102 protein-coding genes and 2 pseudogenes (1 of these 104 only partly in view) are annotated in these 115,343 nt (G+C 53.3%); 54 read left to right on the top strand and 50 right to left on the bottom strand.

What is annotated here, in order from left to right; translation table 11 throughout:
* Positions 1 to 340, bottom strand: partial view of a winged helix-turn-helix transcriptional regulator gene (locus AC3ZPD_RS07385; RefSeq protein WP_490983634.1) — the 5' portion only. It extends 44 nt beyond the left edge of the window; 340 of the gene's 384 nt are visible here — the first part of the coding sequence; the start codon lies at positions 338 to 340; the stop codon falls past the left edge of the window.
* 181 nt (positions 341 to 521) lie between these two features.
* Between AC3ZPD_RS07385 and AC3ZPD_RS07380 the strand changes: the two genes are divergently transcribed.
* The 6 genes from AC3ZPD_RS07380 (at position 522) to AC3ZPD_RS07355 (ending at position 6,435) form a co-directional block, all read left to right on the top strand.
* Entirely contained in the window at positions 522 to 1,751 is a 1,230-nt protein-coding gene (locus AC3ZPD_RS07380) for an MFS transporter (RefSeq protein WP_490983633.1), read from the top strand.
* Between the two features lie 83 nt (positions 1,752 to 1,834).
* Positions 1,835 to 2,677, top strand: coding sequence for an aldo/keto reductase (locus AC3ZPD_RS07375; RefSeq protein WP_490983632.1), 843 nt, complete (start codon positions 1,835 to 1,837; stop codon positions 2,675 to 2,677).
* Positions 2,678 to 2,945: 268 nt separating this feature from the next.
* A complete protein-coding gene (locus tag AC3ZPD_RS07370; protein ID WP_490983631.1) occupies positions 2,946 to 3,911 on the top strand; it encodes an ABC transporter ATP-binding protein in 966 nt (321 codons plus the stop codon).
* Positions 3,901 to 4,647 carry an ABC transporter permease gene (locus tag AC3ZPD_RS07365; RefSeq protein WP_490983630.1) on the top strand — a complete coding sequence of 249 codons (747 nt, stop codon included), beginning with the start codon at positions 3,901 to 3,903 and terminating at the stop codon, positions 4,645 to 4,647. The genes AC3ZPD_RS07370 and AC3ZPD_RS07365 overlap by 11 nt, the downstream gene beginning before the upstream one ends.
* Before the next feature lies 1 nt (position 4,648).
* Complete coding sequence (locus AC3ZPD_RS07360) at positions 4,649 to 5,836, top strand: sensor histidine kinase (protein WP_490983629.1); 1,188 nt, start codon at positions 4,649 to 4,651, stop codon at positions 5,834 to 5,836.
* Entirely contained in the window at positions 5,833 to 6,435 is a 603-nt protein-coding gene (locus AC3ZPD_RS07355; RefSeq protein ID WP_490983628.1) for a response regulator transcription factor, read from the top strand. The genes AC3ZPD_RS07360 and AC3ZPD_RS07355 overlap by 4 nt, the downstream gene beginning before the upstream one ends.
* A gap of 123 nt (positions 6,436 to 6,558) precedes the next feature.
* Here the strand turns inward: AC3ZPD_RS07355 and AC3ZPD_RS07350 are convergent, their stop codons facing one another.
* The 3 genes from AC3ZPD_RS07350 to AC3ZPD_RS07340 all read right to left on the bottom strand — a co-directional run bounded on the left by AC3ZPD_RS07350 (position 6,559) and on the right by AC3ZPD_RS07340 (position 12,078).
* Positions 6,559 to 8,343: a methyl-accepting chemotaxis protein gene (locus AC3ZPD_RS07350; protein ID WP_490983627.1), complete on the bottom strand. Its 1,785-nt coding sequence runs from the start codon at positions 8,341 to 8,343 to the stop codon at positions 6,559 to 6,561.
* 193 nt (positions 8,344 to 8,536) lie between these two features.
* Positions 8,537 to 10,156, bottom strand: coding sequence for a response regulator transcription factor (locus AC3ZPD_RS07345; protein WP_490983626.1), 1,620 nt, complete (start codon positions 10,154 to 10,156; stop codon positions 8,537 to 8,539).
* Positions 10,153 to 12,078, bottom strand: a complete 1,926-nt coding sequence (locus AC3ZPD_RS07340; protein ID WP_490983625.1) for a cache domain-containing sensor histidine kinase — start codon at positions 12,076 to 12,078, stop codon at positions 10,153 to 10,155. Before AC3ZPD_RS07340 ends, AC3ZPD_RS07345 begins: the two co-directional genes overlap by 4 nt.
* 172 nt (positions 12,079 to 12,250) lie before the next feature.
* Between AC3ZPD_RS07340 and AC3ZPD_RS07335 the strand changes: the two genes are divergently transcribed.
* The 4 genes and pseudogenes from AC3ZPD_RS07335 to AC3ZPD_RS07320 form a co-directional block, all read left to right on the top strand.
* Positions 12,251 to 13,135, top strand: coding sequence for a carbohydrate ABC transporter permease (locus AC3ZPD_RS07335; protein ID WP_490983624.1), 885 nt, complete (start codon positions 12,251 to 12,253; stop codon positions 13,133 to 13,135).
* Positions 13,135 to 13,974, top strand: a complete 840-nt coding sequence (locus AC3ZPD_RS07330) for a carbohydrate ABC transporter permease (protein ID WP_490983623.1) — start codon at positions 13,135 to 13,137, stop codon at positions 13,972 to 13,974. The genes AC3ZPD_RS07335 and AC3ZPD_RS07330 overlap by 1 nt, the downstream gene beginning before the upstream one ends.
* 124 nt (positions 13,975 to 14,098) lie before the next feature.
* Positions 14,099 to 15,406 carry an ABC transporter substrate-binding protein gene (locus tag AC3ZPD_RS07325; protein WP_490983622.1) on the top strand — a complete coding sequence of 436 codons (1,308 nt, stop codon included), beginning with the start codon at positions 14,099 to 14,101 and terminating at the stop codon, positions 15,404 to 15,406.
* Positions 15,407 to 15,619: 213 nt separating this feature from the next.
* Positions 15,620 to 17,161 (top strand): annotated as a pseudogene (locus tag AC3ZPD_RS07320) (catalase); the annotation flags it as partial.
* Positions 17,162 to 17,281: 120 nt separating this feature from the next.
* Here AC3ZPD_RS07320 and AC3ZPD_RS07315 read toward each other — a convergent pair.
* Positions 17,282 to 18,010 (bottom strand): response regulator transcription factor, encoded by a 729-nt coding sequence (locus AC3ZPD_RS07315; protein WP_490983621.1) that lies wholly within the window; start codon positions 18,008 to 18,010, stop codon positions 17,282 to 17,284.
* Between the two features lie 84 nt (positions 18,011 to 18,094).
* Entirely contained in the window at positions 18,095 to 19,276 is a 1,182-nt protein-coding gene (locus AC3ZPD_RS07310) for a sensor histidine kinase (RefSeq protein WP_490983620.1), read from the bottom strand.
* 221 nt (positions 19,277 to 19,497) lie between these two features.
* Here AC3ZPD_RS07310 and AC3ZPD_RS07305 point away from each other — a divergent pair, with 221 nt between their 5' ends.
* Positions 19,498 to 19,992 (top strand): hypothetical protein, encoded by a 495-nt coding sequence (locus AC3ZPD_RS07305; RefSeq protein ID WP_490983619.1) that lies wholly within the window; start codon positions 19,498 to 19,500, stop codon positions 19,990 to 19,992.
* Positions 19,993 to 20,130: 138 nt separating this feature from the next.
* Here AC3ZPD_RS07305 and AC3ZPD_RS07300 read toward each other — a convergent pair whose 3' ends face one another.
* Both AC3ZPD_RS07300 and AC3ZPD_RS07295 read right to left on the bottom strand, forming a co-directional pair.
* Positions 20,131 to 21,165, bottom strand: coding sequence for a CgeB family protein (locus AC3ZPD_RS07300; protein ID WP_490983618.1), 1,035 nt, complete (start codon positions 21,163 to 21,165; stop codon positions 20,131 to 20,133).
* Positions 21,162 to 22,412: a polysaccharide pyruvyl transferase family protein gene (locus AC3ZPD_RS07295; RefSeq protein WP_490983617.1), complete on the bottom strand. Its 1,251-nt coding sequence runs from the start codon at positions 22,410 to 22,412 to the stop codon at positions 21,162 to 21,164. The genes AC3ZPD_RS07300 and AC3ZPD_RS07295 overlap by 4 nt, the downstream gene beginning before the upstream one ends.
* Before the next feature lie 310 nt (positions 22,413 to 22,722).
* Between AC3ZPD_RS07295 and AC3ZPD_RS07290 the strand changes: the two genes are divergently transcribed.
* Positions 22,723 to 23,115, top strand: a complete 393-nt coding sequence (locus tag AC3ZPD_RS07290; RefSeq protein ID WP_490983616.1) for a hypothetical protein — start codon at positions 22,723 to 22,725, stop codon at positions 23,113 to 23,115.
* 27 nt (positions 23,116 to 23,142) lie between these two features.
* On the top strand, positions 23,143 to 23,346 hold the full coding sequence (locus AC3ZPD_RS07285; protein WP_490983615.1) for a hypothetical protein: 204 nt from the start codon (positions 23,143 to 23,145) through the stop codon (positions 23,344 to 23,346).
* A gap of 44 nt (positions 23,347 to 23,390) precedes the next feature.
* Here AC3ZPD_RS07285 and AC3ZPD_RS07280 read toward each other — a convergent pair whose 3' ends face one another.
* A complete protein-coding gene (locus AC3ZPD_RS07280) occupies positions 23,391 to 24,683 on the bottom strand; it encodes a glycosyltransferase family 2 protein (RefSeq protein WP_490983614.1) in 1,293 nt (430 codons plus the stop codon).
* Between the two features lie 219 nt (positions 24,684 to 24,902).
* Here AC3ZPD_RS07280 and AC3ZPD_RS07275 point away from each other — a divergent pair, with 219 nt between their 5' ends.
* Positions 24,903 to 26,138, top strand: a complete 1,236-nt coding sequence (locus AC3ZPD_RS07275; RefSeq protein WP_490983613.1) for a glycosyltransferase — start codon at positions 24,903 to 24,905, stop codon at positions 26,136 to 26,138.
* A gap of 197 nt (positions 26,139 to 26,335) precedes the next feature.
* Here the strand turns inward: AC3ZPD_RS07275 and AC3ZPD_RS07270 are convergent, their stop codons facing one another.
* From AC3ZPD_RS07270 to AC3ZPD_RS07250, 5 genes are all read right to left on the bottom strand, one after another.
* Positions 26,336 to 26,827 carry a hypothetical protein gene (locus AC3ZPD_RS07270; RefSeq protein WP_490983612.1) on the bottom strand — a complete coding sequence of 164 codons (492 nt, stop codon included), beginning with the start codon at positions 26,825 to 26,827 and terminating at the stop codon, positions 26,336 to 26,338.
* Positions 26,828 to 26,938: 111 nt separating this feature from the next.
* Positions 26,939 to 28,597, bottom strand: a complete 1,659-nt coding sequence (locus AC3ZPD_RS07265; protein WP_490983611.1) for a class I adenylate-forming enzyme family protein — start codon at positions 28,595 to 28,597, stop codon at positions 26,939 to 26,941.
* A gap of 61 nt (positions 28,598 to 28,658) precedes the next feature.
* Positions 28,659 to 29,903 carry a beta-ketoacyl-ACP synthase II gene (gene fabF / locus AC3ZPD_RS07260; RefSeq protein ID WP_490983610.1) on the bottom strand — a complete coding sequence of 415 codons (1,245 nt, stop codon included), beginning with the start codon at positions 29,901 to 29,903 and terminating at the stop codon, positions 28,659 to 28,661.
* A 24-nt stretch (positions 29,904 to 29,927) separates the two neighbouring features.
* The gene (locus AC3ZPD_RS07255; RefSeq protein ID WP_490983609.1) at positions 29,928 to 30,386 is read right to left on the bottom strand and encodes an acyl-CoA thioesterase; all 459 of its coding nucleotides are present in this window, start codon (positions 30,384 to 30,386) and stop codon (positions 29,928 to 29,930) included.
* Positions 30,387 to 30,679: 293 nt separating this feature from the next.
* Entirely contained in the window at positions 30,680 to 31,072 is a 393-nt protein-coding gene (locus tag AC3ZPD_RS07250) for a winged helix-turn-helix transcriptional regulator (RefSeq protein ID WP_490983608.1), read from the bottom strand.
* Positions 31,073 to 31,203: 131 nt separating this feature from the next.
* On the opposite strand from AC3ZPD_RS07250, the gene AC3ZPD_RS07245 reads away from it, so the two are divergent.
* Positions 31,204 to 32,238 (top strand): zinc-binding alcohol dehydrogenase family protein, encoded by a 1,035-nt coding sequence (locus tag AC3ZPD_RS07245; protein ID WP_490983607.1) that lies wholly within the window; start codon positions 31,204 to 31,206, stop codon positions 32,236 to 32,238.
* A 188-nt stretch (positions 32,239 to 32,426) separates the two neighbouring features.
* On the opposite strand, the gene AC3ZPD_RS07240 is transcribed toward AC3ZPD_RS07245, so the two are convergent.
* The 6 genes from AC3ZPD_RS07240 to AC3ZPD_RS07215 all read right to left on the bottom strand — a co-directional run bounded on the left by AC3ZPD_RS07240 (position 32,427) and on the right by AC3ZPD_RS07215 (position 36,086).
* Positions 32,427 to 33,485: an LLM class flavin-dependent oxidoreductase gene (locus AC3ZPD_RS07240; RefSeq protein WP_490983606.1), complete on the bottom strand. Its 1,059-nt coding sequence runs from the start codon at positions 33,483 to 33,485 to the stop codon at positions 32,427 to 32,429.
* Positions 33,486 to 33,680: 195 nt separating this feature from the next.
* Positions 33,681 to 33,866 (bottom strand): stalk domain-containing protein, encoded by a 186-nt coding sequence (locus tag AC3ZPD_RS07235; RefSeq protein WP_490983605.1) that lies wholly within the window; start codon positions 33,864 to 33,866, stop codon positions 33,681 to 33,683.
* A gap of 38 nt (positions 33,867 to 33,904) precedes the next feature.
* Positions 33,905 to 34,159 carry a stalk domain-containing protein gene (locus tag AC3ZPD_RS07230; protein ID WP_490983604.1) on the bottom strand — a complete coding sequence of 85 codons (255 nt, stop codon included), beginning with the start codon at positions 34,157 to 34,159 and terminating at the stop codon, positions 33,905 to 33,907.
* A gap of 159 nt (positions 34,160 to 34,318) precedes the next feature.
* Positions 34,319 to 34,513 carry a hypothetical protein gene (locus AC3ZPD_RS07225; protein ID WP_490983603.1) on the bottom strand — a complete coding sequence of 65 codons (195 nt, stop codon included), beginning with the start codon at positions 34,511 to 34,513 and terminating at the stop codon, positions 34,319 to 34,321.
* Positions 34,501 to 34,692: a MobA/MobL family protein gene (locus AC3ZPD_RS07220; RefSeq protein ID WP_490983602.1), complete on the bottom strand. Its 192-nt coding sequence runs from the start codon at positions 34,690 to 34,692 to the stop codon at positions 34,501 to 34,503. The genes AC3ZPD_RS07225 and AC3ZPD_RS07220 overlap by 13 nt, the downstream gene beginning before the upstream one ends.
* A 530-nt stretch (positions 34,693 to 35,222) precedes the next feature.
* A complete protein-coding gene (locus AC3ZPD_RS07215; protein WP_490983601.1) occupies positions 35,223 to 36,086 on the bottom strand; it encodes a hypothetical protein in 864 nt (287 codons plus the stop codon).
* A 103-nt stretch (positions 36,087 to 36,189) separates the two neighbouring features.
* On the opposite strand from AC3ZPD_RS07215, the gene AC3ZPD_RS07210 reads away from it, so the two are divergent.
* The 5 genes from AC3ZPD_RS07210 (at position 36,190) to AC3ZPD_RS07190 (ending at position 39,624) form a co-directional block, all read left to right on the top strand.
* Positions 36,190 to 36,498 (top strand): hypothetical protein, encoded by a 309-nt coding sequence (locus AC3ZPD_RS07210; protein WP_490983600.1) that lies wholly within the window; start codon positions 36,190 to 36,192, stop codon positions 36,496 to 36,498.
* Between the two features lie 220 nt (positions 36,499 to 36,718).
* Positions 36,719 to 37,441, top strand: a complete 723-nt coding sequence (locus tag AC3ZPD_RS07205; RefSeq protein WP_490983599.1) for an S-layer homology domain-containing protein — start codon at positions 36,719 to 36,721, stop codon at positions 37,439 to 37,441.
* Positions 37,442 to 37,547: 106 nt separating this feature from the next.
* A complete protein-coding gene (locus tag AC3ZPD_RS07200; protein ID WP_490983598.1) occupies positions 37,548 to 38,003 on the top strand; it encodes a carboxymuconolactone decarboxylase family protein in 456 nt (151 codons plus the stop codon).
* 14 nt (positions 38,004 to 38,017) lie between these two features.
* Entirely contained in the window at positions 38,018 to 39,076 is a 1,059-nt protein-coding gene (locus AC3ZPD_RS07195) for a sigma-70 family RNA polymerase sigma factor (protein WP_490983597.1), read from the top strand.
* 131 nt (positions 39,077 to 39,207) lie between these two features.
* Positions 39,208 to 39,624: a hypothetical protein gene (locus AC3ZPD_RS07190; protein WP_490983596.1), complete on the top strand. Its 417-nt coding sequence runs from the start codon at positions 39,208 to 39,210 to the stop codon at positions 39,622 to 39,624.
* A 96-nt stretch (positions 39,625 to 39,720) separates the two neighbouring features.
* Here the strand turns inward: AC3ZPD_RS07190 and AC3ZPD_RS07185 are convergent, their stop codons facing one another.
* Complete coding sequence (locus AC3ZPD_RS07185) at positions 39,721 to 40,014, bottom strand: hypothetical protein (protein ID WP_490983595.1); 294 nt, start codon at positions 40,012 to 40,014, stop codon at positions 39,721 to 39,723.
* 197 nt (positions 40,015 to 40,211) lie between these two features.
* Here AC3ZPD_RS07185 and AC3ZPD_RS07180 point away from each other — a divergent pair, with 197 nt between their 5' ends.
* A complete protein-coding gene (locus AC3ZPD_RS07180) occupies positions 40,212 to 40,955 on the top strand; it encodes an MBL fold metallo-hydrolase (RefSeq protein ID WP_490983594.1) in 744 nt (247 codons plus the stop codon).
* A 134-nt stretch (positions 40,956 to 41,089) separates the two neighbouring features.
* On the opposite strand, the gene AC3ZPD_RS07175 is transcribed toward AC3ZPD_RS07180, so the two are convergent.
* The 6 genes from AC3ZPD_RS07175 to AC3ZPD_RS07150 are packed head-to-tail and all read right to left on the bottom strand — an operon-like array spanning position 41,090 to position 45,554.
* The gene (locus AC3ZPD_RS07175; protein WP_490983593.1) at positions 41,090 to 42,106 is read right to left on the bottom strand and encodes a potassium channel family protein; all 1,017 of its coding nucleotides are present in this window, start codon (positions 42,104 to 42,106) and stop codon (positions 41,090 to 41,092) included.
* A gap of 55 nt (positions 42,107 to 42,161) precedes the next feature.
* A complete protein-coding gene (locus tag AC3ZPD_RS07170) occupies positions 42,162 to 42,554 on the bottom strand; it encodes a DUF350 domain-containing protein (RefSeq protein WP_490983592.1) in 393 nt (130 codons plus the stop codon).
* Entirely contained in the window at positions 42,551 to 43,285 is a 735-nt protein-coding gene (locus tag AC3ZPD_RS07165; RefSeq protein ID WP_490983882.1) for a signal peptide protein, read from the bottom strand. Before AC3ZPD_RS07165 ends, AC3ZPD_RS07170 begins: the two co-directional genes overlap by 4 nt.
* Before the next feature lie 6 nt (positions 43,286 to 43,291).
* Positions 43,292 to 44,485 carry a glutathionylspermidine synthase family protein gene (locus AC3ZPD_RS07160; RefSeq protein ID WP_490983591.1) on the bottom strand — a complete coding sequence of 398 codons (1,194 nt, stop codon included), beginning with the start codon at positions 44,483 to 44,485 and terminating at the stop codon, positions 43,292 to 43,294.
* Positions 44,482 to 45,324: a hypothetical protein gene (locus tag AC3ZPD_RS07155; RefSeq protein ID WP_490983590.1), complete on the bottom strand. Its 843-nt coding sequence runs from the start codon at positions 45,322 to 45,324 to the stop codon at positions 44,482 to 44,484. The genes AC3ZPD_RS07160 and AC3ZPD_RS07155 overlap by 4 nt, the downstream gene beginning before the upstream one ends.
* Positions 45,325 to 45,350: 26 nt before the next feature.
* Positions 45,351 to 45,554, bottom strand: a complete 204-nt coding sequence (locus tag AC3ZPD_RS07150; protein ID WP_490983881.1) for a hypothetical protein — start codon at positions 45,552 to 45,554, stop codon at positions 45,351 to 45,353.
* Positions 45,555 to 45,839: 285 nt separating this feature from the next.
* Between AC3ZPD_RS07150 and AC3ZPD_RS07145 the strand changes: the two genes are divergently transcribed.
* The 7 genes from AC3ZPD_RS07145 (at position 45,840) to AC3ZPD_RS07115 (ending at position 54,211) form a co-directional block, all read left to right on the top strand.
* On the top strand, positions 45,840 to 47,864 hold the full coding sequence (locus AC3ZPD_RS07145; RefSeq protein ID WP_490983589.1) for a methyl-accepting chemotaxis protein: 2,025 nt from the start codon (positions 45,840 to 45,842) through the stop codon (positions 47,862 to 47,864).
* A 214-nt stretch (positions 47,865 to 48,078) separates the two neighbouring features.
* Positions 48,079 to 49,008, top strand: coding sequence for a LysR family transcriptional regulator (locus tag AC3ZPD_RS07140; RefSeq protein WP_490983588.1), 930 nt, complete (start codon positions 48,079 to 48,081; stop codon positions 49,006 to 49,008).
* A gap of 119 nt (positions 49,009 to 49,127) precedes the next feature.
* Positions 49,128 to 49,937, top strand: coding sequence for an ABC transporter ATP-binding protein (locus AC3ZPD_RS07135; RefSeq protein WP_490983587.1), 810 nt, complete (start codon positions 49,128 to 49,130; stop codon positions 49,935 to 49,937).
* 25 nt (positions 49,938 to 49,962) lie between these two features.
* A complete protein-coding gene (locus tag AC3ZPD_RS07130; RefSeq protein ID WP_490983586.1) occupies positions 49,963 to 50,838 on the top strand; it encodes an ABC transporter permease in 876 nt (291 codons plus the stop codon).
* A gap of 37 nt (positions 50,839 to 50,875) precedes the next feature.
* Complete coding sequence (locus tag AC3ZPD_RS07125) at positions 50,876 to 51,916, top strand: ABC transporter substrate-binding protein (protein WP_490983585.1); 1,041 nt, start codon at positions 50,876 to 50,878, stop codon at positions 51,914 to 51,916.
* A gap of 28 nt (positions 51,917 to 51,944) precedes the next feature.
* On the top strand, positions 51,945 to 52,700 hold the full coding sequence (locus AC3ZPD_RS07120) for an isochorismatase family protein (protein WP_490983584.1): 756 nt from the start codon (positions 51,945 to 51,947) through the stop codon (positions 52,698 to 52,700).
* A gap of 125 nt (positions 52,701 to 52,825) precedes the next feature.
* On the top strand, positions 52,826 to 54,211 hold the full coding sequence (locus AC3ZPD_RS07115) for an MFS transporter (RefSeq protein WP_490983583.1): 1,386 nt from the start codon (positions 52,826 to 52,828) through the stop codon (positions 54,209 to 54,211).
* Positions 54,212 to 54,331: 120 nt separating this feature from the next.
* Here the strand turns inward: AC3ZPD_RS07115 and AC3ZPD_RS07110 are convergent, their stop codons facing one another.
* Both AC3ZPD_RS07110 and AC3ZPD_RS07105 read right to left on the bottom strand, forming a co-directional pair.
* The gene (locus tag AC3ZPD_RS07110) at positions 54,332 to 55,447 is read right to left on the bottom strand and encodes an ATP-binding protein (protein WP_490983582.1); all 1,116 of its coding nucleotides are present in this window, start codon (positions 55,445 to 55,447) and stop codon (positions 54,332 to 54,334) included.
* Between the two features lie 361 nt (positions 55,448 to 55,808).
* On the bottom strand, positions 55,809 to 56,855 hold the full coding sequence (locus AC3ZPD_RS07105; RefSeq protein ID WP_490983581.1) for a threonine aldolase family protein: 1,047 nt from the start codon (positions 56,853 to 56,855) through the stop codon (positions 55,809 to 55,811).
* 208 nt (positions 56,856 to 57,063) lie between these two features.
* On the opposite strand from AC3ZPD_RS07105, the gene AC3ZPD_RS07100 reads away from it, so the two are divergent.
* From AC3ZPD_RS07100 to AC3ZPD_RS07085, 4 genes are all read left to right on the top strand, one after another.
* On the top strand, positions 57,064 to 60,465 hold the full coding sequence (locus AC3ZPD_RS07100) for a DEAD/DEAH box helicase (protein ID WP_490983580.1): 3,402 nt from the start codon (positions 57,064 to 57,066) through the stop codon (positions 60,463 to 60,465).
* 58 nt (positions 60,466 to 60,523) lie between these two features.
* Entirely contained in the window at positions 60,524 to 61,177 is a 654-nt protein-coding gene (locus AC3ZPD_RS07095) for a TetR/AcrR family transcriptional regulator (RefSeq protein ID WP_490983579.1), read from the top strand.
* Positions 61,178 to 61,426: 249 nt separating this feature from the next.
* Positions 61,427 to 62,071, top strand: a complete 645-nt coding sequence (locus tag AC3ZPD_RS07090) for a peroxiredoxin-like family protein (RefSeq protein ID WP_490983578.1) — start codon at positions 61,427 to 61,429, stop codon at positions 62,069 to 62,071.
* A 208-nt stretch (positions 62,072 to 62,279) separates the two neighbouring features.
* Positions 62,280 to 63,125, top strand: a complete 846-nt coding sequence (locus AC3ZPD_RS07085; protein WP_490983577.1) for a hypothetical protein — start codon at positions 62,280 to 62,282, stop codon at positions 63,123 to 63,125.
* On the opposite strand, the gene AC3ZPD_RS07080 is transcribed toward AC3ZPD_RS07085, so the two are convergent.
* Positions 63,122 to 63,298 (bottom strand): hypothetical protein, encoded by a 177-nt coding sequence (locus tag AC3ZPD_RS07080; protein ID WP_490983576.1) that lies wholly within the window; start codon positions 63,296 to 63,298, stop codon positions 63,122 to 63,124. The two genes, AC3ZPD_RS07085 and AC3ZPD_RS07080, sit on opposite strands and share 4 nt — an antisense overlap.
* Positions 63,295 to 63,480: a GNAT family N-acetyltransferase gene (locus AC3ZPD_RS07075; RefSeq protein ID WP_490983880.1), complete on the bottom strand. Its 186-nt coding sequence runs from the start codon at positions 63,478 to 63,480 to the stop codon at positions 63,295 to 63,297. Before AC3ZPD_RS07075 ends, AC3ZPD_RS07080 begins: the two co-directional genes overlap by 4 nt.
* Positions 63,481 to 64,032: 552 nt before the next feature.
* Here AC3ZPD_RS07075 and AC3ZPD_RS07070 point away from each other — a divergent pair.
* Positions 64,033 to 65,286 (top strand): saccharopine dehydrogenase family protein, encoded by a 1,254-nt coding sequence (locus AC3ZPD_RS07070; RefSeq protein WP_490983575.1) that lies wholly within the window; start codon positions 64,033 to 64,035, stop codon positions 65,284 to 65,286.
* A gap of 1 nt (position 65,287) precedes the next feature.
* Positions 65,288 to 66,415, top strand: a complete 1,128-nt coding sequence (nspC, locus tag AC3ZPD_RS07065) for a carboxynorspermidine decarboxylase (protein ID WP_490983574.1) — start codon at positions 65,288 to 65,290, stop codon at positions 66,413 to 66,415.
* A gap of 191 nt (positions 66,416 to 66,606) precedes the next feature.
* Here nspC and AC3ZPD_RS07060 read toward each other — a convergent pair whose 3' ends face one another.
* Both AC3ZPD_RS07060 and AC3ZPD_RS07055 read right to left on the bottom strand, forming a co-directional pair.
* Positions 66,607 to 67,632 carry an SMI1/KNR4 family protein gene (locus tag AC3ZPD_RS07060; RefSeq protein WP_490983573.1) on the bottom strand — a complete coding sequence of 342 codons (1,026 nt, stop codon included), beginning with the start codon at positions 67,630 to 67,632 and terminating at the stop codon, positions 66,607 to 66,609.
* 204 nt (positions 67,633 to 67,836) lie between these two features.
* Entirely contained in the window at positions 67,837 to 70,773 is a 2,937-nt protein-coding gene (locus tag AC3ZPD_RS07055) for a glycoside hydrolase family 3 C-terminal domain-containing protein (RefSeq protein ID WP_490983572.1), read from the bottom strand.
* Positions 70,774 to 70,987: 214 nt separating this feature from the next.
* Between AC3ZPD_RS07055 and AC3ZPD_RS07050 the strand changes: the two are divergent.
* Positions 70,988 to 71,320, top strand: a pseudogene (locus AC3ZPD_RS07050) (L-dopachrome tautomerase-related protein); the annotation flags it as partial.
* 94 nt (positions 71,321 to 71,414) lie between these two features.
* Here the strand turns inward: AC3ZPD_RS07050 and AC3ZPD_RS07045 are convergent.
* Entirely contained in the window at positions 71,415 to 72,905 is a 1,491-nt protein-coding gene (locus tag AC3ZPD_RS07045) for a malate:quinone oxidoreductase (RefSeq protein ID WP_490983879.1), read from the bottom strand.
* Positions 72,906 to 73,164: 259 nt separating this feature from the next.
* Here AC3ZPD_RS07045 and AC3ZPD_RS07040 point away from each other — a divergent pair, with 259 nt between their 5' ends.
* The 7 genes from AC3ZPD_RS07040 to AC3ZPD_RS07010 all read left to right on the top strand — a co-directional run bounded on the left by AC3ZPD_RS07040 (position 73,165) and on the right by AC3ZPD_RS07010 (position 81,252).
* Positions 73,165 to 73,971, top strand: coding sequence for a helix-turn-helix domain-containing protein (locus AC3ZPD_RS07040; protein ID WP_490983571.1), 807 nt, complete (start codon positions 73,165 to 73,167; stop codon positions 73,969 to 73,971).
* A gap of 102 nt (positions 73,972 to 74,073) precedes the next feature.
* Positions 74,074 to 75,087: an ABC transporter substrate-binding protein gene (locus tag AC3ZPD_RS07035; RefSeq protein ID WP_490983570.1), complete on the top strand. Its 1,014-nt coding sequence runs from the start codon at positions 74,074 to 74,076 to the stop codon at positions 75,085 to 75,087.
* A gap of 20 nt (positions 75,088 to 75,107) precedes the next feature.
* Positions 75,108 to 76,121 carry a FecCD family ABC transporter permease gene (locus AC3ZPD_RS07030; RefSeq protein ID WP_490983569.1) on the top strand — a complete coding sequence of 338 codons (1,014 nt, stop codon included), beginning with the start codon at positions 75,108 to 75,110 and terminating at the stop codon, positions 76,119 to 76,121.
* Positions 76,118 to 77,107 (top strand): FecCD family ABC transporter permease, encoded by a 990-nt coding sequence (locus AC3ZPD_RS07025; RefSeq protein ID WP_490983568.1) that lies wholly within the window; start codon positions 76,118 to 76,120, stop codon positions 77,105 to 77,107. The genes AC3ZPD_RS07030 and AC3ZPD_RS07025 overlap by 4 nt, the downstream gene beginning before the upstream one ends.
* A 187-nt stretch (positions 77,108 to 77,294) precedes the next feature.
* On the top strand, positions 77,295 to 78,938 hold the full coding sequence (locus AC3ZPD_RS07020) for a spore germination protein (RefSeq protein ID WP_490983567.1): 1,644 nt from the start codon (positions 77,295 to 77,297) through the stop codon (positions 78,936 to 78,938).
* A 24-nt stretch (positions 78,939 to 78,962) separates the two neighbouring features.
* On the top strand, positions 78,963 to 80,066 hold the full coding sequence (locus AC3ZPD_RS07015; protein ID WP_490983566.1) for a GerAB/ArcD/ProY family transporter: 1,104 nt from the start codon (positions 78,963 to 78,965) through the stop codon (positions 80,064 to 80,066).
* Positions 80,059 to 81,252, top strand: coding sequence for a Ger(x)C family spore germination protein (locus AC3ZPD_RS07010; protein WP_490983565.1), 1,194 nt, complete (start codon positions 80,059 to 80,061; stop codon positions 81,250 to 81,252). The genes AC3ZPD_RS07015 and AC3ZPD_RS07010 overlap by 8 nt, the downstream gene beginning before the upstream one ends.
* Positions 81,253 to 81,347: 95 nt before the next feature.
* On the opposite strand, the gene AC3ZPD_RS07005 is transcribed toward AC3ZPD_RS07010, so the two are convergent.
* The 4 genes from AC3ZPD_RS07005 to AC3ZPD_RS06990 all read right to left on the bottom strand — a co-directional run bounded on the left by AC3ZPD_RS07005 (position 81,348) and on the right by AC3ZPD_RS06990 (position 85,828).
* On the bottom strand, positions 81,348 to 81,848 hold the full coding sequence (locus AC3ZPD_RS07005) for a DinB family protein (RefSeq protein WP_490983564.1): 501 nt from the start codon (positions 81,846 to 81,848) through the stop codon (positions 81,348 to 81,350).
* A 174-nt stretch (positions 81,849 to 82,022) separates the two neighbouring features.
* On the bottom strand, positions 82,023 to 83,456 hold the full coding sequence (gene araA, locus AC3ZPD_RS07000; RefSeq protein ID WP_490983563.1) for an L-arabinose isomerase: 1,434 nt from the start codon (positions 83,454 to 83,456) through the stop codon (positions 82,023 to 82,025).
* Positions 83,457 to 83,505: 49 nt separating this feature from the next.
* Entirely contained in the window at positions 83,506 to 84,204 is a 699-nt protein-coding gene (locus tag AC3ZPD_RS06995) for an L-ribulose-5-phosphate 4-epimerase (RefSeq protein ID WP_490983562.1), read from the bottom strand.
* Between the two features lies 1 nt (position 84,205).
* Positions 84,206 to 85,828 carry a xylulokinase gene (locus tag AC3ZPD_RS06990; protein WP_490983561.1) on the bottom strand — a complete coding sequence of 541 codons (1,623 nt, stop codon included), beginning with the start codon at positions 85,826 to 85,828 and terminating at the stop codon, positions 84,206 to 84,208.
* 298 nt (positions 85,829 to 86,126) lie between these two features.
* Here AC3ZPD_RS06990 and AC3ZPD_RS06985 point away from each other — a divergent pair, with 298 nt between their 5' ends.
* Positions 86,127 to 87,209, top strand: a complete 1,083-nt coding sequence (locus AC3ZPD_RS06985) for a GntR family transcriptional regulator (RefSeq protein ID WP_490983560.1) — start codon at positions 86,127 to 86,129, stop codon at positions 87,207 to 87,209.
* 89 nt (positions 87,210 to 87,298) lie between these two features.
* Here AC3ZPD_RS06985 and AC3ZPD_RS06980 read toward each other — a convergent pair whose 3' ends face one another.
* Positions 87,299 to 87,763, bottom strand: coding sequence for a hypothetical protein (locus AC3ZPD_RS06980; RefSeq protein WP_490983559.1), 465 nt, complete (start codon positions 87,761 to 87,763; stop codon positions 87,299 to 87,301).
* A 247-nt stretch (positions 87,764 to 88,010) separates the two neighbouring features.
* On the opposite strand from AC3ZPD_RS06980, the gene AC3ZPD_RS06975 reads away from it, so the two are divergent.
* Positions 88,011 to 88,829, top strand: a complete 819-nt coding sequence (locus AC3ZPD_RS06975) for an SDR family oxidoreductase (RefSeq protein ID WP_490983558.1) — start codon at positions 88,011 to 88,013, stop codon at positions 88,827 to 88,829.
* 94 nt (positions 88,830 to 88,923) lie between these two features.
* Here the strand turns inward: AC3ZPD_RS06975 and AC3ZPD_RS06970 are convergent, their stop codons facing one another.
* The 3 genes from AC3ZPD_RS06970 to AC3ZPD_RS06960 form a co-directional block, all read right to left on the bottom strand.
* Positions 88,924 to 90,612 (bottom strand): histidine kinase N-terminal 7TM domain-containing diguanylate cyclase, encoded by a 1,689-nt coding sequence (locus AC3ZPD_RS06970; protein ID WP_490983557.1) that lies wholly within the window; start codon positions 90,610 to 90,612, stop codon positions 88,924 to 88,926.
* Between the two features lie 164 nt (positions 90,613 to 90,776).
* Positions 90,777 to 92,180, bottom strand: coding sequence for a polysaccharide deacetylase family protein (locus AC3ZPD_RS06965; RefSeq protein ID WP_490983556.1), 1,404 nt, complete (start codon positions 92,178 to 92,180; stop codon positions 90,777 to 90,779).
* A 38-nt stretch (positions 92,181 to 92,218) separates the two neighbouring features.
* Positions 92,219 to 92,887: a hypothetical protein gene (locus AC3ZPD_RS06960; RefSeq protein ID WP_490983555.1), complete on the bottom strand. Its 669-nt coding sequence runs from the start codon at positions 92,885 to 92,887 to the stop codon at positions 92,219 to 92,221.
* Between the two features lie 470 nt (positions 92,888 to 93,357).
* Between AC3ZPD_RS06960 and AC3ZPD_RS06955 the strand changes: the two genes are divergently transcribed.
* On the top strand, positions 93,358 to 94,386 hold the full coding sequence (locus AC3ZPD_RS06955; protein ID WP_490983554.1) for a DUF3231 family protein: 1,029 nt from the start codon (positions 93,358 to 93,360) through the stop codon (positions 94,384 to 94,386).
* A 91-nt stretch (positions 94,387 to 94,477) separates the two neighbouring features.
* On the opposite strand, the gene AC3ZPD_RS06950 is transcribed toward AC3ZPD_RS06955, so the two are convergent.
* The gene (locus tag AC3ZPD_RS06950) at positions 94,478 to 96,541 is read right to left on the bottom strand and encodes an amidase family protein (RefSeq protein ID WP_490983553.1); all 2,064 of its coding nucleotides are present in this window, start codon (positions 96,539 to 96,541) and stop codon (positions 94,478 to 94,480) included.
* Between the two features lie 250 nt (positions 96,542 to 96,791).
* Entirely contained in the window at positions 96,792 to 97,733 is a 942-nt protein-coding gene (locus tag AC3ZPD_RS06945; RefSeq protein WP_490983552.1) for a GNAT family N-acetyltransferase, read from the bottom strand.
* A gap of 373 nt (positions 97,734 to 98,106) precedes the next feature.
* Here AC3ZPD_RS06945 and AC3ZPD_RS06940 point away from each other — a divergent pair, with 373 nt between their 5' ends.
* Complete coding sequence (locus AC3ZPD_RS06940) at positions 98,107 to 99,066, top strand: transglycosylase SLT domain-containing protein (protein ID WP_490983551.1); 960 nt, start codon at positions 98,107 to 98,109, stop codon at positions 99,064 to 99,066.
* A 270-nt stretch (positions 99,067 to 99,336) separates the two neighbouring features.
* Positions 99,337 to 100,056 carry a DUF421 domain-containing protein gene (locus AC3ZPD_RS06935; protein WP_490983550.1) on the top strand — a complete coding sequence of 240 codons (720 nt, stop codon included), beginning with the start codon at positions 99,337 to 99,339 and terminating at the stop codon, positions 100,054 to 100,056.
* On the opposite strand, the gene helD is transcribed toward AC3ZPD_RS06935, so the two are convergent.
* The 3 genes from helD to AC3ZPD_RS06920 form a co-directional block, all read right to left on the bottom strand.
* Positions 100,043 to 102,466 (bottom strand): RNA polymerase recycling motor HelD, encoded by a 2,424-nt coding sequence (gene helD, locus AC3ZPD_RS06930; RefSeq protein ID WP_490983549.1) that lies wholly within the window; start codon positions 102,464 to 102,466, stop codon positions 100,043 to 100,045. The genes AC3ZPD_RS06935 and helD overlap by 14 nt on opposite strands.
* A gap of 215 nt (positions 102,467 to 102,681) precedes the next feature.
* On the bottom strand, positions 102,682 to 103,146 hold the full coding sequence (locus tag AC3ZPD_RS06925; protein ID WP_490983548.1) for a DUF8821 family protein: 465 nt from the start codon (positions 103,144 to 103,146) through the stop codon (positions 102,682 to 102,684).
* A 23-nt stretch (positions 103,147 to 103,169) separates the two neighbouring features.
* Entirely contained in the window at positions 103,170 to 103,661 is a 492-nt protein-coding gene (locus AC3ZPD_RS06920) for a GyrI-like domain-containing protein (RefSeq protein WP_490983547.1), read from the bottom strand.
* A gap of 117 nt (positions 103,662 to 103,778) precedes the next feature.
* Here AC3ZPD_RS06920 and AC3ZPD_RS06915 point away from each other — a divergent pair, with 117 nt between their 5' ends.
* Positions 103,779 to 104,756: a helix-turn-helix transcriptional regulator gene (locus tag AC3ZPD_RS06915; RefSeq protein WP_490983546.1), complete on the top strand. Its 978-nt coding sequence runs from the start codon at positions 103,779 to 103,781 to the stop codon at positions 104,754 to 104,756.
* Positions 104,757 to 104,922: 166 nt separating this feature from the next.
* Here the strand turns inward: AC3ZPD_RS06915 and AC3ZPD_RS06910 are convergent, their stop codons facing one another.
* On the bottom strand, positions 104,923 to 106,314 hold the full coding sequence (locus AC3ZPD_RS06910; protein ID WP_490983545.1) for an MATE family efflux transporter: 1,392 nt from the start codon (positions 106,312 to 106,314) through the stop codon (positions 104,923 to 104,925).
* A gap of 183 nt (positions 106,315 to 106,497) precedes the next feature.
* On the opposite strand from AC3ZPD_RS06910, the gene AC3ZPD_RS06905 reads away from it, so the two are divergent.
* Together AC3ZPD_RS06905 and AC3ZPD_RS06900 are read left to right on the top strand one after the other, a co-directional pair.
* Entirely contained in the window at positions 106,498 to 107,151 is a 654-nt protein-coding gene (locus AC3ZPD_RS06905) for a YczE/YyaS/YitT family protein (protein ID WP_490983544.1), read from the top strand.
* A 45-nt stretch (positions 107,152 to 107,196) separates the two neighbouring features.
* Positions 107,197 to 107,778: a TetR/AcrR family transcriptional regulator gene (locus tag AC3ZPD_RS06900; RefSeq protein WP_490983543.1), complete on the top strand. Its 582-nt coding sequence runs from the start codon at positions 107,197 to 107,199 to the stop codon at positions 107,776 to 107,778.
* A 64-nt stretch (positions 107,779 to 107,842) separates the two neighbouring features.
* On the opposite strand, the gene AC3ZPD_RS06895 is transcribed toward AC3ZPD_RS06900, so the two are convergent.
* Positions 107,843 to 109,282 (bottom strand): MDR family MFS transporter, encoded by a 1,440-nt coding sequence (locus tag AC3ZPD_RS06895; protein WP_490983542.1) that lies wholly within the window; start codon positions 109,280 to 109,282, stop codon positions 107,843 to 107,845.
* Positions 109,283 to 109,429: 147 nt separating this feature from the next.
* Between AC3ZPD_RS06895 and AC3ZPD_RS06890 the strand changes: the two genes are divergently transcribed.
* On the top strand, positions 109,430 to 110,110 hold the full coding sequence (locus AC3ZPD_RS06890; protein WP_490983541.1) for a TetR/AcrR family transcriptional regulator: 681 nt from the start codon (positions 109,430 to 109,432) through the stop codon (positions 110,108 to 110,110).
* A 93-nt stretch (positions 110,111 to 110,203) separates the two neighbouring features.
* Here AC3ZPD_RS06890 and AC3ZPD_RS06885 read toward each other — a convergent pair whose 3' ends face one another.
* On the bottom strand, positions 110,204 to 111,016 hold the full coding sequence (locus AC3ZPD_RS06885) for a nitroreductase family protein (RefSeq protein WP_490983540.1): 813 nt from the start codon (positions 111,014 to 111,016) through the stop codon (positions 110,204 to 110,206).
* A 213-nt stretch (positions 111,017 to 111,229) separates the two neighbouring features.
* Here AC3ZPD_RS06885 and AC3ZPD_RS06880 point away from each other — a divergent pair, with 213 nt between their 5' ends.
* The 3 genes from AC3ZPD_RS06880 to AC3ZPD_RS06870 all read left to right on the top strand — a co-directional run bounded on the left by AC3ZPD_RS06880 (position 111,230) and on the right by AC3ZPD_RS06870 (position 115,247).
* On the top strand, positions 111,230 to 111,880 hold the full coding sequence (locus tag AC3ZPD_RS06880) for a TetR/AcrR family transcriptional regulator (RefSeq protein WP_490983539.1): 651 nt from the start codon (positions 111,230 to 111,232) through the stop codon (positions 111,878 to 111,880).
* Positions 111,873 to 114,449 carry a PEP/pyruvate-binding domain-containing protein gene (locus tag AC3ZPD_RS06875; RefSeq protein WP_490983538.1) on the top strand — a complete coding sequence of 859 codons (2,577 nt, stop codon included), beginning with the start codon at positions 111,873 to 111,875 and terminating at the stop codon, positions 114,447 to 114,449. Before AC3ZPD_RS06880 ends, AC3ZPD_RS06875 begins: the two co-directional genes overlap by 8 nt.
* A 96-nt stretch (positions 114,450 to 114,545) precedes the next feature.
* Positions 114,546 to 115,247, top strand: a complete 702-nt coding sequence (locus AC3ZPD_RS06870; protein ID WP_490983537.1) for a glycosyltransferase family 2 protein — start codon at positions 114,546 to 114,548, stop codon at positions 115,245 to 115,247.
* Positions 115,248 to 115,343 lie beyond the last annotated feature (96 nt).

Here is a 115,343-nt window from a genome sequence, read left to right as displayed (position 1 = left end):
CATACTCCCGGATGATATGCTGCTCGCCCCAATTGCAGAGCGAATCCAGAATCGGCTTAAGGCCCCAGCCATATTCGCTGAGCTCGTATTCGACTCTAGGCGGGACTTCGTTGTAGCTAATCCGGTTAATAATACCGTCTTCCTCCAGCTCACGCAGTTGCTGGGTCAGCATTTTCTGAGCGATGGCCGGCATCAGGCGCTTCAATTCGCTTGTGCGCTTGCGGCCGTGCGTCAAATGACAGAGGATGACGCATTTCCATTTACCTCCGATCACCTCAAGCGTAGCTTCAACGGAAATGTTGTATTTCTTGGTTCTTGGCGCTTTCTGAACTTCTGGCATAACGATTCCTCCTGTTGCGGGCCTCAAGGACTCCGCTATATTAATATATAAATATTTGTATAGATAACTTTTAAGTGCCTATAGCACAAATAAGTACGTACTATTCAAAGTAATCCTGTTCATCCATAATAGCATTACCGGCCGGTGATTTCTACAAGGTAGGAGTGACAAAGAGAATAAAATGGAGCTCAATAAACGAAAAAGCACCTTTGCGCTGCTCGCCTTGGCGATAAGCGCCTTCGCAATCGGAACGACGGAGTTTATCAGCGTAGGGCTGCTTCCGCTGATTGCTGATGATTTGAACATTTCCGTAACCTTTGCCGGGCTTACGGTTACTTTATACGCCCTTGGGGTCACCTTCGGCGCCCCGATCCTGACTGCGTTAACGGCGAGCGTGCCGCGCAAAACGCTGCTGATGGCTATTATGATCGTTTTTATTGCCGGGAATGGCTTGGCTGCATTCTCGCAGGGCATAGCCCTGCTGCTTGTCGCCCGCGTTCTTTCGGCTTTCTCGCACGGGGTGTTCATGTCGATCGGCTCGACGATTGCTGCAGACCTCGTGTCTGAAGACCGCCGGGCCAGCGCGATTTCCATGATGTTCTCCGGCTTGACGGTTGCCACTGTCACCGGTGTGCCGATCGGCACCTTCATTGGCCAGCAGTTCGGCTGGAGAGTCGCTTTCTTCGCCATTGCCGCTATCGGCATCCTTGCTTTTATCGGAAACCTGATTCTGGTACCTTCCGGACTGCGGAAAGGGACCAAAACGCCGATGGGCGAGCAGGTTAAGCTGTTTAAGAGCGGCAGGATGGTCCTTGCCCTTGCGATTACGGCGCTTGGTTATGGCGGAACCTTTGTAGTATTCACCTATTTATCTCCGCTTCTTCATGAAGTGACGGGTTTTGCGGAAAAAACGGTCGCCCTTTTGCTTCTTCTGTACGGAATCGCCATTGCCGTCGGCAACATCATTGGGGGCAAAGCCGCTAACCGCAAGCCGCTCAAGGCTTTGCTCGGCATGTTCATTATCCAGGCCGTCATTTTGCTTGTGCTGACTTTTACGGCTCCCTACCAGGTTGCCGGATTAATTACGATCTTCTTCATGGGCCTGCTGGCCTTCATGAACGTGCCCGGGCTGCAGCTGTATGTGGTTATCCTTGCGGAAAAAGTAGCCCCCAAAGCGGTTGACGTCGCATCGGCGCTCAATATCGCCGCCTTTAACGCCGGCATTGCGCTGGGGGCCTATATCGGCGGCATCGTAACCGATTCGCTTGGACTCGTGCATACCGCCTGGGTAGGCGCTTTAATGGTGGCCGCTGCGGTCATTCTTACGGCTGTCAGCCTCGTCCTTGACAAGAAAAGCAAATCTAAAGAAGATGCCCAAACTTCGGGCGGATGGGTAAAAGCTATGGAGTGAACAAAACCATGACCGCTACCCCAGAGGAGCGGCATGCGTCGGTTCATTTTATATAAACATTAAATTTCAGGAGGAATTCAATCATGAGTTTGAATCTGCAAAGCAGAGTGAAATTAAATAACGGCGTAGAAATGCCTTGGTTTGGCCTCGGCGTATTCCAGGTGGAAGAAGGAGCCGAGCTGGAGGCGGCTGTTGCCGCAGCCATTAAAAACGGCTACCGCAGCATCGATACCGCAGCGATCTACGGCAACGAGCAAGGCGTAGGCAACGGCATTCGCCAAGGCCTGGAAGCAACCGGCCTGAAAAGGGAAGACCTTTTCGTGACCTCCAAAGTATGGACTGCCGATCTCGGTTATGAAGAAACGCTGGCTGCTTATGAAGTGAGCTTGAACAAGCTGGGTCTGGATTATCTCGACCTGTTCCTGATCCACTGGCCGAAAGAGGGCAAATACAAAGCCGCATGGAAAGCCTTGGAAACCTTGTACAAGCAGGGCAAAATCAAAGCGATCGGCGTCAGCAACTTCCAGGTTCATCATCTTGAGGATCTGCTCGCCGATGCCGAGATCAAACCGGCTGTCAATCAGATCGAACTCCACCCTCGTCTGACCCAGAAAGAACTGCGCGCCTACGGCAAGGAAAAAGGCATCCAGATCGAGGCCTGGTCCCCGCTGATGCAAGGACAACTGCTGGACAACGAGGAACTGAAAGCGATCGGCGCCAAATACGGCAAATCGGTTACCCAGGTGATCCTGCGCTGGGATATTCAAAACGGAATTGTTACGATCCCTAAATCGACCAAAGAACACCGGATCGTAGAAAACGCTTCGATCTTCGACTTCGAGCTCAGCGCCGAAGATATGGCGACGATCGAGGCCATGAACCAAAATCACCGTACCGGCCCGGATCCGGACAACTTCGATTTCTAAGAACAGCCGCCTCTGGAAAGACGGTTTCGCCTCTTTGATTTTCACATAAAAAAAAAGCCGCCGACCGGCGCCCGAATAAGCTCGGGTGCCGGTCGGCGGCTTTTTTTCTGCCTTCAGGCGCCAGGCGCGAACGCTGCCTGTTTCTTTTTCCACCTTACGGACGCAGGATGACAAATGTCATCCCTCTTTCCTGACAAATCGGTCTGTTTCCCTTTCGATTGTTGCGATAACCTTAAGACATCCAATAAACGACGGGGTGAAAAAACAAATGAATGCAAAACCGGCAATTGTTCTGAAAGCATTGACTAAACAATATAAAAACGGCAAATGCGCCGTTGACCACCTCTCCTTCACCATTGAGGCCGGCAGCATCGTGGCTTTGCTCGGCCCTAACGGGGCAGGGAAATCCACCACCATTTCGATGATGCTGGGCCTTCAAAGGCCTACCGGAGGAGAGGTTAAGCTGCTCGGCGGAAATCCCCGGGACGAAGCGGTGCGAAGCAGGGTCGGCGCCATGCTGCAGGATTCGGAAACCGTCACCGGACTGAAGGTCCGGGAAGCGGTTGACCTGTTCCGCCATTATTACAGCAAACCTTTGCCGCTGAAGCGGCTGCTCCGGATGGCCGGACTCGAGGAAGTCCAAGACAGGATGGCCAGCGCCCTATCCGGCGGACAGAAACGCCGGATGTCTTTTGCGCTTGCGCTGGCCGGCGATCCCGAGGTGCTGTTCCTCGACGAGCCGACGGCCGGCATGGATGTGATGTCCAGGCAGCTCTTCTGGGAAAATATCCGGGCCATTGCGGGACAAGGCAAAACGATCGTGCTCACCACCCACTATCTGGAGGAAGCGGATCAGCTGGCCGACCGCATTCTGGTCATCAATAACGGACGACTGGCCGCCGACGGTTCGCCGCTCGAAATGAAGAAAAAGGCTGGCCGGAAATCCATCCTTTTCACGGCAGGACCGGAGCTGGATTCCCGGCAGCTGGAGCAGCTTCCCGGGATGCAGGAAGCCGTCTGGAACGGCCGGCAGGTCACGCTGACCAGTCCGGATACCGACCGGCTTATTTTTGCCATCGCCCGCCTGGAGCTCGACGTCCGGGACATTGAGATCCGTTCCGGCGGCCTGGAAGAAGCCTTCCGGAATCTGGTGGACGGGACGGGGACAAGCGAAGCGGACGGAACGAATAAAAGCGTGGGACCGAAGGGAAAGGAGAATCGCCATGTTGTCTAAAGCCCTGCTTGCCCAATGCCGGGCCGAAATGCTGCGGACGCTGCGGAACAGAAGATTTATGATTTTTGCCCTGCTGATGCCGGCCCTTTTCTATTTCATCTTCACAAGCGTAGTTGGAGACGCCATGCAGGTCGGCGGAATCGAATGGAGAGCTTATTACTTGATGTCCATGACCGTATACGGGGTGCTTGGCTCCAGCATCACCAGCCTAAGCAGCCGGCTTGCGGCGGAAAGGGCGTCCGGATATAACCGGCTGCTGCGCGTTACGCCCCTCCCTTCATCCGTTTACGTGGCGTCGAAGATCGTTTCTACCTCGCTCGTAAACGCCGGGATCATCCTCTTTATGTTTCTGCTGGGCGGCCTGGTGAAAGGCGTTACCCTGAGCGGGGAACAATGGCTGCTCTGCGGCTTGTGGATTTGGGCCGGAGCGCTCCCTTTTATGGCCTTGGGCACGCTGCTCGGACAGCTGAAGAACACGGACGCGGTTCAGGTCGTATCCCAGCTGGTCTACATGGGCATTTCGATCCTGGGCGGGTTATGGTTCCCCAAACAGGCGTTGTCTCCCGCTCTTCAGCGGGTGATGGAGTTTATGCCCTCTTACCGTTTTGGCAGCGGAGCCTGGAGCCTGGCCGCCGGCCATGCGGTTTCAGCCCCCAGCCTGCTGACATTAGCCGCCTACGCCGCGCTGTTTGTGGTATTATCTTCCTATCTGAACCGAAGACAGGATGCGATTTAGCGTGGCTTTTTTCTCGAAAAATGGAAAATTTCTTTTCCCGTTGGTATGGCTGGTCTACCTGGCATTTCCTTTAGCCGATATTTTAAGCCGCCGCTCCGCGGAAAGAATCCTTGGCCTGCTTGTATTGGCAGTGTTCGTTGCCGCTTATCTGCTGAGCTGGTGGGATTCCAAAAGATTGCTTTATTATGTGGGCGCCGAGCTGGGCATCGCCGCGTATTTCACCCTGCTGTGGGAATCGTCTTACCTGTACCTGGTCTTTTTCATCACGCCTGCTGTCGCGTTCCTTCCTAATCCGAAAATATTCCGGGCTTTCACGGCATTTCTGGTTCTGCTGCTGGGCGGGTTTTTCGCTTATGCTTCCTCCTTCCTTACGGAAAGCGAACTGCTGAACCTCGTCCCCGCCATGATCGTGGCCGTTATTGTCCCGATGGGGGTCCGCGGAGGCTTAAGATCCCGCGAGTTAAAAGGACAGCTGAATCTGGCCCAAGAGGAGATTGCCCGGCTCAGCAAACAGGAGGAACGGCAGCGGATATCGCGCAATCTCCATGATACGCTGGGCCATACGTTGTCTTTGATCGCCTTGAAGAGCGAGCTGACGGAAAAACTGATCCCCAAGCAGCCCGAGAAAGCTGTGCAGGAAGCAAAGGATATCCACCGGGCTGCCCGGGCTGCTCTAAAGCAGGTCAGGGAGCTTGTTGCCGACATGTCCTCGGTTACTCTGGACGGTGAAATAGGCCATGCCAGGCAGATTCTTGCTGCGGCCGGGATGAGCTTGAAAGTAAACGGCTGCGGCGGAGATGCAGGCAGCAGAACTATCGGGGATGACGGGGGGACCGGAAAGGATCGGGACAGCGATGGGCCGGATATCGAGCCTTTTACCCAAAACGTGCTGGGCATGTGCCTTCGCGAGGCCGTGACCAACGTCGTCAAACACAGCCGGGCTACCCTGTGCGAGATCGAGCTGGTGCATGAGCCCCATTCCTGTACCCTGACCATTTCCGATAATGGCATGGGGATGGGACAAGAAGGGCTTTGGACGCGCGGCACCGGGCTGAACGGCATGAAGGAGCGCCTTGCCCTGATTAACGGAAATCTGGACTTCACGACGTCCCCCGGCAAAGGCGCCAGTGTAAGGCTGACGGTTCCTAAAATCGCCCGGACTTTAAGCACAGGAGGAACGGCACCATGAAAGTGTTGATTGCCGAGGATCAAGGCATGCTGCGCGGCGCTTTGAAGCTGCTGCTGGATATGGAGGAAGATATCGAGGTGATCGAGCAGGCCGAAAACGGCGAAGAGGCGCTGAGGCTGGTCCGGGAACGGAAACCCGATCTTTGCCTGCTGGACATTGAAATGCCCAAGCTGACCGGACTTGAGGTTGCGGAACGGCTGAAAGAAGAAGGCCATCCCTGCAGGGTGGTCATCCTGACCACTTTTTCCCGGACTGGGTATTTTCAAAGGGCCATGAAAGCCGGCGTCAAAGGATACCTGCTGAAGGATTCGCCCGTCGACGAACTGAGCGCCGCCCTGCGAAAAATCCATCAAGGCGGGCGGGTGGTCAGCGCAGAGCTTTCGCTCAGCCTTTGGGAAGCCGAAAATCCGTTGACCGAACGCGAGCAGGCGGTCCTGAGGCTAGTGGCCGAAGGCCTGCCGGTCCATGATATTGCCAAACGGCTGTTTCTGTCCCGGGGCACCGTGCGCAATTACGTTTCGGAAATCATCCGGAAGCTGGGGGCCAAAAACCGGATCGAAGCGATCAATATCGCGGAAAGCAACGGTTGGCTGACCTGATTGGAAACGCCGTAAGCGGACTAATCCCGCACAGCACACACGCCAAAAAAGAAGCGATCCCTCCGGTCAAGACAGACCTGTCGGGATCGCTTCTCGCTGTTTCTTTGTTATGCCCTGTTTCGCCTATACCTTGACTTTGCCCAAGCTGGATTTCAGTTCCTCCGCCATGGCCGTCAATTCCTCGGAAGCGGAAGCCAGATGCTCGATCTCTTCGGCCATGATTTGCGCACTCGCCACGACCGTCTCCGAGTGATCCAGTGTGCTCTTCATCACATCCATAACGGTTCCGTTCAGCAGGATCATGCTGTCCGCCCCGGCTACTTCCTCGTTCGTCATCTGCATAATGCGTTCCATCTTATCCGCCGTTCCAGTCGCGGCAAGCCAGATGTCCTGCAGCGCTTCGCCCGCTTCGCGTGCGGCCAGCGCGCCGCGGCCAATTTCCTCCCGGCTGTGCTCCGTCGAAGACACCGCCTCTTCAATGTCGGCGGTGATCGCCTGGATCAGACCGGCCACTTCGGCAGCCTCCCTGTCGGATTGTTCGGCCAGCTTGCGGACCTCCGCGGCCACCACGGCAAACCCGCGCCCCGATTCTCCGGCACGCGCCGCTTCGATCGAGGCGTTCAAAGCCAGCAAATTCGTGGATGCCGCGATCTCCGAAATCGTACTCGTAATTTCGGAAATTTTCCGGGAATGCTCCTGAAGCCGTCCGATCTGCCCGCCCGTTTCTACGGAGCGGCCCTGGATCGATTCCATCAGAGACAAGGTCTGGAGCACGGTCTCCCGGCCTTTTTGAGCCATTTCCTTCGTCCGGACAGAGTCGCTCTGGGCTTCCTCAGCCTGTTCATTGGCGTGTTTGATCAACGCGGACAGTTCACCGAGCACCTGCGCGGAAATTTGCACGTTTTCATGCCCCGTAGCCGCCTCTTTCCTCATTTGCTTGTTATTGTCGGCAACGGTCTGATGCGACTGGGTTAATTCCTCCAGCGCCCGGGCCATGCTGTCCGAAGCTTTTGCCACCTGATCGGCCGAAGCGTAAATATTTTCGTTCAGCTCGGTCATCGTATTTTTCAAGCTGCTGACCATGCCCGAAATCGCCGAGGTCAGCCGGCCGATCTCATCTCTGGAACGGTATTCCTTGATCTGTACGCGAAGATTGCCTGCGGCCACCTCTTCCGAAGCCTTCACCAGGGAAACCAGCGGTCTGAGGCTCTGCACGATCAACAGCCAAATGAGAAGAGCTGCCAGCACGAGTTCGGCAATGCCGAACAGCAGCACCCGGCTCTCCAAATGGCTGATCGCGTCTTTATATGGCTTGGCCGGAACGCCGACATACCAGATGCCGACCACCTTGCCGGAGGCATCCTTAATCGGTTCATAAGCGGCCTGGTTGACCTGCCCGACGACGACGGCTTCGCCTATGAAAACTTGTCCTTTTTGCAGCGTTGCCTCAGCCACCTGGTCCGAGACCTTCGTCCCGACCGCTTTGGTCCCGTCTTCTTTCACAACGTTGGTGGCCACGCGGGTATCTCCCAGAAAAAGAGTCGCCGTGTCTCCAGTCTCCTGTCCGAATTCATCCAGCAGCGTCAAATTTTCATCGATGGCCTGTTCTCCTTTATAAAGCTTGCCGTTTTGTACGGACCAATCGCCCGGATACAGCCGGTCAATCAGCATCATTCCCGCATTCAAATCAGCTTGCAGCTTTTCATGGGCGGTCGAAAGAATATCCTTTTGCGCGGTGGATACGGCATAATAACCAATAAATCCCGTACCTAAAATCACTACCGCAACCATAAACGACACCAGTTTCAACCGAATCCCCATTTTTCCTTTCATACCTGACAACCCCGCTCCCGCCACATAATAATAATAGAATTTGACCTTGTAAAAAGACTGGCATAACTTGGACATACGCCCAGCTTTTATATCTGAATTTTAAAGACTATGTCGAACCTTGTCTATACAAAACAGAGCATAAAACCCAGAAAATTTTCATTTATTTTCATTTTGCCTTGTAAATCCCCCCGAAGGCCGAACCCCGCCAATAAAATAAACCCGGTGCCTAAGCCGTACATGGCTTGGCTCCGGGTTCAGCAAGTCCGAATTAGCTCTGATTCTTCCGATATTCGTTGGGGGTTTGGCCGGTATGCTTCTTGAACACCTTGCTGAAGTATTTTTCATCCGGGTAGCCGACCCTGTCCGCGATTTGCATGATTTTCAAATTCGGGTTGCCCAGCAGCTTCTTGGCGTGTTCCATCCGGATCCGGCCGATGTAGTCGGACAGATTTTCCCCGAGCTCCTGCTTGAATTTGCGGGAAATGTACTCCCGGCTCAGAAAAAATTGATTCGCGATATCCTGGAGGGAAATTTCCTCCCGGTAGCGATCCTCCACGTATTTGCGGATCTGATGAATCACGCTGCCGCTCTGCTGCTTCAGGGCATGCAGCGTTTTCGCGAATTCGGCAAGCTCCCCCGACAGCCGCTCCTCCCAGCTTCCCAGCGAAAATAGGCCGTCCGGCTCCACCTTCACCTCAAAAGCATCGCCGGGCCGCTGCAGTTCAGCCGAAAGCTCTTCTTCGCCCAGCCAATCCTTGGCCCATTGCAGACGCAGCACCGCATATTCGCTTCCCCAGATTTGCAGCTGCTGCGGCGTAATCCGCCCCGCTCCTGCGGCGGCCGTTACCCAGCCGTGCACGGAGCGCCGGATTTCGGCCGGCTGTCCGCTGAAGACCGCCAGGCGAAGCCCGCTTTCATAATCGGACAAATGCGGTCCGCTTTTGGGGACAACGTCTCCCACCCGGCCGTCCTCCGCCCCATGAACCCACGAACCGTTCTCCAGCAGGTTCCGCTGCTGCAGAATCCCCTTCGATTCGGCGTAGGCCTGCCGCAGCCCGTCCGGGAAAACGTGTACTTCTCCAAGGGCGATATGGAAAGAAGTCCGCAGCGTGCGCAGGCAGCATTCCTGCACATGGCGCATCACTTCATGGGCCTGCGCAAGGCGGCTCCACAGCACCATGACGACCTCCCGCCGGCGGTTCCAGTAGGAAAAGGCGTACCCGATCTTCTCCTTCCCGAGAATCTCGTTGCAAATATTCAGCACCGCAAAATAAAACAGATCCTCATTGGCGGAAAAAGAACGCAGATTGGCCGGGTGAAGGCCTTCCAGCGACAGCAGGGCCAGCCTGACCGGCGGATTGCCCGGAGGAAGGCCCGTTTCGCCCTCCAGGTCGGCCGCGGCCCGGTGAAGTCCCGTTCCTTCGATCAGCTGGGAGAACACCTTGTCCAAATAGACCGGCTTAAGCCGGTTCAGCTCCATGCCCCGCTTCACGGCGGCCCGCCGTCCTTCCTCCTCGCGCCGCCACTGGGCAACCGCCGAATCGACCGCGCGGATCAGCTGCTCCGGTTCGATGGGCTTCAGGATATAATCCAGCCCGCCGTAACGAATCGTGCTTCTCGCCAGCTCAAAGTCGTCATAACCGCTGATGACGATCGTCTTCCCCGTCACGTTGTTGTCATGCATCCAGCGGAGCAGGTCCACTCCGTTCCTGACCGGCATCATCATGTCGGTAAAGATCAGCTCGGGGTGCTCCTTCTCGATCAGCTCGATCGCCATTTGGCCGTCCGTCGCCTCCAGTAGGGTGCCGATGTTCCAGTTCTGCCAGGGCACTAGCATTCTGATAGCCTCGCGCACATGTTTCTCATCATCTACGATCAATGCTTTCATCCCAAGACCTCCTTCTCTCCAAGCAGCGGAATCACCATCCGTATGGACAGCCCGGAGCCAGGGCGGTTTTCCAGCCGGATTGCCACGCCGCTTCCGTACTGCAGCCTGAGCCGGGAGACTACATTCAGCCATCCAATGCCGCCTTCGCCGCTGCCCCTGCTTTCGCCGCCCCCCGAAAGCAGCTCCAGTTCGCCGCGGGCCTTCTCTTCCGTTTGACGCTCTTGCTCTTGCACCGGCGTTCCCTGATCCATGGATTCGATCCTTTGAACCAGCCGCTCCAGAGCCTCCGGCTCCATGCCGGTTCCGTTATCGTCGATCTGCAGGACAAGCTTCTTCCCTTCGTCCTCCACATAACCCTTCAGCGAGATATCGCCTTTGCCGAGCCGGCCGTCGTAACCATGTTTGAAGTAGTTCTCCACCAGCGGCTGGAGCAGCATCTTCGGCACGGTAATCCGCAGCGCGGCTTCCTCAAAGTCGAGGCTGTATTCCAGCGCATCCTCAAAACGTTCCCGCTGCAGCTCCAAATAAGCCTTCACATGCTCGACTTCGCGGCGCAGCGGAACCTCCGTTTCTTCGTTGTTCATGCTGTAGCGCATCATTTTGGCCAGGTTGCCGACGAGCCGGTACGTGTTGGTCGAACCGGAATGCAGCGCCTGCGTGCCGATCAGCTGCATCGCATTGTAGAGAAAATGCGGGTTGATCTGAGCCTGGAGCGCTTTAAGCTGGTTGGTTTTATTCGCCAGCTCGAGTTTGTATTCTCGCAGAATCAGCTCGTCGATCGTCTCCATCATCGTTTCCATTCTCCGGGCCAGGAGACCGATCTCATCGCTGCTGGTCACGTTCATCGGCACGCGCAGATTGCCTTTCTGTACTTTCTTGACGTAAAGAAGCAGCTGTTTAAGCGGGCGGGTAATCTGCAGCGAAATCAGCACCGTGCCGATCATCGCCACAATGAGCGAAGCTGCGGCAATGCCGGAATTGATGCCCGTCAGCTCGTTGGCGCTATGGTAGAGATCGGTAAACGGAATCTTTTTCACCACGACGGTGTTCATGTAGCCCGTATCAAGATGGTCGTAGAAAATAATCCCTGAAAAGCGGCTGTCCCTCCACTCGAAATGCCCGCTTCCCTCCGTGGCCTTCAGCTTCTTCTCCCAGCCCTCCTGCATCACCGTGCCGTAGTCCTCCGCCTGTGAAGAATAGAGGAACCTCGCGTCCTGATCCAGCAAATACAGCTGTTCATGGCGATCCGGGCTATATAGCTTATCGAAGATTTGGTTTAGGCCGTCCAGCCTTACGTCGATCGAAAGATACCCGAGCACGGCGACCGTCGGAGCCTGATACAGCGGCCTGTTCAGCGTAAAAACCGGGACTTCGGCGATTTTGGAAGGCGGCAGGGCATCCTTAAGCCCGTATTGGTTGTTGATATGCGCCGGCTGGATAAAAGCTTTATATTCGCCGTCCTGATTTTTCGGCATCCGGTATCCGGGGTTATATTCGCGGCGGAAATAGCCGCTCACCCACAAATTCGACTGGCTGCCGTTTGCGATATAAAAATGCATCTGATAAATATCTTTATCCGTCTGGTAAAGGTTGAACAAGTGCAGATAAACCGGGTCGTAGCTGGTCGCCACCGCTTCCGAGGTGCTCACCGGGTTTTTGCGCGTATTCTCCAGATAGGTATACAGCGAGTCGGCCACGTTGATGCCGCTGTAGATGGACACCGAAAGCTGGTTCAGCGTATTAAAATAATTCAGCGCGTTCAGCTTCCCGAGCTCGATCCGGCTGGAGTTTTGCTCGATGGCGGTTTCCGTCACGGAATGCCGCGTGTAGTAGTAAGAAATCACGATGGATGAACAGATGGGAATCATGGTGGCGGCAAGCAGTAAAATAAGCAGCTTTTTGCGGATGCTGTTGCGGATCATCGGTCCCTGTCCTCCATTTTCAAAACGTGCTTAAAACGCTTTCAATAACGATTTTATTGTATAAGCCATTATAAACGCCATGTCAATATAATCCACCCACTGCGTCATCATAGTCGGTGTTCGTTCTCCAGCTTCAGCAAGTATACTCACAATACGAAAGGGGCGAAGGTTTATGACACGCAAACAACGCAGCGAATGGATGCAGCAGCTGGTTTTTGTAGGGCCGGGCGTTTTGTTTTTCCTGGCCATCGTTTTTATTCCGTTTCTGCTCGGCTTCTATTACTCCTTTACAGACTGGGACGGTCTGGATCTCGATAAAGCCAAATGGACGGGCATGCACAATTTGACTAGGATTTTTACGGATGATCCGAACTTCTGGCATTCCTTCGGATTTACGCTACGTTTCACGCTGGCCACGGTCATCGGCGCAAATGTGCTGGCCTTCCTGCTGGCGCTGCTGCTGACCAAACCGCTTAAGGCGAAAAACGCCCTGCGGACGGTCTTTTTCCTGCCGAACGTCATCGGCGGCATCCTGCTCGGCTTCATCTGGCAGTTTATCTTCACCAAAGGGTTCGGCGCGATCGGCGACCTGACGCATATTCCGCTGTTTAACCAGCCTTGGCTCGGCACACCGACAACGGCGTTCTGGGGGATCTGCATCGTCTTTATCTGGCAGACGGCCGGTTATATGATGGTTATCTACATTGCGGCTTTGGCCGGCATGCCAAAGGATCTGCTCGAGGCGGCCCGCATCGACGGCGCCAGCTACGGGCAGCTGCTCCGCAAAATCATTTTGCCGCTGATCATGCCGGCGATTACGATCTGCCTGTTCCTGACAACCTCCAACGCGTTCAAAATGTTCGACCTCAACCTGTCGCTTACGAAAGGCGGGCCGGGTACCTCCACCCAGTCGCTGGCTTTCAACGTTTACGCGGAAGCGCTGAACAATAACCGCTATGGGCTGGGCACGGCCAAAGCGATGATCTTTTTCTTCGCGGTGTCCATCATTACGGTTGTTCAGGTCTGGATTACGAAAAGCAAGGAGGTCGAAGCCTGATGGACACCCGCGGACGCTACAAAGTTTCGACCCTGATCCTGGAAATTGCGGCGATCCTGCTGGCCCTGCTGTTTCTTTCGCCGTTTTATTTTGTGCTTGTGAATTCGTTCAAGAACCTGGGCGAAATTCTGATCGACGCGGCCTCCTGGCCGAAGCAGTTCCTCTGGGACAATTACTCGAAGGTATGGGAAGCCATCAACTTCCCGCTGGTGTTCCGGAACTCGTTTATAATTACGATCTGCAGCGTGATCGGCATCGTGATCATCAGCTCCATGACGGCTTACCGCCTTGTGCGGCGGCCTACCGTTTTTAACAAAGTGTTGTTCACCGTGCTGGTTTCTTCCATGATCATTCCGTTTCAGTCGGTTATGCTCCAATTGGTGCGGATTACGTCTCTGCTGGAGATTCGCGGACACCTGTACGGCATTATCATCTGTTATCTCGGCTTCGGTCTGGCGCTTTCAATGTTCCTGTTCCACGGCTTCATCAAAACGGTGCCTTTAGAGATTGAAGAGGCGGCGGTGGTTGACGGCTGCTCGCCTTACGGGGTATTCTGGAAAATCGTGTTCCCGCTGCTGACGCCGATCATCGTGACCAACATTATTTTGAACACGCTTTGGATCTGGAACGACTATTTGCTTCCGGTCCTGCTGATCGGCGGCGACAACGACCTGACGACGATCCCGATCGGGATCACGAAGTTTTTTGGGCAATATACGAAGCAGTGGAACCTGGCTCTTCCGGGTCTGGCCATCGGCATTGCGCCGGTCATCGTCTTTTTCCTGTTCCTGCAAAAATATATCGTCGAAGGCATCACCGCCGGTTCCGTTAAAGGATAAATCAAAATCAATATGTTCCCCCTTTTTGTTCAATGCAGGAAGTCGAAGAAAATGCAGTCCGTTTCTATACTTGAATTAGAAGTAAACGTTTTCAAAATAAAGATTTGGAAGGGGATTTCCAAACATGAAAAAGGTTTTAATGGTAGGGGTCACTACTTTGCTGGCCATGGTTATGGCTACAGGCTGCGGTTCCAACAATAACAACAGCGGCAGCTCGGCCTCCGGCAATAGCGGAAGCAGCACGAACAGCGGTACGGCCTCCAGCAGCGCTCCTGCTAAAGACGTTTCGATCAAAGTGTTCCAGTTTAAAGTGGAAATTGCCGACCAGCTCAATCAGCTGGCGAAAGAATACGAGAAGGAAACCGGCGTTCATGTCGACGTGGAAACGCACGGCGGCGGCGAAGATTACGGCGCGCTGCTGAAAGCGGCCATCGCATCCGGCACGGAGCCTGAAATCTACAACAACGGCGGCTACGCCGCGCTGGAGCCTTACATGGACCGGGCAACCGATCTGTCCGACCAGGCCTGGGTGCCAAACCTGCTGGAAGCGACTAAAGCGCCTACCACCGTGGACGGCAAGCTGTACGGCATGCCGATGAATACGGAAGGCTACGGCATTATTTACAACAAAGATCTGTTTGCCAAAGCGGGCATTACAACTGAACCCAAGACGCTGCCCGAGCTGACCGATGCGGTCAAGAAACTCAAAGACGCCGGCATCACGCCTTTTGAAGCTACAAATGAATGGTGGTCTCTCGGTATTCACATGGTGAACGTCGCGATCGCCAACCAGCCGGACCCTGCCAAGTTCGTGGAGGACTGGAAGGCCGGCAAAACGACGGCCGCAGGCAACGAAGTATTTAAACAGTGGCTCGACTACGTGGATCTCGTGTTCCAGAACGCGCAGAAGGACATGCTGACCACCGACTATGCGACTCAGGTGGCCACCTTCGCAGCCGGTCAGGCGGCTATGCTGCCGCAAGGGAACTGGGTACAAGGCGACATCGACAAAGTTAATCCGGACCTAAACCTCGGCGTGCTGCCAATCCCCATTAACGACCAGGCCGGGCATGTGCTGATCGGCGTGCCGAACAACTGGATCGTCAACAGCAAATCCGCTCATCCGGACGAAGCGAAGAAATTCCTGGACTGGATGGTGACTTCCGATACCGGCAAAAAATATTTGACGCAGGAGTTCCATTTCATGCCTGCCGAAACGAACATCGACGCTACGAAAGAAGATATCGGCGCCATCGCCGACGGCGTCAAAGCTCTGAACTCTACGGCGCTCGGCTGGTTCTGGGATCGCTTCCCGGACGGCACGACCCAAGGCTTCGGCGCGGCGATGCAGGAATATCAAGGCGGCCGCATCAGCAAAGACGAGCTGCTGGCCAAATTCGATAAAACCGTTGCCGATATGATGAAGAAATAAGACGGCAGCCGAAATTCAAATTTAATCCGTTTTTCGCGACACAGATTAAAGGACTCCGCTCTCCGGTTAAAAGAGAGTGGAGTCTTTTTGTCTTCAAGCTGAAAAATGAAAAATCCATTATTTCCGCATAATTCCAATTCACTTGGCAAAAAGTACATCCATACCCTGGAAAAAAGGATGTGTAAGCTGACAATGGATCAAAAAGACAACAACATGACGCTGACAAACCGTCAAGGCCACCCGATCACCAATAACCAGAACATCAGAACGGTCGGCGACCGTGGGCCCTCGACCCTTGAGAACTATCACTATCTCGAAAAAATGTCCCACTTTGACCGCGAACGTATTCCTCAGCGCGTCGTCCATGCCCGCGGGGCCGGCGCACACGGCTACTTTGAAGCCTACGGCAAGGTCGGCAACGAGCCGGTGTCCAAATACACGCGCGCCAAGCTGTTTCAGGAGGCGGGCAAGCAGACGCCCGTGTTTGTGCGTTTTTCCACGGTGATCCATGGCGGCCATTCCCCGGAAACGTTCCGCGATCCGCGCGGGTTCGCCACTAAATTCTATACCGAAGACGGCAACTGGGATTTGGTCGGCAACAACCTGAAAATTTTCTTCATCCGCGACCCGCTTAAGTTCCCGGACATGGTCCACTCGTTCCGTCCCGATCCGGTCAACAACCTGGCCAATCCGGAAGGCATGTTCGATTTTGTAGCCAACAGCCCTGAAGCGATTCATATGATTACGTTCGTCTTCTCTCCTTGGGGGATTCCGGCCAATTACCGCCAGATGCAGGGCTCCGGCGTCAACACCTACAAATGGGTGAACAAGGACGGCGAAGCGGTGCTCGTCAAATACCACTGGGAGCCTAAACAAGGCATTAAAAACCTGACGCAGAAGGAAGCAGACGCCATTCAGGCCAAGAATACCAGCCACGCGACCCAGGACCTGTACGAAGCGATCGAACGCGGCGACTATCCGGAATGGGAGCTGTGCGTGCAGATCATGAGCGACGACGAGCATGCGGAGCTGGATTTCGACCCGCTGGACGATACCAAGCTGTGGGACCAGGAGAAATGGCCTTTCCTGCCAGTCGGGAAAATGGTGCTGAACAAAAATCCGGAAAACTATTTTGCGGAAGTAGAGCAGGCGGCCTTCGGGACGGGCGTGTTAGTGGACGGTTTGGACTTCTCCGACGATAAAATGCTGCAGGGCCGCACCTTTGCTTATTCCGATACCCAGCGCTACCGGGTAGGCTCCAACTATTTGCAGCTGCCGATCAACGCGCCAAAGACGCACGTCGCTACCAACCAGCGGGATGGCCAAATGGCCTACCATGTCGACAAGGCACCAGACCAAAATCCGCATGTCGATTACGAGCCGTCCTCCCTCGGCGGATTGAAGGAGGCCCAGCCTGCGGGCAAAGATCATCAGCCTTCCTACAATGCCAAGCTGGTGCGCCAATCTATCGAGCGGACCAACGACTACAAGCAGGCCGGCGAAACGTACCGCAAATTCGAAGACTGGGAACGCGACGAGCTGATCAGCAACCTGGTGGATGCGCTCAAAGTATGCCAGCCGGTGATCCAGGAGAAAATGATCGAGCATTTCACTCAAGCCGACGCGGATTACGGGCAAAGAGTCAAGGACGGCCTGGAAAAAGCCAAAGCCGACATGAGCCATACCGGCTCCGCCGCCTTCCGCGAAGGTGCGGAAATCGCAGAGAAATCCGGGCATAAGACGGATGGGTATTAAGTTTAAGTAAAGCAAGTTAAGCCGCAAGGCTCTTAACGCCAGTCAGAAGCCTTGCGGGGCTGATGGGTTGCAAATGGAACACCCGATCCGCGGGATTTCGGATCGGGTGTTTTTTCGCGCTTAATCGATCAAACCGCTTCGGATGGCCAGTACCACCGCCTGGGTCCGGTCGCGGGCGCCAAGCTTCTGGATGATGTTGTGGACATGCGTTTTTACGGTTCCTTCGGAAACGTACAGCGTTGCGGCGATTTCCGCATTTTTCTTTCCGTAGCCCATCTGCTGCAGCACTTCCTTTTCCCGTTCGGTCAGCGGATCCAGCAGGAGGGCCGGAGGAGCCTCTTCCCCCTCCTTGTCTGACCCCGCTTCCGAACGGTTCAGGGCAATGACCTGCGACATAACGGAACCCGCCTGCTTGCTGTTGAATAAAGCGGCTCCGGATGAGATGGCCCGGATGCTCGATAACAGCTCTTTTGTAGGCGTGTCTTTGAGCAGATATCCGCAGGCTCCGGCCCGAATCCCGTCAAACACGTAGTCCTGGATATCAAAGGTCGTCAGGAGCACTATTTTGACGCCGGGCAGCTGCTTTACGATCTGCGCGGTAGCCTCAAGCCCTGACGCTTTAGGCATTTGCACATCCATCAGCATCAGGTCAGGAAGGGTCTTCTGCGCTACCGCGGCGGCCTCTTCCCCGTCCCCCGCTTCGCCGACCACCTCCATGTCCTCCTGATGGTTCAGAATAAAACGCAGGCCCTCGCGGATCAAAACCTGATCCTCCGCCAGCACGATTCGAATGGGTTTTAAAGTATCCAAAATATCTTCCTCCCGCATGAAGCGGCTGGACTTTTTCATAAGCGCCGCTTCTTCCTCATTTCAAAAGCTGCTGTTCATAGCGGCTGACATCCGGCTGAAAAGGACGCCTGCTCCGGCCTTGTCCTACATCGAAAAATTAGGGGGACAAAGGGGAAGTTCAATCGTCAAGGTCATCCCGCTGGGCTCATTTTGACCGAACCGGCAGGTGCCGCCAACCGAGCGGCAGCGTTCCTGAATGCCCTGCTGGCCAAAGCCGAGCGGCTGGCCGGGTTCATGCCGGTAGCTCCCGTTATCCTGCAGGGTTACTTTTAATAAATCGTCTTCTTCTAGGAGACGGATCTTCACCTCGTCCGCTTGCGCATGGCGCAGGACGTTGGTCAGCGCCTCCTGCAGAATCCGGTAAAGCTCAATGGACATGGCCGGGTCCCAATCGGATAACTCCTGATTTTCTTCCCAATGAATATGGAGATTTGTATTTGCAGCGGTTTGCGAAATGAGTCCCCGAAGGGCGGCCAGACCCAAACCGCTTTCATCTTCCTTCCATTCATGCACGGCAAGCCTGACCTCCTGCATCCCCGCGCGGGCCGTTCGTATCAACCCTTCCACCGCTTCAGGCGCAGCCTCGGGTTCGCTTTCCAGCATCATCTCAAGGGCTTGCAGCTGCACAATCATGGAGGTCAAATGATGGCCCAAACCATCATGAATATCCCTGGCTATCCTGGTGCGCTCCGAAAGTGCGGCATACCGCATCGAGTTTACGGTCGCTTCCTGCAGCTGCTTATGGGCCTCCTGAAGCTCTTCGTGCGTTTGGTTCAATTCTTTGAGCTGCTGCTGGATGACGCCGTAAGCACTCCTTAACCGGGTTCTGCCCTGAATCGCCAGATAGATGCCAAAAACGGCAAAGATCGCTTCATAGGGAATGCCGCCGCTGAACGTAAAAATCACAATCTCGATGCCCGTGCAGACCGCCAGCGCTCTTGCCGCCCATTCGAATTTCTTTGGGGGGACAGCCAGGAAAAAAATCAGGGGCCAAAGCAGATTCGGTCCCGGATATTCTCCGCCGGCCAAATACCCCGCGGCCACACCTGCCATGAGCAGCAGAGGCAGGCCGATGATCTCCAGCCCGTTCCATCCCCTGCGCCGGCTGGTGAACAGCCAAAAATAGCCGGCCCCGTACAGGACTAAAATAAAGGCCCCTGCCCCGCTTTCGGGCCGGTATTCCGACAAAAGAAAAAAGACCATCACGATCGTCAGCAGCGTATAACGTCTGAACAATCTTAGTAGGTTTCTGTTACCAGCGGACAACTTGCGCTCCTTCTTTCCTCTTTGACTTCTGTATATCCGATAAGTTTATGGCCATTGTATCATAACCTCCTCCAATCTCTCTCTATCTCCGGATAGAGGAAGAAGCTTAAGGAAATCAACTGCCGGCAGAGGCGCTAAGGGCAGGATGCCTGATAAGCTGTATACATCTTCACCGGCGCAAGACGAAAATACAATCCAAAACCATTCAGGAGGAAGATCCATTGAACGAGTATATGGTTCCGCTTCTAATCGCGGCCGTTGTTATTGTGGTTATTTTCAGACAATTTAAAGCAAGAAAAGTACGGCGCCTGCAGTTTTTCCTGCTGCCGGTCATCGCCTTCTACGAAGCGCTGCAATCGATACCGCACCCGCTTCCGGGCAAAAGCGCGGCCGAACTTTTAGTCACCGTGCTGCTGGCCGCCGTGGTCGGCATCGGTCAGGCTTACACCACCCGGCTGGAGTATCGGGGCGGAGTACTGTACACCAAAGGCGGCGTCGGCTATTTTCTGTGCTGGATCGTTTTGCTCGCCTGCCGGCTGCTGGTCCGCTGGGTGTTTGAAGGAGCCTATGGCTTCACTCATTTCTCGGAAGGCAACTGGCTGATCTTCGCCGGCATCGGCATCGCCTGGGCCGTCCGCGGCCTCCTGCTGTACCGGCTTCATCCGGAAATCCGCTCCGCGCTGATCCAAGGCCGGGAACAAGCGGGGAGAGGCTGATTCCTGCTAGCCGGATTTTCAAATTGAATTTGTGGGCTGACAATTCAGATTTTGTTCACCAATGGGCCATACCAAAAAAGCTGTCGGCGGACCAGGCGTCCGGGACAGCTTTTTTTCTTATGATTTCATTAAGCCCCTCTACCAGCTTCTCTCCCGCCGGCAGCTTTCCCAATCGATATGCGCAAACAGCCCCGCCAGCCTCCGGTCCCATGTATGCTCACGCAGACAACGTTCCCGGCCGGCCATGGCGATTTTCTCCGCTTCCTCCGGATGACCCAAGTAATAGTTGAGCTTCTCTACCAGATCGCCCGCATCCCGGTAGCCGATGATTTCACGCCCGTATTCGAAATAAGCCTCCAGCTCCGGAAAATAACCGGTAAACAGCAGGCGGCCCGTAGCCGCTGCTTCAAATACGCCTACCTTGATATTGGTATGCCCGGCACCGGTTCGGGGGAAATTGACCAGGCAGCGGGTGGAGTAAGCCGCCTTGAACCATTTTTCGCCGCGTACGACGCCTTTAGTGTGGGAAGACCAGCCTGTGCCGTACAGGATCGTGCTGAAGTTCTCCGTAAGCCTTTGGGTTAGGGCATAGCGGTCAGGACGGGCATGGCCGATCACCGCCACGTCGCAGACATATTCGGGATCCGGCTCACGGGGAACGAAATAGCGGGAATCGACCGCAAAAGGCATATGAATTGTCCGGCGGTGCCCCAGCTCTTCGTATTGACGGAGAGCCTTTAGCGCGTTCGTAGTATGCCAGTCGTAATCATCGGCGTAACGCGAAACCGTTGGAAAAACGTCCGGATCACTCAGCGTAACGCCGACGACTACGCAGTGCCGCTTTAACTGCTCCATCTGCATTTTGGTGAAGGTCAACCCTCCGCCGCACAAGATAACCACATCCGGTTTAAACGACCGGAGGCGGTCCATGATTTTGTCCAGCCGCACGAACACCGGACCGTTGCCGCCCTGGTGCCGCTGCGGATTGTGCAGAAGCTGGATCTGCCCGGTGAGGTTCAACTCCTGCACCTGGCAGCCCAGCTCCTGGAGGCCGTTGCCTATGCTTCTTAAGATTTCATTAACGCCGGGCACGTACCGGCAGATGTAAGTCACTTTTAGCGATGCACCGGCACTTTTGCCCGTAACAACGTTCCGATCCGTATTTTCCGTCATGGTCGCACTCCCCCTAGGCCCGCTTGTTGGATCAGCTCGAACAGCAGCTCCCCGTTCCGCTTCTCCCGCTTCCTCAGCGGCACCATGAGGTTGGCTGTCCGTTCGCGCCACAGCGCGGCATCGGCAAGCAGCAGGCCCGCTTTTTCAAGCAGCAGCTGACCGTCCGATCTATGGATCTCCAGGCAAAGCTCGGGCAGACCAAGCTCCTCGTAAAACTGCTTAACCTTCGGGTCATAAGACAGCCCGACCGCCGGGGTGCCGGCGGATAAGGACAGGATGCAGGCATGGAGACGCATGGCAAGCATCAGATCCAGCTCTCCCAGCCTGCGCTTGAGCTCCAGAGGGGTATCGCCATCATAACCGACGACTTCCGCCGAGCCCGCCGGGAGACGGGCCGCAAAATCCTCGGCCAGCTTCACTTCCCTTTTACTCCGGTTAAGCGTAAAAATATGCAGCCTGGCCCCCCATTCCCGCGCCAGCTCTCCTGCTGCGGTCAGCAGCGCCTCACGGGCTTTCCTGCCGTCTTCCGCCGCATAATTCCACTCCCGCAGATTCAGCCCGACCTGCGGAACGGCACCCGGCTCGCCGGCGGCAAAAGGCGTTAATCCGGCGAGCCGGACACCGCCGGGCTCTTCTGACCCAGGTAGTTCCGTCCGGGAGTCTTCTGCACAGCCGCCCCCGTCAAAGGCCGCTTCCCCCAGCCGCACGGCCGGATCCGCCGTTAAATGCACCCGCCTGGCGCCATACTGCTTAAGCAGGTTATACGAACCCCGGTCACGGACGGTGAGCACGTCCGCAAGCCCGCAGATCCAGGCCGTCGCCCGCCCGGCCTCCCGGGTACGGAAGGGTCCAATCCCAAGGGCATACAAATAAATCGGCTTCCCCAAGGTTTTAGCCAGAAAAATCGGCGTGCTGTAATAATTAAGCGCTCCTAAACGGCTCAGGTCGGAAGGGCTCCCCTGAAACAAATGAAGCGCGGAAAAACCGGAGTAGTCCTGAAACAGCCCCCCGCCCCCGACAATAACCATATCGCTTCGCAGAACCTCATCGTAAATCGCTTTTAAATTAAAACCGTCAACGGTTCCGATCGGGTGGGGGCCAAAATAAGGCTGCAGCGTTTTGCTCCTGACAATGACCGTAATTTCCGCATCCGGGCTGCACACGTGAATCTGATCGATGATAGCATGCAAAATGGCATCGTCTCCGGCGTTGGCTGCCCCGTAGAAACCGTGTATTAAGAAACGCAATGAACCTTCCCCCTTCCAAGCGTACTGGGCCCTTCCCAAATCGAAGGCCCCGGCAAACCCCATGCTTTTAAGCCGCTGCTCCGCAGCCTGCCCTAGACGGACTGGAAAAAGTCCTCCAAGCACAAAAATTCACCCGATGAAAGTATATGATTTTTTTGAGGGAGACAATTGTGTGTCTGAATCAATTCGGCCGTTTTTAGATGGTTGTACCTCACTTGGGGCGACCTGGAATCGTAGACTGCATAGAAGCGTTCAAGTTGGCCGAAAGGCCCCGGAACGCTGGGAAAACAGCCTGACAGGAGGTCATCATATGCCGGACATCGTAGTGCTCCGCTCCAGAAATCATTGCCTGAGAGGAGATTCAACCGTATCCGTCATCAGCAAAGCCGGAAGGGTGCCGGCGCTGAGAGCCGGTACTTCTCTTGCGGCAGCGCTGAGAAAGCTGCTGAAGGACGGCTTCGACATTTCTTTCGCCAGCGGGGATGCCAGAGGCTTCAGCTATACGCTGGTCCGGGGTGAAACGCCGGTTCCGGGAATTTCCCGGTATTTCATGGAGCGGCTCGGCCAAGCCGTAACCGTGGAAACTTCCGCAGGGACGGTGGCAGGGACACTTGTTATTCTGGGCTCCAACTTCATTAAACTTCAGGAACCGACCGGTGAGTTCGTACTGATTCCGTTCGAAAGCATTGCTGCCGTTTTCTGAACCGGAAAAAATAGGGGGGGAACATCCATGACGTTTGAAGAGCTTTTGAATCTCTACACCGGCAGAACCGTAGAGGTCTTCCTGGAAAACAGCCTTTACACCGGCGAGCTGATCGCCGCCGGGCGCGGCCTGTTTACGGTTAGAGTGTCCGACTCCACCTATCAGCAGCCGGATGCCGACGTGACGTTCCTGGCTTCGAAGGTCGGTTTCGTCCGGGTACTGGCAAGCTGAGCGGCCGATCGACAGAAAGGGAGCCGATTAGGCGGGTTCTCCGGCTATGGGGAAGACGGCTCCGGCCCATATTCCTCGGCAGCCCAGGCCTTCCACTTCCTGTACTCCGACGAATGACGCCGGGTGATGCTGCCGCTTCGAAGCCGCCTGTGGTAAAGAAGACGGGGGACATGCCCAAACCTTCCTTCAGCGGACAGGCGAAGAAGCTGGTGCATATCCTCGTATAAACGGCCGCCGTAAGGGCCGCTCTGCGGCCAGCCGCCAAGCCGCCGCAAAACGTCGGTGCGGTAACAGCGCGGAGCCACCGGATAACCGCCGGAGGCGATCTGCCAGGCGGTTTGCGGCCGGTCAAACCGGCGTTCGCCGCTGTAAACCAGCCGTCCGTCCGACAGCTCGCGCCATTCCACGTAATCGCCGTACCAAAGCACCTCTCCGCCTTCGGGATCCGAAACGGTACGGGCCAGCTGCTCCAGCGAATCCGGGGCAAGCCAGTCATCGCCGTCCAGCTCGATCGACCAAGTCCCGCGGGCCAGCTGGAGCGCCTGGTTCAGACCCGCGCTTTTTCCGCTGTTTGCTGCGCTCGGGATAATCCGGATCCGGCCGGAACCCCCGTCCGGGGGCACACCCAGCCCGGCCAGACAATCGTTAACTGCCGCAAGCGTTTCATCCTCGGAACCGTCGTCCACAATCAGCAGCTCCCAATCTGCCAAAGACTGGTTGACGACGCTCCGGATCGCCCAAGGAATATATGGGGCTTCGTTATATACGGCCATAAGAATGGAAAAATGCGGCCGCTTTTGCAGCGGCTCAGCGGCTTTAAACTGCAGCATAGGCTCAATATGCCGCCGCTCCTCTCTGCTGTTTTGCCATTTCGGAGTCCGGGGACTATGGTCCAGCCAACCCCCGGGCTCCGGTATTTTCACCTGAAGACCCACGCTTCCTTCCCGCGAAGCAAGCCTGTTCCACAATTCCGTTTCCACATAACGTCCAAAAGGCAGCCTGTCGCTGCCGGCAAAACCGGCGGGCCGGAGCAGAGCGGTTTTCCAGAAATAAGGTCCGCAACCCGACTCTTTTTCCGTACGCAGGAAGTCAAAATCAGCGGCTTCGGACGTTTTTATACCTTTTTCAACATATTCAGGGAAATCGGGCAGCAGCTTGATTCCCGCCTGCAAGGTCATACATAAAGGGTCGGAGCAGTTCCGCAAAAATGCATTCAGTTCGGGCAGCCGCCCCGTTCGCACGGACACAAATCCCGCATCCGGAAAACAAGCTTTGGCCGAATCCAACGTTAGCCGGGCTGCCGCCGTCTGCTCTGCTGACAATACCGCGATGATCATCCGCATTCCCCCTCTCTTCACCCTATGCGGCAAAAAGGAAAGCGATACGCAAACCTCACGCAAACCCCTTCTTATCCCGGTAATCTTCACCGTTTTGAAAACATGCACATTCCAACAGGGGAAGGAATATGCCTTGAAGAAAGGGAATTCGGGAAAAGCGCACCTCGGCAAAAAAAATGCCTGCCCGGTACCCGGCTTAAAATGAAAAGGAGGTCCCCCATGGCTGTCATCATCGTCCCTCCTGCCACCGACTGGACCTGGATGAAACAGCGCACCCAGCAGCTGATGCTCCGGTTTGCGCGGGCCGGGCATACGGTCTATTTCTGCAACCGGACAACAAACGGCGAGCCGGTCCAGCTCATAGAACCTGATTTATTTGTCGTTCACGACCACGAGGCCTGGCTGATGGATCTGAAAAAACAAAAAAAAGGCTCCCCTGCTGAAGCCGGGAGCCAGAAGGGACAAACCTCTCGCCTCATCTGGTGCACTTTGCCCATGCTCTCCGCCGGGCTCCACCGTTATGAAGCGGATGGGATTGTTTATGATTGCGCGGATGAAGTGCCGGAATGGCAGCCGTTCGAAGCCGGCATGATCGCGGTCTGCGACGCGGTCATTTGCTCTTCCGGACGGCTGGCGGAGCGGGTGAGCCGCCAGTATCCCGGCAAACCCGTCAAGCTCGTCCGCAACGGCTATGACCCCGATATGGCGCTGCACGAAACCGGCAGCCCGCTGCCCTGCCCGGACCGGGAGGAAGGAGGGCCGCCGCCGCTTCCGGCGGTCTCACCGGCGAGGTTTCCGGCAGCTGCTCCAATCCCGGGTTCTGGTTCTGGCTCTGGTTCTGGCTCTAGCCCTGACTCCGGCTCCGGCCCCAGCCCCGGCGTGAATTCCTCTGCCTCGCCCGCCTCTGCCTATCCCCTCGGCAGGCCGGCCGATCTGCCCCCCGGTCCCGTTGCCGGTTTTATCGGAGCCTGGGCGCCCTGGATCGACGCGGCGCTGATCCGGCGCGCTGCACATGAGCTGCGGGGCGAAGCCAGCCTGGTGCTGATCGGCCCGGAATTCGGCCGCAGATATCCGAAGTGGTCTGCGGAGGACAATCTGCACGTCCTCGGCCTTAAAAATCATGCGGAGCTGCCCGCCTATCTGCGGCATTTTTCGGCGGGACTGATCCCTTTCCGCCTGACGCCGATCACGCTAGCCGCGAACCCGGTTAAAGCTTACGAATATTTGGCCGCAGGCAAACCGGTCATTTCGAGCGCGCTTCCCGAATGCAAACTGATGCAGCCGCATGTGGATGCCGCCGCTTCGCCCGGCCGGTTCATCGGGCTCCTGCGGCAGCGCCTTTTTGAAAAAGACCCTGCGGCCGCCAGGGCTCGAACCCTGTTCGCCCTGGAGAACACCTGGGAACACCGGTATTTGGAGATAAAGGCGTTTCTTGAAGGATTTTTTCTTCTCTGATCGGGGGAGAAAGTCGACAGGATAAATCCCTGCCGCTCACGAAATCCGCCAGCAGCCGACACTTCCTTCCCGCTCACCCGCTCCTTCGACAGCAAAAAGTTCCACGTGGAAAAATAAAAAGAGTTTCCGGCGAAAAAGGTCGCCTGGAACGAAATGGCCGCCTGGCAGCTCTTTGGGAGCCAAAGGCGGCCAACGTATTACTTCAGCTCCGCAGGCTCGGGAAAGGCCAGCAGCTTGCCCTTGACCTGCACCAGAATCATCCCGTTCTCGCGCAGCGTCGGCCCGTAGTTTCTGCCCGGAACAGCCAGTTGCAGAACAGGCTTGGCTGTCTGCAGATTTACCGCCCGGAACAAACCGTCCGTCTGACCGATGTAAAGCCCGCTGCCAATCAGATCGAACCGGGCAATCGGGTTGCTGACCGCTCCGTCATAGGAGAGGGAGGATCTGTCGGCAAACTTTACGCCGTAAAGGCTCGTATTTTCCGAACCGACAAAAAAGAGCTTTTGGGCGTACGGACCGGCGGCCCAGGCAAAAGTCCCCCGCCCTCCTTGCACGGCATACAAAACCGGCTTGGCCTCGGCAGGATCTTCATTTAAAGGATAAGATACACCGCAAGAGAAACCAGGTAGAGAGTGGCCTTGCGCATGATCTTCATCGTTATCCACCTTTTCCATAAATTTATAATCCATTTACGAATAGACGCCAGGATATGGAAAAAGTTTCAGAAAAAACGGCAAAAGGACCCCCGCTGGTCAGCGGGAGCCCCTTGGGCAGGTCCTATCTAGCTGTTATTCGTACCGTTATCTCTCCAGCAGCCCGTTTTTCTGATCCTCGACCGCCATGCCTTTGACTACGAAATGTTTTTTCTTGCCGGTGGCCGTATAAGGCAGTTCGTCGATAAACCGGTAGAAGCGGGGTTTCTTGTAAGCGGCCAGCATCGGATGGCTGCTGCAGAACTTGTTAAGCTCCTTGGCTGTCAGCTCCGGATCAGCCTTTACGATATAGGCGGTTACGGCTTCGCCGCGCAGTTCGTCGGGAACGCCTACGACTACGGATTCCTTGACGCCCGGATGCTGATTTAGAATTTCTTCGATCTGCACCGGATGGATGTTTTCCCCAGAAGAAACAATCATGTCGTTTTTACGGCCGACGACCGTCACGAACTCGTTTTCATCCCAGGTGCCCATGTCGCCGATGTAAATCCAGCCCTTGTAAAAGACTTTTTCGCTTTCGCCGGGGTTATTGACGTAGGCATAAGTCGTTTTGGCAGGCGCCTTGACGATAATTTCCCCGACCTCGCTTCCATCTTTGGCAACAACGTCGTCCGGCTCGGCTTTGCGGTCCGGATACACCTTAACGACGGCCATGTCGTCGTCGGTGCAGGAACGTCCGGCAGAGCCGGCCATCTCCGGCAGATCGTAAGGACGCAGGAACGTATTCCAGAACGCTTCCGTCGTTCCGTAGCCGTTGAAGATGTTCGGCGTCAGCACCTGCTGGTATTTGATGCAATCCTCGCGCTCCAGCGGCGCGCCCATCGTCACGATGCCCTTCAGCTTGGACAAATCAGACGGCGATTTCAGCTGGCTGTCGTGAAGCATTTTCAGCATGGGCGGCGCGCCGATCAGGAAGGTGATCCCGTATTTTTCCGCAAGCTCCAAAGCCGTTTTCGGATGGAAATAACGTAAAATCACCACTTCCCCGCCTACATACAACGTAGGTGTAGGGCCGCCGGAGTGCAGGCCGCCGCGGTGGAACCACGGGCTCATGTTCATCGTTTTATCAACGGGGCTTAAAGGAAAATGCATGGCTACGTCATGAGCGGAAAGCACGTCGTTAATGTGGTTCAGCGGCACGCCTTTGGGTCTTCCCGTAGTGCCTGAAGTATAGAGGCGGGTATTCTCGTCATAGATGTGGGGACGAACATCGGTTTGCGGCTCCTGATCGGACTGGCCGGCCAGGTAATCGGCAAAGGTGACGTGGCCTTCCGGCGCTTCGTTGCCGTTGCCCGTAATGTCGACCATCACGATCCGGCGGGGTTTGTGGGCGGCCATTTCCAAGGCCTGCAGCGCAATTTCCTTGATTTCGGCGTCATAGAGATAAACGGCGGGTTTGCTGTCATCCAGAATATAAGCGGTCTCTCCGGGCGACAAGCGGAAGTTAATCGGGGAGTTGATCGCCCCTATCTTTTGCGGAGCCAGGTAGCTGAGCACAAATTCCTGCGAGTTCAGAAGCTGGTAGGTGACGACTTCGTTTTTCCCCACTTCATCGGCAAGAAACGCGTTCGCCAGTTTATTGACCTCCCGGTTCAGCTCGCCGTAAGTCCAGGTCTGTTCGCGCTGCGTGCAGGTTACGGCCGGCCGGTTCGCAAACCGGTGCACGTTGCGCATAAATCCTTTGATATAGGTATATTCATGCTCAAAGGTATCTTTGAACATGGTAACGTCATAAGTATATTCCACGGTAAATTCCCCTCCAAGTCCAGTAAATATCGTTCCTAAGCTTTTTAAGCCGAAGCCTGAGTCAAATCTCGAATCTTCCGACAATCAGCGAAGCGTTCTGGCCGCCGAAGCCAAATGAATTGGACATCGCCACCTTCACTTCCCGCCGCTGCGCCGTATTCGGCACGTAATTCAAATCGCATTCCGGATCGGGCGTCTCATAATTGATCGTTGGCGGAACCACGCCTTCGCGTACCGCCTGAATGCAGGCAATCAGCTCCGTAACGCCGCCGGCACCCATCAGATGGCCGGTAGCCCCTTTGGTCGAGCTGACGGCGAGTTCATGTGCCCGTTCGCCGAACACCGCTTTGATCGCTTTCGTTTCGATCTGGTCGCCGAGTTTGGTCGACGTAGCATGCGCATTGATGTAATCCACGGCGGACGCCTCGATCCCCGCCTGCTGGAGCGCATTTTGCATGCACAAAATAGCGCCTCGTCCTTCCGGCTCGGGCGATGTTACGTGGTAGGCATCATTGCTGTTGGCATAGCCGAGCAGCTCGGCCTTAATCTCCGCTCCGCGCCGCAGCGCGGATTCCAGCGTTTCCAGCACCAACGCGCCGCCGCCTTCGCCCATGACAAAACCGTCGCGGTTCAGGTCAAACGGACGGCTGGCTTTTGCAGGCTCATCGTTGCGGATAGACAAAGCGCGGGCGCTGGATAAACCTGCGTCCATCAGCTGGCACAGAATGGACTCGGCGCCTACGGCCAGCACGGCATCGGCTTGTCCGCTGCGCAGCAGCATGGCCGCCATGCCGATCGCGTCCGCTCCGGAGGAACAGGCCGTGCTGAGTGTCAAGCTCGGCCCTTTAAAGCCGTGCGTGATGCCGATATGTCCGGCTGCGATATTGCCGAGCATCTTCGGCACGAGATGCGGGCTGACCCGGAAGCTGCCGCTCCCCGTGATCTGTTCCTGCGCTCCGGTCGTGGTGGAAATGCCGCCGAGGGCGGTCCCGAGCACCACGCCGATCCGTTCCGGCGCGGCATCCGGTTTGCTGTCCTCAAGGGCCTCCTCGGCCGCAACCAGCGCAAACTGCATAAAAATATCCGTCTGACCGGCCAGCTTTTTCGGCAAATAATCGGACGGCTCAAAATTTTTCACTTCCGCGGCGATCTGTGCCGGAAGTCCGCTGGCCTCAAACCGGGTAATTGGGGCTACGCCGGTTTCACCGTTTTTCAAACGGGTCCAATATTCTTCAACGCCAATCCCTAGCGGGGTTACTGCTCCCATACCGGTGATGACGATCCGGTCTTTCGCTTCTTTTCCCATTTGCTGCACCTCATCTAAACCGATTTAGTTATCCGTTTCCGGCTCTTTAAACATCGGCCATTTCTCCAAAAGTTCCTGCCACAGCTCCGGATGGCGCCGTTTCAGGTTAAACGGGTTCCCTTCCGGGTCCACGCAGGCGTGGGAGGTGGTTCCTTCCGCCACCAAATCCCCGTTCTGCTTGTAAATCCGGTATTGATAGGTCATCCGGGTACGGGTGAACGCCGTTAACGAAGTATGTACCGTAATTTCCTCTTCCGGACGTACCATTCGTTTGTACTCGCAGTCTGCCTTCAGACAGACAAGCGCGATGCCGAGGTTATGGAAAGTAGTCATATAAGGAAAACCATAGTCGGCAAGATGCTTCATTCGCGCATTCGTGAACCAGTCGAACGTCCTGGCATAATAAGAAATGCCCGCGGCGTCGCAGTCCCCCCAGCTCACCTTCATTTCCATCACGGAAAGAGGGTAAGAAGAATCAGGCATAAGCGCTCCCTCCCTATAGGTCCATCGTATTATTTAAATATTGCTATATATCCGATTATATATGATTTCAATACTTTGTCTTGCGAAATTTAAAAATTTACCAACAAAAAGTTAGTGGATATCTCTTTTTTCCCTATATATTGGATAACCTAGATAAGAACTGGGCATACCTGTGTGGACTGCTTTTTCCAAAAATAATAAAAAACCCTTACCCTCTCCTGACGGACAGCAAAAGGTTCGGATTTTATTGAAATTCCCTATTCTCTATTTATTGGGTTGCGGTTGCGCTTCGCTTAGGCCTCCACTTCCGATCCGGCTTCCGTCTCGGGGGTCCGGTTGGCCCCGACTTTATCCTTGTAGGTTTCCCCCCAGGACTTCATCGCGGTGATAATCGGCGAAAGCGTCATACCGAATTCGGTTAACAAATATTCCACCTTGGGCGGGACCTGCTGATAAACGATCCGTTCCACGATGCCGTCCCGCTCCAGCTCGCGGAGCTGCAAGGTCAGCATGCGCTGGGTGATCGCCGGGCAGATTCTGCGCAGCTCGTTAAACCGTTTCTTGCCGTCCAGCAGATGGTATAAAATAACGCCTTTCCATTTCCCGCCAATGACGTCAAGCGTATATTCAACCGGGCATCCTTCACCGCTCGGGCAATCCCCGTAGCCGCTTTTTCGGTTTCTCATGCTGATTAACCTCCCGTTTACAGTATACTTTATGTGCCTATACAACATAAATGTGTGTACTTGTTGCCGAGAACTATATCACATATATTGAGGTTACGACAATTCTTAATTCAGGAAAGGTGGAACAGAAAATGACAGAAACCATGAAAGCCGTTGGTTTGTATCGCTATTTACCGGCCGCCGACGAACAAAGCCTGCAGGATTTGCAGGTGGAGAAGCCGGTTCCCGCCGGACGGGACCTGCTCGTACGCGTGAAGGCCATATCCGTGAATCCCGTAGACGTTAAAGTGAGAGCTCCGAAAGCCCGGGTCGAAGATTCACCAAAAATCTTGGGCTGGGACGTTGCCGGGATCGTTGAGCAAACGGGCCCGGACACTACGCTCTTTAAAGCCGGAGACGAGGTTTATTACGCGGGGAGCCTGATCCGCCAGGGCGGAAACAGCGAGTTCCATCTCGTGGACGAACGAATCGTGGGGCGGAAGCCGAAAAATCTCGATTTCGCCTCGGCGGCAGCCCTTCCCTTGACCGCGATCACCGCTTGGGAAGGTTTGTTTGAACGTCTCTCCATTTCCAAAAACAAAGCGGACAACCACGGCAAAAAGCTGCTGATTATCGGGGCAGCGGGAGGTGTTGGGTCGATTGCGCTGCAGTTTGGCCGCGAAGCCGGTCTGACCGTCATTGGGACAGCCTCCCGTCCGGAAACGGAGCAGTGGGTCCGCGGCCATGGAGCCGACATCGTCATCAGCCACTATGAAGATTTCCGCACGCAGCTGGAGAAAGAGGGCATCCACGAAGTCGATTACATCTTCTGTCTGCACAGCACGGATAAACATTGGAAAGCGATGGAGTCCGTCATCAAACCGCTGGGCCGCATCTGCTCCATTGTTGAAACCGCTGAACCGCTCGATCTGACCCTCCTGAAAAATAAAAGCGTAACCTTCGCCTGGGAGTTCATGTTTACGCGTTCCAAATACGAAACGGAAGATATGATCGAACAGCATTTGCTGCTAAGCGAGCTGGCCGATTGGATCGAGCAGGGCCGCATTCAGTCCACGCTTACGGAAAAGATCTCCCCGATCAACGCGGCCAATCTGCGCAAGGCCCATCTCAAAGTCGAGGAAAACCGCATGATCGGCAAGCTGGTGCTGGAGAATTTTGAAGGATAAGCAAGCTCCAAATTCAGGGCTTAAAGCTCTGATAGACGCAAAAAACCATGGTTCCCGCCGAAGGCGGAGGCCATGGTTTTTTTCTTTTTCATAGCGGGCACGTTGCCACATGATCCTGTTTCTTATAACCGAAACGCTAGTCATGCAGACGGCGCGTCATCAGGCTTTCTCAACTACAAACGGCACCCTTATTTCGCTCCGCCTTCGGCTTCCCATTTGGCAATTTCTTCGCGGACACGCGGCGCCACTTCCTTGCCAAGCAGCTCGATCGACCGCATGACGTCGGCGTGAGGCATGGTGCCGACCGGCGTATGCAGCATAAAGCGGGTGATGCCGACGTGTTTGCGCAGATGGATGATCTTGTTCGCTACGGCTTCGGGACCTCCGACATATAAGGCTCCCTGGAAGCTGCGCGCCGCATCGAACGCCGAACGGTCGTAACGTCCCCATCCGCGTTCCCGGCCCAGCTTGGACATGGCCGCCTGCGTCGACGGGAAAAATTTATCCGCCGCAAGCTCCGTCTCTTCCGCTACAAAGCCGTGCGAGTGGGAAGCGACCGGAAGTTTGGATACGTCATGCCCGGCATGTGCCGCCGCCCGTTTATATAGATCCACCAAAGGCGCAAACTGCACCGGGCTGCCGCCGATAATGGCCAGCACTAACGGCAGGCCGAGCAGGCCCGCACGGACGACGGACTCCTGGTTGCCGCCGCTGCCGATCCAAACCGGAAGAGGCTCCTGAACCGGGCGCGGATAGACGCCCAGGTTATTGATGGCGGCACGATGACCGCCTTTCCAGGTGACTTTTTCCGAAGCCCGGATCTTGAGCAGCAGCTCCAGCTTCTCGTCGAACAGTTCGTCGTAATCGTTCAAATCATAACCGAACAGCGGAAAAGATTCGATAAACGAACCCCGGCCCGCCATAATTTCGGCACGTCCGTTCGAAATGCCGTCCAGGGCGGCAAAGTCCTGAAAGACGCGGACAGGATCGGCGGAAGACAAAACCGTAACCGCGCTGGTCAGGCGGATGCGCTTGGTTTGCGGCGCGGCCGCTGCCAGCACGATCGCCGGGTTGGATGCCGCGTAGTCCACGCGATGGTGCTCGCCGACCCCAAAAACGTCCAGGCCGACCTCATCGGCCAAAATGATTTCTTCCACCACTTCGCGCAAACGCTGCGCGTGGCTGATCACCTCGCCCGTCTTCGGGTCCGGCGTTGTTTCTACAAAAGTACTCAGTCCTATTTCCACGGAAAATTCCTCCCCAATCGTTCATAATGGTCTTCCTTCAGGTTTTACCTTCAGGTTACGGCTAGTCTCTCCTTGTTTATAACTAAATATTTGTTAGTAGATTACATATTTACACTACCTCTATTTTGCCTCTTTTTGTCCGATTTTGCAAGCAGCAAAGCAGGGAGTGTTTTTACCGGCAGAGGAATTTCCTGTTTAGACTACACGTCCGGTTTCCTTCAACAGAAGAAAAAGGTTCACTGCACCAAAATTGGGTATATATACTAACCCCCTTAGACCCACGGAATCCCATTCTACCGGCTGCCCCAAATTTTCCGAGATGAACCGCGGCGGCACATAGGTACGGCCGTTTTTTGCCACGGCTGCCGTATCCAGTTGCACGGCTGTCCCGTCTACGGTCGCCGTTTTGCTTCCGAGATTCAGGCCAATTTTTTATTGCCGGTGAACGTCACCTTTTTATTCGCGTAATCTACTTTTGCTTTCAGGGACTCCCCGATGCCCCGGAACGGCACCATCACGCGTCCGTTTGTTTCATAAGCTGCAACTCCGTCGAACTTCACCTGCCGGGCATTGATAAGCACCATTATGTCTGTTGTAGAAGCAACCTTGGCCGGGAGCGCAGCTGCCCCAAACATCAGGGCAGCTGCTGTCATAGATAACAAAACACGTTTCATACAATCACCTTTCAATCGTTAATGGATTTAAATATCGTTTGCTTTCGCCTGATGTTGTTTTAAAATAAGGGTTGGGCGTCCATTTACACATCTGCTTTTTCCTTGCTACGGGTGGGCATTGGGTAAACTGGCACGCCTTTTAATGTGCTTAAATACTCGTCAGTGCAGCTTTGCTCTAGCTCGTTCAAGTTTTTTTGACATGTGGTATTTCAGCATCAGCGGGTACAGTGTAGCTTGCTGAGATTCAAAAAAGGCTTGGGTATACTGTCCAGCATCAAAGGTGTTCATCACTTCTTCGATCTGTGACTCTACCGCGCGGATCTCTTCCTGCATGTTCAAGATCAGAAGACCCAACTCGGCATTCCTTCCGGAGCAAGAATCGCCATTTCCGGCTTGTCCTTGCGCGGATAATACCTGGTTTGGCCAGTTCGCTCATCAAAGAGGCGTTCACCGGAACGGTACGCCGCCATTCCAATAACAGATTTACCAGAGCTACGAGATACGATTTGCATTGCAAAATGGTAGATCGCCATCGAAGCATGACCTCCGTTGAATTACCAAAACGCGAATCGGCAGAATGCCATAATGCGTTTTGTCGCATCGACAGATGCGAAAGAATGCAGAGCGAAGCTTTGCCGCACACATTGCAAAGCAATGTACAAGTGAAGGTAAGTCAGAAGGAACGTAAAGAACGTACACGCCGTCTCATTTAGATCGGCGCGATTACCGAAAAGTATTTTCCCGAGTTCACGGAGATGGAGACGGAAGAGATCAGCGCAGTGTTGGGCGAAATACGGGAAGTATATCAGAATCAAAGGTAGAACAAGCTTGAAGGTTAATCGGGAGGTCTTCAGCGTTTAAGCCTTTTGGCTGCTAGTAAAGCTCACCAAGACGCTTGTAATTCAAACACCTGGTATACGGCCAGAAGGGAAAGATCATCCGAAATTATCCGGAAGATGAGCGGAAGTCATGAAAAGGCGGCCAGGTACGCGAAGAACAGCAAAAAGCTCCCAATTAAGGGAGCTCTTCAATCACAGTCTCATAAAAACTATCAATTTCTTAATTACCAAGTGAAATCCTGATTAGCGATATCTCTGCTACCAGTAGTAGGGGTGAAATTAACTGTAAGAGGACCCCATCCTAGAGAAACTCCAAACCCACCAACTGGGTTTTCTCTTGCTTGCATGTAATTAACGAGAACTCTTCTTTGAGAGGAGGAATTACCTTTCATTGTAAGAAATACTGAGCCTTTATATCTGGAAAGAATGCTGTTTGTGTTGGAGTTCATTCTCCATGCGGCTCCATACATACTATATCCATCAGATGCAGGGTTTCCGAGGTTTTCATAACCGGTAGAGCCCATGGTTGTCCATCCAAGGTAAGTACCAGTGATAGTGTTATATAGGTTGCTATACATTGACCCACCGTATTTACCAGATTCAATAGTCCAACCATCTGGGACGGCAATTGCAAACATATCTTTATTAACTCCTCCGGGGCCAACAGCAGGACCAGCTCCGCTAGTCAGCCATTCATATCCACCGTAAATTTGATATTCATACGCTGTAGATGTAGAGAAGGCAAGAACAGTAAATGTAAGATCGGAACGAGGAATAGCTTGTGTCGTAATAGAGCCTGCAGGAGGAATCTTGGTAAGTTTACCAGTGCTATCGTCGAGGTGGAATGCTGAAGATTCCTCATAAGCAAATTTAAAACCCTCATCAGAATTCTCTACAATGGTACGTTTTAGATCGACGTCAATTAAAGCAACTTTGTCTGCCGGCATTCCATGATCAAGTAGGATCTGGTCTACTTGATCATTTGTATAACTGGGTACGACTTCATCTGCAAAACTAGAAGAAGGTAATACAGCAACTAGTAAAGATAACACCAAACCAAAAATTGCCAACTTAGATTTTTTACTCATTTTAATTCCTCCTTTTTCCATATATATTAAAATTCTACAATAAAAGGAATAACCTTCTTTTTTTGAATAAAATATGGAATAATATTTATTGGAGGGGATTTGTATGATACGAAGAAGCTGGCGTCTTTATTTTCCACTGATTTTGATCTTTATGTTCAGTGCTTGTAGTACTACGCCCAGTATAACAAGCGCAGTCGTTACAGTAGTTGAAAAAAAATCACTGAATCAAAAATTTACGGTAGTAGTAGAGGGTCCTGAGAAAAACAATCAAGAGCCGGTTACTCTGACAGTCGATAATGAAAATACCTGGGAACTTATTGAAACGAACCGATTGTATACCGTAATCTACACATTAAACTCCAAAACGGAAGGAACTCTTAATCAGATAAAACCTGCAAAACCTGCAAGCTGAATAAAACCGAGATGGCCTCTGGATTCATCCGGAAGTCATCTACAGTAAAGACGGCCAGGTGAGCGAGATTGAAGAATGAACAGCAAAAAGAGGCTGTCCCAAAAGGGTGCATTCTGATGAGCCAGTCCCAAAATCGGAACGAAAAAACCTCCAAAACCATGCAAACGGAAACCCGCTCAACTCCGCTTCCTTTAAGGAACCGGTCGAGGTATCCATGCCCTTGGGAACCCTATCCCCAGGCAGTCTGAACGCTGAAACCATTAATCTCTATGAAATTAGGCCGCAGGGCAGCCCCGTCCAGCATATCGGCCGCTTGAAGGACGGAAAAATTACGGCGGAGGTTAACGGACCCGGCCGCTATCTGTTTATGGCTAAAGAGATTGCTTACGCGGATATGAGCGCATCAAATTATCCGTGGGCAAAACAGGCTGTCGAGGTCTTGTCCTCCAAAGATATCGTTACGGGCACGGGCGCAAACCGTTTTGCACCCGCAAAAGAGGTGACGCGGGCCGAATTTGTTGCCTTGCTGCTAAGAACGCTGGGGTTGGCGGAGGAGACAAGCGCCGGACAAACGGCGTTTACCGACGTAAAGGCTGGAAGCTGGTATGAACATGCCGTTCAAACCGCTGTTTCAAAAGGCATTGTCAGCGGGTATGCCGATCATACCTTCGCCCCGAACCGGATCATTACCCGGTCGGAGATGGCCGTTATTTTATCCAGATCCCTGAAATGGCTAGGGAACGCCGGAGCGGCAAACGGACAAGCCGTCCAGTATGCCGATCAAACGGAAATCCAGCCCTGGTCTCGAGAAGCCGTGGAGCAGGTCACCCGGCTCGGCTTGATGCAGGGCAGCAGCAATAACCGCTTTAACGGCGGCCAATCGGCAACAAGGGCGGAAGCCGCCGTCGTCGTATACCGAATGTTCAGGGACTTCGCCTTCTAAGCCCTGGCTAAAAACTTTCGGCCATTCTTGTCACAAATCAACCTGCCCATTTGTCTCCTTAATATAGACCAATTTTATTGGATAACTACTTACGGAGGCGAACAAAATGAGTTTAAGATTTAATCACATGAAAGCTAATGCCGGGGTATATCAAGCGATGGCGGAGCTGGAAAAATTCACTTCAGGCCGTGCGGCAGACAAAGTACTGTACGAGTTGATCAAAATCCGGGTATCTCAAATCAACGGCTGCTCCTTCTGTCTGGATATGCATACTAAAGATTTATTGAAGCTGGGCGATTATCACGATAAAATTTTGCTGATCGCTTTATGGCGCGAAGTGCCGGGATTGTTCAGCGAGAAGGAATGTGCCGTGCTGGAATTGGCCGAAGCCGTGACCTTGATCGCCAAAGACGGCGTACCCGATGAATTGTATGCCCGGGTCAGAGCCCATTTTAGCGAAGAGGAATATATGGATTTGATTATGGCGATGAATACGATAAACAGCTGGAACCGGATTGCGATCTCGACGGGCATGTATCCTGGCTGTTTCCAGACGAACTAAAGGGAGGTCATTTCTTGGCAAGCAAAAATGAGCAAACGTTGTCCGGGGACTTCTTCTTCGATCAAGGAAAGGAAACGAATAAGGCGGCCGGCAGCCTGGAGGAATGGTATCACAGCTACCGCAGGTATGCCTTGTCCATCGCTTACCGCATGCTCGGTTCAATGGCGGACGCCGAAGATGTCGTTCAGGACTGCTTTGTGGAATTGCAGCGGAAGCCGGGGAATGAAGTCCGGAATGCCAAGTCTTATATCGCTAAAATGACCGTAAACCGGTGCCTGAACCTGCTGGGCTCGGCAAGCAGGACACGCGAAACCTATGTAGGGGAATGGTTGCCCGAGCCCGTGCCCGGGCTGGGTCCCGTTCAAGCTGTTCATGGCGGTCCTGCAGGGGTGCTTGCGGCAGACAGGGAGCGTTCCGGGCTTTTCCAGGGAAACGGCCCGGCGGCTCCCGAGGACGCCCTGGAGCGTAAAGACATGATTTCTTACGCTTTTCTGGTGGTGCTGGAACAGCTGAATCCGCTTGAGCGCGCGGTATTTGTCCTGCGTGAGGGATTTGGGTACGACTACAAGGAAATCGCCGGCATGCTGGGCAAAACGGAAAGCAACTGCCGGCAGCTGTACAGCCGGTCCCGCCGCACCTTGGCGGCAGACGGCCCTTATACCGAGGAGAATTACACCCTCCCCGGAGAGGAAAATGCCAGCCGGCGCCAGCTGCTGGAGCGGTTTACGGAGGCTTTTCTCGCGTATGACGCGCAAGCCTTGCTGGAGCTTCTTGCCGAGCAGCCGGAATTCATATCCGACGGCGGCGGTTTCGTGCATACCGTACTTCGCCCGATGAAGGGCCTCAAAGGCGTGCTCGCCATCCTGACGTCTCCGCGCATTTTGACGAGCCTGCGGGAGGCCGAATCCTCCCTCCTGGTCCTGAACGGCGAACTGCAAGTCGTCTTCCGCGACAAGGATACAGGCAAAATCAGCGCGATATTATGCCCCGTACTCGGCAAAGACGGCAAGGTTCAAAACCTGTACTTGATTGTCAATCCGCATAAACTCAAATCGGTCTCCACCTTATTTTGAAGGACGAATTGTTAATTCGGCTTGATATTTCATCGTAATTAAAGAACTTCCGTTTGTCGTCAACGGGAAATGAATAATGGTCCGCCTGCCTACATATCGTGGTAGTAAATTCCAGGAAGGCTGTGATGATCATGAGTTTTCAATTGCCGGGTTACCCGCAGCGGCCGATATACCAGGCAGATGGACCTTTCGTCCAGCAGGTAAGGGGCGTCAGGAATCATCTGCATCATTTATGTAACCAGCACCGGAACCAATGGGTCCGAATCGAAACCCTGGACGGCGAGGTGTATGCCGGAAGGATCGTCGGGTGTGAACGCGGGCTGCTGCAGCTGGCAGTTCGGCAGCAGCCGTACGGTCCGCCGCATCCGGGGGCACCGGGGATCCCCGGAATGCCTGGGGTGCCAGGAATTCCCGGAACCCCGGGAACGCCGGGAATACCAGGAGTACCTGGGATACCGGGTGCGCCGCGCTCTTTTTTCGGCTATAACGATACGATTCTTACCCTTGTGCTTTATGAATTGCTGGTCATCACGCTGTTATCTACGTAAGCGCGCTAAAAACGGGGATATCCCACAAGGTCGGAAAGCGACCTGAGGGACATCCCCGTTTTGATTGGAAGCAGCCGCCGATCCCGCGCCACCCGGCTAAAGGAGTGTAATGCCGCAGACAAGATGCACGACGGCACCGATAGAGGAGCCTATTACCATCCCGCGTTCTCTCTTCCCCACAGCAATGGCGGCATCCATGATTTGAACGAAGGCAGCGGTGAAGAGCACCCAAGCGGCGGCCGGCCCTCCAGGCCAATACGGCAAAATCCCGGCGGCCAGCCCGAACGGAATGGAACGCGCCGCGTACATCCGCATATAAAATAGTTCTCCGCGTTCAATCCCGCCAGGACCCGAACCGGAGAAACCCCCCGGCCGGATCAGGGCTATCACCGCAGCCCCCGCTGACGCAAGGGAGGCCAGGAGATTCAGAAATAAAAGGACAGATTCATAGGCTCAGGACTAACGTCGCGATCAGGAACTGGGAATGGCCGGCCTACAGCGCCCTTGTTCCGCCCTTTGGCGAAACCCGCTTTTATGTTACTATTCGGGATAGGACAGGATTTTACCATTCTAAGGAGGATTTATTCATGGGACTGCAGCTGCAGATGCTGGGGACGGGCAACGCTTTTGCCAAAAAAAATTATAATAATAACGCCCTGCTGCTGGGCGACGATTTTACGCTGATGATTGACTGCGGGATTACCGCACCCGCCTCGCTTTATCAGCTTGGCAAACATTTCGGCGACATCGACGCCTGCCTTATAACCCATATTCATGGCGACCACGTGGGCGGACTTGAGGAATTTGGCTTCCAAAGCAAATTTATTTATCAAAGACGCCCCGTTCTATATATCGCTGAAACGTTGATTCAGCCGCTCTGGGAAAACACGCTGAAAGGCGCCATGGGCGAAGAAGGCGCGGACAGCCTGGAGGCTTTTTTCGACGTCCGCCCTTTGAAGGAAGGACAAACCTACGAGCTGTTTAAAGGCCTCACCGTCGAAATTTTCCGCACGCCGCATATGCCTGGCAAAAACAGCTATTCCCTGCTGCTAAACGGCGATGTCTTTTACAGCGCCGACATGACCTTTCAGCCGGAGCTGGTAAAAAAGCTGGTGAACGAGCGGGGCGTCCGGCGGATCTTCCACGAATGCCAGCTGACCGGCAAAGGCGAGGTCCATACCACGCTGGATGAGCTTAAGTCCCTGCCTGAGCCGATTAAAGCGATGACTTCGTTGATGCATTACGGGGACAATTTCGCGGAGTTCGAAGGCAAGACGGACGGAATGCCCCTTTTAAAGCAGCATGAGATTTATGACCTTTACGAGGACTAGTAAACTAAGTTCTGGTCTCCGTCCTGCTGACGACTCTTTTGTTCGGCTTGGGCCTCGGATACCACTGAACAGACCATTTTACAAAAAAAGGCTGACCCCGGGCATCACACCCGGAGCAGCCTTTTTTCGCACGCCTATTTCCCTGCCAGCCTCCGGAACGTCTCCCCGTCCGAAACGACGTAAAGCTTGGCTTCTACCGGAATCGGTTCTCCCAGCTTGCGGTTGATGCCAAGGTCGTTCCGATCGGCCAGAAGGGTTGCCCCCTGCTGCAGGAGGGCCATAAAGGCGTCGCCGTAGGTTTTCCATCCAGGCTGGACCGGAACCTCATAAATGTCGTCGCCGTAACGCCGGCTGAGCAGCTGCTGGATGATGTCCGAATTGCTTTCCTGCAGCGCGGAGCGAACCGCCAGCCTGGAGATGGCGTCATGGGACAATACAAACTCGTTGACCTGCGCATGCCGGAAATTTTGGATGTTTTTCTCCTGGGTAATTTCCACCGTCGTATGTACATGACTGGCCAAACGTTCGATGCTGGAAACGATGAGCAGTGATTTCCCGTCGATCAGCGAGGTTTCTTCAATCTTGGAATCGGCAAAAACAATAGCCGCGCGGCACTCCCCGATATTCGCCTGCTCCAAAACCTCGTCGGAGGCGGGATCCCCGCTTACAAAGTGGACCTGGTGCAGATGCTCCATCGGATGGCGGTCGGATTCATCGATGATAACGATGCGGGCATCGGGGGAATAAGCCAAAATTTCCTCCACCGCCGCCCGGGCTTTTTTACTCCAATTAATGATGATAATATGGTTGTCTCCGCGGAACGTCAAAGTCCCCGCCCCTCTCTGCCGCTGAAGGCTTGCAATCGAATCGATGACCTTGCCGATGACCAAGCTGAGCAGTCCGATCCCGAACACGTACAGGAAAATCGTGAACACTTTCCCCGCGGGCGTCTTGGCAAAATAATCGCCATACCCGACCGTGGCCATCGTGGTCAATACCCAATAAAGCGCATTAAACCAGTTCCCGAAGGTCGCAGGCTCCAGCGAAAAAGCAATGGTAGCGCTCAGCACAACAAAACCGACTACCACCAGCGCAATAGAAGTTTTGCGGATCTGGCCCATTTTGGTAATGACTTTAAGCAAGAAGAGCAATTGTCAGCACCTTCCCCTTCCTATTAACCTGGGTTTCACTCCTCCCCAAGCTGGCTTAAATAATCAGGCTGCTAACCGCAAAAGCCGTACCGATAAACACCATACACAGCAGCGCTCCTACCGCTATGTTGCCCTGCTTTAAATGATCGCTGATCTTAAAGCCCGGCGTCACCAGTTCAAAGATCCAATAAGAAGCCACCAGACAGACATAACCGACGGCAAACCATAACATCATATGCCAGATGGACGTATTGGTATAAGCCGCAATGCCGAGGATGATCGCCGTGCCCAGAAACTTGCCTCCAAAGGCCAGCGCTACCGCCGTATTGCCTTTTCTCAGCTCCTCCATATCCTTGAAAGGCGTCATCAGGCTGAAAATGAACATGCCCAGCAGCTGCAGAGCAATCATGACAATAACACTCACTATGATATTAACGACAATCGTCAATTGGCCCACCCCCGGAATTTTGCATATGCCAGATCATAATCGGCAAAATCGTGTACTTCCTCCAGCTTGACGGAGACATTTTTCTCCTTCTCCATCTTCTTGTAACGCGCATCGTCGATCGGCTGCTTCACCCGGTTGCCCGAAGGCAGCTCAATAACGGCAAAGTTCCGCGTTTTGCCCTTATAAGAGGTTTTATATACCCCGATCAGCTTGACGTCCGTGGTGACGGACACCTTGAGCTGTTCCAAATCTTTTTTTGCCGAAGCCTCATCTTTATAAGTTTTGAGCGAACTCCAGGTGGACAGACGGATGTCGTTTTTATTGTTTTCGTCGGTCGTCAGCTCGGCGTCCATGAATTGCAGCACCCAAACCTTGTCGCCCGTGGCGTAGTTTTCGTCGTTCGGCAGCAGCTCGTTATCCGGCAAAATCGTCATATCGCTGCCCACCAGGTCCCCGACGGTCGTCTCCTGAACCCGGTAATCCCAAGGGACCCGCGACGTTTCCGAAGTCGTTTCCACTCCGCCCGAACCGGGGCTCGAGCCCGTGTCTGATACCGCTGCATTCGACGTGCCGTTTTGCGTGGAAAACACGCTTTCCGTATCCGAAGAGCAGGCGCTTAAAGCCGCAGCCATAAGTCCGGCGGTCAAAAGCAGGCCGAGTCGCTTCACCACAGACCGTTTGGCAGCGCTTGGCGTTTGCGGGACCTCTTCCTTTGTTTTTGTTTCGGTCATCAACATTTATTTCACTCCCAACGCGATAAAATGACTGGCGTTTCCGGTAATCGGCCCGCCGGCTCTGCCTAATAGACCACATGGCATCCCGTTTATAACAAACATACCGGTCAGCAGATGAAGCTCGCCTTCGGCGGTTTCGATCTTCGCCAGCTCCGCCCTCTTTTGATACACCGTAGGGAACAGCACGCTGCCGTCAAAACCCTCCCGGTCCTCCAGCTCCAGTTGGCCGGCCGAGTCGAACAGGCGCACGGATCCGCCCTCGCGCCCAAACATCGATTTGGATACAAAGCTGCCTGAAAACACCGGTTTATTGTAAGTAGGCAGGACATACTTAGAGATAGTCTCCCGCTCCTCTTCGCCAAACAGCAGGCCCAGCTCGTAAAGCCCCCAAACGACGGCAAGCAGACCTTTGGACTGCAGCAAAATGCTGTGCGGCGGGTTAAAAATAGCCAAACGTTCCGTTTCAATCGCATAAGACAACGCTTCTCCGGCGTCGTCCACCATCATCCATTCCTTCGGATATAAAGCGAACATCCGCTCAATGACGCGGCCGTCTTTGTTTTTCACCAACCCGTTATCGATCCAAAGCTCCAGGCAGTCCTCACAGGCTACATCCAGCCCGCTGTGCCGGACCAGCGCCTCGATCGTCCCCGAGTCCTCCGTATGCCAGCCGTAAGCGACGCAAGCTGCCGTATCCGGGCGTTCGGCCGCCCACGCTTCGGCCACCAGCTCTTTCATCCGGCTGTTCGGCGAAGCCACGCCAGCCTGCCCGGCCATCCACGGCGTGGCAATTGAAGCCTCCACGTACCCCGTCGGCGTGTCCGCATTCAGCTCAAGCAGCTTGATCGTCCCGTCATTCGCCACCGCGAAGTCAAACCGCGCATATCGGCTGATCAGGCCGGGTTCCGCCAGCGGGGCCAGATCAAGCATCTCCCACAAAATCGGCGGAATGCCGATAAGCTCATACAAGTCACGGCGCCGGTAGACATAACGCGCCGCTTTATCGAGAATCATCCAAAGCTTTCCGGAGACGGTCTCCAGTTCCTCGTATAACGAGTGCGGCATCAGTATCATCTGGTCGATCCAATAAGCCTCGTCCTCCAAATCGGCCCATGCGAAGCCAAGCTCTTCCAGCTCCTTAACCCGGCTCCCCCGGTCGGGGTGCGGCGCTCCAACCACTTCGAAAATGCTGCTCATCCGCCAAAAAAACCTCCGCTGGATTTCGTGCTCGATTTGGAACCGGAGCTGAAGATTGAGCTGGATCCGCTCGAGCCGGAGGAGCTTGAGCCTGAACTGGAGCTTGAGCTGCCGGATCTAGTAATTGAGCCCGCGGATGAGCTTTTACCCGTGCTGCTTGAGCCGCTGGAGCTCAGTCCGCTTGATTTACCGCCGATGCCTCCCGGCGACGAAGACGTAGAACGTCTCGTAATAGAACCGGTCGTAGTTGTCGAGGTTTTCGGTTTGACTGCCGAACCTACAGTTGATTTGTTCTGGAACGATCCGCTGGAGTAGCTGCGCGGTTTATATTGCGTGCTTGTGCCGGTGTAATAACCGCGGTGATCGTTGTACCAGCCGCTGGACGAATAACCGGACCCGCTGTTAAAGAGCAGATGGTACAGCAGCAGGTCGTCCCATCCGAAACCGGAGCCCGTACTCCCATAGTTATTCACGATGGTTGTGCCTCCGGTTCCTGCGGCTCCCGGCTCAGGCGAGGCCGATGGCTGCGGCGCGTCCCCGTCTTCCATGGAGGCAGGAAGCGGGATGTTCCAGTCCACATTTTTATCGAAATACTGCTTCACTTCCTCCGTCGACCAGGACACCAGCTTCGGCTCATCCCCGGACGAATCGGTGCTGTCCGCTGAATAAGCCGCGCCCGGAATAAAAATAGCGTTGGCCAGCAGCGCAATCCCAAGCGAAGTCGATAAGACGCGGAGAGGTTTGCCCTCCGGCGCCAGCCTATCTTTCAACCGCTCCCGCAGCTGTTCGTCATTCTGTTCCATAAACGGTTCTTGCTTAGGTTCCTTTTCGTGTGCCAATTCGGATTCCTCCCTGCCGAGCTTCATTATCCGTGACGTACCGGTACAAGCAGCAGCTCCAGTTTGCCCTCATCCACATTTAATCTGCCTTCGACCGTTTCGTACTCGCGGCCGCCGACGATCAAATAATTGACGTGCTCCAGCGCCGCGATCATGTTGGAAGTCCAAACCCGTTCTTCCATTTCCCGGACCTCGCCGTCCGGCAGCTTCTCAAATAAAACTACGCTCATCTGCTGTTCCAAATGCCTTCCCCCTCATATAAACATTATCTAATGATACGCGCCTGAATGCTCCACGTTTCACCTCTTACCCCGATTTGGCGGTAAACTTATATCAGGAATGGGAATAGATCCCATTCTAGCATAGTGACTCTGGAACGGATTGGCAATTAAAAAATCCCGCTGCAAAAAAATCCGCTAACCGGGCATGGAAATACGCGTAATTCTATTATAAACTGGAATAATCTGTGCAAGTTTTCAGCCAGAAACGCAGAAGAGAGAGAGGAAGTTTTAGTCATGAAAGTTTGGTTTAAGCAGTTAAAAAAAGGGGAGCCTTCTTTAAAGTTAAAGCTGATTGCATTTCTCCTGATCCTTACGGTCGTTCCCGTCATAATCGTCGCCTTGATCTCCACCCGTTTGTATTCGGGCATTGTAGCAAAGGAAATCCGGGACCAGCAGTCGATGATCGCCTCGACGAACGCCAGTCACCTTAATGATTTGCTGCAGACGAAGGTCGAAGCGCTCGAAGTGATGGCCAACCAGTACAGGGATGTTTTTCTAAACGGGAATGAAGAGGAGATTGTAGCGAGCCTGAAAATGATGAAGGCTATGAACCCGGACGTCATTTCCTATGCTTTTTCGGACGGGCAGGGCCGCTTGGTCAATGAATCCTCGGAAAAGTTTGATATATCGCAGTACGACAACTTCAAACGCATTCAGAAAGAGAAAACGGTAGGCATTTCCGATATTGCGCAGGATCTGAAAACCCATCAGAACATTATCATCATCGATTTCCCGCTGCTCGGGGATTCCGGCGAGCTGAGCGGGGTGCTTCAGGCCGACGTGAGTCCGGGCGGCATTCTGGAGCAGCTGAATCAAAACAAAATGAGTGAAACCAGCAGCGCATTTCTCCTCTCCAAGACGGGAAACTATCTCGCTTACCCCGAGGAGGCCCGAGTCGGCAAAAATATCAAAGATTTTGAAAGCCCGGCAGCAAGCTCCGTTTACACGGATGAGATTTTGAAGAACCGGCAAGGCACGACTACATATAAGCTAAAAGACGGAACCACCGAAATGGCCTCTTACGATCTGGTCGGGATAACCGGTTGGCGGGTTGTAGCCGCAGGCGAGCAAGGGGATTTGATGAAGGAAGCCCGCCATTCGGAGTTGATCGCTTACGGATTTATCCTCCTCTGCGCGCTGCTGGTCGCGGTATTGGCTTATTTTGCGGCGAGCTACATCCTTCGTCCGATTTATGTACTGATCCGATTGATGAAAAAGGCTGCCTCAGGCGACCTGACGGACCGCCTGCCGGTGAAAGGCCGGGACGAAATGGAGCAGCTTAAGCAGCATACCAACATCATGCTGGACTCCTTTACGCTGACGCTGCGGAAGCTTGAAGAAGCCGTGCAGCATACGGCCGCTTCTTCCCAGCAGCTGACCGCAATTGCGCAAAATTCCGTCAGCGGCTCGGAGCAGACTGCCAAGGCCGTCGCCGAAATGGCGAAAGGGGCCGAGGCGCAGGCCGAAGGCTCCCAGCAATCGGCATCGGCGATGGAGGAAATGTCGATCGGCATCCAGCGGATCGCGGAATCCTCCAGCATCGTGAACGAGAAAACGCTGCACGTGCAGGATCAGATCGCGCAGGGGGATCAGGTGATCCAGGCCGCAGTTGGCCAGATCGACAACGTCAGCCGGGCGGCCGACCGCTCCGCAGACCGGATCCAGCAGCTCGAAGCGCACTCCTCGGAAATCGACCAGATTGTCCGCTATATTTCGGAGATTGCTCAGCAAACCAACCTTCTGTCCCTGAACGCTTCCATTGAAGCGGCCCGGGCCGGCGAGCACGGACGGGGTTTTGCGGTCGTCGCCGAGGAAGTGAAGAAGCTCGCCGAGCAGACGGCCCAGTCCACCGGGACGATTGCCGGCATTATGTCCGAGATTCGCAATGCTGCGGCCCAGACGGCCCGGTCTATCCAGGAGGAACGCGAGGAAGTCTCGAAGAGCGTTCAGCAGATGGAACAGGTCGGCCAGGTTTTTGGCACGATCGTTCAGGCCGCTGCCGAGGTATCCATCCAGATCAACGAGGTATCCGCCGCAACCGAGCAGCTTTCAGCGGGAACCGAACAGGTCTCCGCCTCCATGCAGGAAATGGTGGGCATTTCGCGAGGGTCGCTGCAGGAGCTGAACGGCATCGCGGCCAAAACCGAGGAGCAGCACCGTTCGATGGAGGAAATTTCGGCTTCTTCCGAATCGTTGAGCCAAATGGCGGCAGAGCTGCAGGAGCTGGTGTCCAAGTTTAAGACGGGCAAAGAAGCCTAAGCACCATACCAACGTCCGGATTACGGACAACAAATAAAACCGCCCTTCAAGGCTGAAGCCTTGAAGGGCGGTTTTTCTCTATTTTAGTGAACAACGGTTGAATAATTATTAGTTTCTAATACTTAAATAGTATGTGTCCCGCCTCCGCTTTTCAGGTAAAATGACCTCATAAATCGCACGCAGCCCAGTCGTCGACCAAGAGGAGGAAAGCAAAATGGACATGCTGGATCTCAAAGTTTTTATCGCCGTGGCTGAAAGCAAAAGCATGAGGAAAGCCGCTCCATATGTCGCTTTAACCCAGCCGGCCGTCAGTCTTCGAATCGCCGGTTTGGAGACGGAGCTTGGCGCCCCGCTGTTTAACCGGACCCGCTCGGGCGCGATGCTTACGGAAGCCGGCACGAAGTTTTACTTCTACGCGCAGTATGCGCTTAGCGCGCTTGAAGCCGGCCGGGAGGCGATAGGCAAGCTTTCCGCCGCGCAGGTGCAGGAGGAGGCCAAGCTCAGAATCGGCATCGTCGAATCCTTGACCCATGTCATGCTGCCCGCCATCATCCAGTCCGTGAAGGAACAGGCCCCCGGCCTGCAATGGAAAATCAGCACCGGCCAATCGCTGGATCTCGCTTTGCAGACCGTATCCGGAGAGCTGGACCTCTCTTTCGTCAACCAGGTCTTCGCCCCGCTGCCCCAAATCCGGACCGTAAAGCTGTTCGAGGAACCTCTCGTTTTTATCGGCCCCAAACAAGCCGGTTTCCCCCGTTTCCACAGCCTGTCTACCTACCTGCAGGAGGTTCCCGTCGTTTTGCTCAAACGCCAGATGCCTTTGCGTGAGCTGCTGGAGCAGCAGCTGTTCGCCCCCCGGCGGCTTCAACCCCAAAGATTGATCGAAGTGGATACTTCCCATATGGTCCGGCAAATGGTCGCCCAGGGAAGCGGCTGCTCCTTCCTGCCCTTATCGTCACTTTGGCCTTCCGGCAGCCACTGCGACATCGAAATTATCCCTCTTCCCGAGTTTCATTTGAAACAAAGCTTTTACTGCGCTTATCCACTCTCTCTGTCCGAAAAAATATTAGGCCTGCTCCCCGGCCTGCAGGCCCTGATCCGAAAGCAGGTCGAGGATTACCGAAATGGCAGTCTCTCGGGATAACCACGTCAACCGCCTTATCACAAGTCAACTTAACGTTAAATAATCTGACATAATAATTGCTTATCACCTCCGTTATGTGAGATATATTACTATTTGCTTAACACAAGGAGGTGGATGAGATGGCCCTATATAAGATGGAACTGGAAAATGTCGCAAAAACCTACAAGGCAGCCGACGGAACCTCCGTCAAAGCGCTTGGGCCGGTGGAAATGAAGATTCCCAATCACCGGTTCATCAGCATCGTCGGACCCAGCGGCTGCGGCAAGTCAACGCTGTTCAATATCATTTCCGGTCTGGTGGATACCTCGGAAGGCGCCATCTATGTAAACGGAAACCGCGTGGATGGGCTTACCGGGATCACCGGCTACATGCTGCAGAAGGACCTGCTGCTCCCCTGGCGGACCATTTTGGACAACGTGATCCTCGGGCTGGAAATTCAGCGCATCCCGAGGAAAGAAGCCAAGCGCAAAGCGCTCCCCCTTTTGCACAAATACGGTTTAAAAGGGTTTGAGCATCACTACCCTGCCCAGCTGTCGGGCGGCATGCGCCAGCGGGCGGCTCTCCTTCGGACGATCCTTTACGACCGGGACATCATTTTGCTGGATGAGCCCTTTGGCGCTCTTGATGCCCAGACGCGAGCCATGATGCAGGAGTGGCTGCTGGACCTCTGGGATGATTTCCAGAAGACGATCCTGTTTGTCACGCATGACATGGAAGAAGCCATTTATCTGTCTGACGAGGTCTACATCATGACCTCCAGACCCGGAACCATTAAACGCCACCTGACTATCGACCTGCCCCGGCCAAGGAAACCGCAAATCATCACGTCTTCCCGCTTTATCGAACTTAAGGAAGAAGCGCTCCGGACGCTTTCGGAAGAGACGATGAAGGCTTATCAGCTGGAAACGGCCGCTCAACCGGCCCACTAATCCCATAGAAAAGGAGTGATCAGTCATGCAGAGCGACGGGGAGGCGCTTGAGCTTGAACAAGGCGGGAAGCTGGGACAAATCGGGCATTTGGCGTCCCCTCGCCCCAAATCAAGCGCTTTGAAATACGAAATGACAAATCCTAAGCCCTGGATTGTGAACGCGGGAAGAGCAGCCTTGTTTCTCGTGATTTTATTGCTTTGGGAAGCAGGCGCGAGGCTCGGCGTCATCAATCCTTTCTTCTGGAGCCAGCCGGTCGAAATTGCCCGGACCTGGTGGTCCGGCGTCCAATCCGGAGCCGTCTGGTCCGACACTTTTTACACCTTCCGTTCAACGGTCCTGGGTTTTCTTCTGGGGACGGCAGGGGGCACGCTGCTCGGATTATCCTTCTGGTGGTCCAAATATTACGCCCGGATATTCGAGCCGTTCATTATTATGTTTGAGGCTATGCCCAAGCTGGCGCTTGCTCCGATCATCGTTTTGGTATTCGGTATCGGCATCGGCTCCAAAATCGCCATGGGTTTCGCCATTACCGTCGTCATCACGACCCTCACTACCTACAACGGCGTCCGCAGCGTGGATAAAGACCTGGTTCGGATGGTTTATTCGCTGGGCGCTTCCAGGTTCCAGGTCTTCTCCAAGGTCATCGTTCCCACGGCCATCCCGGCCATGATTTCGGCGCTGCGGATCAATATCGGACTGGCGCTGACCGGTGCGATCGTGGGCGAATATATCGGCTCCGAGCAGGGGCTGGGCCGGATGATTTTTTACGCGGGGCAAACCTATGAAATCAGCCTGATCTGGGCCAACATTTTTAATTTGTCCATTCTTTCCATGCTGCTCTATATCCTTGTCGGAAGATTGGAAGTTTTCTTGTTAAAAGGTTTTACGCATCAAAAATAAAGAGTTTTTACTTGGAGAAGCGGGGGAGGAAGCTGAAATGACCAAAACCAAACCATTGTCCCGACTGGGCATGTTCCTTGCCTTCGCCTTGATGGCCGCTTTGATCGCGGGATGCGGGGCGACGAAATCAAAAGAAACCGTGGCCGAGGCGGCAGGTCCCGGCGGCCAGGCCGGCAGCGGGCAGACCAAGGAAATCACGATCGCCGAACCGGTTCACAGCACGGGGTATCTTCCACTCTATATCGCCATTCACAAGGGATTTTTCGACGGCTTAAACGTTAAGGCCGTTACCCTTGCCGGAGGAAGCGCCCATACCAATGCCGTGCTGACCGACCAGGCCTTCGGCTTTATCGGCGGGCCCGAGCATAATGCCTTTGCCGAGGTCAAAGGCGCCAACCTGCGGGCCATCGTCAATATCGTCAACCGCGGCAACGTCTATCTCGTGGCACGGTCCGATCTTAAACCCGGCGAAGACCTGGCCGCCTTCATGAAAGGTAAAACCGTAGCCGTATCGCAGTACGGAGGTACGCCAAACTCGATTATCCGGTATCTTGCCGTACAATGGGGGCTGGAGCTAGGCAAGGATCTGACTTTAAAAGAAGTGGACAATGGGGCGATTCCCGCGGTCATCCAGCAGAAGCAGGCCGATGTCGCCGTAGTCAGCGAACCGGTTCTGACGCAGGGCATCCAGGAAGGCATTTGGGGCGAGCCGTTCTATAACGTGCCGAAGGAGCTTGGGCCTTACGCTTATTCCACGATCAATATCAAGGAAGCCAATATTACGAATGATCCCGATACCGTGCAGAAATTCGTCGAAGGCATTCAAAAAGGCCTGGCCTTCCTGAGGGACAACAAAGAAGAAAGCATGGAAATTGCCAAAGAAGAGTTTCCCGATATGAAACCCGAGCTGCTGAAAGCCACGATCGACCGCTCCTACGAAGATCAGCTATGGGAGTACACCGGCCAAATTACCGAGGATTCCGTCAAAAATGCTCTGGCCGTCGTTCGGGCCGCCGGCCTTCTGAAAGACAATACGATCGGCTACGACGATATTATCGATACCCGTTTTGTCAAATAAACGACTATTCAATTCCAAGGAGGATGAAATGATGAAAGTATGGGATAAGTTCTTAACAGACCGTGACAAGCTGGTGTTCGGAAGCGCAGGCTACGATGTGAAAGGCGGATTCGGCAGCCGGCCTGCCGTCCTGGTCGTCGATGTGAATTACGCCTTCTGCGGGCATATCAGGGAGCCTATCCTGGACTCCGTGCAGACATGGCGCAACAGCTGCGGCGAGGAGGCCTGGGAAGCCATCCCGTATATTCAAAAGCTGCTGGGAGCCGCCCGGGAACAGCGCATCCCGATTTTCTACTCCACCGGGATCGACCGCCGTCCCGACGGCTTTGATGCGGGAGGCTGGCGCCGCAAAAACAGCCGCTCCGGCGAAAAGAAAGGCATCCCCGGCTTCGGCGGGAACGAGATCGTCCGGGAGATTGCCCCGCAGGACAGCGACATTGTCATCGAAAAACTCAAGCCTTCTCCGTTCCACGGAACACCTTTGATCGGCTTCCTGACAGATCTCGGCATCGATACCCTGCTCATCTGCGGCACGACAACCAGCGGCTGCGTCAGGGCCAGCGTCATCGATGCTTTCTCCTACAACTTTAATGTCGGCATCGTGGAGGAATGCACGTTTGACCGTGGGGAGGCCTCGCACGCGATCAACCTCTTCGATATGAACGCCAAATACGCCGACGTCATCAGCACCGAAGAAGCCGTAGGTTATATGCTGCAAACGGAAAAAGGCCTGCATGACCACAAAATCGCGTTCCCTGCCGACAGCTCGAATGTCACTGCTTAAAGGAGCGCAGCCAAGGAATCGAGCATTAGCGGAGTCCCGGTCCCCTGGGTACTCCGCTTTTCTTTGGCGTTCGTCCGGTTCGCAGGGTTCGCCCCATCCCATTCTCAAGTCAAGGAGGTACGACCATGGCAGCAGCTTCGCCTTCCCTTCCGGCCTCCAGCCGTTATAACCCCGTCTGGATTTCCTTGTCCTGCGGTTTATACTGGTTTGCTTTCTCACTCACCAGACCGATCATCTCCCTTTATGCGGCTTCTCTTGGCATGAAGGGCATCGCCGTCGGTACCGTGCTGGCTATCTATGCCGTGCTGCCTCTTCTGGCGGCCATTCCCGGCGGCTTTATCGCGGACCGGCTGGGCAGAACGCTGGTGCTGAGAACGGGAGCGGTCCTGATGCTGGCCAGCGGCACGCTCTACTGGATCTCCTCCTGGTCTTCTCCTCCGGTGTCCTCCGGGCCCTCCTGGGGACCCTGGGTACTGGCCGCCGCTCAGCTGCTGGCCGGGCTGGGCCAGATGGCCGTTTGGCTGGCCGTCCAGGTGCTGATTACCGAAGGTCCGAAGCAAAACCATGATGGCAGCTTCGCTACCTTCTCTTTATATATGGCGGTCGGGCAAATGATCGCGCCGATCGTCTCCGGATTTTTGTCGGAGCAGTATGGGTATCGCATGGTTTTTGTCGGATATGCGCTGAGCAGCCTGCTGTTGATCTGGACCTCCTGGCAGTGCAGGGAAACGGCGCGCAGCGAGGAGTCCCGGATCGGCGGCCAAACGCACGAACTCGGCAGACCAGCCCCTGACCCCCACGGCACGGTGCAGCCTACCGCCGCTGCGGGAGCTTCAGCTCCCGGTTCTTTCCGGACTCATTCCCCCTTCCCTTTGAAGCGGGTGCTCCGGCAGTGCCTGGAACTGCTGCGGAACCGCAAATTTTCCGTCATTTTGCTTACGACCTTCATTGCGCTGTTTATCGCGGACGTCCGCACGGCTTACCTGCCCGTGCACCTGGAATCACTTGGCATCTCGAATACCAAGGTCGGCCTGATCGTTTCGGTCGGGGCGCTCTCGGCTTTGTTTGTGCGGCCGATCTACCCGCGCCTGGTCAAAAAGCTTTCTTTCCGCTGGCTGCTGATCTCAACCTACGGCATTTCGCTGCTGCTTCTGTTCGGCGTGCCGCTTATCAGCAATTTCTACCTGATGGCCGGACTCGTTTTTCTCACCGGCCTTGCGCTCGGGATCAACCAGCCGATGACGTTATCGATGATCGCCAGCTCCACGGAGTCCGAGGAACGCGGGGTGGGCATCGGCCTCCGGCTGATGTCGAACCGGGCCGCCCAGCTGATGGACCCGCTGCTGTTCGGCATTTTCACCACGTTTGCCAGCCTGCAGACTTCCTTTTGGCTGGTGGGAGCCGTATTGCTCCTTTGCTGCGCCTTTACGGTTCATCTCTACATTTCCGCCGAGAAGGAGCCGCAAACGCGAATCCGGCAAGCTCAGCTGCTGTCGGAGGAGCAGGCCTGACAGGTCCCTTGCAAAGGGCAAGCTGCAAAACCCAAAATGACCTTATTGGCTTTGGCCTTTAGGGTCTTTATTTCTTATCCGGCCCTCACAGCACTTCCTCCAGCCTCTCTCGTTCAACCCTTAAGAAGACAGCGGCTGAGCCGGAATGGTCAGCAGAAAAACCGTGCCCTCGCCTTTTTCGCTCCGGACCTCGATGCTGCCCTTCAGCTTGTTGATGGTGCTGTAAACCATGAGCATGCCGAGCCCTGTTCCTTCTGATTTAGTGGAATAATACGGCTTGCCGAGGCGCGAGATTTCCTCCTTCGTCATGCCGATGCCGTTATCCCGGATGCTGATGATGATATTTTGTTTTTTATCCGAGATCTCGATGCTCAAAACGCCCCCGCCTTTTCCCTTCATGGCCTCAATGCCGTTTTTGTACAGATTGATCAGGCACTGCTGGACCTGGTTGCGGTCATAACTCGTCTTCAGCGAGTTATTGAAATGAAATTCGACCTCCACCTCGTTGATCGAGGCATAAGGCATGATGACGTTTTTGGTGTATTCCAGCTCTTCAAGCATATCCGAATAAACCATGTTGGCCGACTGGGGTTTGGCGAAGGAAAGGAAATCGCTGACGATTTTCTCCGCTCGCTGGAGCTCCTGGAGCGACAGGTGGATAAACTCTTTTTCCCGTTCCGTCAAATTATTGGACTGATTGAGCAGCTGCAGAAACCCGCTCGTCACCGTAAGCGGATTGCGGATCTCGTGCGACACGCTCGCCGCCAGCTCGCTCACTACGTTTAACCGCTCGGTCTGGATCATCCGGTTGCGGTTTCGGATCGTGGCCAGAATGCGTTCTATTAAAATCATGATGATCGCCATCATCACCGTATTGGTCGTCAGCGCATTTAAAGTGAGCAGCCAAAACTGCCTGTCCGCCTGCCCGGTGACGAAAACCAGGCTGACCAAATAGCAGCCCATCGTCAGGAATGAGGCCGCAGAGGCCGCCAGAATACGGCCTTTGGAGGATAACTGAAGGAACTTGATACGGAACATCGGCACCATCAGCAGCACGAAGGTCGAGAAAAGAAAAGAGGGGAGAATGCCCTCTCCACCCACGTACAACCGGGAAAGGTTTAAGATGATGTATAACGGAAGAACATACAGGTAGCCCCCAAACAGAGCCACGATGATAAAAGGAATATATCTCAAATCGAAAGTGAAGCCAGTCTCCAGTTGAATAGGCTTAAGCATGCATAGACTCATGGTCACCGCCGATAGAAGAACAAGAAGTTTCCTGTTATAAGAATGGGGCCGGTTTTCAAAGAAAAGCAGATACACGACCACAGGAACGAGCAGAAACAGGAAATTTAAAAGTAAAGCTTCAAACAAAGGCATCTTCCTTTCAAGCTTTTGTCGTCAAGATGGAGGCTATGTAAGTTTCTGGGCTTTATTATAAAACTTTACGATAATTGATAGGACCCCGTAAAGCTAAACTTAATCGGAGTTTGTCAAGATTGAGCGTGCAAAAAAACAAGCACACGAAGTCAGCTTCGAATGCTTGTTCATTTCACTAATCTGCTATGCTCCGGGTCCCGCTCCCCTCAGCGGCAGTTTACAGTTCCTTATGCAGACGCTTGATGTCGCCGATCAGCGCTTCAACGTTTTCCTTTTTGGTCGCCCAGCTGGTGCAGAAGCGGACAACCGTTTGATCGGCGCCTGCTTTTTCCCAGGTCGAGAAGGAATATTTCGTGTTTAGCCCTTCCAAAAGCCGGTCCGGGAGGATCGGGAACTGCTGGTTGGTTGGCGAGGCATACTTGAAGGAATAACCCAGTTCCGCAATCGCGTGCTGGAGGTTTACTGCCAGCTCAACGGCGTGTTTGGAAATATCAAAATAGAGCCCGTCCTCAAACAAGGTTTCAAACTGGATGCCCAGCATCCGGCCTTTGGCCAGCATGCCGCCTCTTTGCTTGATGTGGTAGCGGAAATCCTTTTTCAAGGCTTCGTTCACGATCACCACCGCTTCGCCCATCATCGCCCCGACCTTGGTTCCCCCAATGTAAAAGACATCGCACAGCTTGGCCAGATCGGCCAGCGTGACGTCGTTGTTCTCCGCGGCCAGCGCGTAGCCGAGCCTCGCCCCATCCACAAACAGCGGAAGTCCGCACTCGCGGCTTACCCGGTAGAGGGCTTCCAGCTCCGCTTTGCTGTAAATCGTTCCATTCTCCGTCGACTGGGAAATGTAAATCATGCCCGGCTGAACGACGTGCTCATGCGCGGGATCGTTCCAGTGGGCGTCGTACACCTCTCTGACCTGCTCCGCCGTGATTTTCCCGTCCCCGCTTGGCACGGTCAGCACCTTGTGCCCCGTCGCCTCGATCGCTCCGGTCTCATGGCCGGCAATATGCCCGGAAACGGCGGCGATCACGCCCTGATACGGACGCAAAACCGAGGCGATCACCGTCGTATTCGTCTGCGTTCCTCCCACCAGAAAATGCACGTCCGCTTCGGGTGCCCCGCAAGCTTTCCGGATATAGTCCCGCGCCCGCGCGCAGTGCTCGTCCGTCCCGTAACCGCTGGTCTGTTCCTCGTTGGTTTCCAGCAGTCTCTTCAAAATGCGCTCATGCGCGCCTTCGGTATAGTCGCTTTCAAATCGGATCATCGTTCGTTGTCCTCCTGGTTCATGTTATTCGAAGTTTGTTCCGTTCCTGCATGCCATAGATTCCTATTCATTATACGCAATCCCCCGGCCTGTAAAAAAGAGATTTCTTGCCCCGCAACCGAAGGCCGAAACTCTCTTTCCCAAACTTCTTATGCTACAATAAATCAAACAAACGTCTGTTCTATAGATTCGGAAAGGTGCCGGTCCAATGAGCGCTTATTTAACCAAAAAATCGATCAAACAATGGTGCGGAGCTTATTCCTATCAAAAAGGGGAACGGCTGAGCCGCGCCCGAAAGGTTCAGTTTACCGAGTTCCACGAAGACACTGGCCGATACAAGGCCGAAGTGAACAGTCAGGGCCTGCACGAGGTCCGGCTGGCCTTTGACCGCGAAGGCCGGCCGCATGCCGAATGCTCCTGCCCTTCCCTGGACTCGTATGACGCCTTTTGCGGGCATATTGCCGCCGTGCTGCTTCGGCTTTACGACCTCCGTCAAACCGAAGGGTGGGAGTTTACGCAGCAGACGAAGAGCGGGCAGCGCGCGACACCTGCCAAGCTCGCAAACGAGGCCGGTACGGCAGGCAGGGACGGTGACCGTAGTGCGGCCGGGGTCCCCCTCCTCGCCGATCGGATTCTCGGATTGTTCGAGGACAAACCCGTCCGTCCGGTTCATAACCGTACGCTGGTCGAAACCCGGACCCTGCTGCAGGTCGAGTTTGTCCTAAAGCTGCTGGAGCTGGGCTCCGGCACCTCCCTGTTCGGCATCGAGCTTAAGGTCGGTCCCAATTCGTTATATATCATCAAAAATATCTCCTCCTTCCTGGATCAGCTGCTCCGTGCGGAAAGCAGCAGCCTTTCGCCGAGGTTCAGCTACGATCCCGAGCTGCACAGCTTTGCCAAAGAGGATGAAGCCGTGCTGCGTACGCTCGGCGAGCTGCTCCAGGACCGGAGCCAATACAGGGAAACGGACCGTCTGGAGGCTATTTTTGCCCCGGGCGCAGGCAATAACCGCATGCTGCTGATTCCCCCGCAGGTATGGACGAAGCTGTTTCCGCTGCTGCTGCAGGCACCCAAAGTGATCATCATGGACGGTGAGGAAAAATTTGAGGGCTTCTCTCTCTCCGAGGGGCCCCTGCCCCTTCGTTTTGAACTGGACAAGGCGGGGAACAGCGGCGGGGACGGCGATGGAGACTTCGTTTTTCGCGTGCATGGACTGGAACGGTTTAAGCTGCTGGAGCCGTATAAGGCAGCGTTCCTGGAGGGCAGGCTGATCCCGCTGCCGGCCAAGGCCTGTAAACAGCTGGCCGAGCTTAAGACGATTCTGGACGAGGCGGAAGCCGGAACAACATCACGAAACGCCGCCAATCCCCTTCCTCCGGGTATCGTTCGGATTCCAGGCAGCCATATCGAAGCTTTCATGAAAAAAGCCGTGCCCGGCTTCAAAAAACTCGGCGGTTTCAGCATGGCGCCGGCTGTCGCCGAACGCGTCGCACAGTTCCCGCTGCAAGCCAAGCTGTATTTGGACCGGGTCCGCGATCGGCTGCTGGCCGCCGTTGAGTTTCAATACGATACGGTGGTGATCAATCCGCTCGAGGAGGAGCGCACCCAGCAGGGCTTCCACCGCATTCTGATCCGGGATGCCGAGAAGGAACGGCAGATTCTCGACCTTCTGGAGCAGCAGCCCTTCACCAAAACGGAAGCCGGTTATTTTATGGACGAAGAGGAATCGGAATTCAACTTCCTTTACACCGTCGTTCCGCAGCTCGAGAAGCTGATGAAGGTATACGCCACTACGGCGGTCAAAATCCGGGTGCACAAGCCGGATGAAGTGCCGAAGGTCAGCCTGCAGGTCGGCGCGAACGAAACGCTGAACTGGCTGGAGTTCCGCCTGAACATGGGCTGGATTCCGGAAACCGAAATTCGCGGCCTGATCCAGTCGTTAGAGGAGAAGCGGAGATATTACCGTTTGCCCTCCGGCTCCCTGCTGCCGCTGGACAGCGCCGAGCTGCAGGAAATGGCCGATTTCCTCAAGGAAACCGGCCTGCTGCGCAGTGAAATCAAAGACGGCAAAATCCGTCTCCCCTTCATTCAGGGCCTTCCGCTAATCGGCCAGATCCCCGATACCGTCAAGCTGGACCGGCCGGTCCGCCAGCTTCTGGAGAACCTGCGAAACCCGGACAATCTCGACTTTCCGGTTCCCGCTTCACTCTCCGGTGTGCTGCGCGATTATCAGAAGCTGGGGTATCAATGGCTGAAGACGCTGGCCCATTACGGGTTTGGCGGCATTCTGGCGGATGACATGGGTCTTGGAAAAACGCTGCAGAGCATCGCTTACATCACCTCCGTTTTGCCCGTGATCCGGGAAAAACAGCTGCCGGTGCTGGTCGTTTCTCCCGGTTCGCTTGTGTACAACTGGCTGGCCGAGCTGCGGAAATTCGCGCCGGAGATCCGCGTGCTGGTCGCCGACGGCAGCCAGTCCGAACGGGCCGCCAAGATGCAGCAGCTGGCGGAAAGCGACGTCGTCCTGACGTCTTATCCGCTTCTGCTGCGGGATAAGAAGGAGTACGGCAAGCGATCTTTCCATACGCTCATCCTGGATGAGGCCCAGGCGTTCAAAAATCCTACGACCCAGACCGCGCAAGCGGTCAAGTCCGTTCAGGCGGACTACCGGTTCGCCTTGACCGGCACGCCGGTCGAGAACCGGCTTGAAGAGCTGTGGTCGATTTTCCACGTCGTGTTCCCGGCTTTGTTCCAGGATCTGAAGGCGTTCGGGAACCTGACGCGCAAAGAGGTATCGAAACGGGCTCAGCCCTTTATGCTCCGCAGATGGAAGCGGGACGTCCTCCAGGATCTGCCTGAAAAAATCGAATCGCTCCAGCCGGCCGAGCTGCTGCCGGAGCAGAAAAAGCTTTACGCCGCCTACCTGGCCAAACTTCAGCAGGATACGCTGAAGCATCTGAGCGTGGACGGCTACCAGAAAAGCCGGATCAAAATCCTGGCCGGCCTGACCCGGCTCCGCCAGATCTGCTGCCACCCCTCCTTGTTTGTGGAGGGATACAAAGGAAGCTCCGCCAAGCTGGAGCAGCTGTTGGAGATTGTGGAGGAGTGCCGGGCGAACCGGAAACGGATGCTGATCTTCTCGCAATTTACGGAAATGCTCGGGCTGATCGGCGGCTCCCTGGACGATCTGGGCGTGCCGTATTTCTACCTGGACGGGTCGACCCCAGCCCGGGAACGCGTAGAGCTCTGCCGCCGGTTTAACGACGGTGAAATGGACGTATTCCTGATCTCCATGAAGGCGGGCGGAACCGGGCTGAACCTGACCGGAGCGGACACCGTCATTCTTTATGATCTATGGTGGAATCCGGCCGTCGAGCAGCAGGCCGCGGACCGCGCTCACCGCATGGGGCAGAAGGAGGTCGTCCAGGTGATCCGCCTGATTGCCAAAGACACCATGGAGGAGAAAATGTACGAGCTCCAGCACAACAAAAAGCAGCTGATCGATGAAGTGATGGGGAACGGTCATCGGCAAGGTCAGGCGGGTGAAGAACAGGATCCCTCATGGACGGGCCTGACCGAACAGGAGCTTCGTGAAATATTGATGCTTTAAGGGTTTGGTATCCCGTATTTTTTTGGATGGATGTCTCCATTTTTGCTATACTGAAGGTATGGAAAATTTAAAACAAAACCCAAACCAAACCGAAAATCAAACCCAAAACCAAACTCCCAAGCTGACCAAAAAAGGCCAGGCCACGCGGGCTCGCATCGTATCCGCCGCCGCCAAGCTGATGTTTGAACGCGGCGTCGCGGGCACAAGCGTGGAAGACGTTCAGCAGGAAGCCGGCGTCAGCTCTTCTCAACTGTATCATTATTTCAAAGAAAAACGGGAGCTGGTGCTCGCCGTCATCCTTTATCAGAACGACCAGGTGCTTGGCTCCCAGGAGCCGCTGCTGAGCCACCTCGACAGCCTGGAAGCTCTCCGTTCCTGGCGGGACGCGCTTGTCCAGCACCAGATTCATCAAGGGTTCCAGGGCGGTTGTCCGATCGGCTCGCTCGGCAGCGAGCTTTCGGACCTGGAGCCTGCTGCAAGGAAAGAGCTGGCCGATGGCTTCATGCAGTGGGAGCTCTCGATCCGCCAAGGGCTTCAAGCCATGTACGACCGCGGCGAAATGCGCCCTGAAGCAAACCCGGAACATTTGGCGCTTGCCCTGCTGGCGGCGCTTCAAGGCGGGCTGCTGCTCGCCAAGGTCCGCAAGGAGGCCGCGCCGCTGGAAGCGAGCATGGACGCCATGCTGGAGCATGTCCGGTCCTTCATGATTTAAGATCCATTCCGTTACAAAAATAAAAAGGAGGTCCGTCCCGGACTGAAACATCCCTAAGGGCAAATGCCAGTGCCTTTAGGGATTTTTTATGCCGCAAACAAAGTTCATTTTTTGGAGTTGACACTCCAAAAAAAATCAGATAATATGAACTCAACAATAAAATGGATTGATCACTCCAAAATTACATACCTTTTTATAACAGGAGGAGAAAACAGGGTTTTCAATTGATCCTATCGAGGAGGACTAAAGATGTCATTAAATCAAAAGTTAGCCGAAGCCAAACAGGAGTTTATCGCCCATACCCCGCTTGAGATCCAGACGGAATTGTTTCGCTCGATCCGTGAGCAGCAGGAATCCGGTATATCCTACGGGCTGCAGGAAGGGCAAAAAGCCAAAGATTTTACATTGAAGAACGCACTCGGAGAAACGGTCAACCTGTATGATGAATTGTCCAAAGGCCCGGTCGTGCTCACCTTTTACCGGGGAGGCTGGTGTCCTTTCTGCAACATGCAGCTCAAAGCCTATCAGAAAGTTCTGCCGGATATTGAGGAGCTAGGCGGCCAGCTGATCGCGGTCAGCCCGCAAAGCCCGGACAATACCTTGTCCCAGCGGGAGAAAGAAGACCTTACTTTCCAGGTGCTCAGCGACAGCAACGGTTTGGTAGCGGCTTTCTACAATATCCTTTATGACGTGCCGGATTATCTTCAAAACGTGATGAAAAATCAGATGAACCTGGATCTCGCCGAATATAACGCGACAAACCGCTGGATTCTGCCGATCCCTTCGACCTTTATGATCGACGAGTCCGGCATCATTCGTTCGGCTTACGTGAATCCGGACTTTATGCAGCGTTTTGATCCGGAGGACATCCTCCGCGAACTGAGAAAACTTTAATAAAACGACTCTGAACCGTTCTCAGGATCAGGATCTTCATATACAAAAATAAACCGGTAGCCCCGGTTTATTTTTTTGTTTTTTTTAGAAAACGAAAATCCTGCTGCCCGAGCATGCTGCCCGGCTATATTCAGCGTGGGACGTTAGTGAGGATGAATAGCCCGGCAGTTTTGGGGAAACTTAGGAAAAAGAAAATGGGGGAGCCTCCATGCCCAATTATGTCCCTTACCTGCTGCTTGCCGCTTTGAGCCTGGCCCTTATTGCATGGATCTTAATCCAAAAAAAACAAGCGGGTTATGCCGCTTTGTTTATGTGTTATTCCGGAATGGTTTATTTTGCGGAGTTTTTTGTTTTAGTTCTTGGGGACAGCTATGCTTATCATCCCGAGGTTCTCCCTCAACCATATTACGACAATATATTGGGCTCTTTTCCTTCGAACTTATTTATCATCCCTTCCTTAGCTCTGCTGTCGGCGGTATTTAAGCTCCGGTTCCGCTGGCTGGCTCTTTTTGCTGCCGCTCTGGTGGGCGTAGAGATTCTGTTCGAAGAAATGGGCATTTATGAACGTTACTGGTGGAGGAGAGAATACACCCTTCTGGTTATGTTACTTTATTTCCCTTTAACCCAGTTCTGGCTGCGCTACCTTCAGGCCGGCCGGGGATGGGCGAGTTTTCTGTCCTTATGGATGGTGGCGTGGAGCAGCGCTGCGACTGTAATGTACGTCATGTCGGTTCTTGGCATACGGCGTTATCACGTAGGTATTTTTGCGGATATCTATAAAGACGATGTTTTTTCCTCTGCCCTATGGGGGTTTGCCAAAGGATTGATCTTTGCCATATTCATCTTCTGCATCAAGAAGCCAGGATGGCAGCTGCTGGCCCCCCTGCTTGTCTTCTGCACCGATCTTCCGCTGTACTTATTAGGCATACTGATTGTAAACATCCCGTTCTGGATTTATATACTGATCTACCTGGTTATCGCTTATGCTCTGCTGCTGTGGCTGCGGTTTGCCTGTTCCTTTTTTACCGGCCTGGGGAGGCTGCGACGAAGCTAGCCCATAAGCTTCTCAAATTCCAATTCGTGTTCAATCGGAATCCCGTCCTGCCCGGTCAGCGGAATTTGCGGCTTCAGCTTTCGCGTATGCTCCAGCGCATGCCGGCCAAAGCCGCACATCGTCATCCCGTTTCTTTGCAAAAAACGGATCGCCCGCGTGTTGTCGTTCGTCACGATGCACCAGATTCTGGGCAGCCCTGCTCAGCAGCCACTCGCTCCAACTCCTTGATGAGGGAAGCGCCTATGCCCTGCCTGCGTACCGTGCTGTTGACGGTCACGATCTCCCAGCCCTCGTCTTCCCTGGCATAGGTAAGCATCCCAGCGATTTCCCATTCTGCAAAGGTCCGGGATGCCACATTAAAGGCACTTGATTTCAAAATTATTTTTAAATTTCCATTGCCGTTTGGGTGATGACCTGTTATGATGGAGTTGTGTGAATTTTGGAAAGCTAATATTCAATATATTATTCAGGTCTTTCCAAGCAGATAATTTTGACCACTTCTCCAAAGAAGTTAAGGCCATACGGACAGCCGGGTCAAATGCCGATTGGCAACTCTTGTTGCCTTATTGATTGAGTTAAAAGCTCAAATTTTATAAGTTGGTTACTTTACAACCAGTGCATCTGCACATCAACTTGTGAAACGGTCAATAAGAGTGGTAAAGGCGAATTATTTGCTAAATAGACTCTGATCCCAACCCGATATATTTGAATATTAAGAGCTTATCCATAACAGGTTTTTTTATGGCTGATGGATGCCGGGCTTGTCCGGTCATTTTTAGGGCTTTCTTAATTTCGAATACTATCGCAAGCAAGTGATGATGCGCAGTTGATGCGTTTTGTTCACTTGCTTTTTTATTTGTTTCGTGACGGTTTTTCACAAAAAAAGATGAAGAGGAGAATGGAGAAAATGGGAAAAGCGCTTATTATCGGAGCGGGCGGAGTTGCTTCCGTTGCCATCCACAAATGTGTTCAAAACAGTGAAGTATTTGAGGAAATCTGCATCGCCAGCCGCACAAAATCCAAATGCGACGAGCTGAAAGCAAAATTGGACGGCGGTAAAACCAAAATTACTACGGCTCAAGTTGACGCCAACAATGTAGATGAATTGATCGCCCTGATCAACGAAGTCAAACCGGACATCGTCATGAACCTGGCTCTGCCTTACCAAGACCTGACCATCATGGACGCCTGCCTGGCAACGAAAACGCACTACATGGATACGGCGAACTACGAACCGGAAGATACTGCGAAATTCGAATACAAATGGCAGTGGGAATACCGCGAGCGTTTCGAGAAAGCCGGCATCACCGCTTTGCTCGGCAGCGGCTTTGACCCGGGCGTGACAGGCGTATTCTCCGCATATGCTCTGAAGCATTATTTTGATGAAATTGAATATATCGATATCCTGGACTGCAACGGCGGCGACCACGGTTATCCTTTCGCCACTAACTTCAACCCTGAAATCAACATCCGCGAGGTTTCTGCGAGCGGGAGATACTGGGAAAACGGCGAATGGATCGAAACCAAACCGATGGAGATCAAACGCGTCTACAACTTTGCCGAAGTCGGCGAAAAAGACATGTACCTGCTTTATCATGAAGAGCTGGAGTCCCTGGCGGCTAACATTCCTGGACTGAAACGCATCCGTTTCTTCATGACCTTCGGACAAAGCTATTTGACGCACCTGAAGGCGCTCGAAAACGTCGGCATGACTTCCATCGAGCCGATCGAATTCGAAGGCAAACAAATCATTCCGCTGCAGTTCCTGAAAGCCGTTCTGCCTGATCCTGCTTCCTTGGGACCACGCACGAAAGGCAAAACGAACATCGGCTGTATTTTTAAAGGCAAAAAAGACGGCAAAGACAAACTTTACTACGTATACAACGTTTGTGACCATGAAGCATGCTACAGAGAAGTGGGCTCCCAGGCTGTTTCTTACACAACAGGCGTCCCTGCCATGATCGGCGCCATGATGATCCTGCAAGGACACTGGAACAAACCGGGCGTTTACAACGTGGAAGAGTTCAATCCGGATCCGTTCATGGAAGCCTTGAACAAATGGGGACTTCCTTGGGTTGAAGATTTCAATCCGGTTATCGTTGACGCTTATCCGGAAGACGAGAAATCCGCCTCCAAGCGGGAAGCAGAGGTCGTTAAGTAAAATGCGCTTTGAAGAACTGCCCACACCATGTTACGTAGTAGATGAACAGCTTCTGGAGAACAACCTGAAAATTCTGGCCGGAGTCATGGAGCGTACGGGTGCCAGCATCATTTTGGCGCAAAAGGCTTTCTCGATGTACACCACGTATCCTCTGATCGGCAAATATTTGAGCGGAACGGCGTCCAGCGGCCTTTATGAAGCGCGCCTCGGACACGATGAAATGGGCAAAGAAAACCATGTCTTTGCCCCCGCTTACCGCGATGACCAAATCGACGAAATTATTTCGATTTGCGACCATATTATTTTTAACTCGTTCTCCCAGGTGGAGAAGTATGGGGCTAAGGTGCTTGCGGCCGGCAAGAAGATCGGTCTGCGCATCAACCCGGAATGCTCCACCCAGGTGGGACACGACATTTACAACCCTTGCGCCGTAGGCTCCAGATTTGGCGTAACGATCGAGAACTTCCGTCCGGACCTGCTGGACGGGATTTCCGGTCTGCATTTTCATACGCTGTGCCAGCAGAACTCGGATGACCTGTCGACCACGCTGGACGCGATCGAAGAGAAATTCGGGCCTTACCTATCCCAGATGGAATGGATTAACTTTGGCGGCGGCCATCATATCACCAGAGAAGACTATGATATTCCGCTCCTGGAGGCCTGCATCAAACGCATGCAAACCAAATACGGTTTGAAAGTTTACCTGGAACCAGGCGAAGCGGTTGCGCTGAACGCCGGTTACCTGGTAACTACGGTGCTGGATACGATGAAAAACGGCATGGATATCGCGATTCTCGATACCTCCGCTTCCTGCCATATGCCTGACGTGCTGGAAATGCCGTACCGTCCGCCGCTTTTGGGTTCCGGTGAACCCGGCGAGAAAGCTTACACTTACCGCCTTGGCGGCCCGACCTGCCTTTCCGGGGATAACATCGGGGATTATTCCTTTGATGAGCCTCTGAAACCCGGCGACCGTCTGGTCTTTGGCGACATGGCCATCTATTCGATGGTGAAGAACACAACGTTTAACGGCATGCCGCTTCCGGCTCTCGTGCTGAAGGAAAAATCCGGGGACTGCAAGGTCCAGCATGAGTTCGGTTACGAAGATTTCAAAATGCGTCTTGCTTAAGCGGTTTGGTTTAGCCGAATAAAACCCTATTCAAGTATTATACTTGTGTCCGCATTTTTTAAGCCCTGAAATTTCGACGAAATTGGCTTACGTCAAAGCTGGCTCCTCAACGGCCCGGCTGCTCATTCGAAAAAGGCTGCTCCCTGGAAAGGGGCAGCCTTTTTTATCTTTTTTATCTTTTATTACACTGCTTATTCGGCCGTATTTCCCGTCTCCCTCACCAATCCCTGGACAAAGGTTTTGAAATCGGGAGCGAGCCTAGTGACCTTGTTCTTGTTCCCCGCATCCACATGCACGACCTCCGGTTCGCCGTCATTGCCGGCTTCCCGGTAATCCAGCATCACCGCTTGATGCTCGTCCGGGCATTCGCCGATCACCACGCCAAATTCGGGATAACCCTCTTTCTCGATCAGGTAGCGGCTGCCGCGTTCTCCGCAAAGCGAATGGCTTTTGTCCCGTCCGATGCCCAGAATGGCTGAAATCGCGACCTGCTCCTCCAGATCTCCCCGTTTAACCGGGAATATCCGCCGGTGCGGCACGCCCCCGTTATGTATTCTCATCATCTCCACATAGGAAGCCGGCAGCTTGAAGACAAGCTCCTCTTCCACGGAAGCGATCAGCTCATCCGAAGGCAGGTCCAGCACATAGGCTTCGGAGGCTTCCGCGCTGTCCTCCCAGAACCCATCCGGGCTTAGCTCTACATGACCACCGCTCGCAGCCGATTCGCTGATTAAACCGCCGGATTCCATGGATACGCCCGAAACGGTGACTTCGGATTGCCTGGAGACTTCGCGCTGCCCCGAGATATCGGGGCTGCCGGTCTCGCTGTCTTCTTGGGGTTCAGCGGCTTCCCCAGCGGAATTTCCGGCCTGTTTATCCGCGATCCAATCCAGAAACTCCAGGGTATCCTCGTCCCCGGGATCCAGTTGGTCCGCAAGCGTAAATTCGCGTTTAGCCTCTTCATACTGTTCCAAATAGTAATAAGCCAGCCCTAAACGGTAATGCCAAAGAGGATCGTCCTGTCCTTCTTCCGCCACTGTCAGAAACTGTTCACCCGCCTCTTCATAACGCTCCAGATTGTTGAGCGCCCGGCCCAAATGGCCGATCATTTCGTAATCTCTTTCCTCTGCCGGTATGCCTTCAATGGTTTCCACAATTTGCTCATATTGATCGGCCTCATGGTACGCTTCCAGCCGTTCCCGAAGATCCTCGTTCATCCCTATGCCCCCCGATACTGAATTCGTTGTAAATTATACCATTTGGGGAGGCCCACACTCCAGTAGGCGGGTCACAGGGTTATTTAGCTTGTTCTTTTCTCCATGTTCGCCCGCAAAAAGACCGGACCCCTTACAGAGGGACCCGGTCTTTCCTTCATGCTTTTCTACGTTTTTTACAGGCTCCCGGACCCCCGGAAAAAGCTCCTAATAAAACTCCAGCGTGCTCAGCGCTGCTTGGCCGGTCAGGACAATATACACGTCCTGACGTCCGCTTACACCGCTAAGCTGAGCGGTGTAGTCGCGCCATTCCTGCGCACCGCCTGCCGCGAACTCCGCCCGGCCCGCCAGCGGCCCGTCCGGGCTCTGCAGCCGGACTTCGGCCCCTCCCGCCGTTTGGCTGGCGGCGCGGAACCTCACCGTGCTTGCCCCATCGCCAAGCTCGGCGTCTTTAAACGCAATCCAGCCGGATTGCGTTTGCACTTCCACGGCGCTGCCTCCTTCGCGGCATTCGCCGATCAAAACGCCTTCGTAGGCGTCATAGTTGACCGCCTTCACAGGCCGCTTCAGGTCGCGCGGCGGAATGACCTCGCCCTGCACCTCAAGCACCGCGCTCACCGGCAGGTCCGCCGAAGAAGGACCGGCCATCAAGGTGTAGGCGCCGGTCTCGATGCAGAAGCGCTCGCGCGTGACGTCCCACATCGCCAGCTCGGACAGCGGCAGCGTGAAGCTCACTTCAACCGTCTCGCCCGGCTGCAGCTGCACCCGGCGGAACGCGTGCAGCTGCTTCAGCGGGCGTTTCACGCGCGATTGCCCGGCGCGCCCGTACAGCTGCACCACTTCTTCGCCCGCACGGTCCGAAAGGTTCGTCACCCGGACCGTGACCTTTACCGCAGGACCGTTCTCTCCGCCCCCGCCATCCTGGTCCGCGGAAACCCGGCTGCGTTCCAGGCTGATCCCGTCATAACGGAATGTGCTGTAGGATAAGCCGTGACCGAACGGATACAGCGGCTCACCTTCGAAATACCGGTAGGTTCTGCCGCCTTTAATGACGTCGTAATCCATAAATTCCGGCAGCTGTCCGACCGATTTGTACCAGGTCATGTTCAGCCGGCCCGCCGGATTCACATCGCCAAACAGCACGTCGGCCACAGCGTGACCGAGCTCCTGACCGGCATGCGAAGTATAGACGATAGCCGGAACATGCTGATCCGCCCAGTTCAGCGCATAAGGATAACCCCCTATCACAACCACGACCGTGTTCGGGTTAACGGACAGAACCTCCTGGATCAACCGCTCTTGGGAGGCCGGAAGCGTAATGTCCGGACGGTCCGCCGTTTCTTTGCCGTTAATCAGCGGATGATTGCCGACGAAGACGACGGCCAGATCGGCATCCCCGGCGGCTTCCCTCGCCGCCTGAAATTTATCCGTCACCGTCTCCACTTCAAAGACTTCTGCGGTAATCCGGTCACCCGCCTCCGTCAGGGAGGCGGCCCCCGCCACGTTAATTTCGTTGGCGGTTTCTTCCGCGCTGCCGCTGCCGACGAGCAGCTCGCCGGTTTCGGTCTGCACCGTGACCGGCATGTCGTTCCAGGCGGAGAGGGTTACGCGACCCGCTCTCTCTTCCGCTTCTATTTCCGCCGGACGGACCAGAAACACCTCCTTCGTAAACCATTCCCAGATCTGGTCCGCCGACGCTTTGACGATCCGGTCATCCGTAGTCAGGTACCGGCCGTTTTGCTCGGCGATGATCGTGTGGCTGCCCCAGCCCCAGTCGGTGACTTCAAAGACGGCGGCTTGCTCCGGCGTTTCGCCTGCTGCCGCAAGCGCGGCCTGCTCCCCGTCCTGCACTTGCACGTAGCGGCCGTTAGACTTCGCCTTCAGCTGGACGCGGTCCGTGCCGCCCGTGAAGGTCGCCTCGCCGCCGAGGCCCTCCAGCTTCTCCCGAATCCCCTGCAGCGGCGTAACCGCATAAGGAAGCGAGCCGCTATACCAGTCGCGGTAAACGGTATCGCCAAGCGGCCCGATCACGGCGATTTTCTTCACCTTATCGGCTTGCAGCGGGAGCATGCCGTTGTCATTTTTGAGCAGCACGACCGCTTTGCCTGCCGCTTCGCGCGCCAGCTTTTGATGCTCCGGATGCAAAATGGCCGACTCGTCGATAGCCGCGTACGGATTGCCTTCCTCCGGATCAAATTCGCCAAGGCGGAAACGTACGCGGAACGTGTTGCGCAGCGCGGCATCCAGGTCGCTTTCCGCAAGCAGCCCATCTTCAAGCGCTTCGCGCAGCGCCTGCTTCATCAGCTCGCCGTCGTCGGTGATGCTGTCGATTCCGCCTTCCCTGACGGAGCGGGCGACCGCCTCCTTGTAGGTTTCCAGATATCCGTGATCGCGTACGGTGCCCGAGACGTCAAAGGCGTCGCTGACCACAAATCCGTCCATGCCCCATTCCTGCTTGACGATCTCTTTCACCTGCGGGCTGAGGTTGGCCGGCACGCCGTTGATGGCATTGTATGCCGTCATCATGGACTGGGCGCCGCCTTCCTTAAACGGAATTTCAAACGCTTTCAAATAATATTCGCGCATATTGCGGGGATCGATGCTGACCGACTTATCGCCCCGGCCCACTTCATTGTTGTTGGCAATGAAGTGCTTCAGCGTGGCAACCGCTTTCAAATAGGCCGGATGGTCGCCCTGAATCCCTTTCACCAAAGCGGCCGTCAGTTTGCCTGTCAGCAGCGGGTCTTCGCCGTAAGCTTCCTCAGTCCGGCCCCAGCGCGGATCGCGCTCCATGTCGACGGTAGGCGCCCATAACGTGAGGCCGTTTTTTTCCGGATCCCGTTTGTAAAAACCTCTGGCCTCATCTCCGATAGCGCTGCCGATTCGCTGCATTAAATCGGTATCCCAGGTGCATCCAAGGCCGATCGGCTGCGGGTAACCCGTGGCTTCGCCGAGCCAGGCCATGCCGTGGGCCGCCTCCGTGCCGTGTTTATACGCTTTTACGCCGAGACGCTCGACGGCCGTTTGATATTGAACCATGAGTCCCACTTTTTCCTCCATCGTGAACCGGGCAACCAGGTCGTTCACCCGTTCCTCAAGCGGAAGGGAAGGGTTCTGAAATGGATAATGGATTGTTGTAGACATATTGAACCTCCTTAGTGTCAGTTCCTCACGCGTCATTCTACCGGGAATTGACCTGGCCTTCTACCCGAAAAATTAGAGGCGTTTTCATAGAATATTAGGGTTTTGAGGAACTGCATCATTTTTCGCAGAAGGCATATATGTGAAGTAGCAAGGGAAATCACTCGGATTCGGAGGTTAAACCATGCCCTACTCAACAAACCGTTATCAGATGATCCGGGCAGTCCGTTCTCCGGGCAGCAAACGTACCGTCACGGACGGGATGCATGCCGATAATCTGGGCAACGTCTACTATACGATGGTGGAAAGGAAAGGCATAGGCATCTATTCGCCGGAAGTCCCCGCTTTCCGGGAATTCGTCTCGGACGACTGGATGCTGTGGGTTGACGGCGTTGCCTTTGATCAGCAGGGCAGCGTCATCTTCAACAGCAACCGGCTCCATGAGATGTTCGGCGGATACGAAATCGATTGGAGCAACCCTTACAACCTGATTATTTGGAAAGCTTTTGTCGGACCCGGCGTCAAATCTTATTTATACGCAGGGAAATAGCCCCCATCCGAACCCCTTGTCCTCGAAAAAAATAAAAAAGAGCAAAACGTAAGTTCTGCTCCTCTTTGCATTGCTCGTAGCCGTTCCCGGCCGTTTAATGAACCCCGTTCTCCAGGCCCAGCGCCTGCGCCGTTGTAACATGAATTTTATGAATAAGTTCAGGATGCTCCGACAGGGACAAGCCGTAGGAAGGGATCATTTCTTTAATTTTCGGTTCCCATTCTTTCAAATGCTGCGGAAAACATCTTCGGATGACTTCCAGCATGACCGAAACAGCCGTGGAGGCTCCCGGCGAGGCGCCAAGCAGGGCCGCAATCGAGCCGTCCGCCGCGCTGATGACCTCCGTCCCGAATTGGAGCGTTCCTTTACCGGCTGTCGTGTCTTTAATAATCTGCACGCGCTGCCCCGCGACTACCAGCTCCCAATCCTCGCCGTTTGCGTCCGGGATAAACTCGCGCAGCGCTTCGATGCGCTGCTCCTTCGACAACATCAGCTGCTGGACCAGGTATTTGGTCAGCTGGAAGTTTTTCACGCCGGCCGCCAGCATCGTGGTCAGGTTATGCAGCTTAACTGAGGTGATCAAATCAAACATCGAACCGAACTTCAGGAATTTCGGCGAGAAGCCTGCAAACGGGCCAAAAAACAGCGACTCCTTCCCGTCGATCACCCGGGTGTCCAGATGCGGCACCGACATCGGCGGCGCGCCTACCGGCGCTTGACCGTATACCTTCGCATGGTGCTGCCGCACAATCTCCGGTTTCTTGCACACCATAAAAAGTCCGCTGACCGGAAACCCGCCGATCCCCTTGCCTTCCGGAATGCCGGATTTCTGCAGCAAATGCAGGCTGCCTCCCCCGCCGCCGATAAAGACGAATTTCGCGGTATGGTGTTCCGTGGCTCCGCTGCCCTCGTTTTTTACTTTAAGCTCCCACAGGCCCCCGGAAGTGCGTTTGATATCTTCAACCTGGTGGTTAAACCGGATATCGACGTTTTGGCTCTTCAATTGATCGAACAACATCCGGGTCAAAGAACCGAAATTGACGTCGGTGCCCGTGTCGATTCTGGTAGCCGCTATAGGCTGATTGACCGTCCTGTCCTTCATCATCAGCGGAATCCATTCCGCCAATTGCTCCGGATTCTCGGAGAATTGCATGCCTTCAAAAAGCGGATTCCTTGAAAGCGCTTCAAATCTTTTTTTCAAAAAAGCGACATCCCGCTCGCCCTGCACAAAACTCATATGCGGCACCGGTACGATAAAGTCACGAGGACGGGGCACTCGGCCGCTTCTAACGAGATGAGCCCAAAATTGTTTGGAGAACTGATACTCTTCGTTTACTTTTATGGCTTTACTAATGTCAATAGATCCATCCGGTTGTTCTACGGTGTAATTCAGTTCACATAAGGAAGAGTGTCCCGTTCCCGCGTTGTTCCATTCATTGGAGCTTTCCTCTCCGGCGCTGGCGCGCCGTTCGAACACGGTGATTTCCCATTCGGGAACCAATTCCTTCAGCAATGACCCTAATGTCGCACTCATGATTCCGGCACCAATTAAAATTACGTCTGTTTGATTTTGTCCGCTGCTCATCATTACCGTCCTTCTACCCTACAATTTGCAGGAAGGATGTCTGCGCTCCTGCTTAGTCGCCAAACAAGCCTGATGCGCGGCCTGGCCGCACACCCTTTTCTGGATCAATCCTGATCTTAGTTTATCATTATTGGTTGGAGATTTTAATCATTTATTGAATTTTTTATTGATACAAAAATCAGATAATTACGGCGGCTGGGAAAAGAATCGTTTATCCTTTAAAATAGGCTATTAAACCGTTAGGAAAGGAGCCGTGTGCATGAGCTTCAGGCAAATGAACGCCGTAATCCCCGTCTTTCATCATATCGAAACGGCCCGCGAAGCCCGCCTGCTTAAGCCCGAGCCCGGCTGTGAGATGCTGCTGGTCGTAAGTCAGGGATATCTGATCGTGATCCCAGAGGATGGAGAAACAAGAACGGTCTCCCACGGCTACGCCTGCAATTCAGCCGCAGGACAAGTTAAAGTCCAGCTTCCGGCTGGAAGGGGAGCCGAATATGCCGTGATCAGGTATGGAATAAAACCGGAAGGCGCCCCTTGGGATTGGAACGGAACGCAGCGATTGTTAAGTGAAATCAAGGTCAAATATATGGTCGACGGGCTTCTTCAAGCGCAGGAAGACATGAAGAGTTTCGGCGAAGAGGAGGCCGAGGCCCAGCAATTCCGCAACCGGATGATGCTTGAGCGGATCCTGAGCTTCTTTATGTATGAAAGCCGGCTTAGCGAAGAGCGCCAGTCGTCCGAGGCTCAAATCGAAAGATCGGTTCATTACTTGGAAGAGCACTATATGCTAAAGCTCACGCTTCCGATGCTTGCCGAAAGAGCGGGATTAAGCAAAGGGCATTACAGCGTTCTGTTCAAGGAACGTACGGGCATGACGTTTGGCCAGTATCTGAAGCGGCTGCGCATCGAGAAAGCCATCCAGCTTTTCGCCCAAGGCGAGAATTCTGCCAAGAAGGCGGCACAAAGCGTAGGTTTCATAGATTATTTCCATTTCAGCCGGACTTTCAAGGAGCTTACGGGAGCGAGCCCCTCCGATTATATGCGGAAGCTTCAGGAAATCGAATAATCAGACATGCCTCATCATGGATCCAGACATGTTTAAAGCGGAATTGAAGTGATAGAATAATTGATAATAATTATCATTATCATTGTTATCAAGGAGGATGTTATGCTTCATCGCGCTAAACACTTTATGGCTTTAAGTCTGGTTTTTATGGTTGTCCTAAGTCTGGCCGCTTGCGGCCAAGCCAAACCGTCCCCTTCTGCCTCCGGGCAGACCGTAAATACGGCCTCAGGTACAGCCGACAACAGTTCCGCCTCTTCTGCGAATGCTTCCGCTGAAACCACGTCCATTACCGTTCAGGACGCCCGCGGCGAACTGAAGCTGGACAAGCTCCCGCAGCGGATCGTCACCATGGACTTCAGCTTCACGGACATGCTGGTATCTCTGGGCGTGCAGCCGATTGGCATTGCCGATGACGGCGACTCTACGTTGTTTATGGATTCCGTTAAGGAGAAATTGGGCTCCTATACATCCGTAGGTTCCCGGTACGAACCCAACATCGAATTGATCAGTTCGCTGCAGCCGGATCTGATCATTGCGGATATCAACAAACACGGGGCTGCCTTGCCCCAATTGGAGCAAATCGCCCCCGTGCTGGTCCTTGACGATTACGAGGCGGACTATGATCAGATGCTGAAAAACTTCGACATCATTGCCAAAGCGGTAGGCAAAGAACAGGAAGCTTCCCAGCGGATGACCGAGCACCAGCAGTTCGTGAAGGAGACGGAGGAAAAGCTGTCCGCCGCCGGTTCCGGTTCCGGCCTTACCATGCTTCCGGCCGTTGTGAATCCTAAAGGATTCTTCGGCCATTCGGATCATTCCTATACCGGGTCCATCATCAAGCTGCTCGGCTTTACGGACCCGCTGCAAAATGACCAGTCCTATCCGGAACTGACTTTGGAGCAGCTCGTCGAATTGAATCCCCAGGTCCTCTTCCTTATGCCGACAGCGGACGTGACCATCGTGAATGAGTGGGAGAAAAATCCGCTGTGGAGCAAAATAGACGCCGTGGCGAACAACCGCGTTTTCACCGTAGAGCGCCGCAACTGGTCACTCTCCCGGGGGCTGCTAGGCTCGGAGCAGATCATGAACGATATTAAGGCGAATCTAGGGAAATAGCCATGAGCAGGTCTTTAAATTTGAACAGTAAGCAGAACCGCGGCGCGGTTCTGCTGCTGCTTTTTTTCGGCTGCGCCGCCCTGCTCGTCCTTTTCTTCCTGCTAAGTCTCAAGACGGGGCCCGCCCCCGTGGGCTGGCATACTCTTGTTCAAGCCGTGTTCAGCGCCGGAACCGACTCCAAAGAAACCTTGTTTATCCGGACGCTCCGATTGCCCCGTGCGATCGTATCCGTTATCGTAGGCGCGCAGCTGGCGCTTTCCGGGCTGCTGACCCAAATCGTGACCAAAAATCCGCTGGCTTCCCCGCACGTGTTCGGCATCAATGCCGGCGCTTCCTTGGCCGTAGTCGCGGGACTGCTTTTTCTCCCCGCTTCCAGCCTGTTCGCCTCGGTTCTATTGGCCTTTGGCGGAGCCGTGTTCGGCGCTTTTATCATCTGGTTTCTTTCCGGCAGCGGGCCCAAATCCTATATCACTTTAGCTTTGGCCGGGATTACGGTTCATTTCCTCTTTGCTTCGCTGACCGAAGGGGCCATGATCCTGAATCAGTATTCAACGGAAAGCATGGTCTCCTGGCTGGTCGGATCGGTGAGTCACGCCGGTTGGCAGGACGTCCGGCTGCTTGCTCCCCTGGCAGGTGCCGGGATGGTGGTCATCTTCCTGCTGCTTCCCTCCCTACGCTTGCTATCTCTGAGCGATGAAGCTGCGGTCGGGCTTGGAAGCCGGTTAAATGCTGTACGCGCGGTCTCCATGCTGCTGGTCGTGCTGTTTGCCGGCTCGGCGGTAGCGGTATGCGGGCCGATCGGCTTCGTCTGCGTCATCGTTCCGCATCTGGCAAGAGCGCTGACAGGCACAACCCGCCTTTATGTGCTTGCCCCGCTTACAGCCTTGCTGGGCGGCATTCTGCTGCTGGCCGCAGACGTATTAAGCCGCTGGATCGCCTTCCCGTTCGAATCCCCGGTCGGTATCGTGACAGCTCTGATTGGAGCCCCGGCCTTCCTTTATCTGGCACGGAGGCAAGGGGGGAAATCCTCATGAGACCAACCAGGAAGCAAGTCTTGATGCTCGTTTTATTGCTGGCCGTGCTGCTCCTGCTTGGCGGATTCTCCGTCTCCCTCGGAGCCGTCTTGATCCCCGCGTCCAACCTGATCGGCGGACTGACGGACCCGCACAGCAAGTCCTATTTCATCGTCCATCAGGTTCGGCTGCCGCGGGTGCTGATCGCCATTTTGGCAGGCTGCGGGCTGGCCCTGGCCGGAGCGATTCTCCAGTCGCTGCTCCGCAACCCCTTATCCAGCCCGGACGTCATCGGCATTACGCAAGGCTCCAGCCTTGCTGCGGTGTCTACTCTGTTTCTTTATCCGGGCGCAAAACCGGGGCTGCTTCCGGCGGCGGCTTTTGCCGGTGCCTTAGGTTCGTTCCTCCTTTTGATCCTGATCAGCCGGAAGCTGTCCCTGAGGCCTGCCCAGCTGGCCTTGTCCGGCGTAGCGCTGGGAGCCGTTTTTCAGGCCGGGGTCCAATATTTCATGATTACTAATCCGACGAACGTCAATATGGCTCTGCTGTGGATGTCGGGAAGCTTGTGGGGACGGGGCTGGAGTGAATTTAAACCGCTTGCCGTGCTGATTCCGGTTTTCGCCATTATCGCGTTATTTAACAGCAGGAAGCTGGACATTCTGCAGATTGGGGATACGATCAGCATCTCCCTCGGTTTGCTGGTCAAGCGAGAGCGCCTTTGGCTGCTTCTCTTGTCGGTAGCCCTCACCGGAGTTTCGGTTTCAGCCGTAGGCGCTATCGGATTCGTGGGCCTGATCGCTCCGCATATGGCCCGGGCGCTGGCCGGGACTCATCATCGATGGCGCCTTCCGTTGGCAGCCCTGATTGGAGCCGACCTGATGCTGCTTGGGGATTTGCTGGGCAGAACGCTGCTCGTCCCGCGGGAAATCCCGGTCGGAATTCTTACGGCCGTTATCGGCGGCCCTTATTTTATCTATCTGCTGCGAAGGGAGCGCAAACTCAAATAAACAGCTCCTCTTCTCGGTCACTCGAAAATATATTACATGCCATATAACGAATATGCCACGGATATGCCCTCGTAATCGGGCCTATCCGTTTTTTCTTGCTTCATTCTTTGAAAATGATGACTAAAAGCAGCAAAACTTTGGAAAACTCCCTATACATTCTTTAATTTCAAGGCAGGGAGAACTACTTATGTCATTCATCATCAGCCATATCCCGAGCTGGGGCGTTTTTATCCAAGCCCTTATAGCGCTGCTGGTGCCCATCTTCGCCAGCAAAATGTACAAGCGGCTCTATTCCTACGTTGATCCTCGTAAAAGTGCCGGTAGATCCGGGAACAAGAATGCGGGGACAACTGCTTCTGGTTCTGCGTCCGCTTCAAGCACGCCATTCAGCGGAGACTACGAGGCCGACGTCGAAACGATTCGCTCCCGCATCGGCGGGAACAATGACCTGATTGCCAGAGAATTTTCCATGACCAAGCTGAATGCGAAGGCCACGCTGTATTACGTTTACGGCATGCAAAATGATGCGCTGCTGAACATGCGCATCATGGAATTTCTGATGTTTGAAGCCACCATGGAAACCTTGTCCGATTCCGGCAAGGCAAACGAACAGCTTCCCTTCACCATTTTGAGCGAATCGCCGGATCTGGACAGCTTTAACCGTTCCGTGCTGTACGGGTACGCCGGCCTGCTGATCGAAGGCCAGCCCCGCGGACTCCTGATCGAACTGCCGAACGGATCCAACCGCTCCATTTCGGAGCCTTTGTCCGAAGCGCTCTTGCGCGGTCCGCGGCTTGGCTTCTCCGAGATACTGAGCGAAAACACATCGATGCTGCGGCGTCAGGGGTACAACGACCAGCTGGAGATGAAAAACTACCGGGTCGGAACAAGCCTGCAGCGGGATCTTGTGGTTGCTTATATGAAAGATATCGTCAACCCCGATCTGCTGCAGGAGGTGAATGCCCGGATTCGGAAAATCGAAGCCGAGTTTCTGGCTGATGCCGGGTATATCGAGCAGCTTATCGAAGACAACTATTTAAGCCCTTTCCAGCAGGTCCAAAACACGGAAAGACCTGACCGTGTCATCAATGCCCTGATGGAAGGGCGCATTGCGATTTTGCTCGACGGGACACCGTTCGCGCTTATTGCGCCGGTCACTTTCAGCATGCTGATTCAATCCCCGGAGGATTATTATGAACGCTGGCTGCCGAGCTCAATGATCCGGCTGCTGCGCTTCATGGCGGCTTTCATGGCCCTTATGGCTCCGGCGCTCTATATTTCGTTTATTGCGTTTCACCCCGGCCTGATCCCGACCGAGCTGGCCTTGTCCATTATCGAAACCCGCCAGGGGGTTCCCTTCCCTCCGTTTATTGAGGTTTTGATCCTGGAGCTCTCCATCGAAATATTGCGAGAGGCCGGAATCCGGCTTCCCAAGCCCATCGGTCCGGCCATGGGCATCGTAGGCGGTCTGATTATCGGAGACGCTGCCGTTCAGGCGGGGATCGTCAGCCCTTTCCTGGTCATCGTTGTTGCCGTAACGGCGATCTCCTCGTTCTCCATTCCGACCTACAGCGCCGGCATCACCCTGCGGCTGCTGCGATTCGTCGGCATGTTGTTTGCGGCGATGCTCGGCATGTTCGGCACGATTTTGTTTTTCCTGCTGCTCTGCAGCCATTTGACCAGACTAAAAAGCTTTGGGGTCCCCTATCTGACCCCGATCTCTCCATTCCGCCTCAGGGACTGGAAGGACCTGTTCTTCCGGGCGCCTCTTTCTCTGATGAGGCAGAGACCGGCCATGTTCAAAACGCAAAAAAGCAAACGGAAAACGTAATTTTATAGGGTAGGAGGAATCCCCTTGTTCATTCGTACCGACGATAAAATCACCGCTTCGCAGGCAGGCGTATTTCTCACGAATACCGTGCTGGGAGCCGGCATCCTGACCATGCCGCGCAGCGTCACCCAGGCCATAAAAACCCCGGATTCCTGGCTTACCATTTTAGTTGGCGGCGTCATCATGGTGTTTGTCATTCTGCTGATGGTCAAACTCTGCCAGCATTTTCCGGGCCAAACGATTTTCCAATATGCGGGGAGAATTGCCGGAAAGTTTATAGGCGGCCTGTTATGCCTGCTGCTGATCCTTTACTTCGTGATTACCGCGGGCTTCGAAATCCGAACGCTCGCCGAGGTGACGCTGTTTTTCCTGCTGGAGCACACCCCGATTTGGGCCGTTATTTTCCCCTTTGTCTGGGCGGGGACCTATCTGGTCTGCGGCGGCATCAACTCGATTGCAAGGGTTTTTCAAATCGTTCTGCCCATTACCCTGTTTGTGCTGCTTGTCTCCTTCGCCGTAAGCTTGCGCTTGTTTGATATCAATAATCTTCGCCCCGTGCTTGGCGACGGCGTTATGCCGGTGCTGCGCGGCCTGAAATCCTCCGTGCTGATCTATACCGGCTGCGAGGTAGTGATGACGCTGGTCGCTTTCATGGAGAACCCCCGGCAAGCTACCAAAGCCATGCTGGCGGGAATCGCCATCCCGTTCTGCCTGTATTTTCTAACGGTGGTCTTCGTTGTCGGCGGCCTTTCGATCGACTCCATCATTACCAGCACCTGGCCGACCATCGATCTGGTCAGAAGCTTCGAGATTACCGGTTTTTTTGTGGAACGGCTGGAATTCCCCTTAATGGTAGTCTGGCTCATGCAGATGTTCTGCAACTTCTGCAGCTTCTTTTTTCAGGCCTCGCTGGGCATTTCCCAGATTTTCAAGCTTTCCTTTCTTCCGGTTGTCCTCGGCATGGTTCCGCTCATTTTCCTTTCGGCCATGTTCCCTAAAAGTGTCCAGGATCTCTTCTCGCTGGGGGACTCTATCGGCATGATGGGCCTTGTACTGTTCCTGCTGCTGCCAGTCCTGCTTACGCTTGTCTGGCTCTTCCGCACGAAAGGACTGAAACAGCATGTATAAAAAAGGTTTGTCCCTCCTCCTTTGCCTGCTGCTCTTCCCCTTGCTGCTGGCAGGCTGCTGGAGCAGCGAGGAGATTGAGGACCTGGCGCTCTATCCAGGAATGGCGCTGGACAAAGGAGAGCCGGCACCCACGGAGAAGGAATTCGAGGCGAAAGGCGCTCATTATGCCAAACGGGATAAAGTTATGGCCACTGTTCAAGTTGTGCCTACAAAATTGATCGGGACGCAAGATAAGGACAAAAGCGGGGGTAAGAACCCATATATTAACATATCAGGAAGCGGCGACTCCGTTCTGGAAATATTCCGCCAGTTCTCCATCCGGCTTGACCGGCCGATCATCGGGCATCACCTGAAGGTTATGGTCATATCCGCCGATCTGCTGAAGGCGCAGACAATCGAGCAGATTACGGATTTTGTTCTGCGCGACAACGACATTCGTCCCAGCACCGCTGTCTATATCACTGAAGGATTGGCCAGAGAAGCCATGGTCACTCAAGAACCTAACGACATTCCTGCGTTTCACATCATAGGGATGCAGCGAAACCTCCAAAGAACAAGCAAAGTGCTGAGTGTCGTTTCCTTATCCAAGCTCGACGCGCTGACCCATGCTCAAAAAAGTTTTGTCCTGCAGAACCTGGTCTCCGGAGGCGGGGAAATCGAATTATCCGGAGCCGGCATCATCAAAGGCTCCTCCGGCCATTGGATCGGAACCCTGAACCAGGAGGATACCGAATGCTTGTCCTGGCTGAGCAACAAAGGACACGCCGGATCCATTAAAGCTTACGACTGGGACAACGAGCCGATTACCTATGAGATTAAATCCATGAAAAGCAAGATCAGGAGCCATGTAGACGGCGATGCCATTTCGTTTAAAGTCTCCATCTCCACCGAAGGCCGCCTCATCGAAACCTGGAACAAAAATAATATTCCCTCTTCCAATGACTTCGCAGAGAAAGCAGGCCAGGTCTTCCATGAGAAACTTGCGAAAATGATGCAAAATTTAATGCGCGATCTGCAGTCCAAATATAAAACGGATGTGGCCGGTTTTGGGGACAGGCTGGCCATTGAGCACCCCAGAGTCTGGAAGAAGGTAAAAGATCATTGGGACGAGACGTTCAGCCAATCCGAGGTTACTTTTTCCTACGATTTGAAAATTACGGACTTTGGTTCCTTTACGGAGAGCTGAAGCCGCACAGGACGCAAAAAGCCGGACGCAAAAGGCAGCCGGCTTCCCTTTTTCAAAATTTCATGTCAGGTTTCAAGCTCCGTCCTGTTGCAAGATCAAAGCGGCGGTTGAGTTACCCCGAGCTGCGCCCAGCCCTCTTTCGAAGGGCCATATACCGCCGGGATTTGCAGCCCCGCCTGGCGCATCAGAACCGTAACCTGTCCCCGATGGTGAATGATGTGTTTAATTAGCCCCATAAAAATTGAAGCGTTCGACTCCATTCTCCCGAAGGCATTTTGAACCTGCTTCAGGCTGTCCTCCGTCCACTGCTCCCGCACGGCATCGGCCGCGCGGCTGCTTACCGCTCTGAACGTGTCCGCGATTTCCTGCGCCGACGGCACCTCACCCTGTTGGGGCACTTTGGCCGTCTCGACACCAAATTTGGATAAGTAGTCCGGAATATTGGAGACAAAATGCCAGGCGATTCTTCCGAGCGTCCGGCCCTCCGGATACACCTGCTGCTGAAGCGATTCGTCCGTTAAAGCATCCAGAACCTTCTGGGTTAATACAGCCTCCTTGTTCCATTCCGCTATAAAGTCTTCAACCGTTAGATACATGTCTTCCTCTCCCATCCTATTCATAAAATAGTTTAGCTTCGCTTTCTAATTCCAGCTTAATCTTTAATAGTGACAAGTATTGTCATGGTTGCATGAAAAAAACCGGAGTATACGCTCCGGCCCCTTTCCCGATACCCTCAGGGCCGCCGTTCGCAGCCTCTGAAGGCAAACTTCTTATTTAATAACCACGTACTCCAAACCTACAAGTTTGGCGTAAGTCTCTATTTGGTCGGTTGTCAGGTTCAAGGAAACTACGGTATGATGACCGCCGCCGTTTTCGATCCAGGCTTTGACTCCCTCCTGGAAGTTCGGCTTGACGTTCCAAAGCACCCGGGCCACAGGAAGCTTCGGAGCCGGAACCGCCGGCTCAAAGGCGGAAACCTCGTTGATCAAAAGCTTGTAATGGGTACCGAAGTCAGCCATGGATACGACCACGCCGTCTCCGGCTTTGCCGTCAAACACCAGGCGCGCCGGATCTTCGCGGCCGCCGATACCGAGCGGGGACACGATGATTTTAGGCCGGCTGCTTGCCAAAGTCGGGTCGACCTCCAGCATATGCGATTGGAGAATCGACTCCTGCCCGGCCGTCAACTCGTAGGTGTAATCCTCCATAAAACCTGTGGACCGGTTATGGCTCATTATCTTCAGCAAACGATCCAGCGCAGCTGTCTTCCAATCCCCTTCGCCCGCAAAGCCGTATCCTTGCGACATCAAACGTTGAACGGCCAGGCCGGGGAGCTGTTTCATGCCGTGCAAATCCTCAAAATTGGTCGTAAAAGCCTTATAACCGCCCTGATCCAGAAAACGTTTAAGGGCGATTTCATAACTCGCCTGTACTTTGACGCTGGCTTCCCAAGCTCCCTTGCTATAGGTTCCGTAATCAAATTCATAAAGCTCGGCATATTCCTGAAACAGCTTTTCGATTTCTTCGTCCGTAACCTCGTTTACATATTGGACCAGATCGCCGATGCCGAAATAATCCACGGTCCACCCGAACTGGATTTGGGCTTCCACCTTATCCCCTTCGGTAACGCCGACGTTTCGCATGTTGTCGCCAAAGCGCGCGACCTTGATGTTGAAGCTTTCGTTATAAGCCGCCGCTACATCCATCCAGTCGGCGATCTGCCGCCGCACTTCCGTACGCTCCCAATACCCTACAACAACTTTGTTCTGCTTCTTGAGCCGGGCGTTGATGAAGCCATACTCACGGTCGCCGTGGGCGGCCTGGTTCAGGTTCATGAAGTCCATATCGATCGTGGACCAAGGAATGCTTTCATTGAATTGAGTCGCCAGGTGAAGCAGAGGTTTCTGCAAAAGCTTGGTTCCGCGAATCCACATTTTTGCCGGTGAAAAGGTATGCATCCAGGTGATCACACCCGCCACTTCATCCCGGTAATTGACCTCTTTCATTAGGTTTGTGATTGTGTCCGCGCTCACGGCTAGCTCCTGCAGGACCAGCGGATAAGGCAGCACGCCGCTTTCATTTAAAGCATCGGTCATGGCCTGCGCATGGGCTTTGACCTCCGAAAGTGCCTCTTCCCCGTAAAGATGCTGCGAACCTACGACAAACCAGAATTCTTTTGCTCCCATGGTTGACACCGCGATCATCCTCTTTTCCCTCGTCTTATTTTCTCTTTAGCTTTTTTCCTTAATCCTTTTAGTCCTTCTGGCCGTAATAGGCGTTTGCCCCATGCTTTCGCAGATAATGTTTATCCAGCACGCGCTGCGGCAGCTCTTCGGCAAAATGATTTAATTCCCTTGCAAACAGGTTCATCTTGCAAACCTCCTCCAGCACGACGCTGTTCATGACGGCAGACTTGGCATTTTTGCCCCAGGTAAAAGGGGCGTGACCATGCAGCAGGACCCCGGGAACCGCCATCACATCCAGACCGCGCTCCTCAAAGGTCTCGATGATGACACGGCCGGTTTCGGCTTCATAACCGCGGTCGATCTCCTCTTGGGTCAGAAAACGGGCACAAGGAATAGAGCCATAAAAAGTGTCCGCATGCGTAGTCCCCATCACCGGTACATCCAGCCCGGCCTGCGCCCAAACGGTCGCCCAGGTGGAATGGGTGTGCACGATCCCGCCGATTTGCGAAAAATGCTTGTAAAGCACGGCGTGGGTTGGCGTATCCGATGAAGGTCTCGCTTCCCCCTCGACGACATGACCGTCCAAATCCACGACCACCATATCTTCAGGTTTCATTTCTTCATAGTCCACGCCGCTGGGTTTAATGACGAACAAGCCGCTCTCCCGGTCTATGGCGCTTACGTTCCCCCACGTATATTTCACGAGCCCCTGTTTGAATAGGTCCAAATTCGCCCGATAAACTTCCTCCTTCAACCGCTCCAGCACGTTAACCCCTCCAGTTCTCCATTAAGTGGTCTACGGCAGCCTGCTCAATCGCAAGTCCCTGCTTGTATCGTTCGATAAACGTTTCAAATCCTTTGACGTCTAATGCGTCCGGATCCATCACCCGGGCCTGAACGCCTTTAAAGACTTTTTGGTCCAGGAAATTCTCCAGGCTTTCCTCCCGTTCTTTGCTGAGCAAGTACGACGCCAAAACCGCCATCCCCCAGGCTCCGCCTTCACCGGCGTTGGCCATGACCGTGACCGGCGTATTCATGGCGGCCGCGACGATTTTTTGCCCAACAACAGGCGTTTTGAATAAGCCGCCATGGGCCAAAATGCTATCGATCGGGACTTGCTCCTGCCGAGTCAAAATGTCCATACCGATTTTCAACGCGCCAAAGGCCGTAAACAGATGAGTCCTCATAAAATTAGCCAGATTAAACCGGCTCTCCGGCGAACGGACGAACAGCGGGCGGCCTTTCTCGAGGCCCGTAATGTTTTCCCCGGAAAAATAGCCGTAGCTCAGCAAACCGCCGCCATCCGGATCGGCCTCCAAAGCTTTGTTCAGCATCACGCTGAATAATTTCTCCGAATCGGCCTCATAGCCCATGGCCTCGAAGAACTCCCGGAACAACCCCAGCCAGGCATTGAGATCGCTGGAGCAGTTGTTGGCATGAACCATACCCACCGGGCTGCCGTTTGGCGTCGTGACCAGATCGATCTCCGGGTAGACCCTGGAAAGCTCCTTCTCCAGAACGATCATGGCAAATACGGAGGTGCCGACAGAGACGTTGCCGGTCCGTTTCCTTACGCTGTTGGTGGCGACCATGCCGGTTCCCGCATCACCTTCCGGAGGGCACAGCGGAATGCCCGGCTGTAAATTTTGCGATTGATCCAGAACGCTGGCTCCCATCGTGCTCAATACGCCAGCCGGCCTTCCGGCCGTATAAACTTTGGGCAAAACGTCCCTTATTCTCCAGGGATAACCCTTAGCCGCAACAAGTTCATCAAACTGCCGAAGCATCGTTTCGTTGTAATCCCGCGTGGCTTCATCAATGGGAAACATGCCCGAGGCATCCCCGATACCCAAAGCTTGCTCCCCTGTCAGCAGCCAGTGAACGAATCCCGCCAAGGTCGTTATGAAATGAATCCGGTGGACATGGCTCTCCCCGTTTAAAATCGCCTGATAAAGGTGGGCAATGCTCCACCGCTCGGGAATATGGAACTGAAACAGTTCCGTCAGCTCTTTGGCCGCGGCTCCGGTGGTGGCATTCCGCCAGGTCCGAAACGGAACGAGCAGTTCCCCCGTGCTGTCGAAGGCCATATAGCCATGCATCATGCCCGAAAATCCGATCGAGCCGATAGTGCGGATCGTGATGCCGTATTTTTGTTCCACTTCCTGCTTCATCCCGCTGTAGGCTTCTTGCAAACCCGTGATGATATCGGCCAATTTGTACGTCCAAATTCCATCTTCCAGGCGGTTTTCCCACTCATGGGTTCCGGACGCAAGGGCTTCAAACCGATGATCGATCAGCACGGCTTTGATTCTCGTAGATCCGAACTCGATACCGAGGGAGGTTTCTCCCTTGGCAATCGCTTGTTTAGCGTGGCTTGCGCTATTCGACATCCCATGTTCCCCCTCTCTGATAACGCTTTAAAAATCCAAAATCAAAAGAAGGCGCTTTCCTTTGTTGGCCTTAGTATAGTTTTTTGTACGTACATTAGTCAATAATTAATATTATTTATACCAACAAATATTAAGAGCGTTTATATAGGGGTTCCTTTTATGATATGTATATAACGACAAGCGTTTAATTATGAAAGCGGAATCTTTCCATTCCTTTAAAAGGGTGATAAAATACGACCATACAAATTTTTGGGATATCCGAGCCCGAATACGAACAACTTTGAAAGAAGAGGATCCAGTGAAACCCAAATATCAAGTCATTATTGAGGATATAAAAAGTCATATTCTTTCGGGCGGGTACAGCCCGGGGGAACAAATTCCGACGGAGGCCGCCCTGCAGGACACATACAAGGTAAGCCGGCAAACGGTCCGGAAGGCGATTTTGGAGCTGTCTAACGAGGGATTTTTAAGAAGCGAAAAGGGATCGGGCACCTATGTAAGCAACCAATACCGCTCCAAGCCGGGCGGAAACGCCAACAACAAAACGATCGGCGTCATCACCACCTACATATCCGATTACATCTTTCCCTCCATCATTCGCGGCATTGAAGGGCGGTTAAACGAGGATAATTATTCGCTGCTCCTGGCCAGCACCAACAATGATGTGGCTCAAGAGAAAAAAGCGCTGGAAATGATGTTGTCTTTTGGTGTGGACGGCCTCATCATCGAACCTACCAAAAGCAATCTGTACAACCCCAATATCGCTTATTACCTGTCGTTCAAGGAGCAGGATGTTCCGTTTATCATGATCAATGCTTATTACGAGGAGTTGGACGTGCCTTTCTTCTGCCTGGATGACGTGCAGTCCAGCTACCTGGCCACCAAAGAGCTGATCGCAAAGGGCCATACCCAAATCGGGATTATCGCCAAAATGGACGACCTGCAGGGGAAATACCGCATGAAGGGGTATATCAAAGCGCTTGGAGAAGCCAAGCTGCGGTTCAGCCCGGAGCAAGTGCTTTCTTTTGATACCGAATCGAAACACAACCTGAATGCCAATCTGAGAAAATTCCTTAGCGACAATAGGGAGGAACTGACGGCCCTGGTTTGTTACAACGACGAAGTAGGACTCGAGGTCGTCCATGTGTGCAGACAGCTTGGCCTCTCAATCCCGGACGAATTGTCTATTATCGGGCAGGATAATTCTTATATCGCCAAAAATGCAAATATTAAGCTGACCACCCTCACCCATCCCCAGGAGCAAATGGGCCGGGATGCCGCGGATTGGGTTATTAAGAAGCTGCAGGGCAAAAAGGATTTACCGAGCAGCACCTATTATCAGCCCGTGCTCATCGAAGGGGAAACGGTAAAACAGAGGTAGCCGCTAAGCTAAGTTGTACGGCCAACTTTGGCTGCCAACCTGAAAGAAGCCATGGGAATCTCCCATGGCTGTCTTTTTAATAAAGGCGGTTAGTGTTCGTAGCTTCTTCTTGGGCCTGATTCCTGCCACATTTGAAACCTGTAGAAGATCAAGGCAATTAAAGTTTCGGCAATAAATACGATTAACCCTTTATCAAAAACCACGATTCCCCTTCTCGAGAACCATGGCAATATAACAAAAGCGAAAACGATATTCGCAACGACTTCCACCCAAAAGAATCGCCAAAACCGCTTATACGTGAACACTAAAAGCCACATCGGCACAACCGGAAATAATCCGTAAACGTACGAAGACATCATACCTAACGGATAGGTTGTCTCCCGGAAGCTCCACCAATTGCATCCTACACCTATTTCGCAAACAATAATACTTAAAAAGGCAGCCAGTAATCCCGCAGGCATATATCGTTTAATGTGTTCTCTCTTCATAAAAATCAAGCTTAACCAAGGGACCCCCAATGTGATCCATAATATGATCTGGTTGCCTACAGTCACGACAATGGCCCTCCTTGAATTCCTTTTGCGGGAATCTTCTGTGCATGTATCTTGTGCAATTAACCCGGGCAATATGCAAAGATCGGCATCTCCTCGACGCGCTCCTTCTTTCATAATTTACTAACGCACTTCCAAAGGTTCTCCCTTTGACAAACCCAAAAGGGTGGATTATGATTAGAACGAACATTCGATCCAATAAACTGCAAATTGTAGAATGAACGTTCAATTTATATTAGGAGGTTTTATAATGCGAAAAACAGTATTCATTACGGGAACCAGCTCCGGGCTGGGCAAACTTACGGCCCTCCGGTTCGCTCAAATGGGCTGGAACGTGGCGGCCACCATGCGCACGCCCGAGAAAGAAACCGAGTTGACCTCATATGAAAACATTAAAATTTTCAAACTCGACGTAACCAAAGTTGATCAGGTCGAAGCGGCCGTAGAGCAAGCCATAGCGGCATTCGGGAAAATCGACGTGGTTATCAATAACGCCGGCATGGGCACCTACGGGCCGCTGGAGCTGGCCAAAGAAGACGCTATTGATTGGCAATTTGCCGTGAATACGCGGGGACCGATCAATGTCATTCGAAAATTTCTGCCCCATTACAGAGCAAACGGCGGGGGGATGTTTATTAATATCAGTTCTTTTATGGGAGTAACGACGGCCGTTCCGCTCGGCTCCCTCTACAACATGTCCAAGTTTGCGCTTGAAGGATTAACGGAAGGGCTATATTACGAACTGCGGCCGTTTAATATTGAGCTTAGACTGATCGAGCAAGGCGGCTCTAAAGGGAACAACTTCAAGGAGGGAATCACCTGGAGCACCGACGAAAACGTAAAAGACTATGACGACATGATCGCCAAGGTAAAAACGATCATGGAATCGAGGGATGACTCCATTTTGGATGACCCTCAAATCATCGTGGATGCCATCGTCGCTCAGGCGACGGGAGAAAGCAAAAAATTCCGCACCATTGTCGGAGAGGCAGGCAACCAATTGGTCGCGCTTAGAAACTCGGTGCCAATTGAACAATATTTGGAGACCGTTTCAAGCAACTTCAAATAATCCTACATTTCCGGTAAAGAAGAAAGGGCTGCTCAGCCCTTTCTTTTCTGTCTTTTGCCGCTCGGATCCGGCTTCTGGCTGTCTGGTTTCTATGTTAAAAAGCATGCTGGAAATCAGCGATTTCAATCCGGTTTCGCCCCCCGTTTTTGGCTTGATAGAGGGCCTTGTCCACCTGCGCGAGGAGTCCGGTTAAATATCCTTCCGCATGCTCCGGTTCATATTGATAGGCAAAATCGTCCAGCGTCAAAACCCCCATGCTGACGGTAACCGAAATGGGCTCCGTGCCGGGTCCCAATGAAATTTCATTGGTTTCTATCACAATCCTTACTTGTTCCGCCAATTCCCGTGCCAAATGCCGGTCCGTGTCCGGAAGATAAATCATAAATTCCTCACCGCCGTATCGGGCTATAATATCCTCCCTGCGGATAGAATGCTTGACGGTTCGAGCCGTATGATAAAGCACCTCATCCCCTGCTACATGTCCATAACGGTCATTGATCGCTTTAAAGAAATCAATATCGAAAAGGATCAGCGAAAACGGAGTCCGGCGCTCTATATGGCCTGCAACCTCATGCGTCAGCTGCTGGGTTAAATAATGACGGTTGAAGCATTCGGTCAGACTGTCCGTAAGCGCCATTTCCTTCAATTTCTGATTGGCCTCGGACAATTCCCTGCGGATGCTGTCCAGCGACTGGTTTTGCCGCTGAAGGACCTCGTTTTGCCGGTTCATCTCCCTCACCAGATAACGTTCATGGGAAACATCCTGAAAGGTGAGAATCCGGCCGATCTGCACCCGGGAAGCATCCACGATCGGAGAGGCCTGTAGAATAAAATGACGAGCGGTGTCCCGTTCGATAATAACTTCGATCTGGGAGAATGCATCATCGTTCCGCCTGTAATGATCCAGAAACTCCTCCCCGTCTCCCTCCACCTGCACAAGCCCGAGGAACCTTTCCATATCAAAATAGTCGCCCAGGCTTAAATCCATGAACAACCGCAGGGCTTTGTTGACCTCAATGATGGATTCATTTTCATCCAATACCAGCATGCCAAATGGAATCGTATTGATGACATCCTCATGAGCGATGGACACCAGATCAAACATGTTGTATCTCTTGATCACGTACACGAAGAAAATAGCGGAGAGAAAAATGCCGACCGAGGTCAATCCCGGAACGATCGGCAGCCATTTTCTCAATGCGACATTCACAACCAGATCGCTGCACGCAAAAGTGGCCAGGACAAAAATCCCCCAAAGGGTGATTTTGACTTGCTTTTTTATCGTCAGTAAGGTCTTGGCAGACCTCAGCGTTCGGAACAAAAAAGCCAAGGAAGCGAAAAAATAGCTTAACAAAACGGCTATCATTACCCAAAACCAGGGGCCATAGGCCCTATGTATGTATCCGCCATCCAGCGGCCTTACAAAAAGATGAAACGGGTTCAAGATCACGCCAACCGATGCAATCACAGCGGGCATGACCCATATGGCCAGCGCTCTATTTCCCAAATTGTCCGAATTGCCGGTTAGAAAAACCGTAAGCAGCAGCCAGCCGCTTCCAAGCATCGAAAGCGCGACAAAAGACAAGGTCACATATAACAGCTGCAGCTTCGGATCCAGCGTAATATCGGTGGCAAATTGACACAGGGGCCACATCATCATAAAGAAATGAAACAGGAAGTACACTTTTCGCAAGTTGGTAATTCTGACGGTAGCAAAGGCATAAACAAATAACACGAACAAGAGGAGGAACAAATAGAGATCATACCAAACTGATAAGCTCACAAATCTTCTCCTTTTTTATTCCGGCAGCTGCGATATCCTAGGGACCCTTTTCGCAACCCAAGTTTTACCAACCTAGTCGGGTTCTTTTATAGTATATGCCTTGATGCCATTCTATGAAAACAAAAAAATAAGACCATGGTCTCATGGTCTTGTAACGAATCTTTTTATTTGAAAATGGCAAACTTCAAGTTTTTCCCCTGCAGGTATTTCAAAATGTCCGGAAGCGCCTCGACCGTGCTCTTGTCTTCATGCAGCACGTAAATGCCGCCGGAAGCCTCCAGCCCTTGGAAATATTTCAGAATATCGCCGGGTTTCTTGTGATTCCAGTCCTCGGGATCCCGGTTCCACATGAGGGTCTTCATATGCTGCTCTTTGACTATGGAAAAAAGCTTGTCATTAATAGCGCCGTATGGAGGGCGGAATAAAGTGATGGGCGTATGCGTCAAAGACTCCAGCAGGCTAACCGTCCTGGACAGGTTTTCAGCCTGCTCCTGGGGAGCAAGCTTCGTAAGCTCCGGATGATCCCAGGAATGATTCCCGATGGACATGCCATGCTCGCTGGCATAGGTGACGGCATCCGGGCGGCGTTTGGCATTTTCGCCGATAAACAGAAAGGTCGCAGCTACTTGGTGTTTCGTCAGCATATCCACGATCTTCTGCGTATACCGCGAGGGCCCGTCATCAAAAGTCAAAGCGACGTAGCCCTCCGGCAGACCGAACATCTTTTTCTCTGCGTCGATGTCGATGACTTCGTAATTCTTCTGCTCGGCCGGAGGCTGAGCTTTAGCGGGTACCGGAGAGGGAAAGTAGCCAGCCAGGCTTCCCAATGCCGGCAGAAGGGAACCGCCGCGTTGATTCGGCAGATTGGGGCCTCTCTGGGACGAGGCGGCTTGAACCCCCGAACCCTCGTTATCCATATTCGGACCTTTAGAGATAACCGTGCCTTGCGCCGGATCAGCCTGCCCGCCAAAAAAAGGCGCGGGATCCGCCTTGCTGTGATAAGGGATAGAAGCCAGAACGATCAGCAAAATAAACCCGACCAAAAGCAGGTTCGCCATCCGGGGTACCCGTGTGTAGACTTGGCGTACGAGGGGGATCCGGTATCTAAGCGGAAGATCTTCGCCCGCTGCTCCTACTCCTGCTGCTACTGATTTAAATGCTGCTGCACTGCTGCTCACGTCTTCTTTTTCGTGCCGCTTCCCGCGTCCACTTTCGGCAGGAAGCGCCTGAGCCGTTAAAAAAGGGGTTTGCCTGATTTGCTTGATCTGTTTTATGTATGCTTCGCTGCATTCGAAATATAACGTTTCCCTCAGGGCACCTGTAGTTCTGATAATGACGCTATAGTATGTATTCCGGAATGGATCCTTTTTGGGATACGGGGAAATGCGGGCCCTGCCCCCATTTAAGGGCTGCAGCGCTTGAATGCCGAGAAACGTATACTCATCAATGTCAATAATACAGGTTTCCTGCCTGTCCTCATGGGTAACGGCGACCTTCATTTGATGCACACCCTCAGAGGTCTTCCCAAGCGACAGCAGTTCTATGACCTGTGTGCTGTATGCCTCCATGCGATCTTCATCCTTCTCTGTCCAAACCCTAGATGAACTTAATCGGTTGAACCTCCATCCAACGTGCCTCCGCTTGAATTAAATGGAGAAGTCATCCGGTTGGTGAAATCATTTACGATATTAAGGAGATGTGTCTTCTCTTGGCGAAGGGCGTCAAATTTCTGTTTCATTTGGGAGAGCTCGACTTCAAGTCGCGAGTTTTTCTCTTCCAGCTCGCCGATTTTTTTGTTCTTGTCCGCGGTCGTTTCATTGTATTTCTGAAGCAAACTTTTATAATTTTGGCGTTCAAATTCAATGACGGATTTAAGTTCATCGATTTCGCCGGACAAAGCGGTCTGAAGCTCTCTGTAATCTTCCATCATCTGGTCAACCTTTAGGTTTTTGTCGCTCAGCCGCTGCTCCAGATCCAGGATGCTTTTCTCGCGCTCCTCGATGACCTTGCCCAGATTCTTAATATCCCTGTTTAATCTATCATTTTGGCCGCTTGCGTGGCTCAGCCGATCCTGAGCGTCATTAAAGCTGACTTCGAGATGCTGCTTGGCTTTGATCATCTGCTCGACGGCAAACACAAGATCAAGCGATCTTTTATCCATATGACCTTTATTGGCCGCAAAAATAGAGCCGGAAGACTCTTCATAGGCTGCGTACTCGGCCGTATTCCCTGACAGCTCATCTTCCTCCTGCAAGGCCTCCAGCTCTGTCCTCATGCCATAATCCTCTTGCGATTGCTGCCCGGGACTGCTCTTCTTCTTTTGGAAAGGAGAAAACATAGACAAACTCACCTTTTCTAGGAAAATGTTGACAAATGTCGAAAATTCTATTTCTTATTATAGTGGAAACCGCCTGCTTTTTGTCGGTTCTAAAGTACCTATTTACATCGTGGTATATAGGCTAAAAGACGCGTTGTTTGCGATCAGGGTAGGAAATTAGGCCAAATCTCCTTTTCTCCGGCGGTAAAGGTCCATGCTTTTATACCCCGCCGAGAGAGACTGAAAAAAGGCAAGCTCCTTCTTTACCTTTTCGGCCAGGCTTTCGAATTCCATCACTCCCTGAGGTTCCATATTCAAAATCCCGTAGCGGCAAATTCCGGATAAGGTGCATATTTGTCTAGGAACTCCCACAAACTACTTTTGTTTGCAGCAGCTAACTTAACTATGTTGGGAGGACTTCACTAATTATGTCCACATCTACACCCTCAAGCAAGGCCGACAATGAAAAAAAACCTTTAACCGCTGCGGAGGTCTCCGCGCTATGGCTTCAGTACCTGGGCGATACGATGTCCCTATGCGTATATAAATATTTCTTAAAAATAAATGAAACCGAGGAAATCAAGCCGATATTGGAGCTGTCAGTTCAATTAGGCGAAAGCCAAGTCAAACAAATTACGAAGCTTTTGAAGAACGAGGCCTTTCACATTCCCGTAGGCTTTAACGAAAGCGACGTGAATTTGGAGGCTCCGCGCCTGTTCTCCGATGCCTTTGTGCTGTTCTATTCTTATATTATGACCATTCATGGGTTAACCGCCTACAGTTTGGCCGTTACGAGCTGCGAGAGGAAGGACGTCCAGGATCATTTTGCCAAGTGCATCACTTCGACCACTCAATTATTTCAAAAAATTTCGGATTTGGCCAAGTCGGAGCCAAGATTTTCCCCCGTCCCCTCCGTCCCTTCCCCTGACAGCGTGGAGCTGGTGCAATCCACCGGGGTCTTTTCCAACCTGATCGGAGATAAAAGGCCAATGAACTCCTCCGAAATCACCAATCTCTTTTTTAATTCCAAGAAAACCGGATTTGTCAGTACGTTAAGCATGGCTTTCAGCCAGGTCTCCGAGCAGGAAGATGTAAAGAAGTTCCTGTTAAAGAACGTCAAACTATCGGGAAAGGACGCTGAAAGTTTTGACGCTTTCTTAAAACGGGAAAACCTCTCCACGCCTCACAAGTGGGAAGATGAGCTTACCGATTCAACGGCAAGCCCGTTTTCGGACAAGCTGATGATGTTCCATGCCGCTTTTCTGGTAAATGCAGCCCTTTCTTATTATGGTGCGGCTATAGGCTCCACGTTGAGGTCCGATATCGTCCTTAACTACAAGCAGGTATTTGACCATGCCATGGAAGCCGGATCAGACTGTTACAGCATTATGGTAAAGCATGGCTGGCTGGAAAAACAACCGGAAGCGATCGACAGGAAGTCGCTGACGCAGGAGTGACTCTCCTTGGGATATCAGTAAAAAAGGCACCCGCAGCGGGTGCCTTTTACTTCTTTGCTACTATAGGCGAATCTTCTAAACTTTTCAGCTTTCATTTCACCGCGAGAGCTGAAAGTTCTTTCCGGAAATCCGGCCACCAGGAGTGATAAAGCTCTACATAGAGGCGGTTTGCCGCGTCGTTCACCTCTTTTGCAGTGGAGAAATTGCTGCTGTAGACGGCAAACGCCTCGTCATAGGCTTCCCCGGTCAGCTCCGCAGACTCCGCATCATCCAGCAGCGCCTTCAAGCGGTCCTTGACGGCCATGCCGGGTGCGACGCGCGCTTGGGTCGCCTGTTCATAGGCATAACCCATTTCGATCAGCTTTTCCTCGGTAAAAGCATCGCCTGTGATCTGCAGGTTGATCGGCTCCCCGTTTCCGCCTTCAGCCGTCCGGTAGCCCGTCGGAACCGTAATGCTCGGATAACCGGCTTTTGCCGCAATGCCGGTCGTTGCACCGTTCAGGCCGATCAAGCCGTCCAGTTTATACTTATCCAGCAAATAATTAATGCCGTTCTTGCGGGAATACGCGACATCGGCGGCCCGCTGCGCGTCTCTGGTTTTGTAATCGGCAGAGCCCGGCGTCATATCGTAAGTAACGGCTTCCTCCAGAATGGTCTGGCCGTACTTCAATACATCGAGATGTTTTTTGTTGTAGTCGATAATATCCTGCAAACTCGTAATGACCGTTTTATTGTCGCTGGCCAAAACAGGGCTCTTCTGGGCTTTCAAATAATTTTCTATATCTTCCTTGAAGTCATAATACAGGACCTTGGAGGCCGGAGCGCTTGGCAGCTCATCCCCCATGTCACCGCCATTCGAGGCATAAACGATCGTTGCGCCTTGATCTTTCAGGACTTGGACCGCTTTCTGGAAGGCTTCATACACATCCGGCTGCGTCTCCTTATTTGGTGTCCGATAGACGCCGAGAACTTTGTCCTTCAGACCGTCTTCCTTCAAGTAATCGATGTAATTTGTTTCGGTATGCGCCTTGAAATAGGCTTCATCCACCTTGATATCATTGTTAACGCCCATGTTCATATGAATGTCATCCGGATCGAAGCCCTGCATCGCGGACAGCAGCGTGGCGACGTCGGATACGTCCCGTCCCATCGGCCCGGCCGTGTCCTGGCTGTGCGACAAAGGAATGATGCCGCTGCGGCTGACAAGCCCCACCGTCGGTTTCAACCCGACAAGCGAGTTTTTCTGCGACGGTGATAAGATGGACCCGGAAGTTTCCGTACCGATTGTAATGGCTGCAAGAGCTGCAGCCCCGCCCGAACCCGAGCCGGAGGACGAACCGGAAACGTCCAGCACATTGGGCAGATAAGGGTTCAGGACCTGGCCTTGCAAGGTCGAATAACCGTTCCGCATCCCGCTGGTAATGAAATTCGCGAATTCGGACAGGTTGGTTTTCCCCAGAATAATCGCCCCGGATTTCTTAAGCTGGCCTGCAAGGAAGGAATCCTGATCAGGAAAGTTGTTGGCCAAAGCGATCGATCCGGCCGTTGTCGGCATGCCGTCAGCCTTCGCCGTCCCTATGTTGTCTTTGATCAGAACGGGAATGCCAAACATGCCCGCCGCCTTGGAGGGATCTGCCTTAACGGCGGCATCGCTCGTTTTCGCTAGTTCTATAGCGTGGGGGTTGAGACTCGCAACCGCGTCTAAGCGAACCGTATAATTATTATAAAGATCAATCCGGGTTAAATACATGTTGACCAGCTGCTCGTAGGTCAGCTTCCCTGCCTTGACCGCCGCCTGCATATCTGCGATAGTAGCCTTTTCCAAGTCGATCGTCAGCGAATCGAGCGCGACCTGCAGCTCGAGTCTGGCTTCGTTAATCTTGTACACAGTGCTGTTCGGCGAAATGTTGCTCACCATGCCAAGCGCATATCTGACCTCATCCGCGTAGGGGGCTGGATAATCCTTCAGGCTGACGCTTTTAGCTTGCTGCACGACAGCGTGCAAATCCTGAAGAGCCTTGGTCGTCGTCGCCGCGTCGACGATCAGGCTGGTGGAATTCATGGCAGAGGCCGGAATGGCACTTCCCAATAACGCCAGACCCAAGATCGGTACCGTCATCATTTTGACCGCCTTTCTCTTCTTTGCATAGTTCATTCTGCAACACCCTCCCTTATGTAAGTATATATTACACAACAGAAGCATACCACATTGTTTACGGAGGTTTCAAAGACTTTTATGTTACATATAGTGACTTAAATCGAGTTTTTCATTGCGCTTTAGTTCTATATACCTAAGATTGGTGTAATATTTAATTACACAAATATCCCTATTGTTAAAACATACTGATTATAAAACAAGGGCGTTCTCTTGCGAGAACCCCCTTGAGATCATTAAAGGCTGTCATTTACGCCTTGCTGCCAAGGCTTTTTTCCAAAATCCATTTCCCCGGCTCCGAAACGTACCCGAGCGCCCGGTTGATCGCCAGCATCGGGGCATTGGTCGAGCGGTTGTTCGTTCTTAGCTTCATGATCCCTTTCTCGTTTGCGTACTGGAAGGAAAGCAGCTTCAGGGCGCGGGCGATGCCTTTTCCCCGATACTCCCTTGCTGTTCCCGTGAAAAAGGTATACATCTCGTCGCCCTGCGGCATCAATACCGTGACTCCCACGATCTCATTGCCTGCCATAGCCAGAAAAGTCGCGTCAGGGATCATTCTTCTCGCGATCCCCGCAAACATTTCATAAGGGATATCCAACGCGCCTTGGGAATCAGGCGTATCCCGGGTCATCCGGTTCAAAACCTCGTAATAATGGGCCATGTTCGGTTCAATCGGAAAATCGACGGCCGTACAAAGCGTAATTCCCCGTTGGCGAACGGCTTCCAGGTCAGCCTCAAAAGTATCCGTCGGAAACGCGCTCAGGTCGAGAACCGATTCGAATTGATGCGCCTTTTCCTGGTAGCCGCGGTTTTTTGCCCACTGAAGGGAAAGCGTATCATTGTCCCGGATCGAAATGAGCAGGCCGTTCCATTTTTCCCCGTCGATTTCTTCATGAAGAGCTTCGCTGAGCTGACGTCCGCAACCTTTGCCGCGTTCGGGCTCGTCCACGACAACACTTACGACCAGAAACCCGTCCGGCGTGTGACCCGTATAATGATAGGCTTCAGCCATTCCAATAATCCGATTGTTCTCATCGATTCCTACAATTCTTTTGAAAAAGGGATAAGACTTCGAGCGATCCTCCTGCAATTCAAACATTTCTTCCCCGAGCGGAGAATTGTAGGTCTGATTTTGCAGACGGTAGACATCCAAGCGGTCAGCTTCCTCATAAGGACGGATTTTCGAGATCACGGTTCACACTCCTAAAGTAGGGATTGTATCTATCGGGTCAGGATTTTACTCTGCCATGCCCATAATAACATAGATGGCAACCTAGCATCTCCTAACGAAATTACCAAAATTGGCAGACCAAATCCATATCGATCAGGCAGCTGATCCGATGCAAGCCGCGTCCATTCATAGCGCAAAAAAACGTTTACAAATATTGTATTTTTATGGATAATAAGCTAACACAGGGTTATGGCTCTCTGCTAGAAAAGCCGTTTCCACTGTCCACATCCATCCCGGCAAGGGGGTGACAAGCAATAAGGGGAGTTTTGACACTATTTCTGGCCTCGTTTAATGTAATCGCTTTCATATTTTTTAAAAAAAGGATGTGTTGAAGATGAATATTCCTTCTTTTTTTAAAAGAACGATCGCTTTTTCGTTAGCGTTGTTATTAGGAGTTACGCTGATTGTGGTCCAACCAGCAAAGGTATCGGCAGCGTCTTTATACAGCCTCCAAGCACGGGCAAACAACAATTATGTTAGCGCCGATAATTACGGCAATGCCCCGCTCGTCGCCAATCGGACCTCCGCAAGCACTTGGGAGCAATTCCAGGTCATCAACAACTCGGACGGCACCCTATCCCTTTTGTCTATGGCCAACAACAAATATGTAGCCGCGGATCTCAATCAGGGAGCCAAGCTGATCGCCAGAAGCACCAGCATCCAGCAATGGGAGAAATTCACGAAAGTTGCCTTGGCCGACGGGACCATTGCGCTAAAAGCTTTGGCCAATAATCAATATGTATCTGCGGATTTAAATAACGGCGCGGTGCTGGCCGCGACAAAAACAGCCGTAGGTGGCGCATGGGAAGCCTTCAGCCTTGTCACAAGCGGCTCCTCGAACGTATCCAAACCTTCGGAGGCTCCCGCCTATATATGGAATTATGCCGTAAATGCGGATACCCGGTTCGGCAAAAACGGGGATTTCGCTTTGCTCATTTGCGCCGTAATCAAACAGGAAACGAGCTACGGAACGAATTTAGGCGGCGTCTCCGGCGGCGACGGGTTAATGCAGGTTGAACCGAACACCAGAAACGCTTATGCAGGCGAATTCAGCTCCACGTTTGGACATGCCTATAACCACAACGATCAGCAGGATCAGGTATATATGGGAGCCATGATCCTTAATGACATGATTAACCTGGCAAACGGCGACGTATGGAGAGGCCTGGTCAATTACAACGGGGGACCGGGCTGGTATCCAGGCGCCACGGATTCTTACGGCCGGCCTATTCTGGCGGATCAATATGCCAACACGGTATACGCAACCTATAAAAGCTATGGCGGACTGCACTAATCCAATAATTGCCGGGCACTAAGGCGGAAAGTCATTTCAGAAATAAACAGGGCGGCCTCCAGCATTTATTAGTCTATGCTGCGGAAGGCCGCTCTTGTTTTTAATAAATGCCGCAATCTAGGGCTAAGGCTAATGCCAGCGTGACGGCCCTTCCTTTTCCCGTCCCGACGCGGAAGTAAGGGCATCCGCCGGGTGTATGTTAAACAAACAATAGGGTAAGATATCCATTAAACACCTGACAAATTTTTGATAAAGGCAGGGCAAGTCTGAATGTGGATGGATACCGTTAAAGATTCGCTGCTCGTAGCTGGAAGGATCTTCACTATCTTCCCCCTCATGCTGGTTGCAGGATTGTTTATGGGCAAAAGATCGATCGGCGAGCTGCCGGTGTTCGACTTTCTGGTCATCCTCGCTTTGGGAGCGGTCGTTGGCGCTGATATCGCCGATCCCAACATTGCGCATATTCATACCGCCGTTGCCATTGTGCTGATCGCCCTGATGCAGCGTGGAGTCTCCTTCTTGACCGTTAAATGGAGAAAACTCGGGAAGCTGATCACTTTTGAACCCACCATCGTCGTTAGCCAGGGGAAATTTGTAATCCATAACCTGAAGAAAGTAAGGTATTCCATAGATAACATTCTGCAAATGCTGCGTGAGAAGGATGTCTTTCATATGGCCGACGTCGAATTCGCGATTCTCGAGGCTAACGGCAAGTTAACCGTGTATAAAAAAGACCCTCCTTCCGCTCCGATCCCTAACCATACGAGACTTCCTGAACTCCATAAGGACGTTTCTTATCCGTTGATTGTGGAAGGAGCCGTGTATGAAGAATCATTAAGCTACATCCACAAAGATTCATCCTGGCTGAAGGAGCAGCTGCAAGCCAAAGGCCTTCGCCAGGAGGACATTTTCTTCGCCTCCGTCGATAACGAGGGCAAAATTTATATATCGGACACCCCTTCGGGGGAGCTCCCGCCTATTCGCCATTAGTCAACAAATACAAAGAAGCGTCCACATCTTGAATGAACGGCGTCCATGCCCTCGCGGCGTACAGCTGAAGCCGGTGCATGGCGCGGGTACACGCCGTATAAAAAAGCTTGCGCTCGCTTTCCCGGCGATAAACTTCCGCAGAAGCGTCGTAAATCAAAACGGCGTCGAATTCTACGCCCTTCGCCAGATACGCGGGAATGACCACGGCCCCGTTCTCGAAGGTTGGCGTCTCTTTCGTAATGAGCCGCAGCTGCGCGCCTCCATGAGCGTTCAGCAGGTCGTGGGCCTCGATGCTTTCAGCGGCGGTTTTGGTGATGACCGCAATGGAGGCGAAACCTTCCGCTTGCAGCGCCGCCACATCTTCCGCTATTTGCGCCGCCAATCGATCTTGACTTGCCGCCTGCGTGAGGAGCGGTTTCCCTCCGCTTCTGTCAAAGGGCATGATCTCCTGGCCGTCAGGCAGCATGGATCTCGTGAACTCCACGATTTCGCGGGTGGACCGGTAGCTGCGGACAAGCCGAATCAAACGGGTGTCAGGCTCCCCATAGAGCCCGATTAGCGGCGAATCCGCCCCGTACAACTCCGTGGCCTGGGTGAAGATGGCCTGGCCGAAATCGCCGAGCACCGTCATGCGGGCGCGGGGGAACAGCTTTTTCAGAAACTCATATTGAAACATCGAGTAATCCTGGCCTTCATCGACGAAAACGTGTTTGACCTGCGTATTGATCCGCACGCCCTCGACCAGCTCTTTCAGATATAGAAACGGCGTGGCATCCTCGTAGAACAACTCCAGCCGGCTAAGCTTCTCCCGGGTTTGTTCACAAATCTCCACCCAAAGCTCCGGAACGTGCTTCTCCTTCGTCATCGCTGCATAAACGTCCTTACTGCCGAACAGCTGGACGTACAGTCCAGCCATGTCGATGAACCGCATCTTTTTCACGTTTCTTCTGAGCGGTTTAAACTGCTCTTTAACGATCTGACGGCTCAGCAGCTCTTCCTCCCGCTCCGCATAATCGAAGTCGGCTTCGTCCCGCCGCGGTTTGTTCTGCAGAAATTCTTGAACCTCTTCATATTTCTCGGCAAAGTCAAAAACGCCCCTCTCCTTGTGCAGTTCCTTATGCACATCAGCGTACTGCTCATTGTCGAGGTAATTCAGCTCCTCCTGCACCCACGGCTCCTTTCGTTCCTTGCGCTCCAGCAGGGTCAATTCCTTCAGCAGCCATTCCTGGAGCATGCCTACGCGAACCGCCAAGCGGATCGAAGGATCATAACTGTAAAACTGCGTCTTCATTTGCCCAGCCGTGATCAGATCGCGGTTCCGGAACCGAATGCCGTTAAATCGCATCCCCTCCTGCCCCAGCCACCCGGCATAATTTTGCAGAGCTTGAAGGAAGGACGCCGACGCCTTATATTCGATCCCCTTGAGCCGGGCCTCATACTCCCGCGTGGATTGTTCGCTCAGCACGTATTCGATCTGGTCAAACGGATCCTCTAAACGCAGCGCAGTGCCAAGCCCATACTCCAGGTATTCCTGGAAGGTCGCCTGCTGCATGTTCTCTTCGCCAAGCTCGGGGAGCACGGTCGAGACATAGCTGTTAAACATCGGATTCGGTGAAAAAAGAACGACCTGATCGGCCTTTAAACGCTCTCGGTCTTTATAAAGCAAATAAGCCACGCGCTGCAAAGCCGCAGAGGTTTTCCCGCTGCCCGCCGCCCCTTGAACAATGAGCATCCGGCTTCGGTCGTCGCGGATAATCGCATTTTGTTCCTTCTGGATGGTCGCCACGATGCTCCTCATCTGCGAGTCCGCACCTTTGCCGAGCACCTGCTGCAGCAGCTCGTCGCCGATCGTTAAGCTCGTATCGAATACGCTTTGCAGCCGGCCATTCCGGATTTGATACTGCCGTTTCAGCTCCATAGCGCCTTCGATGCGTCCGGCCGGCGTGTCATACGCGGCTGGTCCGGGGGAATAGTCATAGTACATGCTCGCAATAGGCGTCCGCCAGTCGTAAATCAGAAAATTCAAGCCTTCCGAATCAACGAAAGACGATACCCCGATATAAACCTGCTCGTTGAAGCCAAGCCCCTCCTCCGTGAAATCAATACGGCCAAAGTAGGGGGACGGCAGCAGCCGCTGCAGACTTTTCCATTGCTGCAGCTTCAGCCGGTAGCTTCGCTCCCGCTCCGACAACAACGCTTCCTGCTGCTTAATGCTGTGGAACGTTTCCTCAAAATCCTCATCCGAAGCCGTGTTGACGGTTACTTCTTCCCAGAAGCGTTTGCGGATTTCCCCCGCCTGATTCTGCAGTCCGTCCACTTCCGGCTCCAGCTCGGCGATTCGCTCCTGCAGCTGCTTTGTCACCTTGCTCAGCCGCTCCTGCTCCTGGTTCCAATCCTGCTCGTTGACCATTCCCGAACACCCCTTCCGATATTTCCGAAAAAGCACATTTGACAACCGCCGTGTCCTATGGTAAGATTAAATTGTAGATATGATAGGATAACTATGATGTTTTTTCATAAATCGACACTAGTGGTTTTTTCATGATACCATAGCGGCTCTTTATGCGCAATTTAATCCTACATAGAAAAACCCGGCAGATTTGCCGGGTTTTTGCTTATTTTCAATTAATATTCGCCTTTAATGACAAAAAACGAACCGCGAATCGTTCCAGCCAATTTGGACTTCTGCCGGGCAAACTTGAACTTCCCCTCCAGCTCGGGAGGTATTTCCATTCCCTCGGAAAGCTTGAAGCCGACGGCCCGTTTCCTAGGGTCATCCACCGTATACAAAACGTTGACTTCGAGACCACTCTCATAAAAAACGAAAGCCCAGTCGATATTCTCCACCTGAAAACGCGACGTTTCCAGCGGTTTGGCCGCAAACGCGATTCCCCGTTCCTCTTTCAAAACCCGGTTTACATAATCCAGGGTCTCCTGGCTTTCTTCAGCCGGCACTACCGTAAACTCATGTTTGTATTTGTTCATGAAATAACGGGCTTCATTGGCGCGAAGACCGGCCAGCGTTTCTGCAACGGGTGAGGATTCCAAACCCAATGTGGAAACCTTTTTAAAATCAACGGTATAAGACACTTCCGGCAGCACCCTCTCTCTTCTTATTTCCTTACAACCGGAATCCACATCTCGCCAACAAGCAGGCCGTCCCGCTCTCCCATCACAACTGCTGTATTCGGCCCGCCTACATAAGCATGATTTTGAGCTTCCGAAAGGGCTTCGCCAAAGGCAAGGCCGGTCAGCTTGGTATTTAATTCATCGACCGTCTTCCCTTCCCCTCTTACCACCACATATTCTCCTTCAGGGAATTGGATCACCCTGGACCCCTCCGCTGCAGGCGCCGCTTGCGCGTCCTCTGTCAGGACACCGGCATAAAACATCATCTTATTATTCACTGCTTCGTTTACGACAAAAAGGTAGTCGTTGGCAGCCAGCCCTTTTAACGTATCAAGCCTTCCATCCTCGCTGACGGCCTGCCAGAAGTCGGATTTCTCCTTGTTTAAGCCGGCAAAGTCCGTGTAATGGCTCTTAAGCTCGGTTCCCAGTCCATACACGACAAAGCTGTCTTTCTCTTCCAACGTATAGTTTGCCATTTGTTATAACCTTCCTTCTCTCAAATTCAGTGAGTGGTTGTCGAATTGTTTGCTGTACTTGATGAATATATGATAGCTTTAAATCATGTCAAAAAATGATACCATTTAGGAGCCCCCATGAAAAAAGTTGAACGGATCAACACCCTCATGCGGTATATCAACAACCGCTCCCGCTTTACCATTGCTGAAATCATGCAGGAATTCGGCGTCTCCCGTTCGACGGCGATCCGGGACATCCGGGAAATCGAAGCCTTGGGGATGCCGCTTGTCGCGGAAGTCGGCAGGGATGGCGGTTATTTTGTGATGCATAATGCTCTACTGCCGGGGGTGCGTTTTACGGATAATGAGGTTAAAGCTCTGTTTATTGCCTTTATGGCCACAAGAAATGCGCAGCTTCCCTATCTGAAGAGCCGGCAGTCTTTAGCCGAGAAATTACTGGGCCTCATCTCAGCCAACCAGCAGGACGACCTTGTATTATTGAATCAAATCCTGCTATTTGAAGGGACCAACCCTCATAATCCCGATTTGCTCGAGCTTTCGGACCTTCCCCACCCCATGCTGGAAAAGCTTATCCAAAACCTGCTCATGGACAGCTATTTAACGATCAGCGTTGAAGAAGAGAGGGGCATCCGCGCTTATCCCGTTTACCTCCTGCACCTTTACCATGACAGAGGCCTTTGGACGATCGAAGGCTTTGACTTAAAGGACGAAAAGAAGAGGATTGTTCCCGTGGACCAACTGACCGATGTCAAACCCTACCCGGAGAAGAGGAGGTTAAGTCCGAAAAAGATCCTAGAAAAACTCGGCAAACAGGAAAAAGAAATCAACCTTGTACTTGAAGCGGGTCCGCGTGCTATTGCCCAGTACAAGAAATACCATCCCTTAAAAGCATTTATTGCCTATACGGATCCTTATCAAACCACGGCGGTTGTAAGTACTTTTGTGCAGGTGGATAAACCTAGAGAATTGGCGGAAATGATAAACTGGATGCTATTTCTGGGGGAGGATGCAAGGATTAGAGAAGCTCCGGAGGAGGTTCTGGAGGGGCTGCGGGGGAGGCTGGATCACTTCAGGAGGCTTTGCTTACCTACTTAAAGAAAAAGTAGACCGTCCCTCACCAAGGATAGCGGTCTACCTTTTCTGATCGTCACCTTTGCTGAAGCCAACCGTCTTTGGAACGGAAGGTCATCCAATCGAAGCGTAGATGGTTACACATCTGCGCTTCGATTTCCTAAAGTAATATTACCACACCCTATTAAGCCTATGCCCCCACACCCACGCTGTTGTCCGGAACAGCAGCCGGCTTCACCAGCGCTTTCTTCTCCCAGGCCCGGCTTCTCCAGCGGAGCAGCATCATCACCCCGCGCAGCCACTCATCCAGCGTAAAAGCAATCCATACGCCAAGCAGTCCAATCCCGAAATGAACGCCGAGCAAATAAGCCAGCGGCACCGAAACTCCCCACATTGAGATCATGCCCATCAAGACGGGGAACCGTGCATCCCCGGCCGCGCGCAGCGAATTGATGATCACCGTATTAAAAGTTCGTCCGGGTTCGAGCACGATAGACAGCAGAAAAATACCCGCTCCCGCCGCAATGATCTCAGGATCATTGGTAAACATGCCAATCAGCTCATGCCGGAATAGCGAGGCCACCCCGACGATTGCTAACGTCAATACGAAGCTGATCCTCACGCTTTTCATCAACCTCTGGTAAGCCGCTTTCATATCCCCCGAGCCGACCATTTGTCCGACAATGATTTCGGTTCCCGCCCCGATCGACATCGCCAGCGCCATAAAATAATTCGATATGTTCATAACATAAACATGCGTATTCAACGCCGTAATGCCGATCATGTTGACGAAGCTGATCACCATGAGGTACTGCGACTGCCAAGAAAGATGCTCGCCCGCCGCCGGCAATCCGACACTCATAATCTGTTTGGCATAAGAAGCTTTCCAGGAAACGTAATCCTTCCGGCGAATCGGTGCAGGGACCCGGCGATACAAAAGGAGAAATAAAACGACTATGCCGAGCAAACGGCTAATCACCGTGGATACGGCAGCCCCTGTAACGCCCAATTCCGGAAAACCGAGATTACCGAAAATGAGCAAATAATTTCCTGTGATATGCAGGATATTGACGCCCAGAGTCACATACATCACGCTTTGGGTGTTCCCGCTCGAACGAATCACCGACGATACCGCATAAGAAAGTGCCTCAACCCACATAAATCCGCCGATAATCTTCAAATAACGGCTTGCGATATCAATTTGTTCAGGATTTAAGTTGAGCAGCCGCAGCAGGGATTCTCCGAAACCAACGAGGGCCAGGCTGACAAGGATTCCGAAGATCAGATTGAGCGAAATAGCCATCGCCGAGATCCGGCTCGCCTCTTTTTCCCTTCCGGCACCAATATACTGGCTCACCGCTACACTGGTACCGATTCCAACAAAACCGAACATCAGAATGCAGAAATAAATGATCTCGTTGGCTAAACCCACTGCCCCTGTAGCCTCGTCGGAGATGCGGCTTAACATAAAGACATCCACCGTGCCAAGCAGCATCCGCAGTACCGAATCGATAAAAATGGGCCATGTTACGGCAAACAGGCTAAGTTTCTTCCATGATGGAGTACGGTCTAATAAGGTCACGTTATACAGGCTCCCGCTAAGTTTATTCTTGTCGCTTTCCCTAGTGTAGCTCCCGCGGGCTCCGTACGTCTACGGGGAAATTTGTTTGATTCGAAAGGGAAAAACGCCCCGTTTGACAATTCATAAACAAGACACTACTATGATGTTAGTTATTACTAACTAACATTCAAGGAGATGATTACTGTGCAAAAAAGGATTACACCCTATATAATTTTAATTATCGGCATATTGATTATGGGGCTTGGAATAGCCATGGTTACTCAGGCCAAATTGGGCACTTCTCCAATTACTAGTATTCCGTATGTATTAAGCTTCATTTTCCCTGCCACGATAGGACAATTCACCATATTACTGACCATCCTTTTTGTGTTGGTTCAAGTCATGATCTTAAGGACGAGTTTCCCGAAGGTTCAATATTTACAGTTGCTAATCGGTCCGGTTTTGGGGATTTTTATTGACTTTGGCATGTGGATTTTTTCTTATATTCAGCCTTCCATGTATCTAGGAAAATTGATTTTATTAGTCATTGGGTGCTTCATGATCGCGTTAGGTGTCTTTCTGCAAGTAGCGGCAAAAACGATTATTAATCCGGCCGATGGAATCGTAAGAACTCTTTCAATCAAGTACAAATGGAACTTTGGGAGAGTGAAGATGGCTTTTGATTCTTCGCTGGTCCTCCTTGCACTCCTTGTTTCGCTCTTTACCTTAGGGGATTTACAAGGAATCAGAGAGGGAACTATTGTTTCAGCAATTCTTGTCGGCTTGTTTATCAATCAAATTAAAAAAATACATCAACGTTATACCCGGAAGAGAACTATAAATCCAACTTCAGAATGATTGTTCCTTTGGGATACCATTATTCGCGAAAATACGGAGGTCCAGATGGAGACAGGGGATAAAATATTAGAAGCAGCCATTTCATTAATGGCCTCAAAAGGTTATAAAGCGGTCACGATCAAACAAATTGCGGAGAGCGCTTCTGTAAGTGAAATGACGGTATTCCGCCAATTTGGCACCAAAAAAAAGATCTTAGAAGAAATTATAAATAAATTTCATTATGCGTCCTTTGTGAAAGAGCAGCTGGAGAAAAACCTGAAATACGAATTAAAACATGATTTATTACTGTACTCCAGTATTTATCAAAACTATATGGCGAGCAACAAACAAATCTACATGATTTCGATCCTGGAGCGCAACACGATGCCGGACCTCCATCTAACGCTTCACAAGAATGTAGAAGAAATCCAACAGTTTTTAGTGGACTATTTCAAGGAAATGCAGAAGCAAGGGAAATTAATCGACGGCAATATCGACTCCTATGTAGCCTTGTTTATGCGCTTCAACTACGGAAATTTTGTTTCCGATACATTGCTCGGGTTCTCAAATATTCCTGTGCCGAATGAGGAATTTATCCGGGATTCCATCTCGATCATAGCAGCTGGGCTAACGCCTGGAACTCAATAAGTGAAACCTATGTATCGGTGAAAAAAAAGCAAAGCCGCAGACATCAGCTGCGGCCCAACCCCATTTACCCCTTTATTTTCTCTCGACCGGACAAGAATAGGGCCGGAAGAAAACAGACAGCAGCAAAGCAGACAGCCCACCAGAAAGCGGTTTGATACGCGTGGACCAGCGAGGTAAGGCTTGCTGCCGCCCCTCCCTGCAATTGTTGCCCGATTACGGTCGCCAGGACGGCTGAACCGAAGGCGCCCCCAATCGTCTGGAAGATCCGCGTCGAGATGCTTGCGTGCGGGATTTGCTCCTTCCGCAATCCTTTATACGCGGAAACCATAATCGGAATCAGGATGCCATTTAATGCCGCACCCCTTACAAGCTGAGCCGCACCCAATAGGATATGGTTGGTATCCGCCCCCGCATATGCAAAAGGAATACTGCCCACAAGGATCACAGCCAAGCTGATGAGTACGATGCTTCTTGCTCCAACCCGGTCAGCCAGCCCCCCGATCCAGCTACGCGTAATCAGCATCCCAACGCCTTGAGGAATCAAGAGAAGCCCCGTCATCAGCACACTTTCGCCGCGAACCTGCTCGTAATAAAGCGGGAGCAGCAGCAGCGCCCCGTTCATGACCATGCCCGAAAGAAACAAGGTAACGTTCGACGCCAGGAAATGCCGGGAGCGGAATAAATGCAAATCGACCAGCGGAGGCTGGCTCGAACGCATAGCATACACGATGTAGGCAGCAAGCAGGACCAGTCCGGCCGCCAGAGGAACAAGCACGCCCGCCGAGAAGAACTGCCCATGAGAACTAATTTGTGAAATGCCGTAAATCAGAACCGCAAACGCGGGGGACAATAAAAGGAACCCCATTACGTCCAGTCTTGGTTTGTGGTTAGAAGCTTCATCCTTCGGAATATGTCTCCCAGACAGCCAGAGAGCGGCTAGCATGATCGGAATATTCACGTAGAAGATCCATCTCCAGCTCATATTATCCATGATCAGCCCGCCAATGACCGGGCCAAGAATCGGCCCCAGCAGCGCCGGAATGCTAATGATCGAAATCAGCTTGCCGAGGCCGCGGCCCCCCGCCGATTGTACGAGCACATTTTGCATCGTCGGAATGAGCAGGCCCGCGCCTATCCCCTGAATTAACCGGAAGAAGATCAGACTGCCGGTGTTCCACGCCAAGGAGCATAAAACGGAAGAAATGAGAAACACCCACAGGGAGAACATATATACATTTTTCCCGCCAAACCGCTGAATCGCCCAACCCGAAATCGGAACGGCCAGCCCCATCGTCAATACATAACCCGTGATAACCCACTGAATCGCCGATACCGTGCTGTGCAGATCGGTTGCAAGCGTGTTGATCGCCACATTGACCATCGTTGAATCCAGCTGGGAAGCGATGGCGCCGAACACCAGAATAAGGGCAACTTTCAAAATGCCGGGGTCTATTTTTTCTTTGGGAGGTTTTATTGCCTCTCCTTGAGCTTGGGGATTAACCATTATATTCACTCCTCGTTCATTTAAGGTACAGTACGTACCGTACCCTATTTGATATCATCATATTACCATTCGCGTGAAAATGCAATATACTGTTTACAAGAGCCCCTAAGAACGAACGAAATTCAGCTTGGGAAGAAGGAATTCGAAATGGCGGAACATTCGCAGGATCACAAATCAAAAGATCACAACTCAGAAGGACGCAACTCGGAAGGACGCAAAGAAAATCAGGGAGAGGAACAAACGACAAAGTCGCGGCGGCGCGGAGACGTGCTGGAGAATGCCATTCTTTCAGCGGCATGGGAGGAGCTGCAGGAGACCGGTTATTCCCGGTTAACGATGGAAGCTGTCGCTGCGCGGGCAAAAACCAATAAGAATGCTGTCTATAGAAGGTGGCCGAATAAAGCCAAGCTGATTGTCGCCTCTCTGATGAAGCATATCCCCAAACCTACCTTTGAAGCTCCAGATACGGGAAATCTGAGGGATGATGTGCTTGCCCTGCTGGAGAGACTTAATAAACTTATGCAGATGATCGGGGCCGAGACGATTCATGGCCTGATGATTGAATTTCATGGGGACGGGCTTCCTTCCAAGATGACCTTGCCTCCGAGATCGGAGGATTCACTCGCCATAGCCATGCGGAACATTTTGCTGGACGCAGAGCGGAGAGGCGAAGTGAAACTCAAAGAGCTGCCAGAACGCGTTATCAGTCTTCCCGTTGATCTGATCCGATTCGAGCTGCTCACGACTCACACGCCTCTAACCGATGAGGCCGTGGTCGAAATCGTCGATTCCATCTTCCTGCCTCTTGTACTAAAGCAAAATAAATAAGGATGAACGACAGATTGTCGGTTCATCCTTATTTGCTGTTGCTGCCCATGCAAAGGTATGTATGGGGATTTCGTATGAAATTCGGTAATTCGATTAATGCGAGTCGTCATTTTTCTGGGCATGTTCATGGGCATTTTTCATGAAGTTCTGCTTCTCCAAATAATTCAGCACGGTTTGTGAAAACTCGAGATGGGATTCCTTCGTGTATTTAGCGATCGTATAGACCTGAGCCAGATTTTTTAATCCCATCTCCTCTATCATTTCTTTAAGTCTAGGAACACTCATGTACCGCTGCCATCCCTTTTCATTTCTTTCTTTATAAATGGCTTGAATGTCTTCCTCCGAATAATCCTGATACTGCTCGTAATGAACAAGCCCGTTCTTGGGCAACCGGTCACGCAGAGCAGGCGCTTCTGCCGGATAGCCTAACGAATAACCCACGATAGGCACGACATTAGGCGGCAGATTCAGCAGTTCCCCGATTTGATCACAGTTGGCAAGCGTTGACCCCATATAGCAAATGCCCAAACCCGCATTTTCTGCGGCCAGAGCGCAGTTCTGCGCTGCCAAGGTGGCATCGATAGCTCCGATCATAAAACTCATGAAATTATCAAAATGCACCGGCGCATCGTTAAGCTCCAGCCATTTTCTCATCCGGTTGAAATCCGCGCAAAAGGTTAACAATACCGGGGCATCCACCACCATAGATTGTTCCATGTGCGGCGTGTAGAGTTTTTTCTTCAGCTCTTTATCCCGCGTTACAATAATGGAGTAGGACTGCATGTTGCCGCTTGAAGACGCCCGAATCCCTGCCTCCAAAATTTGATCCAAAACCTCCTGGCTGACTTCCCTGTCCTCATATTCCCGAATAGATCTGTGCCCGTGCAAGACCTCGTTAAATTCCAAAGCGCCCACTCCCTAAAAAATAATTTTATTTACGATAAAGACTCTAAAAGGATGTCCTGTTGGCCTTTTAATCGTTCTCCCGCGTATTTTCACTTATTCTACCGGACCCTTTCGAGCGGTGTCCACTACCCGGATTTTATATTGACAATTTAAAAATATATTATATATTCAATATATAATTTATTCACTCAATTTAAGAAAGAAAATGAGGACATGATGAAAACCGATAAAACCAAACGAACCTATGATAGTCCCATACGCAAGCAGCAGCAGGAATTGACAAGCAGCTCCATTATGAAGGCCACGGAAGCTCTCATTTTGGAGGGACGGATCCACAACTTTACGATTCAGGAGGTTGCAGAACGGGCAGGCGTTTCGTACGGGGCCGTTTACCGGCATTTCCCTTCGCGGGAGGCGCTGCTGGAGGGCTTCAGACGCTGGTGGCTGGAAAGCGAGCAAGGGCGTGTACCGGCGTATGCAGAATCGCTGGATGAACTGCCGGTCTGGATTGAGCGCATGATCCACAGTGTATACAGTGAACTGTCCCATGCACGCGCACTGCTGCTGATCGTCTCTGCTTTACAATGGAAAGACGCTCATCCGCGCACGCAGGAGAGAGACCAATGGATCAGCATGCTGATCGAGAGAGCAGCCCCCCTTGTTACCGAGCAGGATCGCCATGCCACGTTTTGTATGCTCCGGCATTTTACGTCTATGAGCACCTGGGTCGACCTGCAGCGCCGTTTTTCTCTGGGTGAAAAGGAACTCATCGCCGTGCTTCAATCCGGCATTCGAGCACAAGTACAGCAACTGTTCGCCCTGCAGAACATGCAGCACGAAAAGGAGACTACAGACCATGAGTGAGCAAAAAGAACAGCGCGGCGAAACCTTCGGCAGCGCCCCTTCGCCCCGCTTTATTCACAGTCTTCGCGACACAGTCAGCGTCGATGCAAACGTGGTCGGCTCCAAGGCTGCGCGGCTGGCCGAGCTGCTGCAGGCCGGTTTCCCGGTGCCGGAGGGTATCGTGATAACAGCCTCAGCGCTGGGCCGCGAAAAGGAGCAGGCTGACCAGCCGTCGTCGGTCAGCCTTGACGCACACGAGCATTCGCTGAGCAGCGAAGTGCAGCGGCAGCTGAAGGAAGCGCTGCGGATGCTTGGCGATGGTCCTGTAGCGGTTCGCTCTTCGAGCGCTTCCGAGGATCTGGCGAATGCTTCGTTTGCCGGCCAATACGATACCTTTCTGGATGTGCAGGGATTTACCACCATCGAGAAGGCGGTTCGCGCTTGCTTCGCTTCGGCTTACAACGAGCATGCGCTGCGCTATTATGCCAGCCGGGACCTTGCGCCCGGCCGTATGGCGGTGCTCATCCAGCCGATGATTGCGGCGGATGCCGCCGGTGTGGCGTTCACCGCCAACCCTGTCACCGGCGATCGCGGCGAAGCCGCAATCAGCGCCGTCCGCGGCCTCGGTGAACGGCTCGTCTCCGGGGCAGCTTCCCCGGACGAATGGGTCGTGCGCGAAGGCCAGGCAGTAGCCATGAGCAGGCCGGAACAGGCCATCGAGGCCGGGCAAGCCGTTCAAATCGCCGAGCTGGCGCGGCGTGTGGAGGCCTTCTTCGGGCAGCCTCAAGATATCGAATGGGCGATTCGGGGAGATCAGCTGTATCTGCTGCAGGCGCGGCCGATCACGACACTGCAGGAGACGACACCGCAGACGGAACCTACCCTGATCCCGCTTGCCATCGACCCTCCCGAAGGTTATTGGGAGCGCGAAGCATCCCACTACCCTGACCCGCTGTCCCCCGCAACCCGCACCGCTTTCATCCCGGCGATGAATCATGCGATGCGGCTGATGTGCACGGAGATGTCGCTAATGATCGAGACGCTCGATCAACGGGAAATCGGAGGCTGGTTATATCAGCGTACCGTGCCGCTCGGCGGCCGGGACCGCCAAGCGCCGCCTGCATGGCTGATGCCCCTGCTCATCCGCGTGGTGCCGCCCGTACGCTCCCGCATCGCCGGAGCGGTGCGCTCGATGCGCTCCGACCATAGCGGCAGATTGCTGCAGGCGTGGAGCACGGAGCTTAGACCCGCCATGATCCGCCGGAGCGCGCAGCTGGCAGCCGTACCGCTGAAGACGGTTAAGGATGACGGATTGGCCGCGTACTGGAAAGACGCCCAGCTCTTTCTGGAGAGCTGTACCGATGAGCATATGCGGCTCAACGGGGCGCTGCAGCTCACATTAGCCGAATTTGCCTTCTTCTGCCGGGACTGGCTGGGCTGGGACGAAGCGCAGATGATGCTCATATTCAGCGGCCTGTCGGAAATGTCGAGCGCTCCGTCGCAAGCGCTGGCTCGCCTGGCCGAGTGGGTGCGCGGTCTTCCGGAGCTGGTGCAGGAGCTGAAAGCGGGCACCCCCGCTAAAGAGCTGCTCCGCCGCTATCCCAATTTTGCAGCACGTATCGAGGCTTATCTTCAGGAGTTCGGCTGCCGGGCGTTAAGGACAGAACTGGCTTATCCGACATTGGCCGAACAGCCGGAGCTGCTGCTGCAGCTTCTGAAGGACCAGCTGGAGGGCATCTATAGTCCTGAGCGGACGGGCGCTGCTCTGCGCCGTCAGCGCAAGGAGCAGCTGGCCCAAGCGGAGAAGCGGCTCGAAGCTTGTTCCGAGCCGGTCCGCGAACAATTCGCAAGGCTCCTGTCCCGCGCAGAGAAAGCTTATGCCATTCGTGAAGAGCATGGCTTTTACGACCGCGACGTGCCGTTGGCCCTGCTGCGCTACGCCTGGCTGGAAGCGGGTCGCCGCTTAGCTTCGCGCGGGGTTTTGGCCGAGCCGGACGATATCTTTTTTCTGGAGTTTGATGAGGCGCTGGAGGCGCTGAACAGTTCTTCGGCGCTGCAAGACAAGATTGAGCACCGGCGCGGCGAGCAGCGATGGGCGCTTGCCCACCCGGGTCCAGCCAGCTATGGCGATGCCCCCCCTCCCCCGCCCTCTGTCGCGGCGTTCCCAGCGGAGGCAAGGCTTGCAGCGGAAGCCGCTATCTGGGCGATCGATCGCATTTTTGCGACGCGGCAAAGCGGTCAGGTCCAGCAAGATGCCTCCCGCATCCAGGGGATTGCAGCTTCAAAGGGACAATACACAGGCACGGTGCGCATCATTTTGAATGAGTCGGAATTCGGAAAAGTTCAGCCTGGCGATGTGCTCGTCTGTCCGATCACTTCTCCGGTATGGTCGATCCTTTTTCCTAGCATCGGTGCGCTTGTCACGGACTCCGGCGGCATTCTCTCCCATTCCGCCATTATCGCCAGAGAATATCTCATTCCGGCCGTCGTAGCGACCGGAAACGCAACCGAGCTGCTGCAAGACGGGCAGCAAGTCCTAGTGGACGGTACGCGGGGTGTAGTAGAAGCGTTACCTGCTCGGCCGTTGTAACACGAAGTGCGCCCACGACTCGAATCAGGTTTCGTCCAGGCAAATTCCCAGCCATCTGAATTTCATATAAGAAAGGAATCAGGGGAGGGAAAGCTTTTGAATAAACCTGGTGTGTCCATTATCACGTGCACGAACCAGCCCGGTTTTTTCATGAATATCTTGAATAATTACCTCAATCAGCGCTACAAGCGTAAAGAACTAATTATCATTCTGAATAAAGATAACCTGGGCATTAAGGAATGGCGGAAAAAAGCAGCCGCTTATCCGAATGTCACCGTCTACCAAGTGCCGGAAGAAGTCTCGCTGGGCCAATGTTTAAACTGCGGCATTTGCAGGGCCAAATATCCCGTAATCACCAAATTCGACCACGACGATTATTATTCGCCATACTATTTGAAGGAGCAGATCCAGGCGCTTCAGCGCACGAAAAGCCCCGTCCTCGGCAAACACGCCTGTTTGGTTTATCTGACCGCCAGTAATAAGCTTATCGTAAGGTCTCCTCATGAAAGGAACAAATATGTGAAATTCGTTCAAGGCGGAACTATATTATTTCGGAGGAAAGTCCTTAAGCATGTCCGCTTTTCCGATCTGTCGCTTGGCGAGGACGTTAAATTTTTAAGAGATTGTGCACGAAAAGGCTATCCTATATACGCCACTACTCCTTACAACTATGTCTATATCCGCAGAAAAGATAAAAGCACCCACACCTGGCGGGTGGGCGATAATCGTTTCCTGAAAGGCAGCCGGCCTGTCGCCGTGACGAAACATTTTCGGCGTTTGGCCGTGCGGAAGTATTAAGTGTATAGGCCTTGTTGTCACAGGGAACGAGCGATTTAAAAAAAGATCACGTCATGGGCAAATAACGCCACGAAGTGATCTTTTAAACGTGTTTAG

The organism is Paenibacillus mobilis, from assembly GCF_058267595.1.
Note: the sequence above shows the minus strand (reverse complement) of the source record. Positions and strands in the feature narration are given on the sequence as shown.

Bases quoted from the DNA above. Each gene is read 5' to 3' on its own strand.
- AC3ZPD_RS06890 (WP_490983541.1), top strand. From the start codon at position 109,430: ATGGCGGAACATTCGCAGGATCACAAATCAAAAGATCACAACTCAGAA.
- AC3ZPD_RS06955 (WP_490983554.1), top strand. From the start codon at position 93,358: ATGTCCACATCTACACCCTCAAGCAAGGCCGACAATGAAAAAAAACCT.
- AC3ZPD_RS07110 (WP_490983582.1), bottom strand. From the start codon at position 55,447: ATGCTTAAGCCTATTCAACTGGAGACTGGCTTCACTTTCGATTTGAGA.
- AC3ZPD_RS07180 (WP_490983594.1), top strand. From the start codon at position 40,212: ATGGGACTGCAGCTGCAGATGCTGGGGACGGGCAACGCTTTTGCCAAA.
- AC3ZPD_RS07090 (WP_490983578.1), top strand. From the start codon at position 61,427: ATGTCATTAAATCAAAAGTTAGCCGAAGCCAAACAGGAGTTTATCGCC.
- AC3ZPD_RS07035 (WP_490983570.1), top strand. From the start codon at position 74,074: ATGCTTCATCGCGCTAAACACTTTATGGCTTTAAGTCTGGTTTTTATG.
- AC3ZPD_RS07210 (WP_490983600.1), top strand. From the start codon at position 36,190: ATGATACGAAGAAGCTGGCGTCTTTATTTTCCACTGATTTTGATCTTT.
- AC3ZPD_RS07150 (WP_490983881.1), bottom strand. From the start codon at position 45,554: ATGAGCGTAGTTTTATTTGAGAAGCTGCCGGACGGCGAGGTCCGGGAA.
- AC3ZPD_RS07060 (WP_490983573.1), bottom strand. From the start codon at position 67,632: ATGAACGAGGATCTTCGGGAACGGCTGGAAGCGTACCATGAGGCCGAT.
- AC3ZPD_RS07380 (WP_490983633.1), top strand. From the start codon at position 522: ATGGAGCTCAATAAACGAAAAAGCACCTTTGCGCTGCTCGCCTTGGCG.
- AC3ZPD_RS07070 (WP_490983575.1), top strand. From the start codon at position 64,033: ATGGGAAAAGCGCTTATTATCGGAGCGGGCGGAGTTGCTTCCGTTGCC.
- AC3ZPD_RS07085 (WP_490983577.1), top strand. From the start codon at position 62,280: ATGCCCAATTATGTCCCTTACCTGCTGCTTGCCGCTTTGAGCCTGGCC.
- AC3ZPD_RS07315 (WP_490983621.1), bottom strand. From the start codon at position 18,010: ATGAAAAAGTCCAGCCGCTTCATGCGGGAGGAAGATATTTTGGATACT.
- AC3ZPD_RS06920 (WP_490983547.1), bottom strand. From the start codon at position 103,661: ATGGCAAACTATACGTTGGAAGAGAAAGACAGCTTTGTCGTGTATGGA.
- AC3ZPD_RS06935 (WP_490983550.1), top strand. From the start codon at position 99,337: ATGTGGATGGATACCGTTAAAGATTCGCTGCTCGTAGCTGGAAGGATC.
- AC3ZPD_RS07025 (WP_490983568.1), top strand. From the start codon at position 76,118: ATGAGACCAACCAGGAAGCAAGTCTTGATGCTCGTTTTATTGCTGGCC.
- AC3ZPD_RS07215 (WP_490983601.1), bottom strand. From the start codon at position 36,086: ATGAGTAAAAAATCTAAGTTGGCAATTTTTGGTTTGGTGTTATCTTTA.
- AC3ZPD_RS06900 (WP_490983543.1), top strand. From the start codon at position 107,197: ATGGAGACAGGGGATAAAATATTAGAAGCAGCCATTTCATTAATGGCC.
- AC3ZPD_RS06875 (WP_490983538.1), top strand. From the start codon at position 111,873: ATGAGTGAGCAAAAAGAACAGCGCGGCGAAACCTTCGGCAGCGCCCCT.
- AC3ZPD_RS06950 (WP_490983553.1), bottom strand. From the start codon at position 96,541: ATGAACTATGCAAAGAAGAGAAAGGCGGTCAAAATGATGACGGTACCG.
- AC3ZPD_RS07300 (WP_490983618.1), bottom strand. From the start codon at position 21,165: ATGACGGAAAATACGGATCGGAACGTTGTTACGGGCAAAAGTGCCGGT.
- AC3ZPD_RS06990 (WP_490983561.1), bottom strand. From the start codon at position 85,828: ATGTCGAATAGCGCAAGCCACGCTAAACAAGCGATTGCCAAGGGAGAA.
- AC3ZPD_RS07375 (WP_490983632.1), top strand. From the start codon at position 1,835: ATGAGTTTGAATCTGCAAAGCAGAGTGAAATTAAATAACGGCGTAGAA.
- helD (WP_490983549.1), bottom strand. From the start codon at position 102,466: ATGGTCAACGAGCAGGATTGGAACCAGGAGCAGGAGCGGCTGAGCAAG.
- AC3ZPD_RS07120 (WP_490983584.1), top strand. From the start codon at position 51,945: ATGATGAAAGTATGGGATAAGTTCTTAACAGACCGTGACAAGCTGGTG.
- AC3ZPD_RS07055 (WP_490983572.1), bottom strand. From the start codon at position 70,773: ATGTCTACAACAATCCATTATCCATTTCAGAACCCTTCCCTTCCGCTT.
- AC3ZPD_RS07230 (WP_490983604.1), bottom strand. From the start codon at position 34,159: ATGAAACGTGTTTTGTTATCTATGACAGCAGCTGCCCTGATGTTTGGG.
- AC3ZPD_RS07245 (WP_490983607.1), top strand. From the start codon at position 31,204: ATGACAGAAACCATGAAAGCCGTTGGTTTGTATCGCTATTTACCGGCC.
- AC3ZPD_RS07335 (WP_490983624.1), top strand. From the start codon at position 12,251: ATGACACGCAAACAACGCAGCGAATGGATGCAGCAGCTGGTTTTTGTA.
- AC3ZPD_RS07165 (WP_490983882.1), bottom strand. From the start codon at position 43,285: ATGACCGAAACAAAAACAAAGGAAGAGGTCCCGCAAACGCCAAGCGCT.
- AC3ZPD_RS06960 (WP_490983555.1), bottom strand. From the start codon at position 92,887: ATGAGGACAGAGCTGGAGGCCTTGCAGGAGGAAGATGAGCTGTCAGGG.
- AC3ZPD_RS07285 (WP_490983615.1), top strand. From the start codon at position 23,143: ATGACGTTTGAAGAGCTTTTGAATCTCTACACCGGCAGAACCGTAGAG.
- AC3ZPD_RS06915 (WP_490983546.1), top strand. From the start codon at position 103,779: ATGAAAAAAGTTGAACGGATCAACACCCTCATGCGGTATATCAACAAC.
- AC3ZPD_RS06975 (WP_490983558.1), top strand. From the start codon at position 88,011: ATGCGAAAAACAGTATTCATTACGGGAACCAGCTCCGGGCTGGGCAAA.
- AC3ZPD_RS07130 (WP_490983586.1), top strand. From the start codon at position 49,963: ATGCAGAGCGACGGGGAGGCGCTTGAGCTTGAACAAGGCGGGAAGCTG.
- AC3ZPD_RS07145 (WP_490983589.1), top strand. From the start codon at position 45,840: ATGAAAGTTTGGTTTAAGCAGTTAAAAAAAGGGGAGCCTTCTTTAAAG.
- nspC (WP_490983574.1), top strand. From the start codon at position 65,288: ATGCGCTTTGAAGAACTGCCCACACCATGTTACGTAGTAGATGAACAG.
- AC3ZPD_RS06965 (WP_490983556.1), bottom strand. From the start codon at position 92,180: ATGGAGGCATACAGCACACAGGTCATAGAACTGCTGTCGCTTGGGAAG.
- AC3ZPD_RS07275 (WP_490983613.1), top strand. From the start codon at position 24,903: ATGGCTGTCATCATCGTCCCTCCTGCCACCGACTGGACCTGGATGAAA.
- AC3ZPD_RS07020 (WP_490983567.1), top strand. From the start codon at position 77,295: ATGTCATTCATCATCAGCCATATCCCGAGCTGGGGCGTTTTTATCCAA.
- AC3ZPD_RS07095 (WP_490983579.1), top strand. From the start codon at position 60,524: ATGGAAAATTTAAAACAAAACCCAAACCAAACCGAAAATCAAACCCAA.
- AC3ZPD_RS07105 (WP_490983581.1), bottom strand. From the start codon at position 56,855: ATGATCCGATTTGAAAGCGACTATACCGAAGGCGCGCATGAGCGCATT.
- AC3ZPD_RS07350 (WP_490983627.1), bottom strand. From the start codon at position 8,343: ATGTCCAAGTTATGCCAGTCTTTTTACAAGGTCAAATTCTATTATTAT.
- AC3ZPD_RS07325 (WP_490983622.1), top strand. From the start codon at position 14,099: ATGAAAAAGGTTTTAATGGTAGGGGTCACTACTTTGCTGGCCATGGTT.
- AC3ZPD_RS07365 (WP_490983630.1), top strand. From the start codon at position 3,901: ATGTTGTCTAAAGCCCTGCTTGCCCAATGCCGGGCCGAAATGCTGCGG.
- AC3ZPD_RS07270 (WP_490983612.1), bottom strand. From the start codon at position 26,827: ATGGATTATAAATTTATGGAAAAGGTGGATAACGATGAAGATCATGCG.
- AC3ZPD_RS07100 (WP_490983580.1), top strand. From the start codon at position 57,064: ATGAGCGCTTATTTAACCAAAAAATCGATCAAACAATGGTGCGGAGCT.
- araA (WP_490983563.1), bottom strand. From the start codon at position 83,456: ATGATCGCGGTGTCAACCATGGGAGCAAAAGAATTCTGGTTTGTCGTA.
- AC3ZPD_RS07005 (WP_490983564.1), bottom strand. From the start codon at position 81,848: ATGTATCTAACGGTTGAAGACTTTATAGCGGAATGGAACAAGGAGGCT.
- AC3ZPD_RS07250 (WP_490983608.1), bottom strand. From the start codon at position 31,072: ATGAGAAACCGAAAAAGCGGCTACGGGGATTGCCCGAGCGGTGAAGGA.
- AC3ZPD_RS06940 (WP_490983551.1), top strand. From the start codon at position 98,107: ATGAATATTCCTTCTTTTTTTAAAAGAACGATCGCTTTTTCGTTAGCG.
- AC3ZPD_RS07290 (WP_490983616.1), top strand. From the start codon at position 22,723: ATGCCGGACATCGTAGTGCTCCGCTCCAGAAATCATTGCCTGAGAGGA.
- AC3ZPD_RS07255 (WP_490983609.1), bottom strand. From the start codon at position 30,386: ATGCCTGATTCTTCTTACCCTCTTTCCGTGATGGAAATGAAGGTGAGC.
- fabF (WP_490983610.1), bottom strand. From the start codon at position 29,903: ATGGGAAAAGAAGCGAAAGACCGGATCGTCATCACCGGTATGGGAGCA.
- AC3ZPD_RS07045 (WP_490983879.1), bottom strand. From the start codon at position 72,905: ATGAGCAGCGGACAAAATCAAACAGACGTAATTTTAATTGGTGCCGGA.
- AC3ZPD_RS07115 (WP_490983583.1), top strand. From the start codon at position 52,826: ATGGCAGCAGCTTCGCCTTCCCTTCCGGCCTCCAGCCGTTATAACCCC.
- AC3ZPD_RS06895 (WP_490983542.1), bottom strand. From the start codon at position 109,282: ATGGTTAATCCCCAAGCTCAAGGAGAGGCAATAAAACCTCCCAAAGAA.
- AC3ZPD_RS07140 (WP_490983588.1), top strand. From the start codon at position 48,079: ATGGACATGCTGGATCTCAAAGTTTTTATCGCCGTGGCTGAAAGCAAA.
- AC3ZPD_RS07135 (WP_490983587.1), top strand. From the start codon at position 49,128: ATGGCCCTATATAAGATGGAACTGGAAAATGTCGCAAAAACCTACAAG.
- AC3ZPD_RS07200 (WP_490983598.1), top strand. From the start codon at position 37,548: ATGAGTTTAAGATTTAATCACATGAAAGCTAATGCCGGGGTATATCAA.
- AC3ZPD_RS07280 (WP_490983614.1), bottom strand. From the start codon at position 24,683: ATGATCATCGCGGTATTGTCAGCAGAGCAGACGGCGGCAGCCCGGCTA.
- AC3ZPD_RS06880 (WP_490983539.1), top strand. From the start codon at position 111,230: ATGATGAAAACCGATAAAACCAAACGAACCTATGATAGTCCCATACGC.
- AC3ZPD_RS07370 (WP_490983631.1), top strand. From the start codon at position 2,946: ATGAATGCAAAACCGGCAATTGTTCTGAAAGCATTGACTAAACAATAT.
- AC3ZPD_RS07345 (WP_490983626.1), bottom strand. From the start codon at position 10,156: ATGAAAGCATTGATCGTAGATGATGAGAAACATGTGCGCGAGGCTATC.
- AC3ZPD_RS07125 (WP_490983585.1), top strand. From the start codon at position 50,876: ATGACCAAAACCAAACCATTGTCCCGACTGGGCATGTTCCTTGCCTTC.
- AC3ZPD_RS07160 (WP_490983591.1), bottom strand. From the start codon at position 44,485: ATGAGCAGCATTTTCGAAGTGGTTGGAGCGCCGCACCCCGACCGGGGG.
- AC3ZPD_RS07355 (WP_490983628.1), top strand. From the start codon at position 5,833: ATGAAAGTGTTGATTGCCGAGGATCAAGGCATGCTGCGCGGCGCTTTG.
- AC3ZPD_RS07340 (WP_490983625.1), bottom strand. From the start codon at position 12,078: ATGATCCGCAACAGCATCCGCAAAAAGCTGCTTATTTTACTGCTTGCC.
- AC3ZPD_RS07040 (WP_490983571.1), top strand. From the start codon at position 73,165: ATGAGCTTCAGGCAAATGAACGCCGTAATCCCCGTCTTTCATCATATC.
- AC3ZPD_RS07190 (WP_490983596.1), top strand. From the start codon at position 39,208: ATGAGTTTTCAATTGCCGGGTTACCCGCAGCGGCCGATATACCAGGCA.
- AC3ZPD_RS07010 (WP_490983565.1), top strand. From the start codon at position 80,059: ATGTATAAAAAAGGTTTGTCCCTCCTCCTTTGCCTGCTGCTCTTCCCC.
- AC3ZPD_RS07220 (WP_490983602.1), bottom strand. From the start codon at position 34,692: ATGGCGATCTACCATTTTGCAATGCAAATCGTATCTCGTAGCTCTGGT.
- AC3ZPD_RS07330 (WP_490983623.1), top strand. From the start codon at position 13,135: ATGGACACCCGCGGACGCTACAAAGTTTCGACCCTGATCCTGGAAATT.